Genomic DNA, 91,938 nt, shown 5'->3' on the forward strand with positions numbered 1-91,938 from the left:
CCTTCTGAACCTAAACAAGGTCCAAAAATGTACTCTTTAATTTGATTCACCGAAATTACTCCTTTGAGCCATAACGCCCTGTTAAGGTGTGAGCAACACGATACCGAAGTTCCCGCATACCACCTTAAACGCTAAACGCAATGCATAGCAAAAATGCCAAGCGTTGCGAATCACTCTTAAACAGTTTGTTAGCTATTTTTTTCCAATGCCTCTTGGAGTTTAGCTATCGTGTGTTGACTGTAGACTTTAATTCCATTGCGCTCTAACAATGCAGCAGCTACCCCTGAGCCATCGATTTTGATCCCGTTGAATGTACCGTCATAAATTTTTGAACTGCCACAGGAAGGACTGCCTTCAGCGAGTACCGCGTACTTTATTTGTTGTTTTTTGCAAAGTTCCAAAGCGTTCTCTGCCCCACTTACAAATTGTTCAGTAACATCAATACCATCATTTCCAACAACGTTTGCCAAACCATCAAGCACATCAACACCTTTACCAGTAATGATTTCGGCAGGTGCTCTAGGAATAGGTAAACCTGCTGAGACTTCGGGGCAAAAGGTCACTAGTTCTGCGTTTGACTTGAGCCATTGCAGCTCAGGCTCTTTGACTGATAAACAGCTCGCATTGTATCTAACGTTGTTTCCAACCAGACATGAACTAACGAGAACTTTTACCACTGGAACTCCTTTATATACGAGAAATAGCTAACGCCCTGTTAAGGTGTGAGCAACGCAATACCGATGCTGCCGCACACCACCTTAAACACTAAAGTCAACGCATAGTAAAAACGCCACGCGTTGCGAATCACTCTTAAACAGTTTGTTATGCGCTTTGCTCCACTAATTCAGCTGTTCCAATACAAACGACTCGTCCTTCAATATCAGTAACTATATCTCCGGAGAACTGATGATTAAGCTGAACTTGAACATTAGGTAGGCCTATTGGTGCAATATTAATTAAGTACCCATCTTTTATGGTTTCCACTACGTATTTATGCTCGCCAGAAACTTTAAGCTCAGATAGAACGACACCTAAATTGCTATCGATTACCTCTGCAGATGACGCAGATAAACTGAAAACACATTCCCCCGACTCGCCTGAATTGGGAGCTAACAACATGAAACCCACATGTCTACCATCTATTGTTTTCAATACCATCGCTTTTGGTAGTTCATTATCCATACATCCCTCGATATTTAAATGCACTAGCGCATAACGCCGCGTTAAGTAGTGAGCAACGCCACCACAGAACCTAACCATACCACCGTAAACACAAAACCCAACGATGGAATGAAAAATGCCATGCGTTGGGAATCTGTCTTAAACGCTTTGTTAGCACACTATTCTGAAAGTTTGTGAATAACCCTCATCAATGCATCGTATACTTCTTCGATTGATTCATTATCTATTGGTGTATCCATATGACTATGTGCGAGCATATTTCTCAGTTGCATAGCCTTTTCGATAGCGACCAAATCATATGGCTCAATGAGTCCATTTTGAACTAGCGCATTGATAGTTGAATGAATAGATTTAGTCTTAAATTCAAAGCCTTGAACAACTAATTTTTGTTTAGATAAATATTCAAACTCAGCCCATAGCTGAATTAATTTAGCTGCTTTTTGAAATGACCTAATTTTTTCAACTTCTTCCTGCTCTCGTTGGCGTCTATATACTAAAAGCACCCAAGACAAAACTGACATTGTGATACTAATTCCGCCAGATAAAAGAGCCAACATTTGAGTTTTCGTTAACTCAATTTCTATTAACGATAACAGAAAGTATGACAGTGATAGAAAACCAAGCAATGCTCCTATTGCAACATAGAGCTTGAGGATACTTTCGAATTTATTACGACGCTTAAGAGATTGCTCCATTTCCCAAAGGTCATTTTTCACGGTTTTAATTTCTTCGTATTTCATGACCTTTACTCCGTAAGAATAGAAACAGTTACAGCGATGATCGACAGGGTTACAACACCAATGAACATAAACATATATGTTCCATCTTGAAGTTTAGCCGAGTCATACATAGCACCTACGGCTAGAGGCAGTAAAGCAGCGACAATACGTACAGCCTTAGATCCTATACCCGCTTTTTTCTGTGAAAGCCCTTTCGTAATTAATATGTTTGCATCAGAAACATTACTACTTGTAACTTCGGGAGTTCCACCAACGCTGTTAGTTTTGGACTCTAATCGGTGTGCCTCTTCGATAAGATCCGATACATACTTTTCTGTGGTTTCACGCAATTTGTTTTTTGCATTGTCGTTGAAACCCTCAAGATCATCATCATCTATCTCGATACGCATAAGTAGAGTCCTAGTCTATTGATTCAAAAGAGGAATTATACAGGTATACGTTCTTGTTGGTAAGAGTTAAAGTTGATGGAGTGTGCTAACGCCGCATTAAGGTGTGAGCGAAGCTTGGCTATACTTGAGCGAAGCGAAACTGCCAAGCGTTGCGAATCACTCTTAAATGCTTTGTTATACGCGTGCTGACACTACAACGGAACTTTCATAACCTTATGATTTGGCTCACTTTCAATATCAACCGCTAACCAACCTAATGACTCGTACAACGATGGTACATTTGTGTAAGAATACAGGTTACTTTGAGTTGCTGCTGATACTTGGCTAACACCTCGGTTAATCAGTTCACTGGCAATACCTTGACCGCGCCAATCTGGTGAAACATAAACAGCATTAAACCAAATAACTTCTAAGTCACCATGAGGTTCTTTAAAGCGCGAGTAAGCAAGACCACCGATAACTTGATTGTCTCTGAGAGCGACAATTACCGGTGGAAGTTTAGATTCTGATTTATAGGTATCTACGAATAGAAAGTCAGACCATTCCGTTTGAAACAGCTTCTCTAGAGCAACCCAATACTCACTATCTTCATCGCAATTTCTGAATACTACCTTATTCATATTGGATTATTTCCTCAAAGCGTATAACGCCCAATTAAGGTGTGAAGCACGCGACCACAACACTTAATTTAACCACCGTAAACACTAAACTCAACCCAAACCAAAAATGCCAAGCGTGATGAATCACTCTTAAATTGTTTGTTAGATTTTAGTTCGCACCAACCCAAAACTTTGGTCTGAAAGCTCCAGTTTAAATATGCTGAATTCTTTATGCTTAGAGTCCCAACTGTGCATTTTTTCTATACAACTTTGCACAAATTCCTCTTCACATTTAGCACCAAATATTATGCTTTTTACCGCTTCAAAAGGGATATGAAATAGGTGGATATTGTCGTCTATCACTTTTGTCGCGGACTCAAGAGGAAGTACCATTCGATACTCCTTTTCATACTCCCAATCACTTCCTTTAGTTAAGAAAACCTCAGACATGGATTTTTGCCAAAATGATATTGTTTTTCTGTGCTTGGTGTACGTGACTTTCTGAGGACTACCTGCGTATTCCACTACACCACCAGTTTTTTCATTGGGAATAACTTGATTAAAAAACTTATGCGAAGTATCAAACTCAATGACATAACCTTTGTGGCTGTTGCCATAATGCGACCACATAAGAAGATTATCTTCTGTTTCAGATAAGCATAAGATTCCATCTGATTGGTCAATAATATTTCGATATTGACCATTTGCAATACTTAACCCCATTGCATCGAATTCATCCATCACTTTAGTGATGTGTTTATTTTTACTAGTTAAGAGGAACCTTACTGCAAACAACTTGACTGATAATGGTACTAATTTTTTATACCATGGTTCAGTTTTACGCTCTTCCTTTAGCCAAGTTTCGATATTTTCGAGCACATACTCCTTAGTGTTTACTCCCATAAAGTCCACGTAACAAGGTAGAAGCTCAAAGGGGTCATTAAATTGTCCAGGTTGAGTAAACCTTAGCATCCCATTTTCAAAAAAATGTGGTAGCTCATCAGAAATATATTTATACATCCATACTTACCAAAAAATCTAACGCCCTGTTAAGGGGTGAGCAACGCAATACCAAAGCCGCTGCATACCACCTTAAACACTTAAACCAACGCATAGTAAAAATGCCACGCGTTGCGAATCCCTCTTGAACAGTTTGTTAGTATTCAGACCCAACCTGTTACACCGAACTTAAAAAGAAGTCTTATTTGTCAGTTCTCTATCGTCTTGATACCACAGTTTTCACAGATCGTATGTCGAGAAAACTCATCCATAGAAGCTAAAAATGGACCAACTGCCCAGCCTTTGATTAACCCAGCAACAAACTCTTTACGCTTTTGATGTTTTACACCAGCAAAAGGACTTGGGTTCCTAATCAATACGGTAATATGTTTGGATTTAATGTTGCAAGCAGAACAGTGATATTTGTCTATCTGATGAAGCACTAATTTTCCTCCTGAATACTAACGCCGCGTTAAGTAGTGAGCAACGCCTACCACCCAAACTAAACCATTACACCTTAAACGCTAAACCCAACTTAGAATACAAAGCGCTAGGCGTTGGGAATCTGCCTTAAACGCCTTGTTAGGCTACTGATTTTCGCCTATCCGCCACAACACACCACTCGGATCTGTTAAACAAAACTCGAGCATTCCCCACGGCTGCTCAATAAGCTCTGTAACCTTTACACCAAACTCTTTGTCTAGATTGAGTTTTAAAACATGTGCATACCAACTTTGCGCATCTTCAACTAAGAGGTGCATCATACAGTTGTTGCTGTGAGCAGGTTCGTAAAAGTCTTGAAGCAAGAAAGAACAAGAGCCTGATTTGAAGTATGCGATTCCGTCAAACTCAGATGCCATTTCAAAACCCATTGTCTGATAAAAGCGCTTAGAGCATTCAAAGTCTTTAGCGGGAACGAATGACTTTATTTCTACGGCATTCAGGTTTTCCATTTCCATCTCCATTTTATAGCGACTATTTGTAGCCTAACGCCCAATTAAGTTGTGAGCAACGCTGCCACATTACCCAAACACTTCACCGTAACCACCAAGCCTATTGAAACCGAAAGCGCCGAGCGTTGCGAATCAGCTTGAATTGCTTGTTAGGGCACTTTTCTTTCCAGAACTGCTAACAGTTTTCTATAGCCATTCTTTCTTGCTATAGAGACAGCTGATACGCCTTCACTATTTGCATAGTAAGGGTCAGCACCATGTGCAACTAATATTTCAACCGTACTATGGTGCTCGTTAAGTACAGCAATCATTAAGGGACTAAATGCCAATTCCCCTGCAACAGCATTGGGATTGGCTCCTGCTTGTAATAATTTGACCAATATATTGTCTTCAGCCCATTGGGCAGCCATATAAGCTGGTGATTCACCCTGCCAATTTGAAGCATTGGGATTTGCAGACTTCGATAATAGCAACGTAACCAATGACTCATTACCCACAACAGTGGATATGAGTAACATGCTAGCCCCACAGTTATTTTGATAATTTACATCTAAACCATTTTCAATAAGTTGAAGATAAAGGGCATCGTCTTTCTCCTTAACTAAGGTTTCGATAGCCTTATTAAACTCTGTAGTTGGATCAGATTGACAAGGCTCGTCACTACACCCAAAAACGAAAGCTGAAAGAAACAATAAACTCAGTAAATTTCTGCCCATTTTACCTCCTTTGCCCTAACGCCCGCTTAAGTGGTGAGCAACGCAATGCGATGTTTCTGCACACCACCTAAATCACTAAAATCAACGCATGGTAAAAATGCCACGCGTTGCGAATCCGTCTTAAAGCGTTTGTTATGCAACGTTACACCCTTAGTAACCGCCTTATACCCTCGATACCCATTGCTGTAGCAATTGTTGCTTCAAGGCTATTCGATAGCAAATATACAGTGATATCGATTGTTACGTTAAAGAAAAGCCAAAACAGCTCATATACCCTTCTGAAAGCAATTAGCTCAGAAAACAAATCTTTTCGGGCACTAAATCTTGTCCTGGTGCAATTTATAGAACAGGATTGTTTGTCGACGTCATACTCTTCCGCTGGTTGTAGCAAGTAATATTGCTTGTGGTATTTATAAAACAAGACTTCAATTGCCGCCTCACGAACAATGTTATTGAATATACCGTAAGGAACAAAAATGCTCAGATGTCGAGTTGCTCCATAATTTTCTCCTAACCTCTTCTTGTAGTTATCATAAGGAGCCACAGAGAAACTCATAATGATGTTTTCCAGTAACTCAACGCCAATGGCAAGTTCTACTAATGTCAACTTTATCCACTTGAGCAATGTAACTTCCGATTTAAGTTCCTTACCTCGTAGAAATACTGTGGACAGGTAACTTTTGCCATTAAAGTCTTGCTTATCTAGTACTTTGAAACTCTTCATTTGCCACATTTTATTAAGTTGCATAACGCCGCGTTAAGTAGTGAGCAACGCAGACCACCGACCTAAAACATTGTGCCGTAAACACTAAAGCCGATTAAAACCAAAAATGCCACGCGTTGCGAATCTGCCTTAAACGCTTTGTTATACGTTTATATTTCTGATGATCTTATTGCAAGCACTAACAACATCGGAACGATAAAACTTCATCGTTTCAACTAGCTCTTTATCAGCTTTTACGAGAAACTCCTCTGAGCAATTCAAACGAACATGATTAAGTGGTAAATGGTCCGTCTCCGATGCTATGAGACCAAATACGTGGTAATCAGTGTTCCAGCATTGCCCATACATTTCGTTTCCAATACGCGATAATGCAATTATGTTTTCTATATAATTATCATCTGTTTCGAGTAGGTTCTTTGCTAGTTTAATCGCTTCTTCAGACATTTTCTTGCCTCCGATCTTCCCAAAACGTATAACGCCGCATTAAGGTGTGAGCAACGCTACCACCAGACGAAACCTGTACGCCTTAAACACGAAACCCAACGATGACATAAAAAATGCCAAGCGTTGGGAATCACTCTTAAATGCCTTGTTAGTTTTTTGTTTCTAGAGAGTGCTTATTTTCCAAGTCTTCTACCTTATTTTTAAGTTTCTCTAACTTTCGAGAATAAATAAAGAAACCGATTTGAGAACATACTACGGCCACATAGAACAGGTTATCTCTATGTTGAGCTGGAGCATCATTCCACAACCATATAGCGAAGACAGTGACAAGCACATAAGAAATAATATTTGAAATCATTGATGAAGCCCCGAAACCAATCGTACACTTCGATTTTCTAACTCTGTATTAACTTTTTTTAATTCAGACTTATTAAACGCAACAGCTCCCCAAATGACAAGCATAGCTAAACCACCTCTGCCAAGTTTACCTCTAGCTTTAGATTCCTTGTATAGGTCTTTGAGTCCAAGGCTTGAAGCACCAATACCTATATAACTAGCGAAATTGTCTAAAAAGCTATGAAAATCTTTATCAGACTGTAACTCTTTCTCAGTCATTGACCACATGCCATATTGTGGGTTAACAAAAGTAGTGTCTAGCGCTCCTGTTACTAGTTTTCCCATTAAGGCTCTATTCGAAACACTTCGTATCAGTTTCATAGCATCTACTCGTTGCTTCTGACTGAGATGTCTATACAAGATCATCGAACAAATCGCATCTACTTCTACTTTTCCAGCCCCAACAAGTAGTTCTGGTTTAAAACCGATTATTTTAGCTAATATTCTTAATTGTTCTTGCTCATTGCTTGGCAAATTATACGGTAAACTGCTAACTGAAATTACGTTACTCATCACTCATCCATGTATAATTTTAGGGCTTATTTTATGAAATAAAAAGAATAACATATGCACTCAGTGGTGTATAGGAAATGTTATGAAACTAACGCCCAATTAAGGTGTGAGGCGCGCAATACCTATGCTGCTGCATACCACCTTAATCACTTAAACCGACACATAGTAAAAATGCCACGCGTGCCGAATCACTCTTAAATTGTTTGTTAGTTTTTACTATTTCCACCTAGTTCAACAATAACTTCATCTGGTGTGACAACACATGTGAGCAAGTGGTTGATATCTGGATCTTCAATAGGTTCAAGAGCATAGACTGGTTTGCCTAAACCTAAAGCATAACCAATATCCATTGCGACGCTTTTACCGACGTAACCATCAAAATTTAGAATATAGGTAATGTCAGCTTCTCTAATACGCTGCAAACAACCATCAATACCATTAGCTTGAAGAGGCTCAGAAATGGTTGTTTGAATACCTGCATTGATCAACGTTTCTCGTATTGCCTGCATCTTTTCTAAATTCTTGAAACTACCAGCAACATAGACGGATTTACTCATACTCCTTCCCTATTTTTGCGTAAATTTTGATGTAAACACTAACGCCCTGTTAAGGGGTGAGCGACGCAATACCTAAGCCGCCGCATACCACCTTAAACACCAAAACCAACGCATAGTGAAAATGCCACGCGTTGCGAATCCCTCTTGAACAGATTGTTATGTTTGTAGCCTAAGCCAATCGATTGTACTCACATATAATAGTTTTGAGGCTGCTACCAAATGGTACGCGCCAAACTGGATTACCTTGATCATCACTTGGTTCGGAATCGACTAACTTAGTGATAAAATTTTGTAGCCTAAGCTTAACGTCACCTGTAACTTTGACTCGATACGCTTCCCTTTGTACCTCAATCCAAAGGCTTCCTGATTTTATCTTTTTGTGCATCAACCTATATCGCTCACCGACATTTATCTTGGTTTGAATATTGTCCTTCGAACTCAGAGCTGATTGGATATTTGGATTCATTTAATTCCTCCCGAAAACATAACGCCCTGTTAAGGGGTGAACAACGCAAAACCGATGCCGCCGCATACCACCTTAAACACTAAAACCAACGCATAGTGAAAATGCCACGCGTTGCGAATCCCTCTTGAACAGTTTGTTAGCTAATTTACTACAACGATTGTTTTCGCCAGTTTGTCACCTAATCTCTGTCTTCTTTTACCTAGAATAAAGATCGCGTCAATCATGCCGATTATTGGTGTCAAAACATTGCGGAAAAATGACTGAGGAAAACTACAACTTTTTCCAGTAACTGAGTCTATAACTGAGATACCTAGTAGCTTCTTACCAAGGCTTTGACCTTTTGCGAAACCATCAGAAAGTAGGAAATAAAAAGCAGCGGCAGAAAAGGCGATTAAGCCAGATGAGTCTTGGGATAAACCAATTAATGTGCCGAGCCAAAGAAAGAAAATGAATATTGCGGCACTTATTGCACCATCAATGATTTGTCCTAAATACCGAAGACCCGGGCTTGCAAGCCTATGCGATTCGATAATCGAATCTCTATCTGTTTCCACTTACTTTTCCTCCATGTGAGTTAGATGTCGAATAAATTTGCTAACGCCCTGCTAAGGGGTGAGCAACGCAATACAAAAGCCGCCGCATACCACCTTAAGCACTAAAATCAACGCATAGCAAAAATGCCACGCGTTGCGAATCCCTCTTAAGCAGTTTGTTATGTGTCAAATTTTAAACTCGAACTTAGCTTTTTTAGGGCCAGTTTCCCCTTTTTCGGAAGGCGCATACTTCCGTTTTGATAATATTCGCACAGCTTCAGCATCGAATACTCCTTTAGGTACAGAATCAGTAACCATTATGTCAATCACATCACCCTGACTATTAATATTAAACGTGAGTACAACAGTACCGACTAATTTGTTTTTCCTTGAACCTTTATGATTCCTAGGCGATACACTGTCCCGAGCTTTGTGTTCTCGATAATTTGGGGAACTAGCACTTTCAATTAAACCAGCACAGCCAGACAATAATGCCGCTATAAATAATATTAAAATCTTCATACTTAATCTTTGACAACATAACGCCTTGTTAAGGTGTGAGGCACGCAATACTAATGTTTCCGCATAACACCTTAACCACTAAAGCCCACGCATAATAAAAATGCCACGCGTGCGGAATCACTCTTGAACAATTTGTTATGTACGTTGTACCGAGCGCACTGGTACCCAACCAATTTCACCCGTTGACCTCGAGACTCGATACCACTCATTGAGTTCAAACTGCACTGATAGCTTTTCACCAATGACTGTATTGAGCTCAACATTGTCATAGTCATAACGCAAAATACCTTCTGAGATTCCTTCAATCTTTTCGATATATTGAACTGGAGCCCAACCCTGCATACCTTCACTACTGGTTATAAAGATCCAATTGGGAAACTCGTCGTCAATTGCACCGAGAGCTACTTTATCACCTTGTTTCAAATAAAACGGATTGGGATATTCTGAGACGTGTTTTTCCGTAGCTACTACTTCCATATTTTCTCCAAAGTACATAACGCCCTGTTAAGGGGTGAGCAACGCAATACCGAAGCCGTCGCATACCACCTTAATCACTAAAATCAACGCATAGTAAAAATGCCACGCGTTGCGAATCCCTCTTGAACAGTTTGTTATGTGCGTGGTTGAAACCTACTCTACACTTGGCTCCGGTAAAACTGGTGGTGTACTGTCCATATAAGTTAAAAAGTTTTCCCATAACTCGTGCGTTCTTTGCTTAGTTAACTTAGTTTTGCACGATATCGCCATAACTCCACGAATAGTTCCATCACGCCATTGCGTATAAACCGAATCACAGTGAGAGGACATATATGCTTGCCAATCCTGTTGAGCGAGTTTAATTGCTGCGATCAGTTCTGGGTCATGAGAGTTGTGCTCAAAGCTAGCGTTTAGATATTTGTCTAATTTAACTTGTGCTGACTCTAATTCAATAATGGCACATTGGTTTATCTCAATTGTGGTCATCGCATTATTACAGTCAATGGACTCTTCTTCAGCAAAAGCACCAAATGAAAGGCTAGCTAATATGATGATTAGACGCTTATTCATCGTTTTCTCCGAAAGCACATAACGCCCTGTTAAGGGGTGAGCAACGTAGTACCGAAGCCACCGCACACCACCTTAAACACTAAAGTCAACGCATAGCAAAAATGCCACGCGTTGCGAATCCCTCTTGAACAGTTTGTTAGTTGCCAGACCCAAGGCTTTGATTTGAAGTTTATGAGCACTTTGCCAACACGACCTTTACGTATTTTGTAAAACTCAAATCAGGCGCAGTTTCAAAGCGCCTGTTACTGAAACCACTTGGAACATACAACGCCGTAGAAAACGGGCTAACAACACCAAAAAGCTTCTTTGGACAGACAATGTTACACAGCTAACTTTCAACATATAAATCGGTTTCTGAAATAGAAAATCCAACCACAAAAGAAACCAACGTTCGGTTTTCACAAACTCAAACAACTAGAAGTTGAAATACGAAAACCGAGCCAAAAAGCACTGGACCTTAGCCCTAAACATTTTGTTTTAGCTCCGTTTTTCTCGTTGGCAACTAACGCCGCATTAAGGTGTGAGCAGCGCTTGGCTATACTTGAGCGAAGCGAAAGCGCCAAGCGTTGCGAATCACTCTTAAATGCTTTGTTAGCTTTCTGGGGCCTCGTGCTCAACCAAGCCTTTTTCGAGTTGTATTTTCCTAATATCTCTGAGAAGTGAACTCCCCTCTTCTGATAAGGTCCAATATTCATTTTTATCACTAACGGGGTGCTTTCGAGGGCTAGGTTTTATTAAGTTGAGTGCTGCTAAATCTGCCAACCAATCACTAAGAATATTATTAGGAACTGGGGCGATTTGACGGTGGTTCACTTCTCCGTAATACACAGCAATATCCGCACCTATTTTTTCGAATGTATTTTCAACCATTAAATTTGGTGCAATAGCTTTGAATACGCCAAGCAACGACCCTTCTTTAGGTTCTCCCCATTTTGTATCCCCAATTTTAGCAATATAGATTTCAACTATATTTTTTCTCAGTACTTCAAAAGCCTTTGTGTTTACCTCTTCTTTTTTTTCGTTTTGTTTAGCGAGGTTTGCTATATCTTCTAGCTCGCCCCTCAATGTGGCATTTTCCTTACTCAACCTAGTTAATTCCGAAACCAGTTCAGGAGAAGCATTTACCGTATTGGCACGAACCCAGCCAATTCTTGGTGTCGTTTGCATACTTTTCATTAAAGAAATTGAAACCTTGGCATGTAAATCATCCTTTGTTGTCCAGAAATTTACTATTCTGCTTTTTATCTTTGATTTAAATTGCTCCAAAGCCTCTCTTTTTTCAGTAGAGCTTTCCATTTGATTTGCAGGCCAGTTAGCACCATCAGCTAATACGAAACCTAGGGCTGGCACTGATTTTTTGACAGCATAGTCATACTCCTTTTCTGTGTAACTCACACCGTCAGCTGCAATTGAGCCATATTTATGTGCTGCAATCACAACGTAATAGTCAGACTCATCTATCTGCCTTTGAATTATTTTCCATTGCTCCTCATCTGCGGCACTGAACATTTCCATCCCTACAGGAATATGCCCCATTTCCAAAATAGCCTTGATAACTTGGTCTCGCTCGTCTTTTAGATCCTCATATGTCGAGCTGACAAAGATTTGAAACTTTTTTTCCATTTAAATTACTCCTTATTATTTACTAACGAATAGTTAGCGTAAAATACGTGGAAAGCTAACGCCTTGCTAAGGTGTGAGTAACGCAATACAAAAGCTACCGCACAGCGCCCTAATCACATAAGCCACCGCAAAGTAAAAATGCCACGCGTTACGAATCACTCTTAAGCAATTTGTTAGTACATGCGCTACTTCTATTTATGCGCTCCAAGATATTGAAAACTGGCATAATATGAAAGGCTTTGAACACTGAAGTGAGACGGGCAGCTACAAAACTTTACCCCGATTTAAAGACGAAAGTTGGCTAGAAGAAAAACGCACTGAACTGCCCTACTTTCACTGGCTTCAAATTAGAAAAGAATTCGATCCTCGCACTTCGACGGCAATACCAAAGAAAGACAACTCTGACTTCGTAAAAACCACGAAAGAGAAGAAGCGCCAAAGAAATAGGGTAAGAGTTAGACACCGTAAACGGTGAAATCAAAGCAAACACTCCGCATATAGTGCCACCGGAAAGAACGTGAAAGGTACAAACTGAAAGGTGTACAGACGAGCACAGAAACAAATAAACACCAAAACTTATGACCTTTGATGTCAACCCCGTACTAACGCTTTCTATACGGCGACTTGCCGTTTTTCTGGCAGGCTACCGCCTTCTTTCTTATCAAAAGCGCTATCAATCGTAGCACTTATATGTATGAAACAAATAGAAAAACAGTATGAATATGTGTGGTAGCGCGCGCAATTAGGCGGCGCACAGCACGCTAATTTCAAAAGTGGTGATACATTAACGGAGCTGTATAAATAAACAGGTTAATTTATCATGAAAAGTCAGTTTTTACTTAGTGTAAAAGAGCACATGCTTACTCGTCATTATGCGAATAAAACTATCGAAAGTTATCTATTTTGGATAAAACGCTTTATCACTTTTCACCAGCTTGCACACCCATCAACACTAGCAGAAGATGATGTCATTCAATTTCTGAGTTACTTAGCGGTAGAAGAAAAAGTTGCGGTAAAAACGCAAGCTTTGGCGCTGAACTCAATATCATTTTTATATCGTGATTATTTCAAAACCCCACTATCACTTGATATGAGATTTCAGAAATCTTTGACCGAAAAGAAACTTCCCGTTGTGTTAACCAGGGAAGAGATCCGAAGATTCGTTCAGCATATCGACCCGAGGTATAGACTCCATATTCAGCTGCTTTACGGCTCCGGGCTTCGAGTTATGGAATGTTTACGCTTAAGAGTTCAAGACATCGATTATGATTATGGTGCAGTTCGCGTTTGGCAAGGAAAAGGAGGTAAAAATCGTACAGTCACATTAGCCAAAGAACTGCATGAACCACTCAAAGCTCAAGTTAATTTAGCAAGAAACTATTATTTTAAAGATAGGCACATGCCTGGTTATGCGGGCGTATACATCTCTGAAGGTTTACGACGTAAATACCCAAAAGCGGAGCTAGATTTTAACTGGCACTTTTTGTTTCCATCAACAAAGTTAAGCGCAGATCGAGACACTGGTGAACTCAGAAGGCATCATATCAATGAAAGCGCAATACAAAGAGCAGTAAAGCGCGCGGCAAGCGACGCAAGCATTGAGAAAACTGTAACTTGCCACACACTAAGACACAGTTTTGCCACGCACTTATTGGAATCTGGCGCAGACATTAGAACTGTTCAGGAACAATTAGGGCATACTGATGTAAAAACCACGCAAATCTATACTCACGTTATCGAGCGCGGGGCTGGCGGCGTGTTGAGTCCATTATCCAGCCTTTAGAAAAACAAAGCCACCTCGAAAGGTGGCTTTGCTTTATAACTCGTTATTGACGAACACCGAGTTTCACATTGCCTTTTGAATCAAACCAAAGTGCTTGCGAACGGCGACGTCCTATTAGTATCGGACCATCGTCATAAAAGAGAAAGTTCTTCCAGTGCTTTTTAAAAATAGACCATTTCGTTTCGATGACATTGTACTTCTCGTAGCAAAAGTAAACGGTTACATCGTCTTGCCAATCGATATGTGCCTCAGCTTCCGCTGGCATGTCAGGATCATCCGACTCCCAGGCAGCCATCCAATCCACAGTTTCAGACCAATTCGCCTCATTCATTGGCCAGTCTTGGGAACTAAGTCTATCCATATCAGGGCTTTGAGCACTGATATTTTCTTTCCAAAATTGTGCTGAACGGGCTTGGCTCATCGGCTTAATAAAAGCCAAATCTTCTTCTGGCACAGGCATCGACTGATGCGTAAAAATCCATTTTCTTTGGTATTCATCCAAAGGCAAATAAGACATTCAGTCTCCTTTATTACGATTTCAGCCAACCTTTCTCTGTGGCTTCTTCAATCAACTCTTTCGCTTTGTCCCATAAGGTAACAGAGCCAAATTCAATTCGTTTATTAATGGTAAGTGCTTGTTCGCGTGAGACACCATGTTCCTTCCAACTCTGACCATTATTATGGTAGTTCAAGAGCATTGGAATTAACCGATCGAGTGCTTTTGCATACTTAGCATCATCGGTCTGCGCGGCTTCAAATTCATGCCAAAGCGCCAATAGCTCTTGCTCCTGATCGCTGGGTAACATACCAAACAAGCGCTCTGCAGCTCTAATTTCTTTTTCTGCTTGCTCTTGAGACGCAGCAGTATCATAAACAAAGGTATCGCCCGCGTCGATCTCTACTACGTCATGTATCAATAACATTTTCATCACTCGGCAAATATCAACAGGTGCATTCGCATGCTCTTCCATCAATATTGCCATCAGTGCGACATGCCAACTATGCTCACCACTATTTTCGAGGCGCCCTTCAGCACTTTTAACTCGAGTTCGGCGCAAAATGCTTTTGAGTTTATCGAGCTCGATTACCAGTGCTAACTGCTTTTCCAATCGTTCCATACTATCGTCCTTCTGGCTGCCAATTCGGATTAATAAGCGACGTTAGAACGTGGTCTTGCCACTCACCATTAATCAAAAGGTAATCTTTTGCATACCCTTCTCGGTTGAAACCTACATGCTCTAGCACAGCTTCACTGCGTTTATTGTGAGGCATGTAGCCAGCTTGAATACGATGCAGTTTCTGAACGTTAAACATGTAGTCGCAAGCCATGGTTAATCCACGACGCATGTAACCATGCCCTTGCGCTTTTTCAGCGAGAGAATATCCGACGTTACAAGAATAAAAAGGAAAACGACTCAAACTACTAAAGGATATCGTACCTAGCATTTCACCCGAAGAGGCTCTGACTAAAAGGCAATAATACCCCAATCCCATTCGATGCAGCTCATTGAGCTTGATTAGCTTTTGCAACCAACCGTTCACTGAGAAAAAAGCCTCTTCACGTTTCGGTTCAAACGGTTTCAGGTATTCTCGGTTCGCTTGAAAATATTCGGCAATCATATCTGCGTCACCGATTTCAGCGGTACGAAGAAGCAAGTCACCGTCCAACCTATGTACGGCGATAGATGAGCTGTTATCTTCCATTACAAATGATTAATTCCGTCTTTTCGTTCAATTCGATTAATTCTTACGGATACCGTAATCACGCAGTTTATTAGCGATTGAGGTATGCGATACATTTAAGCGCTTAGCAAGCTTGCGGCTTGATGGGAATGACTGATACAAACGTTCCAGAACTTGAGATTCATAATCACGCATGATCTCATCCAAAGAACCGTCGATGTTAAGCGTTGCACTACCAGCGCCGACTGACTGAGGCTGAGGTAAATTGAAGTGATCCGCGTTTAGTATACCACCATCCATTTCCGTGAGCGCTCGAAGAACCATGTTATCCAGCTGGCGCATGTTTCCTGGCCACTGATAATTTGCAAGGGCATCAACTAGACCATCATCAAACTCTGGCTTATCAATCCCAAGCTGTTGAGCATGTTTCGCCACGAACAACTCAAGCAATGGTGCAACGTCGTTTGAGCGCTTACGTAACGGAGGAATGCTGAGCGTAAGTACGTTGAGACGATAATACAAATCTTCACGGAACATTCCTGCTTCAGAAAGCTCGGCAAGGTTATGTTTTGTTGAAGCGATGATACGAACATCGACATGCATCTCATCTTCTGCACCGACACGACGGAAATTACCATCTTGTAGAAAACGTAACAGCTTGATTTGAAGATGCGAGCTCATTTCACCGATTTCATCAAGAAATACCGTCCCGCCATTTGCTTGCTCAAAGATGCCTTTGTGGCCTTGTTCATGATTGAATGAACCCGGCGCATGACCAAAAAGTTCAGTTTCTGCTACATCGTCAGGCATCGAAGCACAACTCAAAACTAGGAATGGCTTGCTCGCGCGGCTAGAACGGCTGTGGCAAGCTTTAGCAAGCATTTCTTTACCAGTCCCCGTTTCGCCCTCAATCAACAATGGTTGGTCAAGCACAGACAGCTTCTTAGCTTGGTTCATTAGTGCTTTATGACGGTTCGATATACCAACAAAGTGCTCAAAACCCAGAGGATTATGCAGCGGTAGTGCTTCTTCAATTCTGGCAACTTGCTGACTAGAGCGAATCGTCATTAGAGTACTCGCTAGAGTCGAGTTTTGCGCTTCGTCTCGGATATAAACGGGCATCAACTCTAGAACATAGTCCAAGCCATCAATCACAAGGTTTTCCCGTGTTCGGCCATTCACACCCTCAGACCAACGAGAGAAACGAACACTTGGTAACAAAGCACCGATTTGAGTACCAATCACTTCTTGCTTGTGAAGGCCAAGCAATGAAAGTGCAGACATGTTTGCCATGTCTACGGCACCTTTAAGATCAATGGCAAAAACCGGATCGGGCAAGTTATCAACTAACGAGAGCAGCTCCGTATTGTGGCGCTCCATCGGCATAAACTGGATTTTACGTACGTCTTTCACCCCCGGAATACGGCGGATTTCAGCCATCAGCTCACTAAACGTATCAAAATCAATATCCGGGCAATTCAAATAGATAATACCGCTAATATCGATTTCGATACCACGCAAGTCGATGCTTTTAGACGCTAAAATATCGAGCAGTTCTCGGGTCAAGCCGAGTCGATCTTCACATAAGACTTCAAGACGCACTTAAAATATCCCAATTCACAACTGTCAGGAAAAGTTGACAGTAGTTTCTATCATGCTTGGAATGGCGTCAAGCAATCCTATCCATCAAAGTTGATATTCGTTACGGTTTCATCGTAATTGATGCAACTTTCGCCGCCACTGCCTTGCGTATGGTGCCCAACTTAACCTGACGGTCAGGATACCAGGGTAGTGGACGCAATAAGGTCATCGCTTTCAAGCCCAAACGTGCCGTTAGAATACCAACACCTAGTCCCTGCCCCGCACGAGCAGAAACTTTGCCAGCAAGATCCATCGACATCAAATCCATACTGGCATCAATAGCGAGCTCACTGGCACCAGCCGCCGCCATATTGACAAATACCGCTCTTAGTAACTTGATGCGAGATGCATAACCTAGCTCTACCCCATATACATTGGAGAGGTTGTCGATCATTTTGAAATTTCGCCAAGCCACCAGCAACATATCAGCGGCAGCCAGAGGGCTCACGGCGACTAGGGCCGCACACTCGGTTGCGTGCTGTGATACGATTTTCGTTGCCAACTTGTCTTGTTGGCTCACCACCATCGAGTCATACATATCAAGAATTTCAGCGTCACTATGAGCAGGGTTAATACTGTTCTGCCAACGATCAAAGCCCGGATTCTCTGCCATCACACCACTTTGTTCTGCTACGGTTTCGCAAAAGGCTTTCCCTTTCCCAACGCTCTCACTATTAACAAGTGCTTCTGCTTCTTCTTGAACACTAAAATGATTTCGTAGTTTTCGCAGTTTCCAAAGCTCTTTACCCATAGCTCCTAAACCAAGCGAAGCGATCGCAGCAATAAACCCCGTCCAGCTTAAGGCCAGCCAATCAGAAGCCTGAATTGCGGTTATAACCGAGTCCACCGCTTGCCAGCCAACCAAACCAGCAAAAGTTGCAAATGCGCCAGTCGCGAGCCATTTTCTGCCCGATTTTGGACGAATGACATGCTCGAGTTGCAATTCCTGTTCGGTCTCCTGGTGCGCTTCTTTAACTTCAACAGGTACAAATGTTTCTTTTTCGCCGAATGTTTGCTGCGCCGTCAACTCCGGTTGATTCGATTGCTGATCTTTTTCCATTACCTTTTCAGAGAAAACTTGTTTTTGCTTCAACTCACTCATTTCAATTTATCTCCAATCAGGTAATCCAGTGCTTTGTCTAAGCGTATGTGCTTCACTGGCTCATCATTCGGTGAGGGCATCGGACGAAACGACGTAAAATCAAACCCGTTGTTTTGCCAATAAGCTGCATTTGGTAGCTTTTTCGGCACCTCTCCGGGAAACATAGTCATCGGCTCACCACCCAATGTTGTTCCTTGTAACGCCGGGATGGTCTTATCTCCAGAGGAAATAAACCCCGTCGCGGTTGCTTGGATGGAAGCGATACTCATGCAGCTCATCTCAATATTCTCGTAGGCTGCCGTTTGCCATGCTGGATGCACCATTTGTTGGAGCAGAGACACCAAATTTGGGTGCTGATCGGGCGTGATATGATCCGCTTTTGTAGCAGCAAACAACACTTTGTCGATTTTTGGTGAGAACAAACGACGCAAAAAGCTACTACGACCATAACGGAAGCTATGCATGATCTGTTCTAGCGCTTGGCGCATGTCGTAAAACGCTTCATCACCAGCATTGAGAGGCTGCAAACAATCCACCAGTACAATCTGGCGATCGAAGGTCGCAAAATGATGCTTATAAAACGCTTTCACGACTTTCTGTTGGTATTCCTGAAAACGGGCTTCTAGCATCGCTAAGTTACTGCCCTTGGGCGCTTTGCTTTCCGAATCAGCACGACACGGGAAAAACTGTAGCACCGGCGCGCCTGCTAGCTCACCAGGTAATACAAAGCGGCCAGGCTGAACCCAATGAAGGCCAGCGTCTTTACAAGAATGAAGGTACTCTGTGTATGTATGTGCAACTTTCTCAAGTAGTTTCTCATTCACTTCTGCAAAGAGATCCACTTTCTCCAGTTCAGAAAGCCAAGCTTTGGCTAAATCGCCACGCTGGCCTTTAAGTGCATCAAACTGAGTTTGCGACCACGTTGCAAAGTCCATGTCCAATAAAGGCAGGTCGAGCAACCACTCTCCTGGATAGTCGATAATATCAACATTTAAAATTGCGGTTTTACTCAACAGCTTTTTCGTGGTTTTATTTGGTTTGTACTTGAGCGCTAAGCGAATCTCACTCACATCACGTGTCGGTACTGGCCACTGAGGTGGAGTAGCATGAATTTGGCTCATCGCCTCATCGTAAGCAAAGCGTGGCACCATCATATTCGATTGAGGCTCACGCTTCGCCCCAATAAGGCGCTTATCTCTAGCCGCAGTCAAAAGAGGCAAATTGTCATGGGTTGCAGTATGAAGAAGCTGATTCACTAATGACGTGATGAATGCCGTCTTACCGGCACGAGAAAGTCCGGTGACAGCAATTCGAACATTAGAGTCCATACCTCTGTTGATAAAGTCATTAACTTCTTTCTTTATTCTCTTCATTACGCTTCTTTATCTTACTCCACTTTAAAACAACGTTGTCAGCGACTTCGAATTTCGATCTATGAATACTGTTCTATCCCGAATTCTATGAGTTTAACTTTATATACCTTAATAAAAGATGAACAAAACATCCGGCTTAATGCTGTGTTAAAAAAGAAAAGCCCCTGAGTGGTTCAGAGGCTTACTTAATCTACAGCATTAGTAACTCTATATGTGCTGATTACTATGTTAAACAGGAACCCGCTTTCTTTAAGCCTAGTCGTCTTCGATTAACTTATAGATAACAAATAGAGCGATTTCTAAAATCAGCCATAACACACATGTGATGGTCACGTACTTTTCATCAAAGATGCTGATACCGTGAAGAATCAAGTCATAGCCAACAAAGCCACCTATCACTACAGCAAGAATAATTTGTAGAATCTGAATAAAACGAGGCATGCCGTCTCCTAATTATTGTTCGCATAACGTTTGATTGCTATGCCTAAAGGTTTATATCCTTAATTATATAGACAAAAAGTGCAGGTTTCGCTGCACTTTTGTCAATTGTTTGCTAGGTAAATCAGCACCTTGTCACATTCTCTCTACTGAGACGCAGCAAGATTGCCCTTTGCCTTATGCTTCCATCTCTTGAATTTTCACTTTCCAAGTGTCTGGACCGATTTGGTGCGCGTTAACACCATTTGAGTCGACAGCCACTGTTACTGGCATATCTTCAACTTCAAATTCGTAAATCGCTTCCATACCTAAATCTTCAAATGCGACAACGCGAGCTTTCTTGATCGCTTTCGCCACCAAGTACGCAGCGCCACCGACAGCCATTAGGTAAACCGCTTTGTGATTCTTGATAGATTCAACCGTTGCAGGGCCACGCTCAGCTTTACCGATCATGCCCATGATGCCGGTCTTTTCTAGCATCATGTCGGTGAATTTATCCATACGCGTAGATGTTGTTGGGCCAGCAGGACCAACGACTTCATCACCAACTGCATCGACAGGGCCTACGTAGTAAATGAACTTACCGTTTAGATCTACGCCTTCAGGTAGACCTTCACCGTTATCTAGCATGCCTTGAATACGTTTATGCGCAGCATCACGACCAGTCAGAATTTTACCTGATAGAAGAACCGTTTCGCCTGTCTTCCACTCTTGTACTTCTTCTTTAGTAATTGTGTCTAAGTTTACGCGACGCGTATTTTCGCCCGCTTCCCAAGTGATATCTGGCCAATCTTCTAGTTTAGGTGGTGCTAGCTCTGCTGGGCCGCTACCATCAAGCGTGAAGTGTACGTGACGAGTCGCCGCACAGTTCGGGATCAAACAAACAGGCTTAGAAGCCGCGTGCGTTGGCGCAGTTTTGATTTTAACGTCGACAACAGTCGTCAAACCGCCAAGACCTTGCGCACCGATACCAAGTTTGTTCACGCGATTGAAGATATCCAAACGAAGCTCTTCTTCTGCGTTTTGTGGGCCACGGTCAATAAGCTCTTGAATATCGATGTGTTCCATTAGAGATTCTTTTGCCAGTACCGCTGCTTTTTCAGCCGTACCGCCGATACCAATGCCAAGCATGCCAGGAGGACACCAGCCCGCCCCCATTGTTGGTAGCGTTTTTTCTACCCACTCAGCAATATCGTCAGATGGGTTTAGCATCACCATCTTAGTTTTGTTTTCACTACCGCCGCCCTTCGCAGCGATCTGAATTTCAACTTTATCGCCCGGAACCATGTTGATATGTACGACAGCAGGCGTGTTGTCTTTGGTATTAATACGTTTACCGGCAGGGTCCATAAGTACTGACGCACGCAACGGGTTATCTGGGTTCGTATACGCTTGTCGAACACCTTCATCTACCATCTGCTGAACCGTCATGTCGGTCGAATCCCATTGCACGCCCATACCGATGTTGACGAAACACGTCACAATACCAGTATCCTGACAAATTGGACGGTGACCTTCTGCGGACATTCGGGAGTTAATTAAGATCTGAGCAATCGCGTCTTTAGCGGCTTGGCTCTCTTCGCGGTGATAGGCTTTTTCAAGAGCTTGAACAAAGTCTAGCGGGTGGTAGTAAGAAATATACTGTAGCGCATCAGCGACACTGCTGATCACATCCTGCTTGCGTATTACCGTCATTACATGCCTCGTTATAGTTATGCTTCCATTATTGGCTTGGCTTCAATCGTGTTTGTTGAGCTTATTGCTCTTTTGAGCTTCGTTTTTTATAAACAATTGTCGAACGGCTGATATCGACACACGAAATGCTGAAGTTGCCTACTTGTAAGCCATCTCAAAACCCTATGAATAGAGGGAGTTTGGCTATACAGAGGAATATGATACTCTTGCTGCCCATGACATGCCATGCAGTGAACGATCTCTTTGTCACAAATTACACAAATGAACAACATGGACAATCAATTCATTGATTTTAAAGCGTTGGAATACGCACCAGAGTTTGCTCTTCACCTTTTTTCTCGCATTCAACACCAGCCTTGGGCGATGTTGCTGCGTTCTGCATCAGAAACGCATATCGATAGCCGCTTCGATGTGTTGGTCTCCAACCCAATTGCAACGTTAGAAACCACTGCCGACAACACACAAGTTGAAACGCCATCGAATGCCTATTCAACTCAAGATGACCCATTTGCGCTGCTTCATCAGTTGCAAGAACAGTGGCTTCCTCACGTAGAGTTAAATAAAGAATTGGATCTGCCTTTTGTCGGCGGTGCGCTCGGTTACTTCAGTTACGATTTAGGTCGCCGCGTAGAAACGATGCCAGAAGTGGCAGAAAAGGACCTCAACACGCCGGATATGGCGGTAGGTCTGTATGAATGGGCCGTTGTTGTTGACCACCACCTAAAAAAAGCATGCTTAGTCGGTCAGAACATCGAGCAAGCTTGGCAATGGTTAAACGAGCAAAAAGCAGAACAAACCGTTGACTTCGCTTTGTCTGGTGATTGGCAGTCAAACATGACGAAAGAGAGCTACGCCACTCGCTTTGACAAGGTGCAAGAATACTTGTTGAGCGGTGACTGTTATCAGATCAATTTGGCGCAGCGCTTTAACGCACCGTATCAAGGCAGCGAGTGGCAAGCGTATCTGAAATTGGAGTCCGCCAACCAAGCGCCATTCTCAGCGTTTATCCGTATGCCTGAGTCTTCGATTTTGAGTATCTCTCCAGAGCGCTTTTTAGAGCTCAAAGATCGCGTCATTGAAACAAAACCAATCAAAGGTACTCGCCCACGCAGCGAAGATCCAACGAAAGATAACGCTAATGCCCATGACTTGCAGACAGGGGAAAAAGATCAGGCAGAAAACCTGATGATTGTCGATTTGCTGCGTAATGATATTGGTCGAGTTGCATCACCGGGTAGCGTTCACGTTCCAAAGCTGTTCGATATTGAAAGCTTCCCTGCCGTGCATCATTTGGTGAGCACCATTCGTGCAAATTTGGATGAACAATACGCTCCTGCGGATTTGCTGCGAGCGTGTTTTCCAGGCGGTTCAATTACGGGCGCACCTAAAGTTCGCGCAATGCAGATCATTGAAGAACTGGAGCCGCATCGACGCAGCGCGTATTGCGGCAGTATTGGCTACATTTCACGCCATGGTCGTATGGACACCAGCATTACTATCCGAACTCTTGTAGCGGAACAAAACAAACTTTACGCTTGGGCTGGCGGCGGCGTCGTGGCAGATAGCGATTGCGCCTCTGAGTATCAAGAAACGTTGGACAAGCTTTCAAAGATTTTACCAGCGCTGCAATCGTAGATTTCAACCGCGGACAACGTCGCTTTAATGCTATTGACGAAAACAATCTAAAATGCCTCCAGAACGGATAATGCCGCTCGTTTAACAGCGAGTGGCATATTTCTGTATCTCATCACCCTGCACAGCGACGAAGGAGCGTGATACAGGTTCTTCTATTCAAGCACTTTGTGGTCAAATTTGTTTCATTATCCGCTCGGCGTGCTGCTACTAGATTCTTAGTCTAGCCAAGGCTCGCTAGAATGACCCAAAAAACATCGTTAAATGATCGGCATTATCCAGTGTGGTGCGTTTTTTTGTGTGTTTTATTTGCATGTACTTTAGCTTTTAGCCGTTGGCCAACAAACATACTTTTTAAGAGGCAGCGTCTACTGCTCAAGCCACTTACACATAATCTGTTCGATATCGGTTGCGGTGTACGGCTTAGTGAGGATGTCGTCCATGCCTGAATCAATACACTTTTGACGCTCTTCGATGGTAGTGCCAGCGGTTAATGCAATAATAGGATGAGTAAAGCCACGCTCTCTCAGATACATCGTCGCCTCATAGCCATCCATTTCTGGCATTCGGCAGTCCATGAATATCAGTTCGTAGTCTTTACTTTTCACCGCTTCTAATGCTTCTTTGCCGTTGGCTTTTAAATCAGGTGTAATGTCGAGTTTTTTCAGCATTTGAGTAACAATGACTTGATTCATTCTGATGTCATCAACCACTAATATTGAGCGTCCTGCTAAATCGCTTCGCTCTATGGTGACCAATTCCCCCTCTGCTGTGCCTTGTGCTTGCCCTTCCTCAAGAGGAATAGCAACTTTAAAAGTTGTCCCTTTGCGCTCTTCACTTTCAAAGCTAATTTGACCTTGCATCAAATCCACAAGGTTTTTACAAATCGCGAGACCTAAACCTGAGCCTTCAAAGCTGCGTTTCGCCGAGCGATCAACTTGGACAAATGGATCAAATAGTGACGGCTGTGCTTTTATTGGGATGCCAATACCAGTGTCTTCAACCTCAAAATAAGCCGTGCCGTTAAGCCATTCCACCCGTAACACGACGCCACCCAAGTGAGTAAACTTAATCGCGTTTCCCACCAAGTTAACCAAAATTTGTGTAATGCGCTCTAAGTCACCGACTAAAAATTCCGGGATCCCCAGCTTTTTGTCGATAGAGAAATGGATACGTTTTTCCGCAGCCTTAGCTGCAAATACACCCATGATGGCTTTTTCAAGTTCCTCCCAGGCAAAGACTTTATGTATGATTTCCATCATACCGGCATTCATCTTACTGAAATCAAGAAGATCATTAATGATAACTCTCAATAAGTCCCCTGATTGAGTCAGATTGCTCAAGTATTGACGCTGCTCTTCTTCTAATTGGGTTCGACTCAATAACTCCGCACTACCCAATACGCCATTGAGAGGAGTTCGCAGCTCATGGTTAATCATGGCGACAAACTCCTTCGTCGCTTTTTCTGATTCCTCAGCCCGCTTTCTCAGCTCGACCTCTCGCTCTAAACTTAAGTGTCGACCAATAACACCATGAACTAAGTCAGACACGAGCTCCATCTGTTTGGAAATAAAAGACTGATCGATTTGATCTTGCAACACAGAGAAAATCAACTCCCCAACCGTTTCCCCATCAATGATAACTGGCAAATGCAAATTCTCTCCCTGCCAATTAGGAGTGGTGAAAATCTCGTTGTTATGACGAAGCTGTAAGTGACCAAAGTGATGACGACGTAATGAGCTCAGCTTTGTAGCGTCAAGAAACAAGTAAGCCGCAGAAATGATCGAGTTAGAAGTGAGCTGCTCAATAAAGCTCGCTATCATTGCTTCATCGAACGTGCTCGATAAAAAAGTACGACCGAACTTAATCAACGTGGCATCAATTTGCTCTTCAAACTCAAACTTACGAAGATCCTTTTTAGATTTCAGCTCCAGCTTTTTCAATGCAACACTGAGTTGCTGGTTGGATTCATATAACTCTAAGCTTTTCTGTTCCAACAGCTGCTCAGCTGCTTTTCTTGATGCAACTTCTCGTTTGAGTTTCCTTTCTAATGAGGAACTTCCCGTCATATCGTTCTTATTGAGCCTCTAACCAAAAACGTACTTTGCTGCCATCTTCTGACTGGTTTTGATGTTTGATATGAACTACCTCACCAAAATGTGCAGCACAACCTTTTATCAATCCTAAGCATACGTGAGACATACATCTTGCGCTGTGGTAGTCAAATACCAATTGGGATTGGTTTTCACTAATGAAATCAAATTGCGGAGGGTTAGCATCAGGATAGAGCTTCTTAACTTCGACATGAATAAAATCTTCAACATGGCGAACAAATTGAAACGTCGTTTCACACTGTTGCAAACTGGCGTGACTAGGAATAGAGCGAAGTAAATTCAAAAAGACGCACTCTCCAAACACCTCTTGCAGTTGCTCGGGGGGAACACCAGATACTTTACTGAGATTCACGATCAACTTAACCAAGTCTTTGTGATCGTAACTACCAACAGCAGTGTAAACACCTTCATCGTTAGAAAGATCGAGAACTTGGTCTAACACATCAAGACCGAATTTCTCTTCCACTAACTCCATGAACTCGGTGAAAATAATCCCTTTCATTGGCCAATACTTGCCCTATAGTGACGTCCTAAAATAAAGAATGGTGTATAACCTTATAAGTTTCAAATTAATATGTTCAAGCAGAGTGAGACACACAACACAAAGAGGGAAAGTGCTGGCGAGTGTTTTAATGCGAATGCTTTATTTGGTAACCAGTAACGATAACGCCATACGCTTTGCCGTCTTTGAGTATAATAGATAATGGTTAGGCACGATAAATAAGGACTCAGTTTGGTTATCGACAAAACTCATTTACTACAGAACTTTCAATTTCGGCTTCCAACGGGCTACCACAAAGAGTCCCTTGCACGACTGAAATGGATGAAAGAAAAGTCCCTGAGAGATGCGGCAGTCTTAATCGGTTTTGTGGAACGCGATGACGGGTTACAAGTCATTCTGACTAAGCGCGCAGCCCACTTACGCCATCATCCGGGACAAATCAGCTTTCCCGGTGGCAAATATGAGCAGGAAGATATTCAGCTCGTGAATACCGCTTTAAGAGAAACCAAAGAAGAAGTTGGGATAGAAGATGAGCATATTCATGTGTTTGGCCAACTGCCTACACTACCAACGATTAGTCAATTTAATGTGACACCTTTTTTGGCTTTTGTTTCTCCGGAATATAAAACGCATATTGACCCAAATGAAGTAGAGTCAGTTTTTGAGGTTCCTGCCAACCATATTCTGAACCCCAAAAAATTGTATAGCACCAAATTTGACCTAAAAAGAAGCAGTCATCGTGTATTTGCTATCCCATATAGACAGCATTTCATCTGGGGCATGACGGCACAAATTATCGAATCAATGCAAAAACATATTATTTCACATTAAACAGTTGTTGATATCGGTGCTTTTATAGGCGCGATCATTATGCGCATCAATATTAATAAAACGTTGCTTCATAAACATTCATTCACATTAGATTAATTTTCCATTTTCACCGCAAACGCTTGCGGTGAAATAAATTTATACAAACAGCCCTATTGATAAGTTTTTCTAATTTTACTCATTAGCAGAAATCACGAGTAGCACATCATTTTCGTGATAAAAAGCAGGTTTTTGACATATCATTCAATAAGCGTAAGCAATAAATGATTTAGATCTAATTTTCCTAGTGTAAAATCTTGCAAAATTACTCCCGACTTATTTCCTGTTCCCAAAATGAGTAACTAAAAAATGAATACAACTACTTCTGCGGTTTCTACCGCACAATCGTCTAGTAAGTTTTCTTACAAAGACTTTACCTGGTGTCTGTCCCTTTTTGGTACGGCAGTAGGTGCAGGTGTACTGTTCCTTCCTATTAAAGCAGGTGCAGGTGGCTTTTGGCCATTAGTAATCCTAGCCCTAATCGCAGCACCAATGACTTGGTTCGCACACAAATCTTTAGCTCGTTTCGTTCTTTCTGCGAAAAACCCTGAAGCGGACATCACCGACACAGTAGAAGAGCACTTTGGTAAGACTGGCGCAAACCTTATTACGTTCGCTTACTTCTTCGCTATCTACCCAATCGTACTTATCTACGGTGTTGGTATCACAAACACAGTTGACTCTTTCCTAGTTAACCAAATGGGCATGGAATCTATTCCTCGCTGGCTACTTTCTGGTGCGCTTATTGCTGCAATGACAGCAGGTGTAGTATTCGGTAAAGAGCTTATGCTGAAAGCAACTTCAGCAATGGTTTACCCTCTCGTGTTCATCCTACTAGCATTGTCTGTATACCTAATTCCTGGTTGGAACACTTCAATGATGGAAGTGTCGCCTGACTGGGGTGCAATGCCAGCTATCGTATGGCTAGCAATCCCTGTTATTGTGTTCTCTTTCAACCACAGCCCAATCATTTCTCAGTTCTCTAAAGAGCAACGTCGTGTATATGGTGATGACGCAGTTAAGAAAACTGACGCTATCACTGGTGGCGCAGCAATGATGCTGATGGGCTTTGTTATGTTCTTCGTTTTCTCTGTTGTACTTTCTCTGTCTCCAGAGCAACTAGCAACAGCGCAAGAGCAAAACATCTCTGTTCTTTCTTACCTAGCAAACGTGCATGAATCTCCACTGATCTCTTACATGGGTCCATTGGTTGCTTTCGCAGCGATCACCTCTAGCTACTTTGGCCACTTCTTAGGTGCGCACGAAGGTCTAGTTGGTCTAGTGAAATCTCGTTCAAAATCACCAGTAAGCAAGATCGAGAAGATGTCTCTAATCTTCATTGTAATCACAACTTGGATCGTTGCTATCGTTAACCCAAGCATCCTAGGTATGATTGAAACAATGGGTGCACCGATGATTGCGGCAATCCTATTCTTGATGCCAATCTTCGCAATGCAAAAAGTTCCTGCGATGGCTAAGTACAAAACTTCAGCACCTGTGCAAATTTTCACAGCAATCTGTGGTCTTGCTGCAATTAGTTCTGTAATCTACGGCGCTCTTTAATCACCTCTGCCCAGTGCAGTATGATTAATCCAAAAATATAACGATAAAATTAAGCCTCCCAACTCCCCTTGGGAGGCTTTCTTCTGAGGTAATCGATATGATTAGTGTTTTTGATATCTATAAAATCGGTGTTGGACCTTCAAGCTCACACACTGTAGGCCCAATGAAAGCGGGTAAAGAGTTTATTGATGATCTTCGTGCAATGGGAAAACTGCGCGACATCACTAAAATCACCGTTGACGTTTATGGATCACTATCACTGACAGGGAAAGGTCACCACACAGATATTGCTATCATCATGGGTCTTGCAGGCAACACTCCTGAGAAAGTTGATATCGATTCTATCCCGGGCTTTATCGCTCGTGTAGAAGAAACTGAACGCCTTCCTGTTGGCATGCACTGTCACACAGTATCGTTCCCACGTGAAGGTGGAATGAACTTCCACAAAACAAACCTAGAGCTACACGAAAACGGCATGCAGATCCACGCTTGGATTGATGACGAAAAAGCGTACTCAAAAACTTACTACTCTATCGGCGGTGGTTTCATCGTTGATGAAGAAAATTTCGGTAAAGAAGCTGAGAACCCAGTAAAAGTACCTTACCCGTTTACAACGGCAGAGGAACTGGTTAACCAATGCCACGAAAGTGGATTGTCCATCAGCGCACTAACCATGAAGAATGAGCATGCGCTTCATTCAGATGAAGAAACTCGTACTTATTTCGCGAACATCTGGCGCACAATGCGCGAGTGTATGGATCGCGGTATGAATGAAGAAGGTATTTTGCCTGGTCCACTGCGTGTGCCTCGCCGTGCAGCAGCACTTCGCCAGCAGCTACTTACTTCAGAAAAGACAACAAACGACCCAATGTCTGTTGTTGATTGGGTAAACATGTTTGCTTTCGCAGTAAACGAAGAGAACGCAGCTGGTGGCCGCGTAGTAACGGCACCAACTAACGGTGCGTGTGGCATCATCCCTGCGGTACTGGCTTACTACGATAAGTTCATCCAAACTGTGACTGAAAAAGATTACATCCGTTACTTTGCAGCTTCTGGCGCAATCGGAGGTCTTTACAAGCGTAACGCGTCTATCTCTGGCGCAGAGGTTGGCTGTCAGGGTGAAGTTGGCGTGGCATGTTCTATGGCAGCAGCAGGCCTTGCTGAGCTTATGGGTGGTAGCCCAGAGCAAGTATGTATGGCAGCAGAAATCGCAATGGAGCACAACTTAGGTCTAACGTGTGACCCAGTTGCAGGTCAGGTTCAGGTTCCATGTATCGAGCGTAACGGTATTGCGGCAGTAAAAGCAATCAACTCTACTCGTATGGCACTACGTCGCTCTTCAGCTCCAACTGTTTCTCTAGATAAGGTTATCGAAACCATGCTAGAAACAGGTAAAGACATGAACGCGAAATACCGCGAAACATCTCAAGGTGGTCTAGCAATCAAAGTGATTTGCTAACACGCCTTTCTGAATACCAATCAAAACCCGAGTTTATGCTCGGGTTTTTTTATACCCCAAAAACCCAGGAGAATGCGTTATCAGGACAAGTAAAAAAAACCTAAAACGTTGAATATATCCAAATATTATGGATATCTCAGTAAAAAATCACATCTCTTCCCTAGCTTTATTGATAACGTAGCCAAAAATTAAACTTGGAGCACATCAACACATGATTAGGTTTGAAATTGGAAACCAAATCTGCGTTTGCTTGTCCGAAAACGAAATATCTCTAGAGCTCAATCAGTCACTCCACCACTCCATTCCTGTCAACCCAAATGAGTACGCCATTCTGTCAACTATCGCCACATACGGCAGTTTAAATACGCCGATTAGTCAGCGGTTAATAGAAAGCAAAATCACTCAACAATACAAAATGACACTGCCTGAAAATGGCTTTAAAAACGCGGTGGCCGCTCTAAGAAAGAAATTTCGCAAGCTCACGGAAGAACATTTAACCACTAACAAAAACATTATCGAAAACATTCACCGGACCGGATACTTCATCCCTTTTACTATGCAAAACAACCATCAGAATGGCATCGAACATCAACAGAAGATCAATCAATACACAACCAATAGTCTTCGCAAAGCGCTTCGTATTTGCCTGCGTAATAAAAAGATCTATTCAGAAGCAATGTGGGTTGTGTTGATCACTGCGATCATTTTCTTTGCTATCTGTTACTACGCGATAAACAGCATCGTTAAACATAATTATCTGGATAACGCCTTCGAAATTGCAGAGAACCTTTCCCGCAGGAGTTGCTTTGCTAATGAAAGCGAACTGAAGTCACTATTTGATAATGTGAAGTTGGTGGAATCGAGCATGATGCTAGATCGTTTCAATATTCGATGCTTAGTCACTCCAGAAACCGTTGTCCCTGTCAGCAAAAAAGCGTTTGAAGAGTGGAGTAACAATAGCAATTACACGACCCAATCATTTGACTTAAATAACGCAACTGTTTTGGTTCGTGTTAAAAACATTAACTTATCCGACAATGTTGAAAATCATATTTCACGTTTTTTTCTTTCCGGTATGAAGCTATCAACGAATACCGGAACATCGTTAGAGATTGGTAACACCAATGAACGCTTCTTCAATTATCACGTAAAGAATAGTGGCTATAAAGAGGTGTATTACATCTCTGGACCGTTTCAAAGTATCATTCTACTGAGCTTACTTTTTCTCATTATACTGCGTCACCGCTCCCTACAAGCCTTTATGGCTTACTTGTGCGCAATTCGACAATTCAAAATAAAACTGGAACCGATTTATAACACGTCGGCACAAAAGATTGTGCACTACGAAGCCCTCTCCCGGTTTAAGGTAAAAAATACGCAACGGTTTATTGAAACACTGATCCGCAATGGATTGCTGCTAACTCATACCTTACTGGTGATTGATTCCATCTACACCAAACAAAAAGCGTTGCCCATCCCTATCAGCATTAACGTTTGTCCTTCTTTGCTGCGAGGGCGTAACTTTTCAATCCTATATAGAGAGCTATCTAATCGGGATTGCCGTTTGCTGACAATCGAAATCACAGAAAATGCATCGATGTATTATACCTCTGAGATTTATGGCAATGTCGCGAAACTAAAAGCACTGGATTGTAAAATCAGTATTGATGACTTTGGCACCGGCAATAATAATGTGGCGCTTATCAGCAAGCTGAATCCGGACTACCTCAAAATCGACCGAGAATTTGTTATTGGCCTAAAATCTGATGATAAAAAGATAGAAACCTTGCGTCAGTTAATTGCTATGGGCAATACGTATCGCTGCACGGTCATTGTTGAAGGCGTAGAAACGGCAGACAGTGCTCACTTACTCACAACATTGGGCGCCTATATTCACCAAGGTTATTATTACCCTCTTCATTGCTAGCTTTTCTTCACTCGGTTAGTTACTTAAAATAGATCTAATACTCTATAAAAACTCGTGGTGGCATAAAGGTATGCCGCCAATTTGTGATTGAGCGATGATTGCGATTAAACCCACCAAACTGAAAGATTTTTCAAGTTTGATGCAATTGGATGTGCAAGAAGAGCAAAAAGGATTTTTTACACCGTTTGAAATGGCTTATCAAAAACGTAGTAAGTCAGAGGCGTTCTTTACGATTTATTCTGATGATCTATTAGTAGGCTACCTTGTTATCGATAAAGGTTTCTCCCAACATGCGCCGTTTGCTAAACGATACGAACTGGAGCTTAAATACTTGATGATTGATCAACGTTTCCAACGTCAAGGGGTTGGGAGTGAGGCATTGCGTAAACTGTTCCTTTATGCGTATACCATTAACCCTAAAAGCACCTCTCTTTGCGCCACTGTCCCACAAAGTCAGCAATACGCTATCAGTTTTTTTGATGCGTGCGGATTCATTAATACAGAGGAAACAACATTGGGTGATAATGAAAAAGAATGGATTCTACGACACCCATTAAGCTAGCTGGTGAAGCATAATCAAAATTGGGCCATTCAGATACAACAAAGGCAAGCTTCTCGCTTGCCTTTGTTTAATGCTCAATAGAAAGTGACTTATTCGCCTTTGTAAATACAACCAGCTGTGCACGTTTCTTTGATTTCTACTTTACTTAGCAGTGGTAAGCTTGGCTTAAGCTGCTGCCAAATCCATTTTGCTAACACTTCGCTAGTCGGGTTCTCTAACCCTTCAATGTCGTTTAGGTAGTAATGGTCTAAGCGATTGTAAATCGGTTTAAATGCAGCTTTGATCTCTGCAAAATCCACTACCCAACCTGTATGTGGATCAACTTCACCTTCTACATAAAGACGAACAAGGAAAGAGTGTCCGTGCAAACGACCACACTTGTGACCTTCTGGTACGTGTGGCAAATGGTGTGCTGCTTCGAACATAAACTCTTTGTATAATTCTGTTTTCATCTTGATTCTCAGGCTTTAAAAAGACAGGCAATACTAAGGAATTCGCTGCCAAGAGACAAGCGTTACCCCATACAAGCGTAGCAAAAACTTCCGCTTGTTCCTGGCCTCTTTGCTATCACTCATACCAAAGCGCCGTATTTCTGTCACGCGCCAAACATTTGATTACACAGCACTCACATCACAATTACATATCCCCAACATGTGTGGGGTCACAATCATTCATTTCGTTGTTCGCAGTGCGCATTTGTGCACATTAGTATTGTGCAGTTCGTTCCAATTACACTTATAAATTTATGCGCTCAACTATCACTTTTAAGCTCTTACTGGCGTTAATTGCTGTCTTCAGCTGCGTTCTAGCTGCCTCTACGGCTTACCAATACCATCAACAAAAAACCTTAATCAATGATGTTCTTAGTGAACAACTCCATGATAAGGCTAGCAATTATTTCGATAGCCTAAATATGATGATGCTTACGGGCACCATGTCGCAAAAAGAAACCTTACGTCAAAAAGCCCTGGCCCAAGAAGGCATTGAAGCAGTTCGCGTGTTGCGAGCTGATACTGTGACCAAACTTTACGGACCTGGGCAACAAAACCAGCAGCCTGTCGATGATATTGATCAACGAGCGTTGAATGGTGAACTGGTGATTGAACCAATCTCAGCCGATTGGGGCAAAGGGTTAGTAGTCGCGCTACCAATGAAATCGAGCGAAAATTACCGTGGCACCAACTGCGTTTCTTGCCACGTTGCACCAGCAGGAGAAGTGTTGGGCGCGATTCGCTTGGAATACAACATGAATCATGTCAATTCAATGATCAGTAAACAGGCAATGTTTGCGATGGGAATAATGGCCGTAATCGCATTTGTGGGCTTCATCATAACGATGAGTTTGATTCAGAAAATCATTGTACGACCAATTCAAAGAACGTCGAAATTCATGTCGAATGTGAGCCATAGCAAAGATCTATCTCAACGACTTATGCATCACCAACAGGATGAAGTGGGCCAACTTTCTACTGCAATCAATTCATTCATGGATACGGTCTCCGAAAGCTTAGAACGTGTGCAAGACACCTCTCACTCACTTGCCGACTCCGCGAGTAAACTAACTGCTGTCGCGCAGTCCACAGATAAAGCGGCCAATAACCAACAGCTAGAGACCAACGAAGTACAAAGTAATATCACCGATATGTTGCAGCAACAAACTGCGGTTGAGGACTCGACTAACAACGCTACTGTTTTGGTCAATCACACCGTTGATGTCGCCACTCATAGTGCAAGCCAAGCACACAACGTCAGTGAAGACATCAAACAACTAGTAAGTAACATTGATACCGTACGGGAAAAAATCAGCTCTCTAAATCAAAGAACCGAAGAAGTGTCGTCCATTCTTGTGGTTATTAAGGGTATTGCAGAACAAACCAATCTGCTCGCGTTGAATGCTGCTATCGAAGCCGCCCGTGCCGGAGAGCAAGGACGCGGTTTTGCGGTCGTCGCGGAAGAAGTGCGTAACCTGGCTTCTAGGACGGCTGAAGCCACTGGTAATATTGAACATATCATTTCTCAATTCCAGCAAGGAAGTGAAGAGTCATTAACTTCTGTTGATACCGTCTGCCAGTTTGCTCATCAACGCTCTGTCGATGTCGAGGCACTATCAGCCACAATGCATAACGTTGTTGACGAAATGCGCCAAGTGCTCAGACATGCAGAAGATATCCAAAACCAGACGCAAACCACATCTGATGTAAGTCAGCATATTCAGTCTAAAATAGATGTGATCACACTGCATGCTAACGACACATCGCAATCAGCATCGCACACGCGTGATATTAGTGTTGATTTAGAGCATCTATCCGAACGTTTAGAGCAATTACTAAACCAATTCACACTTTCAGAGCACAAAAGAGTGAATAAATAGAGAGATTCTCCCCATCAAAACGAATATAAAGGTTGATGCGAGCGAATTGACAGGTAATATGTCTCGTTGAATCTGTAAAATGCTACCCAACTCAGCGCTTAGCTTGTTTTTTAAACAATTTTGTTGTGAGACAGGCACTTTTAAGTGTTGAGTTGAATTTTTACCTCAATGGAGAATATTGAAAACATGACTTACGCGCCTGTATCAGACGTTTTGAAAGGTCAGCTAGCAGTAGACAGTGAAGTAACTGTTCGTGGCTGGATCCGTTCACGTCGTGATTCCAAAGCTGGAATCTCTTTCCTTGCCATTTATGACGGCTCTTGTTTCGACCCGATTCAGGCCGTGGTCCCTAATAATCTTAATAATTACGACAACGAAGTACTAAAGCTAACTACTGGCTGCTCTGTTGAAGTAACTGGTAAGATTGTTGCCTCTCCTGCGAAAGGTCAAGACTTCGAACTAGCAGCAACAGACGTTAAAGTTGTAGGCTGGGTTGAAGATGCTGACACTTACCCAATGGCAAAAACTCGTCACTCTATCGAGTACCTACGTGAAGTAGCGCACCTACGTCCGCGCACAAACGTAATCGGTGCAGTAGCACGTGTACGTAACTGCCTATCTCAAGCAATCCACCGCTTCTACCACGAGCAAGGTTACTTCTGGGTATCTGCGCCGTTGATCACGGCTTCAGATGCTGAAGGCGCTGGTGAAATGTTCCGCGTATCTACGCTAGACATGGAAAACCTTCCTCGCACTGACGCTGGTAAAGTGGACTACAACGAAGACTTCTTCGGTAAAGAGACGTTCCTAACCGTATCTGGTCAGCTAAACGCAGAAGCTTACGCTTGTGCGCTAAGCAAAGTTTACACTTTCGGCCCTACTTTCCGAGCTGAAAACTCAAACACAAGCCGCCACCTAGCAGAGTTCTGGATGGTTGAGCCTGAAGTTGCGTTCGCAGAACTGGATGATGTAGCGAAACTGGCTGAAGACATGCTCAAGTACGTGTTTAAAGCAGTGCTTGCAGAGTGTCGCGATGACCTTGAGTTCTTCGCTCAACGCATCGACAAAGAAGCAATCACTCGTCTAGAGCAGTTCGTTTCTTCTGACTTCGCGCAAGTTGACTACACTGACGCAATCCAGATCCTTCTTGATTCAGGTCGTGAGTTCGAATTCCCAGTTGAATGGGGCATCGATATGTCTTCTGAGCACGAGCGTTTCCTTGCTGAAGAACACTTCAAAGCACCTGTAATCGTTAAGAACTACCCGAAAGACATTAAAGCATTCTACATGCGTGCTAACGATGACGGTAAAACAGTTGCAGCGATGGACGTTCTAGCACCGGGCATCGGCGAAATCATCGGTGGTTCTCAGCGTGAAGAGCGCCTAGACATTCTAGATGCACGTATGCGTGAAGTGGGTATCGATCCTGAACATATGAGCTGGTACCGCGACCTACGTAAATACGGTACAGTGCCACACGCAGGCTTCGGTCTAGGCTTCGAGCGCCTAGTATCTTACGTAACTGGTATGGGCAACGTTCGTGACGTGATCCCATTCCCACGTACTCCTCGCTCTGCGAACTTCTAATCACTTTTTAGTGATATTGAATTAAAAAGACCTCCCATGTGGAGGTCTTTTATTTTGTACGAATGATTTTCTAGCAACCGATGTATGCACTCTAGTTGTTATTTTCGTCGTCATCCTCATCTGCTCGCGCTGCGTATTTTACTCCAACCACACACAAGCCAAACATCACAAATGGGATAACGGCAGCAGTGTATTCCGTCCAAACCATATGAGAGAAAGATTTCGCCAATATCAAGTGTGCAAACACCAACAAAAATGCGCTAAAAATAGCAACACCCATCAACCTAAGTTCATGCTTTACCAACTGCTTTTTCATTACGGCTCCTAACCTAAATGGTTGTCTGCCCATGATTGAAACACAGCTTCGGTATCGTCCACTGATACAGTTTGAGCAAAAAACAGGTAAACAGTTGGCTAATGAAGTAATTCTCCGACCGTCTTCACGGCTTGTTCTAATTCATCATTTACAAGTAACGATGTATTAAGCCTCAGGTAGTTCTCATAATTTGGAGCGATAGAAAACAACTGACCAAATGCTGCAGTGATGTTCGCTTCCAATAACTTCTGATAAATCGCTTTTCCGCACTTTGTTTTCGGCAGTTCTATCCAAAGAAAATAGCCGCCTTCCGGTTGCGTGTAACGAATCGATTGGGGAAAGTACTTATCAACCAGTTCAATAAACGCCAATTGCCGCTGCTCAAGATTCTTTCGCAGTTTTCTAAGATGGCTATCATAACTATCGTTTTGCAAGTAATGCGCGATACCCTGCTGGATTGGTGCACTGCCTGACAACGTCGAGATAAGTTGCAGCTTTTGAAGTTGCTCATTGAAGCGTTTGTTTACCACCCAGCCCAGCCTATAGCCAGGGCAAAGGCTTTTTGAAAATGATCCACAATGCAACACGCGCTCTTGTGTATCAAAAGCTTTAAGTGAGCTTGGCTTTTTTTCAGAAAAATAAAGCTCTGAATACACATCATCTTCGATCAAGTACACATCGTATTTGTCAGCCAGTTCGACGATACGTTGCTTCTGCCCGTCACTTAATAAGGTTCCTGTTGGATTGTGAAAGTTAGTCATTAACCAACATGCGCGAACATCATTGCCGGCAAAAGTCGCTTCAATTTGATCCACTGAATGTCCAGTTAACGGATCCACCGTTATTTCTATCGCCTTTAGACCTAAACGTTCAATCGCTTGAAGTGCGCCATAAAACGTCGGTGATTCAACTACAACAGTATCTCCAGGCTGGGTCACGGCCTGAAGGCTCAAATTCAATGCTTCTAATGCGCCAGAAGTAACGACAATATCATCATGGGTAAACACCATACCTTGTTGGATGTACCGTTGAGCAATCAAACGGCGTAGAGACTCACAGCCCGGCGGCAAGTTATCCAATAACGCCTCTGCCCCCATCTTCCTGCCTGAGCTGGCTAGGTTGCGGTTTAGCGCTTCTAATGGGAACAATGCTGGGTCTGGAAACGCGGAGCCAAACTTCACCGCATTCGGTGAGGCCTGATTTTTGAGGTAGTCGTAAAGTTCATCGTTGATGCTAGAGCGATAAACGGAAGTGGCTGGAGAACTCGGTTCGAAGCGATCCAACTCCGCAGTAACAAAGTATCCAGACTGAGGTTTCGCTGCGACCCAACCTTGTGCTTCGAGCAGCTGATAAGCTTGTAACACCGTACCTGCGCTGACAGAATGGTTTCGGCTTGTTACACGCACTGATGGCAGCTTTTCCCCTGCTCTCCATGTATTTTGCTGAATCTGCGTTTTGAACAGCTCAGCCAGTTGACGGTATCGGTTCATGTTTCCCTCATTTCACTTACAGCCGCACCATAGCATACTTCGTGCCAGCATTCTGATATGGGAGTATTCAATTTAGCAACGTAATTTATCAAGCTTATCAATAGATATTTCAGCCACGAAGTGAGCGTTTATATCCCATACTTTGACTGTTACACACATATTGCCTCACATCTTTGCAATACCTAAAAGCCAAGGTTTTACGTTGGACTGAGTGCCGTTAAACTCACTTCGAGCTACGGTCTTTAAATCAGGAGGAAGCGATGAAAGTTTTTACAATGGACGATCTCTCGTATCGCGGAAAACATAAAGGTGTACATAGTTGGGACCATCCTGGCAGTACCACCCCTTATTATTGGCATCCTGATTGGCTGCATATCGCTGAAGATGCTTTGGGTGAACACAAAAAGGCTGACCTTGAAGTCCCTGATGGAGAAACAGCGACAGAAGAGCATGCAAAAGCGGCGATTCTCAAACACTTGAATGACGAGTAGTTTAGGCTCTATCACCGTTCATGAATAGCATTAGGTAGGCGAATCCATCGTTGTATGCTTTAAACACAAATAAAGCTAAAACCTGCCAAATAGTAAATTCTTCTGAATGAGAAGTACGCATCTTCTATAGCGTTCAAAGGGCAAAATAAGTCGATTGTTATCACATTAATTTTCATTACATCTGTTACATTTAAATAGTAATGGTGATGCACACCTCAACTCATGGATTATGAGAGAAAACAATAATGGCGAAATACAACGAAGAAGATATTAAATACAAAGGTGAATCCAACGGCGTACATTCTTGGAGCTCTCCTTCCGGCCAACCTTATTACTGGCATCCAGATTGGTTACACGTTGCAGAAGATGCGACGGGTACGCATCCGAAGCAAAAACTTGAAGTTGAAAAGACAGAAGTACCAACCGAAAAGCACGCGTTAAAAGCGATCTTAAAGCATATGAACGACTGGGCGACTGAAAAACTTTCTTCTAACCCTGACATCGAAACCAATGCGGTTGAGTCGGAAATCAATCTGAAGAAATAACCCCAACCGATATCCATACTTCTAACAGTAAACGCTCCACCTTTGGTGGGGCGTTTTTGTCTCAACAAATCCTCACAAGACAACTATAAACGCGTTAACGCAAAGCACTGAATTGAAACGATTGGGATGTGTGCAAAACTTCTCCAACCATGGCATAAATGCCCTTCAAACTCTGTGCCTACCAAACGTTTTCATGGCAAAAACTTTAGTTATGTTAGAATTCTGTTTCAAATCGCAACTTTTTTAGGTTTTCTTTTCAGTAACGGTTGTAACCAATATTGCTGAAAGGTATAAATGTTAGCACACCCCTTCGATTAACATGGATGAAGATTATGTTTGAAAAAGTAGTTGCCGCTCCGGCTGACCCTATTCTTGGCCTTACTGAAGAGTTTAAAAAAGATGCTCGCGCAGACAAAATTAACCTTGGCGTAGGTATTTACAAAAACGAGCAAGGCGAAACTCCCGTTCTTGCGACAGTAAAGAAAGCTGAAGCAGCACTTGTTGAAACTGAAAAAACCAAATCTTACCTAACCATCGAAGGCACAGCAGAGTACGGCATTGCAGTGCAAAAACTGCTTTTCGGCTCTGATGCAGAAATTGTAAACGAAAAACGCGCTAAAACAGCTCAAGCTCCGGGTGGTACTGGTGCACTACGTGTTGCCGGCGAGTTTATTAAACGTCAACTAGGCGATGTAAAGATCTGGATCAGCAACCCAACATGGGCTAACCACAACGGCGTATTTACTGCTGCTGGTATCGAAACGGCACAATACAGCTACTACAATGCTGAAACAAAAGACAAAGACTTCGATGCGATGCTAAATGATCTGCAATCTGCATCTGAAGGCGACATCGTGCTTCTACACGGCTGCTGTCACAACCCTACAGGGATCGATCCTACAGCTGAAGAATGGGAAACATTGGCGAAACTTGTCGCAGAGAAGAAATTGCTTCCTCTGTTCGACTTCGCCTACCAAGGCTTTGCTAAAGGTGTGGAAGAAGATGCTGCAGGTCTTCGTACTTTTGCTAAATACAACAAAGAAATCCTAGTCGCGAGCTCTTTCTCGAAAAACTTTGGCCTATACAATGAACGCGTAGGTGCCTTCACGTTAGTAGCTGAGTCAGAAGAAGTCGCAACAACCGCATTTTCTCAAGTTAAAGCCATTATTCGCTCTATCTACTCTAACCCACCTGCACACGGCAGCGCTGTCGTGACTCACATTCTTGGCAACGCCGAAATGCGTGCGGAATGGGAAGCTGAAGTAGCAGAAATGCGTGACCGTATTCAAGAAATGCGTGAACTATTTGTAGCGACACTAAAAGCAGAGGGTGTGGACGCAGACTTTAGTTTCATCGAACGTCAAAATGGTATGTTCTCTTTCTCTGGTCTTTCTAAAGAGCAAGTTAACCGCCTTAAAGAAGAGTTCGGTATTTACATTGTCGGTTCTGGCCGAATCAGTGTTGCTGGTATGACGAAGTCAAATATGGGCCCTCTGTGTAAAGGCATTGCAGCGGTTTTATAATCGACTGTCGCATACTTTATTAAAAGGAAAGGTCAGCATAAGCTGACCTTTTTTGTTTTAACTTAACGCCAAAAACGAACCCGTCCGATCTAGTAGACAAACTTCAAACTCAGCCCTACTTCATTGACGTAATCTGAGCTTTCACCGCTGTAATCAGTATCTCTAAACTGATAAAAAAGACCAGTGCCGATGACTTTATGCCATTGGTAGTTAAAACCGATCTTAAAATTGTTCTCATCAACGATATCACTACGGTTCAACTCCACTTCAGCTGTCGCAATAAGCTTTTCACTGAGCAAGTAATTCACCCCAACAGCTACAGCTTGAATCAATTCGCTATCGGAAGACAACGTATTATCCGTTTTGTCGTCCGTCGCTTTCGCTTTGATTGCGCCTATTCCATATATCCCGTAGATATCGAATTGCTCTGTAACTCCATAACGGTAACCACCACCAAACAAAAGGCGGTCAATGCGAAGAGTAAAATCATCCGGATGGAAAAACTGCGCTGAGTAATCAACATTAAACAACCAGTTCTCAGTAAACAAATAGTTACCACCGAGTCCAACTGTGGTCGCATTAGAGTTATCTAACCATTCTTCGTTTGTCGTTCCGGCACCAACATCCAAATGAATGTGTTCGTACCCAAATTTTTCTGCTTGGTCCATGACCGCTGCGCTTGATATCGCCGGCAAAGCAGCTAAAGAAACAAGCAATAAATTTCTCACCATTCGACTTCCTTTCATGAGAATTATCTAAACACTGTATTCCATCGCCTGAGCTACTTGGCTCAAAAAGAATAGCGTAATCTAAAGACGTGATAACGATCTGAAACAGCCAAAGATCTCATCAGTCATCACGAAGAAAACATATCAACGACGTCTTTTTCAATTGAGGTGATCATATAGTAGTAAAAATGAAGCTCCCTTATCGTGCGATATGTCAGAATCTTATGACTGAGCACGAAAATCGCGGTTCAGATAAGACTCTGTTTTAAAACTAAGTTAAGATTACTTTATTATTTGCGAACTAAAAGGCGCCTTCGATGGATGCAGAACTTCTCGAGATTTACAACTTTCTCGCCAAGTATCCCCCGTTCAATGAACTCCCTGAAGAAACACTAAACAAGGTGACAGAGAGTGTCGAAATCTCGTACTACCGAGAAGATACCCCCATCATCCATTTTGGAGACTATATCCAAGATTTATACGTGGTGCGAAGCGGTGTTGTTGAAGTTTATCGACGCAAAGGTGAGCTGTATAACCGCCTTGACGAAGGTGACCTATTTGGCCAGATGGGCATGCTCACCAATAACAAAGTCCGCTTTCCGGTAAAAGCCATTGAGGATACCCTGCTCTACTGTATTCCTGGTGACATTTTCCAAGAAATTTACGATAACTTTGATTCCTTTGCGGATTTTGTTGAAGTTGAAAATAGCGCTCGTTTACGCCAAGCCATTTCAGAAAACAAAGACGCCAATGACCTGACGACGTCGAAAGTGAAAACCTTGCTGACTGGCGATGCTCATACGATTGATCGTGGTCAGACAATCCAGCAAGCCGCGCAGCAAATGGCGAATGACAACGTATCGGCTTTACTTATCGTCGACCCAGATTTCGTTCGTGACGAAGACGATCCACAGTCCCCAGTACTTGGTATCATTACTGACCGTGACTTGTGTACCCGTGTGTTAGCTGAAGGTTTGTCCCCACAGGACGATGTGTCCAGTGTGATGACCACGGAGGTCATGTCTCTTGACCACAACGCTTACATCTATGAAGCAATGTTAACGATGCTGCGTTACAACGTACATCACCTACCAGTGGTAAAAAACCAATTGCCAATCGGTATTATCGAAACAACCGACATTGTTCGTTATGAATCTCAGAATTCGTTGTTGTTGGTGAGTAGTATTTTCCAACAACAGACTATCGAAGATTTAGCCGTTGTTGCCGAAGAAGTGAAAAGCAGCTTCGTGCGTTTGGTCAATGAAGATGCCAACTCTCACATGGTGGGTAGCGCGATGTCGGTCATTGGCCGAAGCTTCAAACAGCGTCTGCTAGAAATGGCAGAAGAAGAGCTTGGTCCACCGCCAATTCCTTATTGTTTCCTTGCACTTGGCTCAATGGGGCGAGATGAGCAACTGTTGGTGACTGACCAAGATAACGCCATCATTCTAGATGAAACTTATCAAGAAGAGAAACATGGTAAATACTTCGAAGCCCTAGCAAAATACGTCAGCGATGGGTTAGATGCCTGTGGCTACAAATATTGCACAGGTGATATTATGGCAACCAACCCACTATGGCGCATGACTCGCTCAGAGTGGGAAGAGTGTTTTGCTGACTGGATTGATAACCCGAACCCGAAAGCACTACTCAACGCCTCCATCTTTTTCGACTTGGATGGAGTCTATGGCCGCTTAAAATGGGCAGAACAGTTAACTAGCTTTATTGTTCGTCGCGCTCGAAAGAACAACCGCTTCTTAGCGTGTTTGGCTCGTAACGCACTAAACAGAACACCACCTCTGGGCTTCTTTAAAGACTTCGTGATGGAAAAAGATGGCAGACACAACAACTCCATCAACCTCAAACGTCGCGGTACTGCTCCTCTGGTCGACTTAATTCGTGTTCACTCTCTGGCGGTTGGTTCACGTGCACAGAACTCGTTTGAGCGTCTTGACGACATTATTGATGCTGGCATTTTGCCAAAAGGTCGAGCACAAGACTTAAAAGACGCGTTAGAATTTATTTCCATGGTACGTATTCGTCACCAAGCGACGGATGTGGAACTAGGCATTGAGCCTGATAACAATATCGAACCGGAAAACCTCTCTGAGTTTGAACGTCGCAACCTAAAGGATGCATTCCAGATCCTAAGCAATGGTCAAAATTTCCTTAAGTTCCGCTACCAAGCGAACAAGAGCTTTAAGTGAGGTTTAGCATGATTAAAAAGCTCTTTCAGAAGCCAACCATTCAGTGGCCAACGAAGTTTGAACAAAAGCTGGAGATGGCGAAGGATGAGAATTTAATTGCGTTCTATAGCAACAAGCCGCCTGCTCCAGAAACACCTTTATCTGAGGTGGAGTTCGTGGCGTTAGATTTCGAAACGACGGGTTTGAATCCTGAAAAACATGACATCATTACTATTGGTTTGGTGCCGTTTAACCTGAAGCGAATTTTCCTACGTAACTCGCGTCATTGGAAGGTACGTCCACAGCGTGCACTCGATGAAGACTCAGTCATTATACACGGTATTACTCACAGCGAATTGATCGATGCGCCTGACTTAGGCGATATCTTAAGCGAGCTGCTACCATGCTTAAGCGGGAAAATCATTGTTGTTCATTACCGTCGTATCGAGAGAGAGTTTCTGGATAAAGCGCTCAAAAGCCGTTTAGGGGAAGGTATTGAGTTTCCTGTTTTAGATACGCTGCACCTTGAAGAAACGATTCAACAGAAACGTTCAGGCTCTCTCTGGGAGCGTCTAAAAGGGAAAAAACCAGAATCGGTTAGGCTAGCGCAATCTCGACGCCGTTATGGGCTGCCAGACTATACGCCTCACCATGCATTAACCGACGCAATTGCTACCGCAGAGCTGCTGCAAGCGCAAATCGCCCATCATTACAGTGAAGAGCAACCCATCAGTGAGTTCTGGCTGTAATATACTTCACGCTTAATAGCGATCAAAAAAGGAGCCAGATGGCTCCTTTTTTACTTAGGTTGAGACAAGATTACAGCTTAAAGCGTTGAATCTCTTGTTCAAGTTCGTGTGATAGCTCAGACAGGTGAGCAGCTTGTTCTGCTGCTTGATGAGCTTCGACTGACAGCTCGTTAGACACATCACGAATACCTTCAGTGTTACGAGTGATCTCAGTGGTTACCGATGCTTGCTCTTCTGCTGCTGAAGCAATCTGCGTTGCCATATCACTGATACGCTCAACAGCAGTGTGGATTTGCGTCAAGCTCGCTGCAGCCGCATTGGCATCATCAACACTGGTATCAGCTAGACGACGACTGTCACCCATAATACCGACCGCCTTGGCTGTTGTGCCTTGTAGCATCTCGATAGTTTCTTGAATCTCTTGCGTTGAAGCATGAGTACGTTGGCTCAATACGCGGACTTCATCTGCAACCACAGCAAAACCACGGCCTTGCTCACCTGCACGTGCCGCTTCGATCGCCGCGTTCAGTGCAAGTAGGTTCGTTTGCTCTGCAATGCCTTGAATCGTTGATAGAATCGTATTGATGCTATTTCCGTGTGCTTCTAGCTCTTGAATCACATCAGTAGCAACTTGAACTTCTTGCGCTAAGTTCTGAATAGAGCCTTGCGTTTGAGTTACTTGGCTTGAACCATGTGAACAAGCTTGAACCGCTTCTTCTGAATTACTTGCCGTGCTATCAGCATTACCTGCAATTTCTTGTGTCGCTGCTGCCATTTCGTTCACAGCCGTCGCCACCATGTTGATTTCATCTTGCTGGTAAGAGATACGCTGACTACGCTCCTCAGCTTGCTGTGCTGTCGTGCGAGCTTGCTCTGAAAGCGCAGAAGATACGTGGCTAAGCTTAGTAACCATTGTGTGCATGTTGCCAACAAAACGGTTGAAGTTTTCCGCCAGTTTACCTACTTCATCATCACTGCGTGGTTCTAGGCGTTGCGTTAAGTCACCTTCGCCAGATGCAATTTCTTCCAGTGCATTTGATACGCGGTTCAAGTCACGGAACAAGAAACCAACTAGCCAAGAAACTGCAAGAATAACCACAATCGTGATCGCCACAGCAGTAAACAATAGATCTCGTAGCAATACCGCATGACCTGCTTCTTCTGTTGCGCGATCCATTTCAATCGCAAACATCCAATGCGTACCAGGAACTTTATTGAAGTAGTAAAGCTTCTCTTTTCCTTTGATTACCGTATCTTCGATACGACCTTCATCGGCGGCGCGCTCAATTGCCTCTTCTGAAAAATCTTTTAGAACACTGGTGATAGGCTTAAGCGTCAAGCTTTTATCTGGATGCGCTAAGAAGGTGCCTTCATTCATGTCGATTAGCATCGCATGCGCGTTTTCACCTGCATCTAAGTTAATCACATCGCTGATAAGCTGATCGATCAGTACGTCCGCACCAACAACACCAACAAACTGACCATTTTTCATTACTGGCTCAGCAATGGTCACAAGTAGTGCATTCGTGATTGCGTCTTGATATGCGGCTGTGATGATTTGCTTACCCGCGGCATCAGCATCCTTGTACCAAGGACGTGTGCGAGGGTCATAATCAGCACGGTTACGCTCGGGATGAGAGCGGTACATATCACCGTTTGGTGTACCAAGGAAGATGTCATCGAAGCCACCAGCCTTGCGAGCTTGTTGTAGGAAAGGAACAACGTCTTGCTCGGTCGAGTAGTCGTTGAACGCAGTGGCAATATCTTTACGGATATTGACCCAATCAGAAATTCCCTCTGACGCAGTAGTACTAAGACTTTGCGCACGTGAATAGACACCTGAACGAGTCTGATCAAATAATTGACCAGCCGACAACCAAGTAAGTGCTGTTGCCATCACAACAACAGCAGAAAGGCTTGCGCCTATAAGCTTTTGTTTTAATGATAATTTCATATTTATAGTTTTTTGAGTTGGGAGAACAGTTAAGGTGCATGAATATTACACACTTTTTTACGACTATTCACTAATTTTTAAAAAACAAAATAGCACATTAACTCTTTGTAAAATATGAACTTTCATGTGTCATTTTTTTGTCTCGATCGTCATAAAAACCGCACAAAAAAAGCCAGCAAATTGCTGGCCTTTTGATTAATTGTTAGTCAGACGGTTTTATAAAATGCCGAATTACTGACGCTCAGTTCGCATACCCATCAATAAGCTCACACACATTGCAAGCAGAATGAAGGTAAATGGCAATGCTGTAGAAATGGCACCGGCCTGAAGAGCTTGAACCGCCTCGGAGCCACCAATCCATAGCAGAGCAACCGCAATTGCACCTTCCATGAATGCCCAGAAGACACGTTGAAGTACAGGTGCATCGACTTTACCACCTGCCGTGATACTGTCGATAACAAGTGAACCAGAGTCAGAAGACGTAATGAAGAACACAAGTACCAGCACAACAGCGATGATAGAAAGCATGCTACCAAATGGAAGAACATCAAACATTTGGAACATAGCAAGTGATACGTCAGTCAAGCCATTTGTGCCCAGCTCACCTACTTTATCAACAACTTGCTCGATCGCCAGACCACCAAATACAGACATCCAAACAACGGTAACCGCAGTTGGAACCAGTAGAACTGCTGTGATGAACTCGCGAACGGTACGACCACGAGAAACACGCGCGATGAACATGCCTACGAATGGCGACCATGAAATCCACCAAGCCCAGTAGAACACTGTCCAGCCTTGGAACCAAGCTTCGTCCGTACGACCAAACGGGTTACTTAGTGGGATGATATTCTCTACATATGCCATAAGTGTGGTTGGGATCGAACCTAGGCTCGCCGCCCAACCGATAAGACCAACAAGGAGAAGTAGCAAGAACGCCACAACCATGTTGATGTTACTAATGACTTTAACACCACCATCGATGCCGCGTACGACTGAAACAACAGCAAGTAAAGTCACCACGGTAATAACGACGATTTGCAGACCTAGGCCTGGCTCAACACCAAATACGTGATGAATACCACTTGCTGCTTGCTGCGCACCTAGACCTAGGGATGTAGCAAGACCAAATAAAGTCGCAAGCACAGCCAGAATGTCCACAATGTGGCCAGCCCAACCCCATGCACGATCACCCAGAAGTGGGTAGAAGATCGAACGCATAGATAGCGGTAAACCTTTGTTGTAGGCAAAGAATGCTAAAGAAAGTGCTACAACACCGTAAATTGCCCATGGGTGAAGGCCCCAGTGGAACATCGTTGCACCCAGTGCCAATCTCGCGGCTTCTGGTGTATTTGCCTCAACACCAAGTGGCGTTTCATACCAACCGGTGAAGTAAGCGACAGGTTCTGCAACACTCCAGAACATTAAACCGATACCCATACCAGCTGCAAATAGCATTGCAAGCCATGACATAAACGAGTAATCGGCAACAGCGTCTTTACCACCTAGTCGGATCTTACCCATTGGTGAGACGATAAGCGCCAAACAGAAAATAACGAAAATGTTACCTGCAATAATGAACAACCAATCGAATGAACCAATAATTTTCCACTTCAGCCCATCAAGTGCCGTCTTTGCGGTATGTGCATCTAGAACTAATGCAGCGACAAGAAACAGCGCAATTAAACCTGCACTAATACCAAAAACTGGGTTATGAACATCAAAACCCCATTTTTGAACGTTGTCCTGACCTACCGTATAGTCGGTACTATCGATACTGTACTTATCTATACCCTTTGTCATCGTTCCTCTCTATTTTTGTAGTGTTTTTACGTACCAAACAAAAAAAATCTTTCGAACACGATACGTTTTGCATTCCGTGAAGGCGCAAGATCCTATCATTTGACACGTTTTTGTCTATCTTTTTGCTATTAAAAAATCCAATAACTTACTTTTCACTGTGTGGTTACAGCCTTTGATAGAACAAATCACTACTACAATAATTAGACCACAAACATTTATTGCTATAATAATTTTAGCTCTTCTTATTTTGTCGAAAAGGCGCGACAAAATGGTATTGAGGACACGGCGTAAAATTGTAGAGGTAATTTTTGATTTCCCCCCTTTAAATAAGGGCGCATTTAAGTTAGTGTCGCCTCGATAAATGTTCCCTACAGACTGGATGAATAAATTGGAAAAGTACGAAGAAGTATTGGTCTCGATTCGTCAGATCATCCGCGCTATTGATTTACATTCTAAAAAGCTGAGCAAAGAGTCTGGATTGACTGCTCCACAGTTGATTTTGATGCGCGCTATCAATGACTTAGATAACGTGACGATTAAACAGTTGTCTAGCCACACTAACATGAGCCAAGCGACCGCAACGACCATTCTAGATAGACTAGAACGAGGCCAGTTTGTTGAGCGTCAGCGCAGTGTTCAAGACAAGCGTAAAGTGCATGCTGTACTTACGAGCAAGGGCCAAGAAGCCTTAAAACAAGCACCAACGCCGCTGCAAGAGCACTTCATTAATCGATTCCAAAAATTGGAAGAATGGGAGCAATCCCTTCTACTATCTTCCGTTCAACGCATCTCGACGATGATGAATGCAGAGGACATCGATGTTGCTCCAATGCTAGAGCTTGGTAGCATTACCAAAGCCGATTAGTTTCGCTCCCACGTGCTCGCTTTTTGCGGGCACTACTCTCCTACTCAGTCAACCCAGTTTCAAACGCATATTTTGCTAACTCCGCCGTCGAATGTAAGTCCAACTTGTGCTTAATGTTATGGCGATGCGTCTCTACCGTTCGATAACTAATATTGAGTAAAGTGGCGATTTTCTTGCTGCTGTTTCCTTGAGCAACTAATTTAAGTACCGCTTCTTCCCTGCGGCTGAGAGGATTCGTTTTTTGCGTGGCAGGCACCACTTCTTGGGTAAAGAGTGTTTGTGTGACGGATTCACAGAAATACGTCGAACCTTGGTTCACCGTTTTTATTGCTTGCACCATTTTCTCGGCCGAGATTTCCTTGAGCATATATCCTACGGCACCAGCTTGCATGACCTTCATGATGTACTCGCGATTATCGTGCATGGTCAACATAAGTATTTTGCTCTCTGGGCGCGCTTCTTTAATTACACCAGTCGCTTCAATACCGTTCATTATAGGCATGCTGATATCCATCAATATGACGTCCGGTTGCAAGTGCTTTGCGACCTCTATCGCTTCCAAACCATTACTTGCTGTACCCACCACTTCGATGTCAGGCTCTAACTCCAAACGAGCCATGAAGCCATCCAATACCACTTGATGATCATCGACAATCACTACACTAATCGGTTTATCCATAAACTATTTCATCCAAATTAAGCAGCACAGTAATCTCTGTTCCCAAGCCAAGCTCACTCATTAGCTCAAATTCACCACCGATGAACTCTACACGCTCTTGCATGTTCCTTAACCCAATCCCTTGTTGGTGCACTGCTTGGTTAACCACAAATCCAACGCCATCATCACGTATGAGTAATTGCAGCATATTGCCCATTTTTTGCAAAGTAACCGTTACTTTTTTCGCTCGCGCATGTTTTTCAATGTTATTCAAAGACTCCTGAGCGACGCGATATAGCGTCGTTGCGACTTCCGAAGTCAGTTTGTGCTGCTGAGTATCGAAATTGCTCTCGATATCAATCCCGGAATGGGAATGAAAATCCTGTAGCAAGGTCGTCAGTGCTGCTTCTAAACCGATATCATCGAGGGCGCTTGGACGGAGCTGATGAGAAATATGCCGCACCTCATTTATCGCGGTGACGAGCGATCGTTGTGATTTATCTAAGTGGGATTTGAGTTTTTCGTCTTCCAGTCTATGACTCATTAAGTCTAAATGACATTTACTGGAGACTAACAACTGATTGATTCCATCGTGCAGTTCTCGCGCTAAATGCTTTTTCTCATCTTCTTGGAACATCACGGTTTTATGTGCCAATTCTTTCAGGTTCTTATCAGCGAGGCGATGCTCATGCAGATTGATCGCCAGAGTGAGAACAATGATTACAGCAACGGTCACCGCTAAGATCACGACGACTGAGAAAAATGTCGTTTCGATATTTTTGTTCACCGCCGCGCGCATATTGGCGACTTCTCGGCTTACATCCTCAATATACAGCCCAGTCCCTATCATCCATTCCCACTTATCGAGCCATGCAGCGTAACTAAGCTTAGGGACAACTTCACCCGTAGATGGCTTTTGCCACAGGTACTGATGAAATCCACCACCGGATTGCGCTTGATACAATAGAGCTTCGATTAAGCGATCGCCATTTTCGTCTTCAAGATAGAGTAAGTTTTCCCCGACAAGCTCCGGAAGAACTGGGTGTACAAGGTTGGTACCATATTTATCATAAGCAAAAAAATAGCCGTCCGACCCATAACTCAAACGATTTAAAATCGCTTTCACACGCGTTTTGGCAACACTCTCTTCTAAAGTCGGATCGTTGTAGATGTAAGAAATGGAGTCAAAAGCGACGTCGACCGTATCTTTCAGCGCCGCTTCTTTTGATTGGATCAGGTTTTGATGAAAGATCTCTACCTCCCTTTTGCCAAGGGTCTTGGTTTGATAGATAGAGATCCAGCTGATACTCGCTGACACCAATACCACGGGTATCAGTGTCAGCAGAATTAACTTTGCTTTGAGAGGCATCCCTTCCCTCCATGAAACGCTGCCTTTACAGCTTACTATCTTAGCAGTACAAACGAATCGATTGTGTCTGCATAGACATAATTAACAGCTTAACAACTTGTCTCAAAAGGTAAAAACTCTCAGTTCACAAAATCTCTTTATTATCGAGTGATTAACTCATACCGTAAAAACCTGGGAAAAACAGCAAAGACGCCAACACAACAATCTGAATCGCGATGAACGGCATCACACCTTTGTAGATATCACGCGTAGTAACCCCTGCTGGAGCGACACCTTTTAGATAGAACAAACTAAAGCCAAATGGCGGTGTGAGGAACGACGTCTGCAAGTTCATCGCAATAAGAATCGCAAACCACGTCATATTAATGCCCATCAATTCAGCGACTGGCGCAATAATTGGCACGATGATAAAACAGATTTCAACGAAGTCGATAAAGAAACCTAAAATCAGAATCACCACCATGGTAATAATAAGGAATCCCCACTTTTCACCCGGCAGTTCTAACATCCACTCTTCAACTAAATAATCACCACCGGTGTAGGTAAATGCCATTGAGAAGGCGGTCGCACCAAGTAAGATCGCAAAGACCATTGCGGTTACCTTAACTGTCTCTTTTGATGCATCATAAATCATCGACCAACTAAACTGTTTATACAATAGCGATAAAATTATCGCACCTGCACCGCCCAGTGCCGCTGACTCTGTTGGTGTTGCAATCCCTGCAAAGATGGAGCCCAATACCACGATGATCAATGCTAAAGGTGGCAATACAGCTTTCAGTGCGGTGAGCACTTCTTGTTTACGACTGATCGACTCATCACGCTCTATCGCCTGTGCGGCTTGAGGGTTCAACTTCGCGTAGATGAGAATGTAGATCACATAGGCGCCAACAAGTGTAATACCGGGCCAGATCGCAGCTTGAAATAGGTCCCCTACCGGTACGCCAAGTACATCACCCAACAAGATCAACACGATAGAAGGTGGGATAATTTGGCCCAACGTGCCAGACGCACAAATAGTCCCACACGCTAAACCTTTGTCGTAATTGTACTTGAGCATCACAGGAAGAGATATTAAGCCCATCGCAACAACTGATGCGCCTACCACACCCGTTGAAGCTGCAAGCAATGCGCCAACTAACACGGTAGAAATAGCGATACCACCGCGAACGCCACCGAACAAACGCCCCATTGATTCTAGTAGCTGTTCAGCAAGCTTCGTTTTCTGTAGCACTAGCCCCATAAAAACGAACAGCGGTACGGCCATTAGCACCGTATTTTCCATAATGGACTGAATTCGATATGGCATAAAAGCAAACATCTCGATGCCTTCAGCCCAAACACCAAAAATCAGCGCGATACCACCAAAAGTAAAGGCAACGGGAAATCCCAATAGAAGCGCAAAGAGCGCAACAAAAAACATCACTATACCGATCATAATGACTTCCTTTTACGACTTACCGTTATTACCGGCATAGATGAGATGAGGGTTGACAATTTTGTTGATTGAATGAAGTAACAATCCAATACCACTCACCGCCATAAAGAAAAATGACAGCGGAATCATCGCTTTGATAATCCAACGATATGGTAAGCCACCTGGGTCACCAGACGTCTCGCCTAACGCGTAACTTTCCTTGGCGAAATCAATACCAAACCAAGCTACCAGTAGGCAAAAAGGGAATAAGAAAAATAGTGTGCCTATGATGTCGATGATGGATTGTGCTTTGTAAGATAAGCGTTCATAAAAAATGTCGACGCGAACATGGCCACCGGACTTAATTGCGTAAGGCACACCAAGCAAGAACACGGCAGAGAATAGATGCCATTCCATTTCTTGGAATGCGATAGACACATCATTAAACACGTAACGCATGACAACGTCGTACACAACGTTTGCTAACAACAAAATAAACAGGATGCTGGATAACCATCCGAGAAAATCGCTAAAGCGGTTAAATAATCGCTCAATATAAATAAGACTTCTCATTCCGAACTCCGTGGAACGTTTAGATGCGCTCCGCTATGGTGCGGAGCATTCATTATGAAGTTTTCTTGGGCTTCGATAGCAGGCTAAACCTCTCAGCGTCGCCTGCTTCATAACGTTATTGTTGAGCTTGACTGTTTAAGTACGCTCGGTGCGAAATATCTGACCATGGTCGAACTTGATTCATATAGTTCGCTTGCGACTCTTGAATCTCTTTCGCCAAAGCATCTTTTTCTGCATGTTCTTTCAACAAACGATCGTTTGCTTCTCGCAACGCAGCTACGACTTCAGGTGGGAAATCTTTTACTTCAACATTTGGGTATTCAGACTTAATAGATGCCCAGTTTTTGCCGCTTTCGTGTTTCGATTGCGTGTACATATCGTAAGCGGCCGTTTTCATGGCTACTTGCAAAATCGCTTTTAGATCATCAGGTAGACGGTTCCAGGTGCGCTTGTTAACGAGGAACTGAAGCTCAGTCGCTGGCTCATGCCAACCTGTGTAGTAGTAAGGCGCGATTTTGTGGAAGCCCATACGTAGATCCAGCGATGGACCAACCCATTCCAGGGCATCAATTGTGCGACGCTCTAGAGAGGTATATAGCTCACCAGGGGCGATATTCGTTGGCTTGGCACCTAATTCAGCCAAAATCTCACCAGCAAACCCTGGGATCCGCATTTTCAAACCCTGTAAGTCCTCGACGGACTTGATCTCTTTTTGGAACCACCCGCCCATCTGAGTATCGGTATTACCGCCAGGGAAAGACATCAAGTTATGTGGAGAGTACACTTTTTCCATCAGCTCCATACCACCGCCGTAGTAAAACCATGCATACTGCTCAGTTGGCAACATACCGAAGGGCATAGAAGTGAAGTAAAGTGTGTTTGGAACCTTACCCTTCCAGTAATAAGACGCTGAGTGACCCATGTCATACTGACCCGACTTAACCATATCAAACACCCCAAAAGGCGCTTTATGCTTGTTTGCGGAATCAATGCGGATTTGCAAACGTCCGTTGGACATCTCTTCCGCCATTTTGGCCATGTTTTTTGTGGTATCACCAAAAATTGGGAAATTAGGCCCCCAAGTTTCAGCAAGCTTTAAACGATAGACTTTTTCAGCAGCGTTTACAGAAGTCGCCGCGAGTGCCATCGCGGCAGCGACAGCGGTTGTTTTGAGCACTCGTTTTAAAGATTTTTGGATTAGACTCATCGTTCACGTCCTTTATCACCAAGGTTATTGTTGTCATCCATTTCATTAGGATTGGCTGTATTCGGTATAAAAGATGTAACAATGTTTTCTAATGCGAAATGGGCATGAACACGGAAGCGAGTGATTCATCAATAAGGCATTAGCCTAAGGTATTACGTACAAGTACGTAGGACAACCGTCATGAAAAAAGACTGTTAATAGCAAAATCAATAAATTATATTTTTATCTATGAATAAAAATAAAAGACAATACGTACGTATTTTTCTGCCAAAAAATTTACATAGTATTTAAGAAAATGTGACAAACCACTTATTGGCAGTGTTAAAGTGAGTACTTAATGCATTATTTCCAATACCAAGATAAAAAAATACCTCGGCATCGGCCGAGGTATTCAATCTAGAACGGTAGCGGTAATTAAACTGCTTTGTAGATAACTTTGTTACCTGCTAACTGCTCTTTTTGAACTAGGTTTTCTTCAAGAAGCTTCTTTAGTGCGCCAGTAGCCCATGATGCCGCTTTAGTATCTTCTTGACCTGCAGCTAGACCGATGCCTTTAGGGTTAATACCTTCAGCATTCGCCATAACGATGTCTAATACTTGTTGTTGCTTAGGAGTAAGGGCAACATCAACTGTTTTCACTGCAGCTACTTTTTTATCAGCTACTACTTTCTCCGCAACAGCTTTTTCAGCAACAGAAGGTGCTACTGCTTTTTCCGCAACAGGCTTCACTGCTTTAGGTGCTGCAGCTAAGTTTGCTACTGTCGCTTTAATGCGTTTTTGCAGTTTCATCTGCACTTTACGCTTATGAGCAAGTCTCATTGAATATTTCTCCAGTTCACTGCATCTCAGCAGGGATGAAAATTTGAAGCGCGTTTTATACCAAAATTCACAAGCAATTTGTAGGTTTTAGCGGCGAAACGCGATGAAAAATGCGCTCAAAGCATAGAACGTCTACTATTTAATCAGATATTTTATGAACGGATTTATTGAATACTGGGTATAAAAACAGAGGTTTGTTTTATTTTAAATGCAAGTCAATGCACATAAAGCTGCCCACTCATTTTTGAACAAGTATTCGATGAGGTTATAAGCATGGAAACGCTGCACCTAACAAATTCACATTTCAAACCCGACTCCCCTATCAACAGAATACTTTTGTTACTCGTTGCACTCATCACTTGGTTTTTGGTTGCCATTTCTCCGGGATGGAAGCAAGCCATGTTGTCGGTCATTTTGATGTCTGCAATCGTTGGTTTCGCCATCTTGATGATTAAGAAAAGCCAAGTCACTTTTACGCTGACAGCTTCTCACTTTCAGCAACACCTTTTTAAAGGGGGTTGGGTCGTCAGATGGCGAAATATTGAGTCAATCGGTATTTGTAGCTACCAACAGGAAGGGTGGCACCAACCGCTACCTTGGATCGGTATTCGTCTAAAACACTACTCACCCTACTTAAATTCAATCTGCCCTCGTATAGCGACAGAAATTCTCCTCAGCCAGCGAGCACTGCTTTACTTAGGCGCAAAACAAAATCAGTGTGAAGATAAGTTTGAGGATATGGTGCTTGACCCTAAACCGTATATAAACAGAGATGGGATTGAGTACAAAGGTTTGTTAGCGATGCTCGCCAACCGGATGAAGTATCAGAGAGGCTTTTATGGCTATGATCTATTTATATCAGCAAGTGATCTAGATCGTGAGGCTGAGGATTTTGTGGGACTGACTCGGCGATACTTAGCTGCCGCCGAGCCAGAATAATGCTTAGTACACGCACTTTTAGTAAAGCGGCATCTCGTCAGCAACGAACGGGTTAGTTTTACGCTCATGACCGAAAGTCGATTGAGGGCCGTGACCAGGGACAAACGTGACATCATTGCCTAAAGGCCACAATTTCTCTTTGATAGAGCTAATCAACGTATTGAAATCACCTTGTGGGAAGTCAGTTCGACCAATGCTACCGTTAAACAAAACGTCACCCACAAACGCTAAACGCGCTTCTTCACTGTAAAGCACAACGTGACCAGGTGTATGACCAGGTGTGTGGAATACATTCAGCACTTGATTACCAAAAGTGACAGTGTCACCCTCATTTAGCCATTGGTGCGGTTCAAACGCTTCTGTCAGCGGGAAACCAAACATTTGGCTCTGACCTTCCAAACCTTGCAACCAGAAGTTATCTGCCTTGTGAGGGCCAACAATCTCTGTACCGCCAAGCAGTGCAGACAGCGGCTCCGTGCCACCTACGTGGTCCAAGTGACCGTGTGTTAGCACTAGGTTTACCACGTCAACACCCAGCTCTTTGATAAGCATAGCGAGCTGCTTTTCATCGCCGCCTGGGTCAACCACAATACCTTTCATGGTTTCGTCACACCAGACAATAGAACAGTTTTGAGAGAAAGATGTTACTGGAACAACTTGGTATTTCAGAGCCATAGATAACCTATACCGAATAAATTTGCGTGAAAACTGCCGCAACTATGACACTAAGGCCTAGCGACTTCAAGCTTTGAACTGTGGGTAATCGACGACGTTCTGAGACTAGAAACCTTGTCTCAACTGGCACTACCAAGAACGAACAGCACCCGTATCGATATGAACAAAGTTACTGCCTGGATAATAACCCACGCCACCGGCTTTTAGGCTTAATGCAGCATCACGAACTGTTGAAAGCTTCACACCGTCTAAACGGAAATCAATGGCCTTTCCTTCCATGTGCATGCTCTTTTTCGCTACACGAGAAGACCCGTTGCGCAGCGAGGCATTAGTGGCAGGAGAACGGTAACCTGAAATGACGATCACCTCTGCTTCTGTACCAATTAACTTTTGAATTTGGCTTATTTGATCGAACAAGCGTCGATCCATGGGATGAACCTCATTTCGTCGATGGTCTCGACAAAACTCATTCAGCCTTTGAAGTTCATCATTAATGTATCGTTTTCCATCGAAATAGCATGTTTCGAGGATCTCTCCAGTATTAAGATTGTTCATCGCCAGCGCACGTGGCTCGTCAGGGAGTGAAGCCCAAGAAAATGATGGCAGGGCAGACGCCAACACCACACCACCAGCGGTCATTTTAAGGAAATCTCGGCGGGAAAAGTTACGACTTACCATTTCAAAATACAGTGCTCAACAACTAGACAAGTCGTGGACATTAACCAAACACATTTGTCACGTCAAACGCATAAAACACTCCATCTTGATTTTCAGACGCAGTAATTATTGTTTAATTATTGAACGAAAAGAGAATTCTTCGTTTTGTAAATTTTCCTTAAAGATTTCAACTGCGGTGATCGTACTTATAGATATCATCACGGTAGTAAAGCGTTCCCTCTTCCAACCATGCTGTTTGATAAATGATGTGTACTTGAATGCGCTCTCCCAAAGGAACTGACGTGTTAGACCGACGAGAACTTTCTCGCTTTTTCGCTAAACGTTCTTCCAACCCCTGAGTTTTGAACAGAAGTTCTGCTAGCTGGTCTGCATGTTCTACACGAACACATCCTGAGCTGAATGCGCGTCTGTCCTGTTCAAACAAGTTCTTACTTGGCGTGTCATGCAAATAAATAGCTTGTGGGTTAGGCATATTGAACTTGTACAATCCCAGTGCATTTTGTAAGCCCGACGCCTGTCGCATACGATAAGGAAATGTTCTCGGATTCACCGTTGCCCAATTGATGGTTGTAGGGTCAATAATTTCGTTCGAAGTCCAAGACCGAATGATTTGAATGTTATGGTTAATCAAATACATCGGATTACGTTTTACTTTAGGAATAATGTCTTTAACCATGATAGTCCAAGGCACGTTCCAAGTAGGGTTGAGAATAACTGAATCCAGTGCTACCGACATGATGGGCGTTTTTCTTGATGCTCTCCCTACCACGACTTTAGACTCAAACAAGGGTTGACCGTCATGCCAATACGTGACTTCGTATCCAGGCACGTTAACAAAGACAACATTATCCCTTTCTTTCGACCAAATTCTTGAACGCTCAGAATTCAACGCCAACAGATGCAATCGCTCTTGAGGAGAAAAGTTGATCCATCGAATGGTATTCGGGCCGATAACGCCATCTTCTTTCAAACCATGAATACGCTGGAACTCTTTTATCGCAAGCTCTAATTGTTCGTCATATTCTTCAGTGACTAAATCCAAGTAAGAAACATCTACGCCTACGATCTCCATTCGCTCAATCAATAGGGGTCTGTTTTCCAATATATCGCCAACACGTGCTAGCCCAGTTTGTTGATAGGCAGGATATTGGTACTGAGAATGTTCCGATAGCGAAGAATAGGCGGAGTAGAAAGCATCATCTGTTTGTAATGGAGACCGGAGACTTGCCAAAAACTGACCAAGTTTGCCAACCGTAATCTCATTACTCAGAACCGATAAAGTATCGATGCTAGGAGCGGGTAACGTAACATGGGCTTTGTCTGTAAATAGCCAATTAATCCCTTCTTCGGGGAGTTGCTCAAGATAACTAAGGTACATCAAGAGTGAATCTGTCATCACTAAATCGAAGTCGAGATTATCTCCCTGCCACCTTACTTGGTTTATCCGGTGAAGTTGATTTTCGAATTCATCGGTGACATCCGCAAGTGCAACCAGGTTTACTTGAAAAAGAAACTGCTCAATATCACTTTCATTTTCCCAGTTCAAACGGTAATTGGTGCTTTGATACAGTTGATCAATCACCTCTGGATAATGGATCATTTTTTCTACAGACAGCTTTTGTACCGCTCCCTCTTGCTCGACTTGCGCTGAAGCTTCGAGAGAAACGACGGTGGAAAAGCTGCAAAACGGCACCAGAAGTGCCGTCATGATTAAAACCCTAGCAAACACTGAAATGATCCTTGCGCTACTTGCCATAATAAAAAGTATGGCAAATATCTCACAGCTTGCAGGTTTAAAATTAAGAATCTGATGCCGAAAACGACAACAAAACTCTCTATAAGTAATTACTCAATGATCTTTCTAGATAATTCTCGACCAATGGTTGTCCCATTGCACTCCGCTTGCGAAGGTACTTTTTGACTCCTCTGGTCTTTGCTCTACCACTTTTCCCGCCCCAGAGCTGACTCGGAACTCATCGCCATAGACCACAACACCAGAGGCGTCTGGTAACGCACTTAGCTCTACCAATTTGCCCGTAGATTTAGACCACATACCATAACAACTGCCCGGAGGGGAAGTGGCTAAGATCCATTCATCGGTTGCTGCAATACTCGCAACGTAGTGATTGAAACGCGCCCACTCTTCAGGCTCAGCTTGAAGATCTTGCATTTCACCACCACGCGTGTGCATGGCGATCAAGGCTGGATACTCGTCCGGCTCACCACGATATTGCTGACCACAAAGCACGGTTTCCGCACCATCATGAGCTAAATGGCGAATACTCAACTTATGATCCGGTAAAGACACTTGATCCAATAGCTCCCCTTCCTGTGAAAGGTAACTCAGACTCGGTCTCATGCTATCAAGATTGAGAGGTTCACGGCCGTTGGTGTGTACGCCACCGACGCCAATCGCTAATGCGCCATCAGGCATCATGATCACTTCATGAGGACCAAGACCAAAACCCGTTAACTCATCGATTTTTTGATATTGCTTCTGCACATCATAAACACCAATGATCCCACGACTTGTCCCCCTCTCCCCTTCTGTGGCAAATAGCAACGTGCCATCGTGGGAGTAAACGCCATGCCCATAGAAATGACGATTTGACTTTGCTAGTTGCAGTTTGATCATCTGCCCTGAGCGATAATCAAATACCATGAAGAAAGTACCTGGTCGACGACCAAAAACTACGGCGTGGCCTTGTTGGTTGGTTGCCACACCGTGACCACGCTCAGGAATCGGCAATGAAGATAGCGGCATACCATGCTCATCCGCCACCACCGCTGCATATTTATCTCGGCCAATGATAGAGCAGCCGATCAACGCAGGCTCACGTGAGCTTGTTGAAGAACAACCAAATGGCATCATAGGTGTAGCCGCCCCGAATAGAGCGGCTTTCAGCAAAGTTCGGCGGGTTTGATCAGTCACCATCGGTTGCATTAAATCCTATAACTACGCCAAGCTCGATCGCCACTTCTTCGTGAATCAGGTACTTCAATTGCTCTAGCTTGTTGTATTGAGCGAGCACCATGCGATAGCCTTCTTTTGTTTGTAGTGCAGCAAACAAGCTCTTATCCTCTGGCCAAGTTTCTAACGCCATTTCAAACTGATGAACGACACGGTCTGCGAGATCTGCATGGCCTTGCTCTCTAAGTAGCGCATCTAGACCATTCCCGTTAGCAAAGTACAACGCTTCCATCCCTTGAAGGTTGGCTTTTAAGTTTGAAAGCGAGGTCTCTGAACGCCACGATTCTGAGAAATACGGGCGAGGCTTACCAATCTTCGCTAGCGGTCGGCTCAACTTCTTCATGCTGTATTCAAGCTGATTCGAGAGCAGTGAAATGTACTCAGACTCCCATTCCGTCATCTCTAGCGATTTCCAAGGGTTCTCTGCCCAAGAATCCGCGATGATCTGCGCTTTGTTATCGAGGTTTTCTGCAATCGCTACGCCTGTCACACAGGTATTGCTGTTGCTAGATAAGGTCGACGCTTTATCGTAAAGCAGCCATTCCAGAGCCCCTAAACCTTGCACGGTGACACTTTGGGTGGAGATATCTTCTGCACTCCAAGCTTGATCAGATTTCGTCAGTACAGACATTTTACGACCAGTCGTGTTCTTTTTATCTGGCCAAAACTGAACATTCCAGCTTTGCTCCAATGCCGTAGCAGGGCCACGTTCTTGACCTTGTAATGCCATCCACGCAAGCATAGTTTGATGCCACTGCTGTTTTACTTGTGCATCATCTTTCGACTCTGATGCGCAGTAATCCGCGAAGCGCTGTTCAAGTTCTGTGGTTTGCGCTAAAAACGTCTGAGCTGATTGAAACTCGACCTCGTACACGCTTTGAGAAATATGGCTTGTACTCTCAGGCTTGGCAGAGCTCGAACCGATGGTCGATTGGCAACCAACCAAACTTAACGTTGCGGCAATCGCACTCACTAACAGTGTCTTTTTCATGGTTAGGTCCTTATAGAGAGTTCAGAAACGCAATGAGAGCATCACGTTCTTTTTTGTTCAGAGCTAAAACATTTTGTTTCGCAGTTTCAGCTTCGCCGCCGTGCCACAACACTGCTTCCATCAGGTTACGAGCTCGACCATCATGTAAGAAGTAAGTATGTCCGTTTACTTCTTCGGTATAACCAATGCCCCATAGCGGTGCTGTTCGCCACTCGCGGCCGTTTGCTTGATATTCCGGACGGTTATCGGCTAAGCCTTCACCCATGTCATGCAAAAGCATGTCGGTGTATGGGTGGATAAGCTGCTCAGAAAGCGCTGGTAACTCTGGTCGTTTCGCCGTTTTAACACTGGTCTTGTGGCAGCTTTCACAGCCAGACGCAGCAAAGATTTGCTGACCAAGTTTCACGTTAGGATCATTGACGTTACGGCGAATAGGTACGGCTAAGTGTTGGCTGTAAAACTCTACGAAGTCGAGAATATTTTCACTCACTTCAGGTTTGCCGCCATTTGGCATGTCGTCACAAATGCTTTGTTTCGAGGTACAGTTTTCATTTGGGAATAAATGGCTCGTAAGACCCACATCACCATTAAATGCTGCTGCATTTTGCTGCATTAGCGTCGGTTGTCCTGCTTTCCAGCCAAAGCGACCAATCGAGAAGTCGTCCTTCTCAATATCCCACACCTTATTTACTTTGCCTGAGATACCGTCTTTGTCGGCATCTTGTTCATCAGCCCAAGCAAGTAGCGTTTCGTCGGGAATACTCTCTAACAAACCAAGGCCGATCATTGGCGGTGCCACGCGTGCTGAGAACTCGGTATCTGGGTGCATATCGCCGTAACCCAGTTCGGTAATGTTCAAATGAGGTTTTCTTAGTGTCACCGTCGTACCGTCTTTAAATTTCACTGGGACATCGGTGTAAGTGATTTCGATTTTGCCTTCTGGCGTTTGATCCTGCAGGGCGAAATCTTGAAGCTGGCCACCATAAGTCGGCTCAGGTATGCCACCGTCTTTGATGTAGGCTTTCTTTTGTTCTGGCGTCATCGCAGGAATGCTTAAGCGCACTAACATAGACACGGCATGTAAATCATCTTTCTCTGGCGGATGACCACGACCGTCTTTGATGTGACAGTTCTGACAACCATTGGTGTTAAAAAGCGGACCTAGGCCATCACGAGCGTCTGTTGACGCTGGCGCTTGTACCCAAGGGTTGCGGAAAAAGCTGTTACCCACACTAAAATCTAGGCGTTTGCTCATCGGCAGGTTGGCAGCAGGAAGAGAATAGGCATTCGCGCCATCTTTTTTAACACTGGTTTTGCCACCAGACTTAACATCGTAAGCCATGGCAGAAGAAGAAAGGATCGCGGCTAGCGCAGAAATTAGGTATGGCTTCATATCATTGCTCTACATAGACAACAAGGGTGATAACAACGAGCTCAAACGGCAAAAGGGCTCACAAAGAGCCCTTATTTATTATGGTTTTCTTATTAAAACTCGTGGTCAGCAGTATCAGGGCTTAGGCTGTCGATGCCGACAATGTTTGCCGCTCGCTCAATCGCACCAGTTTGCGCTACCAACGACATGATGGTGTCGTTTACCAGCGCGTTGCCTTGTGCGTTACCCGCCGCAATAAGTTGGTCAAAATGCTGGTTATTCTTCTCTGCAGAAGTCACTAGCTCACCAACTTGGCTAAGTGTTGTATCAAACTGCTTTTGAATGTCGGTCGCGGCTTTCTTATCTTTTTGAGCAACAAGATCAGCAATACTTGGACCAGATAGCTCTTTGCCGTTTACACCTTTGTATGTACCTGTGTAAACGTTGTAGATGCCTTGCTCGTTGTAGTAGTGAGAATTATGCGTGTTGTCTGAGAAACAATCGTGCTCGTCTTCAGTTGAGTTCGCTTCTAGTGCCACTTTCATGCGCTCACCCGCTAGCTCACCTAGAGAAAGAGAACCCATGCCGAATAGCATCTTACGTAGACCATTGTCCGCTGAGTCGTTCAGTAGCTCTTCACGGTAGTTACCTTTTACTTCAGCAGACCACTGCTTTTCCATCCACTCAAGGTCTTGAACCAGTAGATCAGCGGCTGCTTTTAGGTACTCTCCACGACGCTCACAATGGCTATTCGTACACTCAGAACCCACAACGAAATCAGTGTAAGCACGTTGACCTGCACCCGCGTTAGTACCGTTTAGGTCTTGACCCCAAAGTAAGAATTCAATCGCGTGGTAACCTGATGCAACGTTTGCCTCAGAACCGCCTACTTCGTTTAGATCCGCTAGCAATTCTGGAGTGATTTTTGAAACGTCCAGTTTAGAAGCACCGATCTGTAGGCTAGTGTTCGCGATGATGTTGGCAGCAGCGCCCTCGTTACCCAATTCGTATTGGTAATCAGCCGCTACGTAGTCAATCAAACCTTCATCAAGTGGCCATGCGTTCAGCTGACCTTCCCAATCATCAACAATCGCGTTACCAAAACGGAAAACTTCAGACTGTTGGTAAGGCACGCGAGAATCTAGCCAAGCTTGTTTTACTTCTTCAAGCTTTTTCGCTGATGGTGATTGTAGAAATTCGTCGATTTTCACATCAAGCGCTTTCGCTGTTGTTACTGAATCAGCAAATACAGCATGGGCAACGTCCGCGTAATGTTCGACTACTTGTTGTTTAGTTACTGTGGCAGCAACGGTAGAACCACTGGCAATGAGGAGTGATGCAGCAATAGATTGGACTAAAACTTTTTTTGCATTCATCTGAAGCATCCTTGTTGAGCTTTTCAATTATCGTATTGGTAGTGCTAATTATTCTTATTTGCACTTTAGTCTCGAGATAATACAAATTTACAATTTATTTGCAACTCCAGATACAAAAAAACCTCATAAAAATGAGGTTTTTCACAGACTTTATTGTCAGTTTTATCTTTAGGATTAAACCTTTAGGTCATGTTTTCCGTGAGAGACTTTTGCCTTCAGATAATTTTCGTTGCCATCTTTGATATGTGCAGAGGTATTGACAACCTCGCCAATTTCAATTCCGTACTCAGATAACTCACGAATTTTCTTAGGGTTGTTCGTCACGAGGCGGATCTTATTCACGCCTAAAGCTTCTAGCATTTGTGCTGCTTCTGTGAAATCACGCAGGTCATCATCAAAGCCCAAATGGTTGTTAGCTTCGTACGTGTTCATGCCCTGGCTTTGTAAGCGGTATGCATCGATCTTATTGTACAAACCAATACCACGACCTTCCTGACGGAGATACAAGATGATACCACCGGACTCGCCCATGCGATTGATCGTCTCTTCTAGTTGCTCACCACAGTCACAGCGTGAAGAGTGGAACACATCGCCTGTCAAACACTCAGAGTGCATACGAACTAAAGGCATGTCCTGAGTTTGGTCCGCTTGTTTAAAGATAATAGCAACATGCTCTTTGTCTGTCTTCAGACCATGGAAAGACAGAATTTCGGCATCAATGTTACTTTTTGCCCCGACTTTAAAATCTACTCTGGCACGTACTTCCGCCATATCTATACTCACTCGATTTATTGCTTGATGCGCTTGATGCGTTTTCGTTATTGCATTCATGGGATTTACTCGTTGCTCTTCAACTATGGGGACTGATACCGCATTTTGCAATATAGAGATCACAATTGAGGGCAGTTATCCACTCAAGACAGTAAAAGAGAACCACTCTCCAACTGAACAATTGTTATATTATAACAATTTAAAAAAACTACAATAAAAAACCCCAGACAAATTTTGTCTGGGGTTTCAAGAAGGTCGTTTGGTCTATCTTTTAATGGGTCTGACTGCGCTTCCAAACGGCGAGTTCAATCCAAACTGCTTCGAGTTCTTGGATTTCCTCGTCGGTCAACACGGCGAGCGTTGAAGTAACTTGAGGCAGGTTCGGTGATTGCAATGCACGAATCTGCGAATAGAAGTCTTTTTTAAGTTGTAATATAACTGAATCCACTGCGTGCACCTATTTCGTTCTTTTATTACTTATCCAGCTCAAAATTTTTATTTTCTTTATACTGGAAACTTCATAAATTCGGAAAAATGATAACATTCTGCTTGTTAAGTGCACAATTTATTTTTAATAGTGGAATAACGGTCACATTAATTACGCTTCACCATTTGGATCGAATATAAGACAAAAAAGATCAAAAATAGCACAGGAAAGATCCACAACAGCGCCGTGGAATAATTTAATGGTGGTTGATACAGAACAATATTCCCATAACGAGCAACTAGATAGTCCTTTATTTCTTGATCTGAGCTGCCTTCATTGGCCATCGTATACACTTTCAACCTCAGGTCTTTAGCCGCTTGTGCATTAGACTCGACAAGGTTTTGGTTTTGACACTGCGGGCAGCGTAATGTCTTGGCTAACGAGGTTGCACGCTGTTGCACTTCAACAGAATGAAATTCAAACAGATCAACATTCTGTTCTATATCCGCACTTCTCGTGAAAGGAGAAAATAGTATAAATAGGATTAAAGTGAGGAGAAGATTATTAAATCGAAACATTCAAGTATCCTGAAAATATATCGTTCCATTTATCTGCCGTTAGCTCTCCACGATATTTGATCAATATACGACCATTTGGATCAATCAAGTAAGTTTCCGGCGTTCCGATAACACCTAGCTCCACAGCGAGCTTTCCATTAGGGTCACTAATTACTTCAATATATGGATTTCGTTTAGAGCTCAAATATTCACGAGCGGCTTGTTTTTGATCTCTATAATTCAGCCCAATAATAGGCACACCGAGTTCTGCTAACTGCAATAATTCTTCATGCTCTCGTTTGCATACTCCGCACCAAGATGCCCAAACATTCAATAATTTATATCCGTCGCTTTTGAACAACTGCTCAGAAACCATGTCATCAGAGATCAGAGAAGTAGAGCGAAAATTAGGTGTCTCTAAATTTCGTTGTGGGGACAATTCAACATGTGGTCGCTCAGACAAAGCCACCGCAGTTACTACAGCAAACACGGCAACAGCCACAAACAGACCTGCGAGTTTAAGCGTATTTCTCGATCGCATTGATAGCCTCTCTCCTTTTCTTTAGGCCGGTTAATAGCGCACCAAACACAGCTAGTAGCCCGCCAGACCATATCCACCAAATACCTGCGCGGTACTGAACTTTAATCGCATAAGCATGAGTATCGACTTTGTCACCCAATGTCACGTAATAATCGCCATGCCATAGTGAACGAATCGCAGGCTCGGTCATATTCATCACTCGCACAGGGTAATGACGCTTTTGCGGGTTGAAATTGAGCATGCGGCCATCTTCCAAGTGCAAGGTGATCTGTCCTTGTTCCGCGGTGTAGTTTGGCCCCACCAGCCATTCGATACCATGATAATCGATAGTGATCCCCGCCCTTTGTTGAGAACTGCCGGGTTCGACACGTAAATTGTGTTCATATGAGTAGTGACTGTTGAATACAGCTCCACTCACCGCCAGCGCAAAACCGATATGTGCCATCACGATTGGCATGAGTTTGCGCTTATTGGAACAACGAAACAGCATAACGAGATGCGCCACAATCACCCAAGTAGCCAACGTTATGGTTAGCAATACTCCGAAATGCAGTGCGTGCACTAAGAAGATAAACCCGATCACAGAGACAAGAGATAACGCAATACTGATCGCAATATCAGCGCTTACACTCGGCACTGTGCCTTTTGTCCATTTCAGCAGCGGCATGAAAGCTAAGGCAATCAGAGCCAGTATGCTTAATGGGAAGATCAGACTATTGAAATAAGGTGCGCCAACTGAAATGTTTCCTAAACCGAGCAGTTGATAAACCATCGGATAGAAAGTGCCAAGAAAAACGATGGCAGTCGCAATAACCAGCAGCCCTTTGGCGATATAAGCAGTGTAAGCTCGGCTCGTTAGAGATTGAAGTTCGAAGCGAGGGAGTTGTTCTCCTCGCAAAATCAATACGCCAAAAGTGATGATGACAAGCAAGCTCAATACACCAAGCAGCACCAAACCTTTAGTTGGGTCCACCGCAAAAGCATGCACTGAAGTCAGCACGCCAGATCGCACCACGAATGTCCCTAAAATGCTGAGGCTGAACGTAATAAACGCCAGTGCGTAGGTGCTCCAAATTGCGCCTCTGTTACGTGTTGCGACAACACCGCTGTGCAACAAAGCAGTACCAGTAAGCCAAGGGAGTAGAGAAGCGTTCTCCACAGGGTCCCAAAACCACCAGCCGCCCCACCCTAGCTCATTGTACGCCCACCATGATCCCACCAAGATACCCAACGTGAGCGTTCCCCATGCAAAAAACGCTGCGCTTCGAGCGACCACATACCAATCGCTCATCGGTTGTTTACCCAATAGCGCCGCTAATGAAAAAGCTAATATTGCTGCGTAACCGACATAACCGAGATAAAGCAATGGTGGATGAATGATAAGCCCAACATCTTGCAACATTGGGTTTAGATCTCGTCCTTCCGACGCCAATACTTGGGCATACTCGAACGGGTTAGAGGTCATTAACGTGAACCAAGCAAATGTCGCAATAAGAACGTTCATGATTCCTAAACAGTCACAAGTATATTGGGCGTTGAGCGGTGACTTAAATGCAATAAACGACGCCCATAAACTCAAGGTGACGACCCAAAACAACATGGAGCCTTGGTGCCCACCCCAAGCGGCAGCAATCTTGAATGCTACGGGAAGTTGACTGTTGGAATGCGTAACAACATATTCCAACGCGAAGTTGTCTTGCACGAAGCAGACGATCAGAAGTGCTAAACAAATGAAGGAAGCTAAGCTAATGATGTGGGACATCGCGACTTGATGCGGCAATGTCGCCTTCTTACTCATAGCACGACGTAGCCAATGCAGCAACGATGCACAAGTCGATGTTACAGCCACCAATATCAGTAAGAAGAACCCTAGCTCAGCTTCCATTTATCCCCCTTACACTACGGTCATTTGACCGGCATAGAGAATGAAAGTACGCAGCATAAGTACGCCAACCAAGCTCAACGTCGTGACCACAAAAACGTAACTGCCTTTGTGGCGCACTTCAGAAGGCGTCAACCAATTGAGAGTCAAAGGCGTAATCATGCCGATGAACACTACCCCAACCCAGAACCATTGAGCCCAGAATCCACTCGAAATTGCATTCCAAGCCGCGACTTCGTTCTGACCACCGCTGAAGATCAATCCAGTAAAGAAGGTCACTAAGACAAACAACTCAAACAACACTACTGGGCGTTCAAATCCGTGCACCCAAGATACACTTGGGCTGCTGGTCGACTCTTTAAACACCAAGATGCCGAACATCAAGCATGCCGCTGCGCCCGAGGACAAACTAGAGAACAGGAACAAGATTGGCAGTACTGGATTGTTTAGCATTGGATAAGTCTTCAACGCAGACAATAGAAAGCCAGTGTACGCTGCAAGTACGATGGCTAAGAAGCCCAAGAACAATTCAATGGCGTTGTTGGCTTTCCCCGCCTTAATCAAAATGCCATCGGCAAAATCCAGCAGTTTGCTTGGTAACTTCCCTTCACAGAAGCTGATGATTTGATGGCGGAAGATAACGCCAATCCAAACAAACAACACGATCATGTACACTTGGAACAAGATCACGCCCATCGACATCACAGACGTTGGGTTGTAGTAGATCATGATCTTCCAAAACTCTAAAGGCTTGGTTAAATGGAAAATCAAAATTACCAACCCAGCAATGATGCCAAATGGTGCGAGCCAAGCCATCGCTTTCATGATGCCGTTTTTTGCGGGATCACCTTCAATCACTTTGCGTTTTAAATAGATTGAAATCATCACCGCACCCGCTGACATCCCAGCAAGGAATAAGTAAATCGCGATGATCCAATCCCAGACTAACGAGTCAAAGTGGAATGCACTTTCGAAGCCGTTCATGATGACACCTCCCCTTTGCTATCCGGAATTTTGTACAGTTTAGGTTGCGTACCTAAATGCGATTTATCGCGATAGACAACATGGCTTTCGATAGCTTTGCTCACCTCGCTAGTTGGGTCATTCAAATCACCAAAGATGAGTGCTTTTGTTGGGCAAGATTCCACGCAAGCTGGCTGCTTACCTTGCGCTAGGTTGGTATCACGGCAGAAGTTACATTTATCCGCAGAGTGATCGACTGGATTAAAGAAGCGCACTTGGTAAGGGCAAGCGGCAAGGCAATAACCACATCCGACACATTTCTCTTTGTGCACATCCACGATGCCGGTCGCTTCATCTTTGTATGCAGCGCCTGTTGGACAAACGTACACACATGGTGGGTTATCACAGTGCTGACAGGATTCGCGAGTAAACTGGTATTCCACATCTGGAAATTCGCCAATCGGTTCACTGCGATGAATTTTAAGTCGCGTTACGCCTTCAGGGACTTTATTTACTTCGCGACAAGCATCGGTACAAGCGGTACAGCCAATACAGGCATTTTCATCATGAACCATACCCATGCGTTTCGCTTGTTCACTGTTGCTGGCATAGAGAGAGGAGCTAACAACGGAAGTGCCTGCAACGCCTGTAGTTAAAATCAACGCGCCGCTGCCGGCTAAAAAGTTTCTTCTCGAACATTTCATGCTATCTCTCCTCTTCTTTGGCAAGTTCAGGTTCGACGGCAAATTCAGAGTGACAATCCACACACTGCTTGATCAGTTGTTTTCTGTCGTACGACAACGCTTTGGTTTTCGCTGCGTGTACATCGTGGCAATTTGAACAAGTGAGGTTTTTGGCGTGCACATCGTGCGTCCAGTGGCTTTCTCTCAGCTGTGTCGGTGCGTGGCAATCCACACATTGGCTGTTGGCTTTAAGAATCATGCTTGGATCAAGGAACACTTTGTCGTGTACCTCTTTCGATTGCGCGGCAGAAAACTTAATCACATCAGGCGCGCCCTCACGATGGTCGGGACCAATGTTGCTATGGCAATTGGTGCAATTAAGTTGCTTCCCTTGGCTGAGTAGAGCTTGCGGGTCATGCGAAAGGTTCAGAGTCTCTTTTGCATCCTTATGACATTGCAGACACTTGTAGTCACGGTCACGGATCAACTCGACTTGATGACGCTCAGCTTGAGCACCTTCAATCGGCTCTGAAGAAGTCGCATGGGCGGCGATGGAGAAACCATAGATGGCAAAGACGAAGAGAAGTTTCAGCATTGTCTCTATGGTCAATTTTATATTGCCCATATTGTTCTTTCCTTAGCTCGATAATAATTGATAACTATTCTCAATTATTTATTTGAGCGACAATTAATTTCCTCTGAAGATATTTTTTAGATCTTCAAATGACATCAATTCTTATCTCGGAAAGCCACAACGCTAAACCTATATTTATAATACCTCTATTATTCATAAGGGGTAGAAACGCCTGCTCAAAAAGCGAACTAAATCACCCTATTTTTAAAAAGGTTAAAAACCCAAAGCATTGCAGAACAATGACTTAACAACTACCACTTTAGAGGTATATGAATTCAAACATGACTGAGATCACTGGTGTAAATTGATCTAAAACAAGACAAGATTCACTCACTATTTCATCTATCCAATTAAGCAATATTATTAATCGTAGATCTCCAGTTCTTATTTGGAATAGCTCCTCACAACGCTGCTAATAAAAACGAATATGGAGATAACACTGTGAGCATAAAACACTGGATGAGCGCACCTATTGCGGTTGCGACCTTATTCGCCAGCCAATTATTTTTGGTTGACGCTCCGTTAGCGGCAGAAGAGAAGGATTTTATCGATCCTCGTAACGATGTCTTTGAACAGAACCACCCTGATCAATACCATTCTTGGAAAGCAACATCCGAAAGTGAGCACATTGAAGATGCTCTAAGTGAAGACCCAAACATGGTTATCCTGTGGGCAGGTTATGGCTTCGCGAAAGACTACAACAAAGCGCGCGGTCACTTTTACGCACTTGATGATGTTCGCCAAACCTTACGTACCGGCGCACCAACCGACGAGAAGTCCGGGCCTATGCCGATGGCGTGCTGGAGCTGTAAAAGCCCAGACGTTGCTCGCGTGATTGATGAACGTGGTGAAGACGGTTATTTCGAAGGTAAATGGGCACGCTTAGGCTCAGAAATCGTCAACCCTATCGGTTGTTCCGATTGCCACAACACAGGCTCTGAAGCCTTCAAGAAAGGCGAACCTGCGCTAGCACTGACTCGCCCATACGTCGAGCGTGCTTTTGATACTATTGGTAAAAACTTTGATGAACAGTCTCGCCTAGATAAGCAAGCATCGGTCTGCGCTCAATGTCACGTTGAATACTACTTCACCGGCCCAACTAAAGCGGTTAAATTCCCATGGGATATGGGCACCACCGTTAATGACATGGAGAAATACTACGACGCGTTGAATTTCAAAGATTGGACGCATGCCGTATCTAAAGCGCCGATGCTAAAAGCGCAACATCCAGGTTTCGAAACTTGGAGAGCGGGTATTCATGGTAAAAATAAAGTGGTGTGTGTGGACTGCCACATGCCTAAAGTGACCAAAGAAGACGGTACGGTGTACACAGACCACAAAGTGGGTAACCCATTTGATCGTTTTGAAGACACCTGTGCGCAATGCCATACCCAAACTAAAGAGCAGCTACAAGGCATCGTCTCGACTCGCAAAGCGCAAGTACTGAACATGAAGCTAACCGCCGAGAAGCAAATCGTAGCGGCACACTTTGAAGCAGGCGCAGCGTGGAAAGCAGGTGCAACAGAAGCAGAGATGGAACCTATCCTACAAGATATTCGCCATGCACAATGGCGTTGGGACTACGCGATTGCTTCTCACGGTGTCCACATGCATGCTCCTGAGGTAGCACTAGAAGTACTTGGTACTGCAGTTGACCGCGCTGCTGACGCCCGTACCAAGTTGGTTCGCTTACTGGCAACCAAAGGCATTACTGACCCTGTTCAAATTCCAGATATCTCGACCAAAGCGAAAGCACAGCAAGCACTGGGCATGGATATGGATAAGATGAACGCAGACAAGAAACACTTCCTAGAAACAGTAGCGCCAGAGTGGGATAAAGCAGCGGCTGAGCGTGAAGCCACATATTAGTCTAACTTGCAGAGGTTAGTTTATAGATACAACAAGGGGCGTACTGAACGCCCCTTTTCTTTATTATCTTTATTTCTTCATCCTGATTCTATCGAGAGACAAAAATCGAATGTACTAGCGACGAGGAAGCCTAGGTCTAGGTTGAATATTTGGACGCGCTTTAGGTATCTGCACATTTGGGCGAGCAACTGGACGCTGGATCTTCGTTTCCGGCAGTGCTTTTCTTTGTTGAACCTTTTCTTTCACCGACTTGCCTTGTAAAGTCGCTGGTTCAATACGCTCCGGACGATTCTCCCATTTGGTTTGAATCTCTTGCTTTTGCTCGTCAGGCAATGATTGCCAATGATCGTCGAGTTGGCGTTTCATGTTATCGATATTGGCGGACATATCATCGTCTTTCCAATCCTCGACTTTGTCTTTGATGGATTGCTGTTCGTCTTCATCTAAACCATTCCACCACTCTTCCAGTTTCTCTTTGTATTCGTCGTCGTTGTCGCAACACCCCGGATAGTAATAAATCCAGTAGTCGTCATGATCGTAATAACCCGATGAATAATAAACCATAGAGGAAGAGCCAGAACGATCGGAAGAGCTACAACCCGCCAGCACAGAGCCGCACAGCAAAACCAATATGCTTAGTGCTTTATTTTTCATTCGTTGCCCACCTTTCCCTCTATTGCTTGTTAAATTGTACGCTTACAATAGCTCTTTTGCTTTGTTAATAGAGTTAATGATTTGCACCCTATCTAAATTTGGATCATTAGAATCTAATAATAGTACCCAGGCATCAATCGCTTCCTGAAATCGGAATGACAGAAAATGATCATTTGCGATCAAAGACAAAGCGGCTTCATTGTGCGGTTCTATCTGCAAAGCTTGCTCCAAAAGCAAGCTAACTTCTTGCGTCATTGATTGCTGGTGAATGTAGTATAAAGTGGTCGCCTTCGCAGCAAGTTGCGTGGCACTGACAGGTTCAGTCAGTTGGATCGCGTAATCAAAACAAATCAACGCTCCGTCAAATTCCCCCTCTAGCAGGTAGCCCTGCCCGAGTTGGAACCACAATTCAGCGTTGTTCGGGTCTTCACGCAACTGGTCTTGAATCTCTTTCATGATGTCACGAGCAGTCATCATTCGTGACATTTCCGCTTGTATTGGTTTAGGCGGTGTTTGATGCAGCAATAAGAAACTGGCACTCGTCACGACAAGTACTAACAGGCAAAAGCCAAACCATTGAGCAGGTTTCACTTTTGATGCACTCAGTGATAAGAGTACGATAAACAACCCCATCAGAGTGATGGCAGCGAAAAACCAAACAGACATAACACGTCCTGTAAACAAAGATAACGTCAGTGTACGCATTTCTTACTTTAAATGCGTTGATACAGATAAAAAAAAGCCGAGCAACTAAGGCTCGGCTTTTCATATCAGGATAACGATGTAAGATTACTCTTCGTTACCTTCCTCTGCATCATCAGCAGCTGGAGCTTCTGAAGCGTCTTGCTGCGTATTTTCGTCTGTTGACTCTAACGCTTCTGCATCTTCATCAGCAGGCAGCTCTTCATCATCAACTTCTTCAATACGTTGCAAACCAACAACTGATTCATCTTCCGCAGTACGGATAAGCGTTACACCTTGTGTGTTACGACCAACCTGGCTAACTTCACCCACACGAGTACGTACTAACGTGCCAGCGTCGGTGATCATCATCATTTCATCACCTTCAACAACCTGGATAGCACCAACTACCGGGCCATTTCGCTCAGAAACTTTGATAGAAACTACACCTTGAGTGCCACGACCTTTTGTCGGGTACTCGCTAAGTGCTGTTCGTTTACCATAACCGTTTTCTGTAACCGTTAGGATGTCGCCTTCGTGCGAAGGAACAATAAGTGATACCACTTGGTCATTTTCAGCCAGTTTCATACCACGAACACCAGAGGCGGTACGACCCATAGGACGAACACCTTTAAACTTGATCTCTGGCTGACCATTCTCATCAAGAACTGGTTTACCATTTTCATCAAGTACTGGAATCTCTTCTGCTTCTTTAAAGCGAACCACTTTACCCGCTTTAGAGAACAGCATGATTTCGTTTTCGCCGTTAGTGATATCCACACCGATTAACGAATCGTCTTCACGTAGGTTCACAGCGATTAGGCCGTTTGAACGTACGTTTGCAAACTGGTTCAACGGCGTTTTCTTAACCGTACCGTCACCTGTTGCCATGAAGATGAATTTGTCTTCAGAGAATTCATCAACACGCAGAATTGCGGTAATGCGCTCACCTTCTTCGAGTGGAAGGATGTTCACAATTGGCTTACCACGCGCAGTACGGCTCGCTAGAGGCAATTGGTAAACTTTCAGGCGGTATGTCTTACCACGAGTAGAGAAACACAAGATGTTATCGTGGGTATTCGCCACTAGAAGACGCTCGATATGGTCTTCATCTTTCATCTTAGTCGCACTCTTACCTTTACCACCACGGCGCTGTGACTCGTAGTCGCTCAGTACTTGGTACTTAACGTAACCACCGTGAGATAGAGTAACCACAACGTCTTCACGTGCGATCAGCTCTTCCATGTCAATATCATGGCTCGCAGCTGTGATTTCTGTACGACGAGCGTCACCAAAGCCGTCACGAACCGCTTCAAGTTCTTCACGGATAACTTCCATCAAACGCTCAGTGCTCGCAAGGATATGCATGAGTTCAGCGATTTCTTCTAGAAGTGTTTTGTATTCGCCAAGAATCTTCTCGTGTTCTAGACCTGTTAGTTTATGTAAACGTAGATCTAGGATAGCTTGTGCTTGTTGCTCAGTCAGGAAGTACTGACCATCACGAATACCATATTCAGGCTCTAGCCATTCAGGGCGCGCAGCATCTGTACCAGCACGCTCTAGCATTGCTGAAACGTTGCCTAAACCCCAACCACGAGCGATAAGACCCGCTTTTGCTTCAGCCGGTGTAGGTGCCTTACGGATAAGCTCAATAATTTCATCAATGTTAGCAAGCGCTAGAGCTAAACCTTCAAGGATATGAGCACGTTCACGCGCTTTACGCAGTTCGAAGATAGTACGACGTGTCACAACTTCACGACGGTGATCAACGAAGCACTTCAACATATCTTTTAGGTTGAATAGCTGTGGCTGGCCATTGTTTAGGGCCACCATGTTGATACCGAAAGTGGTTTGCAGCTGAGTCTGAGCGTAAAGGTTGTTTAGAACTACTTCGCCCACAGCATCGCGCTTACACTCAATAACAATGCGCATACCGTCTTTATCTGACTCGTCGCGCAGTGCACTGATGCCTTCTACTTTCTTATCTTTAACTAGCTCAGCGATCTTTTCGATCAAGCGAGCTTTGTTCACCTGGTAAGGAATTTCAGTGACGATAATGGTCTCTTTACCATTCTTCTCCACTTCGATGTCCGCTTTCGAACGCATGTAGATTTTGCCACGACCTGTTTTGTACGCGTCTACAATGCCTTTACGACCGCTGATAAGCGCCGCCGTTGGGAAATCAGGACCAGGAATGTAATCCATTAGTTCATCAATAGTGATTTCTTCATTATTGATGTATGCAAGACAGCCATCAATCACTTCGCCAAGGTTATGAGGCGGGATGTTGGTTGCCATACCTACTGCGATACCAGAAGCACCGTTAACCAATAGGTTTGGAATTTTAGTTGGAAGAACCGCTGGGATCTGCTCAGTACCGTCGTAGTTTGGTACGTAGTCTACGGTTTCTTTGTCTAGGTCAGCCAATAGTTCATGGGCAATTTTTGCCATTCGAACTTCGGTGTAACGCATTGCCGCAGCAGAGTCGCCATCGATCGAGCCAAAGTTACCTTGACCATCGACCAGCATGTAACGAAGCGAGAACGGCTGAGCCATACGTACGATTGTGTCGTACACAGCACTATCACCATGTGGGTGATATTTACCGATTACGTCGCCGACAACACGGGCTGATTTTTTATATGGTTTGTTCCAATCGTTGCCTAGTACGTTCATCGCGAATAAAACGCGGCGGTGTACTGGTTTTAGGCCATCACGCACATCTGGAAGAGCACGACCCACGATGACTGACATCGCATAGTCTAGGTATGAACCTCTAAGCTCATCTTCAATGTTTACGGGCGTGATCTCTTTAGCTAAATCGCTCATAGAGCCATTATCCCTCTATTATCTGATCGTAATTACGATACGTGTAAGGTGCAAAAATATAACACACAATTCATCACTTCGGCATCACTTTCCCTCTCCTTTTATCAGGTTGTGAGCTTGGTTATGAATCAAATGTCGAGAATTTGCACACTCATCCCATATCTTTCTGATTAGTGGTTATATTTCGGTCAACATTGAGCAAAATCGGACTCTTTACGCGGAAAAGCGAGGTAAATTCCTTTAACCACACAACGCGAAAATGCAGGTTTTAGAGTTATTGTCACTGGCACTAGTTCAAGGATGAACCAAAAACAATAGCTAGCGCTTTCAAAAATACAGGAACCTGTCGCTATTGTCGCGCCAGTGAACTCTGTCATTGTCCCTTAACTAAGCACATCGAGGTTGTTTGGGTATAAAACGTTGGAGTATACTGGCGCCCTCTAAAGGACTCAGATTGAATGCAATAAAACCAATTATGACTAAAGCACAAAACGTCGACCCAAGTGAAATTAAGAAATTCGAGGACATGGCTTCTCGATGGTGGGATTTAGAAGGCGAGTTTAAGCCGCTTCATCAAATTAACCCACTTCGTTTGAACTATGTACTTGAAAAAGCAAATGGCTTATTTGGCAAGCGAACACTTGATGTCGGCTGTGGTGGTGGCATTCTTGCTGAAAGCATGGCAAAAGAAGGCGCTATTGTGACGGGGCTTGATATGGGTAAAGAACCATTAGAAGTCGCGCGACTACATGCATTAGAAACAGGCACTCAACTGACCTACATTCAGAGCACAATAGAAGACCACGCTATAGAAAACGCAGGAACTTACGATGTCGTGACTTGTATGGAGATGCTTGAACACGTTCCAGATCCTCTCTCCGTTATCCGCTCTTGTGCTGCGCTAGTCAAACCCGGTGGTCACGTGTTTTTCTCAACTTTGAACCGAAACATTAAGTCGTACTTATTTGCTATTGTCGGTGCTGAGAAGCTTCTTAAGATTGTTCCTGAAGGCACTCATGAGCACGATAAGTTTATCAAGCCAGCCGAAATGATGAAGATGATAGACCAAACTGACCTGACGGAAATGGGCATTACTGGGCTTCATTACAACCCTCTAAATGACAGCTACAAACTCGGTCGTAATGTAGATGTAAACTACATCGTTCATACTAAAAAATACTGAACGCTGTTGCGTTAAAAAATGTGTTTTGTGATTGACATTTTTTAAAGAAAATGAATCGGAAGCGGTAGCACAAAGTTGCCGCTTTTTTTGTCTTTTTATGGCTAAAATTCGTGCTCTAGATTCCATTTTGACCAAGCCATTTTTCGTAGATAAAAACGGCCAAAGATCAAGGAAAATATTTTTGCATGCGGTTATTTCTAAACCGATCTCGAAACCGTACTTTTAACCATTCAAGTCTGCCCTTTTCTCATCGGTTAGTGTTCACTTACTGATTTTTTTCATTTTGTCAGTTATCCACAAGTCATCCCCGATCTGTACCTTGATAAATCAGTGTAATAGCACTATCTTGTAACCCGCAAACAAATGAACCCCTATATGTTGTGTTTAAGCGACAATATATAGATAGACTTTGATCACAAAGCCGCCGCAAGCTTTACTCATATTGCACATAAACAAACAAAAATACGGCTTTTATCAGTTTTCTTAGGGAAATAAAGCAGAATGAACCAACAACTTACCGTCACCAAGCGTGATGGCCGTAAAGAAAGTATCGATCTGGATAAAATCCACCGCGTTATCACTTGGGCTGCAGAAGGTCTAGATAATGTTTCGGTTTCTCAAGTAGAACTTCGCGCTCACATCCAGTTTTACGACGGCATCACAACGACAGATATTCACGAGACAATCATCAAGTCTGCGGCAGACCTGATCTCTGAAGAGACTCCGGATTACCAATACCTAGCTGCTCGCCTAGCGGTATTCCATCTGCGTAAAAAAGCGTATGGCCAATACGAGCCACCAACGCTTTATGATCACGTGTCTCGCCTCGTCGATATGGGTAAGTACGATCAACATATTCTAGAAGACTACACAAAAGCAGAACTCGACGAACTTGATGCGTACCTCGACCATAAACGCGACCTAAACTTCTCATACGCGGCAGTTAAGCAGCTAGAGGGTAAGTACTTCGTACAGAACCGTGTTACGGGCCAAATTTACGAAAGTGCTCAGTTCTTATACATCCTTGTAGCAGCGTGCTTATTTGCGAAATATCCAAAAGCGACACGTCTTGATTACATCAGACGTTTCTACGATGCGACATCGACATTTAAGATTTCTCTACCTACGCCAATTATGTCTGGCGTGCGTACCCCTACTCGCCAGTTCAGCTCATGTGTTCTGATCGAGTGTGGAGACAGTCTTGATTCTATTAACGCAACAGCAAGCTCAATTGTTCGTTATGTATCTCAGCGCGCTGGTATTGGTATCAACGCAGGTCGTATCCGTGCATTAGGCTCAGAGATTCGCGGTGGTGAAGCATTCCACACTGGTTGTATTCCGTTCTACAAGTACTTCCAAACAGCAGTAAAATGTTGTTCACAAGGTGGTGTACGTGGTGGCGCAGCTACTGTGTTCTACCCAATGTGGCACGGTGAAGCACGCTCACTAATGGTACTTAAGAACAACCGTGGTGTTGAAGAAAACCGTGTTCGTCACATGGACTACGGTGTTCAGTTAAACAAACTGATGTACCAACGTTTAGTTGAAGGCGGCAATATTACGCTATTCTCACCATCTGATGTACCTGGTCTGTACGACGCATTCTTCGAAAACCAAGAAGAGTTTGAGCGTCTATACGTGAAGTACGAGAACGATCCTTCAATCAAGAAAGAAACGGTTAAAGCGATTGAAATGTTCACTCTGCTAATGCAAGAGCGTGCATCAACGGGTCGTATCTACATCCAGAACGTGGACCATTGTAATACTCACAGCCCATTTGATTCTGAAGTCGCTCCAGTTCGTCAGTCGAACCTATGTTTAGAAATCGCACTGCCAACGAAACCATTAACTAACGTTGAAGATGACTCAGGCGAGATCGCACTGTGTACGCTTTCTGCATTCAACTTAGGTGCCATCAAGTCTCTAGATGATTTCGAAGAGCTATCCGATCTTGTTGTTCGTGCGTTAGATGCACTGCTTGATTACCAAGATTACCCTCTACCAGCGGCATACAAATCGACTATGAACCGTCGTACGCTAGGTGTTGGTGTGATTAACTTTGCTTACTACTTAGCGAAGAATGGCGTGAAATACTCTGACGGTAGCGCGAACGGCCTAACTCACCGTACGTTCGAAGCAATGCAGTACTACCTATTGAAAGCATCTGTAGCACTGGCGAAAGAACAAGGTAAGTGTCCTTCATTCGACGAGACGAACTACGCGAAAGGCTTACTGCCGATTGATACGTATAAGAAAGATATCGACCTAATTTGTGACGAAGCGCTGCACTACGACTGGGACAGCCTACGTAAAGAAATTATGGAGCACGGCCTACGTAACTCAACACTGACTGCACTAATGCCTTCTGAGACTTCTTCTCAGATTTCAAACGCAACTAACGGTATTGAGCCACCACGTGGTTACGTTTCAGTAAAAGCTTCGAAAGACGGTATCCTGAAGCAAGTTGTACCAGAGTTCACAGAACTTAAAGACAGCTATGAACTGCTTTGGAATATCGGTTCGAACGACGGTTATCTACACCTTGTGGGTATTATGCAGAAGTTTGTTGACCAAGCTATCTCTGCTAATACTAACTACGACCCGTCACGTTACGAGACTGGCAAGGTTCCAATGAAGAAACTACTTCAAGACCTGCTAACAGCGTATAAGTTTGGTGTGAAAACGCTTTACTACCACAACACTCGTGATGGCGCGAAAGATGAACAGAAAGACGCTGTTCAACCACAAGATGACGATTGTGCTGGCGGCGGTTGTAAGATTTAATCTTCCCGTACCTAGCGAACCCGTAAAGACAGACTATCGATAACCTCCCCCTTACGGGGAGGTTTAAAAGGAATTGAGGCATTATGGCTTACAGTACTTTTAACCAAAAAAAGAATGACCAATTGAAGGAACCAATGTTCCTAGGTCAATCAGTAAACGTTGCACGTTACGACCAACAAAAGTTTGAGATTTTCGAAAAACTTATCGAGAAACAACTTTCTTTCTTCTGGCGTCCAGAAGAAGTAGACGTATCTAGCGACCGTATCGATTACAACAAACTGCCAGATCACGAGAAGCACATCTTCATCTCTAACTTGAAGTACCAAACGCTTCTTGACTCTATTCAAGGTCGTAGCCCTAACGTGGCACTGCTGCCGCTTGTGTCTCTGCCAGAACTAGAGACTTGGATTGAGACTTGGTCTTTCTCTGAAACGATTCACTCTCGTTCTTACACACACATTATTCGTAACATCGTGAACGACCCTGCTGTAGTGTTTGATGATATCGTTGAGAACGAGCACATTCTGAAGCGTGCAAAAGACATCGCGCACTACTACGACGATTTGATTCAAGCGACGAATGATTACCATCGCTACGGTGAAGGTGAGCATGTCCTTAACGGTGAAACGGTTAAGGTTAGTCTGTACGATCTTAAGAAGAAGCTGTACATCTGTCTGATGTCTGTTAACGCATTAGAAGCTATTCGTTTTTACGTAAGTTTCGCATGTTCTTTCGCTTTCGCAGAACGCGAACTAATGGAAGGTAACGCGAAAATCATCAAGCTGATCGCTCGTGACGAAGCACTTCACTTAAACGGCACGCAGCACATGATCAACCTGCTACGTAACGGTCAAGATGACTTCACTTTCATGCAAATCGCAGAAGAGGCAAAACAGGACTGTTTTGACCTATTCAAAGAAGCGGCTGAGCAAGAAAAAGAGTGGGCAGAGTATCTATTCAAAGATGGCTCTATGATCGGTCTAAACAAAGACATCCTAAGCCAATACGTTGAATACATCACAAATATTCGTATGCAAGCGGTAGGTCTACCAGCAGCGTATCCAGAAGCAACAACCAACCCAATTCCATGGATTAACGCTTGGTTGTCTTCAGATAACGTTCAAGTTGCGCCTCAAGAAGCAGAAATCTCTTCTTACCTTGTGGGTCAAATTGACAATGAAGTTCGCGCAGATGACTTCGAAGGATTCGAGCTGTAATGGCAACACTCAAAATCAACAAACTGATCAGCATTGAATCCAACCCTTCCAATACGATTTTGGAAACAATGGAGCAAGCTGGCCTATTACCAGAATACAACTGCCGTGATGGGCACTGCGGCGCCTGTCGCTGCAAATTGGAGTCTGGTGAAGTGGAGTATGTTGGTTTTGCCATGGCTTACACACAAAGTGATGAAATATTACCTTGTATCTGTAAAGCAAAATCAGATTTGTCACTTAGCGGCGTTAACTACGCGATGAAAGAAAAGCAGCGCGCATAACGTTGACTCGACGGTATAAAATGCAAAAGCCAAGGTAATCACCTTGGCTTTTTTGTCTCTGTGTATTGTCTCTCAGACTACTGTATAGAGCTTTGGTTATAAAGCACTGCTCGGGAGGTGCATCTCTTTAACTTTCTCTAAAAATGCATAATGCGCAAACATCGGTTTACGTTCTAGGTAGCGACGCAACAAGTCTAGTGCTGCCGTGCTGATCACTTTAACTTGATCACTGCGCTGATACTTTTTCGAGAGTTTATATAACGCTCCCCACTCGCCTGACGGTGTCGATAAAGCGACGGAAAAAACGCCCTCTTCAATATGGCCAGTGACGAGTGATAAATCCGTCCCACACTTCTCTCGCGTAGCACCAGCCAGAGCAAACGTTTCTGCTAATGGATCTCCGCTGTTGGCCATCGCTTGAGTCAGGCTCGGTAGTATCCAACCATGCCCTAGTTGTTTTTCAGCGTTTTCATCACCGTTTAGCCAGTACGTTAAGTATCCTCCGCTACTTTTTTCGGAGGTCGACACTGTTAGTCCTTTATCGACCAACAACTGGCCGACATTTTCAACCATAGGTAAATCAATACTAACGGTATTACTCTCAAGGTGTTTATTAATTATCTGTACTAGTTTCAAACGCTGTTCAATCTGATCTGAAGGACCAAAAAGTTTCACTTCAATAAAAGGCAAGTAAGAGCGATACCCTAGCTCATAGTCTTGAGGAAGTTTTAGCTGATCTAGCTTATCTGAAATACCGGATTCAGATAGACCAAACGTGTAGATTCGACTACAACATGAACCTTGAACATCGGGAAACACTCTTCTCAGATCGGGAAGAATTTGCGTCTCTGCCATGAGCTTAAATTCACTTGGTACACCCGGTGTGAAATAAAAAATGGCATCATTAATCAGCATTTTGAAACCGCAAGCAGTGCCTATCGGGTTGTCCAATATCTCTGCCGTTTCTGGCAGCATTGCTTGCTTTAAATTACTGTCCGGCATAGGGATGCCACGTCGAGCATACAAACTTTCTAGATGCTGCAACCACTCTTTGAATAGCACCAGTTTACAATCGGCGGCTCTCGCGGCGGCGGCAGCACTCATGTCATCCGTTGTAGGGCCTAAACCACCATTAACAATAACCACATCGTTGTTAAAGCTGAGCATTAAAAACTCTTCAACCAAACTCGATAGGCTATCACCAACCGTTGAGCGCTTTGTTAAGCCAAATCCATGTTGATAAAACAGGCTAGACAACCATGCCGCATTAGTATCAACAATATCACCGTGGAGGACTTCCTCACCAGTACTAAGCATTGCTATTTTCACAACTGACTCCTGAACGTAAGCACAATCCTATTTTCGTTATAGCGCTTATTTTTCTTTTTATTTGGACAAATCTCGCCGAGGTTTGTTGGGACTAAATAAGGGTCAAGTGTTTAAATGATTGATGTTTTGAGGGATAATTACGAGCCCGAACATACACCATTAACTCGGAGACCTTTGTGTCAAAATCATCCATGTTCAAGACGACTCTAACAGGCCTTTGCTTGGCTTCGTCAGCGCTTGCACACGCAAGTCGCTATGACCTAAACCGTCATACAGAGTTTTCTTACACACCTGATTGCTTGTCAGGTTACTGCGAAACGACGACTCTGTACACCTTCGAGACTCAAAATCGCGGTGTTATGTATGAACAGAATAATGATGATTCGCTAAACCTTGACGCAGGGCTTCAGCCTAAACATCTCATCATCCCTCAAGATAAAGACTGGGATTATCTGATGGGTCAAACCTACACCATTCTAGGTCTCAGTATCGCGACCGTAGGCATGATGACTTTTCTTCCAGAAAGTATCACCAAATGGGACGAAGAAGACCGAGACATGAGTAAGTTGGGGCAAAAGTGGAAAGATAATGTCTCTGACGGCCCCGTTTGGGATCGCGATGAACATGTCCTCAACTACATCATGCACCCATATTTTGGCGGCGTTTACTACACGGCAGCACGTCACGCTGGCTATAATGAATTTCAGTCGTTTTTGTACTCCGCAACTATGTCGACGTTCTTTTGGGAGTATGGCGTGGAGGCGTTCGCAGAAGTACCATCTTGGCAGGATATTTTTATCACACCATTCTTTGGTGCTGTTGTTGGTGAAATGATGTTAACGGCTGAGCAAGACATTATTGCAAACGGCGGCGAAGTTATGGGTTCTGAAACCGCAGGTGATGTTTCGCTCTTCTTCTTAAACCCTGTTGGACATATTCATTATTGGGTAACTGATGCATGGGGCGGTAGTGCAGAACTACAATTCAATTCATCACCTTGGTTTGGAAACCAAGATGTTGCAAAATTCGCCATGGACGCAGGCGCAAACTACGACAGTCAATTTTATGGTATCGAGTTAAAAGTAACCTTCTAATCCTAAGTTGATACTCGGTAAAAAGCAGCCTTACGATGGCTGTTTTTTTGTGCTCTGAACATTGTTTTAATTATTTGCATCACGAATTAGTGTTAAAAATTGACTTTCATCAAACATTACCCGCCCTTAGCACCTACACTAAATAAAAGGATTTATTCCAATAACTTAAGTAGCACGTTTATTCGTACTGCGTCCAAACCTTGATTCCAGGAGGGGACATTATGAACACCGTATTTATTGTTAATTTTGTCGGACAAGCGTCACCCGCCACGATTAAAGAGCTCGCTGCAATCACACACGAAAACGGCGGGAAATGGCTGATCAGCAAAGTAAACTTTATCGAAGACCAAGTTGCAGGTGTCATCAAAGTAGAGCTTCCAAGAGAAAATGCCGACATCGTTAAACAGGCGTTCTCTTCTTGTCAGACTCTTGTTGTTAGGTTCGTCGACTCTGAGCCTCACTCATATCGTGAAGACACTATCTTCCAACTTCGTTTAGATGCCAACGATAGAGCGGGTATTGTGAATGAAATTACTCACGTTCTCGATAATCAAGGTATCTCAATTTTAGATATGGATTGTCAGCGTGTATTCATTGCTGGAGGCGGAGGGGTAAGCTCTAGCTTATTCAGCGCTAAAATGGCGATAAAACTACCTAGCGAGCTAGAAATTGAAGACATAGCCAATGAGTTAGAATCTCTGAGTGAAGACACTCGTGTAATTGTAGAAAGCTAACTGCATACCTTTAACGCTTCCCCAATAAAAAGAGCAGCAATTCAGCTGCTCTTTGTCGTTCTAATACTCAATACGTTTTATTTCACTGACCACTGAGACAGTGAACGTTTGAAATCAGAGTAGTCAAATTCATTCAGTTTTTGAATGTCACCATTCGAGCGTTCACAGTAAACCGACGGCATACGTAGACCGTTAAACCAGTTCAGTTTCACCATGGTGTAACCGGCACTATCTAGAATATGCAGACGCTGTCCTATCTCTAGAGGCTGTTCGAAGTTCGCTACGCAGAACTGGTCACCAGCCAAACAAGAACACGAGCCGATCACATACTCATGTTCACCATTTTCAGATGCTTCAAGAATTGACGCTGGCTCATTGTAGATCAACGTATCTAAGCGGTGAGCTTCTGTGGCTGAATCGACAATCGCCGTCTTCTTTACGTTCTCTACAATATCAACCACTGTTACAACGAGATCAGTTGTCTTAGTAATTATCGCTTCACCCGGCTCTAAATACATTTGTACGCCGTGTTTCTCTGAGAACGCTTTAAGTGCTAACCCCAACTTCTCGATATCGTACCCCGGCCATGTGAAGAACACGCCGCCGCCCATGCTTACCCAGTCCAGCTTATCTAGGTACTCGCCAAACTGAGCTGAAATAGCATCGAGTAAGCCGATAAACGCATCTACGTCTTTGTTCTCACAGTTCATGTGGAACATTACGCCATCAATACCATCAAAAATTTCCGGTTTGATGTGATCAGCCTGAACACCAAGACGAGAGAATTGACGCGCTGGGTTTGCTAAGTCTTGCCCTGCATAGCTCACACCTGGGTTCAGGCGCAAGCCAATCGATGCTTTGCCTTCGACAATATGACGATAAGCCGCTAGCTGTGACTGAGAGTTAAAGATCATCTTGTCACAGATGTCCGCCACATCGCGAACGTCATCTTCGCTGTAACCCACACTGTATGCGTGTGTCTCACCACCGAACGTTTCGTAGCCAAGCTTCACTTCAAACGGGCCAGAACTTGTTGTTCCGTCTAGGTAAGGCTTGATGATGTCGAATACACCCCATGTTGAGAAGCACTTCAGTGCTAATACAAGCTTCACACCAGAGATGTCTTTTAGCTGTTTTGCTTTCTCTAGGTTCTCAATCAGCTTGTCTTCATTGATCATGAAGTATGGCGTTTTTAGTTCGTTTTGTTGCATTTTGATACCTTACGTCCCTTCGCCTTAGCAAAGACACTATAAAATCGAACAAAGCCGACGCAAGTGCATCGGCTTAAACGTACAAATAAGAGTCGCTAAATTCTTACTTCAATTTATGGATAACAGGTTGTCCTGGCTCCAGTTCTTGAACATGCCAATCTAGACCAATAGATGGCATGGTTTCTAGGAATGGGTCTGGATCTAGCTGCTCCATGTTGAACACGCCTTTGTCTGCCCACTTGCCACGGAAGAACTGCAAAGCCGCAGTGATCGCTGGTACGCCAGTGGTATATGAGATAGCTTGGTGTTCAACATCTTCGTATGCGACTTCGTGATCAGCGTTGTTGTAAATAAATACACTGCGCTCTTTACCATCTTTCTTACCTTGAACCCAAGTACCGATACACGTTAGGCCAGTGTAGCCTGGCGCGAGTGATGTTGGATCTGGTAGTAGTGCTTTTAGCACGTGCAAAGGTTGAACAACCGTACCGTCATGAAGCGTTAGTGGATCTGGGCTGAGTAGACCGATGTCGCGCATCACATTGAAGTAGTTTAGGTAACGGTCACCAAAGCCCATCCAGAATTCGATGCGTTTCGCAGGGATGAACTCTTGCATAGATCGAACTTCGTCGTGCGCCATTGAGTACACTTTGTGTGAACCACAATTCGGGAATTCAAACTCAAGCATACGTGAGTGACAAGGTACTTGTTTCCACTCGCCGTTTTCCCAGTAGAACGAATCGCCTTGAATCTCAAGCATGTTCGTTTCTGGATCAAAGTTAGTTGCGAACTTCTTACCGTGGTCGCCTGCGTTTACATCCATTACGTCGATAGTATCGATTTCATCGAACAGATGTTTCACTGCGTATGCGGCAAACACCGATACTACGCCCGGATCGAAACCAGCACCAAGAATACCTGTAATGCCCGCTTCTTCAAACTTCTCACGGTAACCCCACTGCCAATCGTAAGCTTGAGGTACTTGTTGGCCTTCAGAGCACAAATCAACCGCAACAGATGTATCAAGGTATGACACTTTAGCTTGGTAACATGCTTCCATAATAGACATGTTCACCCAAGGAGGACCTGCGTTGATCACTAAGTCAGGTTGTACTTCTTTAATTAAAGCAACTAAAGAATCTACGTCGTCCGCGTTTACCGCTCGCGCTTCTAATTTCTTAGTTGAATCTTTCAGATTGTTTTTCTTCTGAATCGATTCGATGATTTTCTCACACTTACCTACGGTACGTGATGCGATTGTGATATCACCCAGAACGTCGTTGTTTTGTGCTGCTTTATGTGCAACTACCCAGCCAACGCCGCCTGCACCAATCTGTAGAATTGCCATAGTTTTCCGTTACCTTTGTTAAACTAGCTCTGCCGCTAGCGTATTGATTTTTGAGAGCAAAGATTCAAAGTCCGCCGTCGTCAGACACGGGTTCAAAATCGTAAATTTCAATGCAGTTTTATCGTCGACAATGGTTTCACCCAATACCGCGATACCGCGTGTTAACGCTTCTAAGCGCAACGTTTTGTTCAGTTCATCAAGATCCGCTGATTCATGTGTCGCGCGGAACAGAACCGTAGATAGTGATGGTTCAGCCAACAACTCAAAGTGTTTGTTATCTCGAATCATGCCCGCCACTTCAAGCGTCTGTTCAAGCAAATGATCATACATATCGCCTAGGGCTTTTGGCCCTACGCTTTGCATCGTCATAAACACTTTGAGCGCATCAAAACGCTTAGTTGTCGCAATAGACTTATCCACCAAGTTCGGTAGTTCGTCGTGTTCGCGGTTCAAATAGTCTGCATGGTGAAGCAGGAATTTAAAGTTAGACTTGTCATTTACCAATAGCGCACCACAACTGATGGTTTGGTAAAACAGCTTATGGAAGTCTACGCTGATGGAATGTGCACGCTCACAACCTTTCAGACGCGCTTTTTGGCTACTTAGAATCAGAGCTCCACCGTATGCACCGTCGACGTGCATCCACATGTCATGTCTCGCTGCCATATCGGCGATAAAGTCTAAGTCATCAATAGCACCGTGGTCCGTTGTACCCGCTGTACCAACAATGGCAAATGGGATCAAACCTTCTGCTTTGGCCTGATTGAGAACTTCGTCTAATTTAGTGACATCCATCGTTCCATCGGCATTAGCATCGACAGTCATGACCGCTTTTTCACCCAACCCCATCCAAGACGCTGATTTTTGAACCGTGAAGTGGGATTTTTTCGAACATACAATACGTAGCTTGTCTGCGTATTCAGGAAGGCCAAGCTTTTGAATTGAGTGTGCACTGAGTTTGTCAGCAATCCAATCTCGCGCAAGCATCAAACCCATTTGGTTACTTTGCGTGCCGCCGCTCGTGAAGATACCGTCCGCTTTTTCACCTAACTCATATTTATCGCATAGCCAGTTCACAACTTTCTGTTCAACATAAGTCGCTGATGAAGCTTGATCCCATGAGTCCATCGACTGGTTCAAAGCCGCAATCATTGCCTCTGCCGCAATCGCTGGCATCAACGGTGGAGTATGTAGGTGAGCAATACAATCTGGATGTTGAGTAAAAATTGCGTTTTTCGCGACCAGCTCAGCAGCATCGTCGATAACGGTTTTAAGAGGCGCATTTCCATTATCAAGATCAACGTCGCGAATCGCTGCTTCCAATGCTTTTGGATCCATACCTGAATACGGTGCAGTCACTTGTTCAAACACTGACTTCATTGCCGTAGTAGTGTGATTCATCACCGAAGCAAATTCATTGCTGCCCATCTCTCCAGTGTGGATGAAATGCTTCTTCCATTCATCTTGTGGCTGAGTTTCGATGTGACTACCGCCAGCGGCTAAAATCGCGTCTTCAAATACACGTAAAGCAAAGTCGATTTGCTCAAACGAGATGATAAGAGGAGGAAGGAAACGAATTACTGCGCCTTCGCGTCCACCTTTCTCAACGATCAAGCCACGCTCGAGTGCTGCGCGTTGAATAGAAAGTGTGAGTTCACTATCCGCTTGAGGTTCACCAAATTTATTGAGCTCACCGTCTGGATTTTTAATCTCCACGCCTAGCATCAAACCTTTGCCACGAACCTCTGCGATACAGTTCACACGCTTTTGAATACTTTCAAGGCCGTAGCGCAAGTACTGACCCGCAATATTGGCATGCTCAACAAGATTATCACGCTGGATAATTTCTAATGCTTTCGCACCAGAGACCATAGCTAGCTGGTTACCACGAAATGTACCTGTGTGCTCGCCCGGCTTCCATGTATCATGTTGCTTGTTGATAACCAATAGCGACATTGGTAAGCCACCACCAATTGCTTTTGATAAACACAGAATATCTGGAACAATGCCCGACTCTTCGAACGCGAAATTGTAGCCAGTTTTACCAACACCACACTGGATCTCATCGAAGATCAGTAAGATACCGTGTTCATCACAAATACGACGTAACTCTCGTAGCCAGAATGCTGGCGCAGGAACAACACCACCCTCACCTTGCACTGGCTCCACGATAATCGCGGCAGGCTTCATAATGCCTGACTCATCATCGTTTAAAAGACGATCGATATAGCGAATACTTGCTTTCGCACCTTCATCACCGCCAAGCCCAAAAGGACAACGCAGGTTGTATGGGAAAGGCATAAAGTGCACATCCGACATCAAACCAGTTCGACGAACTTTCGTGCCTAAGTTACCCATCATCCCCATCGTACCATTAGTCATACCATGGTATGCGCCACGGAAGGCAAACATAGTGTTGCGACCGGTAGTCTGTTTCGCGAGCTTGATAGCAGCTTCAACCGCATCAGCTCCAGACGGGCCACAAAATTGGATAACGCTGTTCTCGCTTAACTCTTGAGGAAGAAAAGACTTAACGGATTGAATAAACGTCGTTTTTGCTGATGTTGCAATATCTAGCGTCTGATATGGCAGTCCTGAATCTAATTGTTCTTTCAGCGCTTGGTTTATTTCAGGATGGTTATACCCCAAAGCTAGAGTGCCTGCCCCCGCAAGGCAGTCTAGAAAGATCTGTCCACGCGTATCTTCAACCAAGCACCCAAAGGCTTGTTTAATTGCGATCGGCAAACGACGTGGATAAGAACGTACTTCAGATTCATGCTCAGCCTGATCAATCAATACTTGATCTGGCGTTAAGTCATACGTTCCCTCAACGATAGGAACCTGAGACGAAAAAATGTTTGCGATATTGCTATCGACTTCAAAGGCAGTGCTCATACTACATAATCCCTTGAATTATAATAATTCTGTATCCTGTATTAATAATCATTAGAATGAAATTACAGGAGGTGTGAATACCCCTCCGCATTTGTCAGTGCATAAATGACAAATACAGATCATCCGCCACGATACTCGCGGCTTTATATGTAAAAGGGATTAATCAAGGTTCTGTAATGCACCCGTTTTGTAAAACAGGACATTTCGGCAGTATGAAGCTGATTAGTGTGTGTTTATTCAAAGGTTTCAATGTTGGGTTTCCCATTAATATGCCGCGTTTACAGCATTAGTATCCCGTCTATCGACAAAAGGCTTTGCCGATACCTACCCTACGCAGTGTCACAATCAGCTTGAATGGTCACTACGCGTATCCCCCAGAGATCAAACGTTGTTAATTACGCTCCGAGATTGCGCGCGAATTTATCACAAAATAAAATCTTCTGGCAACGATTTTTCATATTAGTAACAGTGATGTAAATCACAACAAAACATACCCCATTGCAACTCACATGTTCATATTCATGAGCTATGCTTTTCTGCTTCTCTCAAATAGCTGTTATTTAAACAAATATTCTTGAGATATCATCACCTCATCTAACAGAGGTTTAAGGTTGTGCTGCTTAATCGTAAAACATTCCTTTCTATATCCGGAACATTTAAAAAGATAGCATTCTCGTCACAGCTTTGCCTGGATCAAGAGTAGTTATTCTCCACAAGTGATGGTTTAAACATAGACTAGTAGGAATGGCTAAGATGCTTTGCAATGGCAGAATGAACAATCACTTGAGTCAATGAGACAAAGGGTTCGTTACTTAACGAAGCCTGTGACAGAAAAGAAGTTTGAGATTTTCAAAAAATACGAAAAAGGCCTAACATTTTCATGTTAGGCCTTAAATCTGGAGCGACACACGAGGTTCGAACTCGTGACCTCAACCTTGGCAAGGTTGCGCTCTACCAACTGAGCTAGTGTCGCA

At 43.8% G+C, this 91,938-nt stretch carries 86 protein-coding genes and 1 tRNA gene; 23 read left to right on the forward strand and 64 right to left on the reverse strand.

The genetic code is table 11. The features are described 5' to 3' along the window. Nucleotides 1-188: 188 nt before the first annotated feature. The 19 genes from R7P67_RS16140 to R7P67_RS16250 all read right to left on the reverse strand — a co-directional run bounded on the left by R7P67_RS16140 (nt 189) and on the right by R7P67_RS16250 (nt 12,403). Complete coding sequence (locus tag R7P67_RS16140; RefSeq protein WP_047726034.1) at nt 189-677, reverse strand: DUF523 domain-containing protein; 489 nt, start codon at nt 675-677, stop codon at nt 189-191. Between the two features lie 145 nt (nt 678-822). Then, nucleotides 823-1,182 carry a hypothetical protein gene (locus R7P67_RS16150; RefSeq protein ID WP_213973645.1) on the reverse strand — a complete coding sequence of 120 codons (360 nt, stop codon included), beginning with the start codon at nt 1,180-1,182 and terminating at the stop codon, nt 823-825. A gap of 158 nt (nt 1,183-1,340) precedes the next feature. Next, nucleotides 1,341-1,922, reverse strand: a complete 582-nt coding sequence (locus R7P67_RS16155; RefSeq protein ID WP_262654289.1) for a HepT-like ribonuclease domain-containing protein — start codon at nt 1,920-1,922, stop codon at nt 1,341-1,343. Between the two features lie 5 nt (nt 1,923-1,927). Continuing rightward, entirely contained in the window at nt 1,928-2,311 is a 384-nt protein-coding gene (locus R7P67_RS16160; RefSeq protein ID WP_262654288.1) for a hypothetical protein, read from the reverse strand. A gap of 191 nt (nt 2,312-2,502) precedes the next feature. After that, nucleotides 2,503-2,931, reverse strand: coding sequence for a GNAT family N-acetyltransferase (locus R7P67_RS16165; RefSeq protein WP_104975432.1), 429 nt, complete (start codon nt 2,929-2,931; stop codon nt 2,503-2,505). 141 nt (nt 2,932-3,072) lie between these two features. Then, nucleotides 3,073-3,930, reverse strand: a complete 858-nt coding sequence (locus tag R7P67_RS16170) for a DUF2971 domain-containing protein (RefSeq protein ID WP_102778374.1) — start codon at nt 3,928-3,930, stop codon at nt 3,073-3,075. Between the two features lie 188 nt (nt 3,931-4,118). Then, nucleotides 4,119-4,352: a hypothetical protein gene (locus tag R7P67_RS16180; RefSeq protein ID WP_005536929.1), complete on the reverse strand. Its 234-nt coding sequence runs from the start codon at nt 4,350-4,352 to the stop codon at nt 4,119-4,121. 144 nt (nt 4,353-4,496) lie between these two features. Further along, nucleotides 4,497-4,862: a VOC family protein gene (locus tag R7P67_RS16185; RefSeq protein ID WP_262654281.1), complete on the reverse strand. Its 366-nt coding sequence runs from the start codon at nt 4,860-4,862 to the stop codon at nt 4,497-4,499. A 149-nt stretch (nt 4,863-5,011) separates the two neighbouring features. Beyond that, nucleotides 5,012-5,578 carry an ankyrin repeat domain-containing protein gene (locus R7P67_RS16190; RefSeq protein WP_262654279.1) on the reverse strand — a complete coding sequence of 189 codons (567 nt, stop codon included), beginning with the start codon at nt 5,576-5,578 and terminating at the stop codon, nt 5,012-5,014. Between the two features lie 142 nt (nt 5,579-5,720). Next, entirely contained in the window at nt 5,721-6,326 is a 606-nt protein-coding gene (locus tag R7P67_RS16195) for a hypothetical protein (RefSeq protein ID WP_238844089.1), read from the reverse strand. Between the two features lie 117 nt (nt 6,327-6,443). Then, the gene (locus tag R7P67_RS16200) at nt 6,444-6,746 is read right to left on the reverse strand and encodes a hypothetical protein (RefSeq protein WP_054730763.1); all 303 of its coding nucleotides are present in this window, start codon (nt 6,744-6,746) and stop codon (nt 6,444-6,446) included. Nucleotides 6,747-7,100: 354 nt separating this feature from the next. Beyond that, the gene (locus R7P67_RS16205; RefSeq protein ID WP_053807654.1) at nt 7,101-7,655 is read right to left on the reverse strand and encodes a hypothetical protein; all 555 of its coding nucleotides are present in this window, start codon (nt 7,653-7,655) and stop codon (nt 7,101-7,103) included. A gap of 206 nt (nt 7,656-7,861) precedes the next feature. After that, nucleotides 7,862-8,212: a nucleotide pyrophosphohydrolase gene (locus tag R7P67_RS16210; protein WP_069687261.1), complete on the reverse strand. Its 351-nt coding sequence runs from the start codon at nt 8,210-8,212 to the stop codon at nt 7,862-7,864. A gap of 169 nt (nt 8,213-8,381) precedes the next feature. Continuing rightward, the gene (locus R7P67_RS16220) at nt 8,382-8,678 is read right to left on the reverse strand and encodes a hypothetical protein (protein WP_238951969.1); all 297 of its coding nucleotides are present in this window, start codon (nt 8,676-8,678) and stop codon (nt 8,382-8,384) included. 140 nt (nt 8,679-8,818) lie between these two features. Next, nucleotides 8,819-9,232 carry an RDD family protein gene (locus R7P67_RS16230; RefSeq protein ID WP_038162647.1) on the reverse strand — a complete coding sequence of 138 codons (414 nt, stop codon included), beginning with the start codon at nt 9,230-9,232 and terminating at the stop codon, nt 8,819-8,821. A gap of 165 nt (nt 9,233-9,397) precedes the next feature. Next, complete coding sequence (locus R7P67_RS16235; RefSeq protein WP_031781252.1) at nt 9,398-9,733, reverse strand: energy transducer TonB; 336 nt, start codon at nt 9,731-9,733, stop codon at nt 9,398-9,400. Between the two features lie 135 nt (nt 9,734-9,868). Beyond that, nucleotides 9,869-10,210, reverse strand: a complete 342-nt coding sequence (locus tag R7P67_RS16240; RefSeq protein WP_053320200.1) for an SH3 domain-containing protein — start codon at nt 10,208-10,210, stop codon at nt 9,869-9,871. A 153-nt stretch (nt 10,211-10,363) separates the two neighbouring features. After that, complete coding sequence (locus tag R7P67_RS16245) at nt 10,364-10,780, reverse strand: lysozyme inhibitor LprI family protein (protein WP_262654332.1); 417 nt, start codon at nt 10,778-10,780, stop codon at nt 10,364-10,366. A 591-nt stretch (nt 10,781-11,371) separates the two neighbouring features. Next, nucleotides 11,372-12,403, reverse strand: a complete 1,032-nt coding sequence (locus R7P67_RS16250; protein WP_258627302.1) for a DUF4062 domain-containing protein — start codon at nt 12,401-12,403, stop codon at nt 11,372-11,374. An 820-nt stretch (nt 12,404-13,223) separates the two neighbouring features. Here R7P67_RS16250 and R7P67_RS16255 point away from each other — a divergent pair. After that, on the forward strand, nt 13,224-14,186 hold the full coding sequence (locus tag R7P67_RS16255) for an integron integrase (protein WP_017636093.1): 963 nt from the start codon (nt 13,224-13,226) through the stop codon (nt 14,184-14,186). Between the two features lie 43 nt (nt 14,187-14,229). Here the strand turns inward: R7P67_RS16255 and R7P67_RS16260 are convergent, their stop codons facing one another. The 8 genes from R7P67_RS16260 to R7P67_RS16295 all read right to left on the reverse strand — a co-directional run bounded on the left by R7P67_RS16260 (nt 14,230) and on the right by R7P67_RS16295 (nt 22,118). Next, the gene (locus R7P67_RS16260) at nt 14,230-14,703 is read right to left on the reverse strand and encodes a DUF2947 domain-containing protein (protein WP_017636094.1); all 474 of its coding nucleotides are present in this window, start codon (nt 14,701-14,703) and stop codon (nt 14,230-14,232) included. 13 nt (nt 14,704-14,716) lie between these two features. Continuing rightward, nucleotides 14,717-15,304, reverse strand: coding sequence for an HD domain-containing protein (locus tag R7P67_RS16265; protein ID WP_005376917.1), 588 nt, complete (start codon nt 15,302-15,304; stop codon nt 14,717-14,719). 1 nt (nt 15,305) lies between these two features. Beyond that, nucleotides 15,306-15,890: a ribosomal protein S5-alanine N-acetyltransferase gene (gene rimJ, locus R7P67_RS16270; RefSeq protein ID WP_213866476.1), complete on the reverse strand. Its 585-nt coding sequence runs from the start codon at nt 15,888-15,890 to the stop codon at nt 15,306-15,308. A gap of 36 nt (nt 15,891-15,926) precedes the next feature. Then, nucleotides 15,927-17,471 (reverse strand): transcriptional regulator TyrR, encoded by a 1,545-nt coding sequence (gene tyrR / locus R7P67_RS16275; RefSeq protein ID WP_005376914.1) that lies wholly within the window; start codon nt 17,469-17,471, stop codon nt 15,927-15,929. A gap of 100 nt (nt 17,472-17,571) precedes the next feature. Continuing rightward, nucleotides 17,572-18,612, reverse strand: coding sequence for a YcjF family protein (locus R7P67_RS16280; protein ID WP_213968729.1), 1,041 nt, complete (start codon nt 18,610-18,612; stop codon nt 17,572-17,574). After that, nucleotides 18,609-19,985, reverse strand: a complete 1,377-nt coding sequence (locus tag R7P67_RS16285; RefSeq protein WP_318086025.1) for a YcjX family protein — start codon at nt 19,983-19,985, stop codon at nt 18,609-18,611. Before R7P67_RS16285 ends, R7P67_RS16280 begins: the two co-directional genes overlap by 4 nt. A gap of 255 nt (nt 19,986-20,240) precedes the next feature. Then, nucleotides 20,241-20,426: a hypothetical protein gene (locus R7P67_RS16290; protein WP_005376906.1), complete on the reverse strand. Its 186-nt coding sequence runs from the start codon at nt 20,424-20,426 to the stop codon at nt 20,241-20,243. A gap of 174 nt (nt 20,427-20,600) precedes the next feature. Beyond that, nucleotides 20,601-22,118 carry a fumarate hydratase gene (locus R7P67_RS16295; protein ID WP_017820444.1) on the reverse strand — a complete coding sequence of 506 codons (1,518 nt, stop codon included), beginning with the start codon at nt 22,116-22,118 and terminating at the stop codon, nt 20,601-20,603. Nucleotides 22,119-22,388: 270 nt separating this feature from the next. Between R7P67_RS16295 and pabB the strand changes: the two genes are divergently transcribed. After that, nucleotides 22,389-23,753, forward strand: a complete 1,365-nt coding sequence (gene pabB, locus R7P67_RS16300; protein WP_318086026.1) for an aminodeoxychorismate synthase component I — start codon at nt 22,389-22,391, stop codon at nt 23,751-23,753. 365 nt (nt 23,754-24,118) lie between these two features. Here the strand turns inward: pabB and R7P67_RS16305 are convergent, their stop codons facing one another. Both R7P67_RS16305 and R7P67_RS16310 read right to left on the reverse strand, forming a co-directional pair. Continuing rightward, entirely contained in the window at nt 24,119-25,819 is a 1,701-nt protein-coding gene (locus tag R7P67_RS16305; protein WP_005376903.1) for an ATP-binding protein, read from the reverse strand. Between the two features lie 7 nt (nt 25,820-25,826). Next, a complete protein-coding gene (locus R7P67_RS16310) occupies nt 25,827-26,366 on the reverse strand; it encodes a heme NO-binding domain-containing protein (RefSeq protein ID WP_005388282.1) in 540 nt (179 codons plus the stop codon). A 231-nt stretch (nt 26,367-26,597) separates the two neighbouring features. On the opposite strand from R7P67_RS16310, the gene R7P67_RS16315 reads away from it, so the two are divergent. The 5 genes from R7P67_RS16315 to R7P67_RS16335 all read left to right on the forward strand — a co-directional run bounded on the left by R7P67_RS16315 (nt 26,598) and on the right by R7P67_RS16335 (nt 32,744). Continuing rightward, the gene (locus tag R7P67_RS16315) at nt 26,598-27,197 is read left to right on the forward strand and encodes a CoA pyrophosphatase (RefSeq protein WP_005376901.1); all 600 of its coding nucleotides are present in this window, start codon (nt 26,598-26,600) and stop codon (nt 27,195-27,197) included. Nucleotides 27,198-27,542: 345 nt separating this feature from the next. Further along, nucleotides 27,543-28,796 carry an aromatic amino acid transport family protein gene (locus tag R7P67_RS16320; protein ID WP_005388284.1) on the forward strand — a complete coding sequence of 418 codons (1,254 nt, stop codon included), beginning with the start codon at nt 27,543-27,545 and terminating at the stop codon, nt 28,794-28,796. A gap of 97 nt (nt 28,797-28,893) precedes the next feature. Beyond that, nucleotides 28,894-30,255, forward strand: coding sequence for an L-serine ammonia-lyase (locus R7P67_RS16325; protein ID WP_005376899.1), 1,362 nt, complete (start codon nt 28,894-28,896; stop codon nt 30,253-30,255). Between the two features lie 211 nt (nt 30,256-30,466). After that, entirely contained in the window at nt 30,467-32,182 is a 1,716-nt protein-coding gene (locus R7P67_RS16330; protein ID WP_138940463.1) for an EAL domain-containing protein, read from the forward strand. Between the two features lie 94 nt (nt 32,183-32,276). Next, a complete protein-coding gene (locus R7P67_RS16335; protein ID WP_017636099.1) occupies nt 32,277-32,744 on the forward strand; it encodes a GNAT family N-acetyltransferase in 468 nt (155 codons plus the stop codon). A gap of 89 nt (nt 32,745-32,833) precedes the next feature. On the opposite strand, the gene queD is transcribed toward R7P67_RS16335, so the two are convergent. Beyond that, the gene (gene queD / locus R7P67_RS16340; RefSeq protein ID WP_005376896.1) at nt 32,834-33,196 is read right to left on the reverse strand and encodes a 6-carboxytetrahydropterin synthase QueD; all 363 of its coding nucleotides are present in this window, start codon (nt 33,194-33,196) and stop codon (nt 32,834-32,836) included. 293 nt (nt 33,197-33,489) lie between these two features. On the opposite strand from queD, the gene R7P67_RS16345 reads away from it, so the two are divergent. After that, entirely contained in the window at nt 33,490-35,115 is a 1,626-nt protein-coding gene (locus R7P67_RS16345; RefSeq protein ID WP_025767294.1) for a methyl-accepting chemotaxis protein, read from the forward strand. Between the two features lie 186 nt (nt 35,116-35,301). Next, nucleotides 35,302-36,702 (forward strand): asparagine--tRNA ligase, encoded by a 1,401-nt coding sequence (gene asnS / locus R7P67_RS16350; protein WP_213868133.1) that lies wholly within the window; start codon nt 35,302-35,304, stop codon nt 36,700-36,702. Nucleotides 36,703-36,793: 91 nt separating this feature from the next. Here asnS and R7P67_RS16355 read toward each other — a convergent pair whose 3' ends face one another. Further along, a complete protein-coding gene (locus R7P67_RS16355) occupies nt 36,794-37,018 on the reverse strand; it encodes a hypothetical protein (RefSeq protein ID WP_017636102.1) in 225 nt (74 codons plus the stop codon). Nucleotides 37,019-37,116: 98 nt separating this feature from the next. Further along, nucleotides 37,117-38,508, reverse strand: a complete 1,392-nt coding sequence (locus R7P67_RS16360; RefSeq protein WP_262653462.1) for a PLP-dependent aminotransferase family protein — start codon at nt 38,506-38,508, stop codon at nt 37,117-37,119. A gap of 260 nt (nt 38,509-38,768) precedes the next feature. Between R7P67_RS16360 and R7P67_RS16365 the strand changes: the two genes are divergently transcribed. The 3 genes from R7P67_RS16365 (at nt 38,769) to R7P67_RS16375 (ending at nt 41,067) form a co-directional block, all read left to right on the forward strand. Continuing rightward, nucleotides 38,769-38,999 (forward strand): hypothetical protein, encoded by a 231-nt coding sequence (locus R7P67_RS16365; RefSeq protein WP_017636104.1) that lies wholly within the window; start codon nt 38,769-38,771, stop codon nt 38,997-38,999. Between the two features lie 245 nt (nt 39,000-39,244). Continuing rightward, the gene (locus R7P67_RS16370; protein WP_005376885.1) at nt 39,245-39,544 is read left to right on the forward strand and encodes a hypothetical protein; all 300 of its coding nucleotides are present in this window, start codon (nt 39,245-39,247) and stop codon (nt 39,542-39,544) included. A gap of 332 nt (nt 39,545-39,876) precedes the next feature. Next, complete coding sequence (locus tag R7P67_RS16375) at nt 39,877-41,067, forward strand: amino acid aminotransferase (RefSeq protein WP_017636105.1); 1,191 nt, start codon at nt 39,877-39,879, stop codon at nt 41,065-41,067. A gap of 89 nt (nt 41,068-41,156) precedes the next feature. On the opposite strand, the gene R7P67_RS16380 is transcribed toward R7P67_RS16375, so the two are convergent. Further along, on the reverse strand, nt 41,157-41,798 hold the full coding sequence (locus tag R7P67_RS16380) for an outer membrane beta-barrel protein (RefSeq protein ID WP_256895560.1): 642 nt from the start codon (nt 41,796-41,798) through the stop codon (nt 41,157-41,159). A 314-nt stretch (nt 41,799-42,112) separates the two neighbouring features. Between R7P67_RS16380 and R7P67_RS16385 the strand changes: the two genes are divergently transcribed. Together R7P67_RS16385 and R7P67_RS16390 are read left to right on the forward strand one after the other, a co-directional pair. After that, nucleotides 42,113-44,002: a DUF294 nucleotidyltransferase-like domain-containing protein gene (locus R7P67_RS16385; protein WP_033905640.1), complete on the forward strand. Its 1,890-nt coding sequence runs from the start codon at nt 42,113-42,115 to the stop codon at nt 44,000-44,002. An 8-nt stretch (nt 44,003-44,010) separates the two neighbouring features. Next, nucleotides 44,011-44,730 (forward strand): 3'-5' exonuclease, encoded by a 720-nt coding sequence (locus R7P67_RS16390; protein WP_005376881.1) that lies wholly within the window; start codon nt 44,011-44,013, stop codon nt 44,728-44,730. 70 nt (nt 44,731-44,800) lie between these two features. Here R7P67_RS16390 and R7P67_RS16395 read toward each other — a convergent pair whose 3' ends face one another. Both R7P67_RS16395 and R7P67_RS16400 read right to left on the reverse strand, forming a co-directional pair. Beyond that, nucleotides 44,801-46,684 carry a methyl-accepting chemotaxis protein gene (locus R7P67_RS16395; RefSeq protein ID WP_005376880.1) on the reverse strand — a complete coding sequence of 628 codons (1,884 nt, stop codon included), beginning with the start codon at nt 46,682-46,684 and terminating at the stop codon, nt 44,801-44,803. A 231-nt stretch (nt 46,685-46,915) separates the two neighbouring features. Next, nucleotides 46,916-48,487, reverse strand: coding sequence for a BCCT family transporter (locus tag R7P67_RS16400; protein WP_005376879.1), 1,572 nt, complete (start codon nt 48,485-48,487; stop codon nt 46,916-46,918). Between the two features lie 388 nt (nt 48,488-48,875). On the opposite strand from R7P67_RS16400, the gene R7P67_RS16405 reads away from it, so the two are divergent. Beyond that, nucleotides 48,876-49,352 (forward strand): MarR family winged helix-turn-helix transcriptional regulator, encoded by a 477-nt coding sequence (locus R7P67_RS16405; RefSeq protein ID WP_005376877.1) that lies wholly within the window; start codon nt 48,876-48,878, stop codon nt 49,350-49,352. 40 nt (nt 49,353-49,392) lie between these two features. On the opposite strand, the gene R7P67_RS16410 is transcribed toward R7P67_RS16405, so the two are convergent. The 6 genes from R7P67_RS16410 to R7P67_RS16435 form a co-directional block, all read right to left on the reverse strand. Beyond that, nucleotides 49,393-50,031: a response regulator gene (locus tag R7P67_RS16410; RefSeq protein ID WP_005376875.1), complete on the reverse strand. Its 639-nt coding sequence runs from the start codon at nt 50,029-50,031 to the stop codon at nt 49,393-49,395. Continuing rightward, nucleotides 50,024-51,379, reverse strand: a complete 1,356-nt coding sequence (locus R7P67_RS16415) for a cache domain-containing protein (protein WP_005386831.1) — start codon at nt 51,377-51,379, stop codon at nt 50,024-50,026. The genes R7P67_RS16410 and R7P67_RS16415 overlap by 8 nt, the downstream gene beginning before the upstream one ends. A 151-nt stretch (nt 51,380-51,530) precedes the next feature. Next, on the reverse strand, nt 51,531-52,817 hold the full coding sequence (locus R7P67_RS16420) for a TRAP transporter large permease subunit (RefSeq protein ID WP_005376871.1): 1,287 nt from the start codon (nt 52,815-52,817) through the stop codon (nt 51,531-51,533). A gap of 12 nt (nt 52,818-52,829) precedes the next feature. Then, a complete protein-coding gene (locus R7P67_RS16425; protein WP_005376869.1) occupies nt 52,830-53,369 on the reverse strand; it encodes a TRAP transporter small permease subunit in 540 nt (179 codons plus the stop codon). 115 nt (nt 53,370-53,484) lie between these two features. Continuing rightward, nucleotides 53,485-54,576 (reverse strand): TRAP transporter substrate-binding protein, encoded by a 1,092-nt coding sequence (locus R7P67_RS16430; protein ID WP_017636112.1) that lies wholly within the window; start codon nt 54,574-54,576, stop codon nt 53,485-53,487. A 414-nt stretch (nt 54,577-54,990) separates the two neighbouring features. Beyond that, nucleotides 54,991-55,395, reverse strand: a complete 405-nt coding sequence (locus R7P67_RS16435; protein ID WP_005376863.1) for a hypothetical protein — start codon at nt 55,393-55,395, stop codon at nt 54,991-54,993. Nucleotides 55,396-55,668: 273 nt separating this feature from the next. Here R7P67_RS16435 and R7P67_RS16440 point away from each other — a divergent pair, with 273 nt between their 5' ends. Further along, nucleotides 55,669-56,334 carry a DUF2982 domain-containing protein gene (locus tag R7P67_RS16440; protein WP_262653459.1) on the forward strand — a complete coding sequence of 222 codons (666 nt, stop codon included), beginning with the start codon at nt 55,669-55,671 and terminating at the stop codon, nt 56,332-56,334. Between the two features lie 18 nt (nt 56,335-56,352). Here R7P67_RS16440 and R7P67_RS16445 read toward each other — a convergent pair whose 3' ends face one another. The 15 genes from R7P67_RS16445 to nrfB all read right to left on the reverse strand — a co-directional run bounded on the left by R7P67_RS16445 (nt 56,353) and on the right by nrfB (nt 70,846). Continuing rightward, nucleotides 56,353-57,009 carry an MBL fold metallo-hydrolase gene (locus tag R7P67_RS16445; protein WP_005376855.1) on the reverse strand — a complete coding sequence of 219 codons (657 nt, stop codon included), beginning with the start codon at nt 57,007-57,009 and terminating at the stop codon, nt 56,353-56,355. A gap of 129 nt (nt 57,010-57,138) precedes the next feature. Further along, nucleotides 57,139-57,687 carry a DUF882 domain-containing protein gene (locus R7P67_RS16450; RefSeq protein WP_031778936.1) on the reverse strand — a complete coding sequence of 183 codons (549 nt, stop codon included), beginning with the start codon at nt 57,685-57,687 and terminating at the stop codon, nt 57,139-57,141. Between the two features lie 166 nt (nt 57,688-57,853). Beyond that, nucleotides 57,854-59,395, reverse strand: a complete 1,542-nt coding sequence (locus R7P67_RS16455) for a murein L,D-transpeptidase (RefSeq protein ID WP_005376852.1) — start codon at nt 59,393-59,395, stop codon at nt 57,854-57,856. Nucleotides 59,396-59,548: 153 nt separating this feature from the next. Further along, a complete protein-coding gene (locus R7P67_RS16460) occupies nt 59,549-60,631 on the reverse strand; it encodes a DUF1513 domain-containing protein (RefSeq protein ID WP_256902908.1) in 1,083 nt (360 codons plus the stop codon). Further along, entirely contained in the window at nt 60,612-61,649 is a 1,038-nt protein-coding gene (locus R7P67_RS16465) for an imelysin family protein (protein ID WP_033905647.1), read from the reverse strand. Before R7P67_RS16465 ends, R7P67_RS16460 begins: the two co-directional genes overlap by 20 nt. Before the next feature lie 10 nt (nt 61,650-61,659). Beyond that, a complete protein-coding gene (locus R7P67_RS16470; RefSeq protein WP_226083566.1) occupies nt 61,660-63,042 on the reverse strand; it encodes a di-heme oxidoredictase family protein in 1,383 nt (460 codons plus the stop codon). Nucleotides 63,043-63,134: 92 nt separating this feature from the next. Beyond that, on the reverse strand, nt 63,135-64,397 hold the full coding sequence (locus R7P67_RS16475) for an imelysin family protein (protein ID WP_256902909.1): 1,263 nt from the start codon (nt 64,395-64,397) through the stop codon (nt 63,135-63,137). A 174-nt stretch (nt 64,398-64,571) separates the two neighbouring features. Beyond that, entirely contained in the window at nt 64,572-65,168 is a 597-nt protein-coding gene (locus R7P67_RS16480; protein WP_025767283.1) for a GTP cyclohydrolase II, read from the reverse strand. 271 nt (nt 65,169-65,439) lie between these two features. Further along, nucleotides 65,440-65,616, reverse strand: coding sequence for a hypothetical protein (locus R7P67_RS16485; protein ID WP_020480909.1), 177 nt, complete (start codon nt 65,614-65,616; stop codon nt 65,440-65,442). Nucleotides 65,617-65,762: 146 nt separating this feature from the next. After that, nucleotides 65,763-66,173: a heme lyase NrfEFG subunit NrfF gene (gene nrfF / locus R7P67_RS16490; protein ID WP_130545097.1), complete on the reverse strand. Its 411-nt coding sequence runs from the start codon at nt 66,171-66,173 to the stop codon at nt 65,763-65,765. Then, nucleotides 66,160-66,693, reverse strand: a complete 534-nt coding sequence (locus R7P67_RS16495) for a DsbE family thiol:disulfide interchange protein (RefSeq protein WP_025767281.1) — start codon at nt 66,691-66,693, stop codon at nt 66,160-66,162. Before R7P67_RS16495 ends, nrfF begins: the two co-directional genes overlap by 14 nt. Continuing rightward, on the reverse strand, nt 66,671-68,578 hold the full coding sequence (locus R7P67_RS16500; protein WP_262653454.1) for a heme lyase CcmF/NrfE family subunit: 1,908 nt from the start codon (nt 68,576-68,578) through the stop codon (nt 66,671-66,673). The genes R7P67_RS16495 and R7P67_RS16500 overlap by 23 nt, the downstream gene beginning before the upstream one ends. A 9-nt stretch (nt 68,579-68,587) precedes the next feature. After that, on the reverse strand, nt 68,588-69,559 hold the full coding sequence (gene nrfD, locus R7P67_RS16505) for a cytochrome c nitrite reductase subunit NrfD (RefSeq protein ID WP_064368590.1): 972 nt from the start codon (nt 69,557-69,559) through the stop codon (nt 68,588-68,590). Further along, nucleotides 69,556-70,242 (reverse strand): cytochrome c nitrite reductase Fe-S protein, encoded by a 687-nt coding sequence (gene nrfC / locus R7P67_RS16510; RefSeq protein WP_115386151.1) that lies wholly within the window; start codon nt 70,240-70,242, stop codon nt 69,556-69,558. The genes nrfD and nrfC overlap by 4 nt, the downstream gene beginning before the upstream one ends. Nucleotide 70,243: 1 nt before the next feature. Continuing rightward, a complete protein-coding gene (gene nrfB / locus R7P67_RS16515) occupies nt 70,244-70,846 on the reverse strand; it encodes a cytochrome c nitrite reductase pentaheme subunit (RefSeq protein WP_009706898.1) in 603 nt (200 codons plus the stop codon). Nucleotides 70,847-71,296: 450 nt separating this feature from the next. Here nrfB and nrfA point away from each other — a divergent pair, with 450 nt between their 5' ends. Further along, the gene (gene nrfA, locus R7P67_RS16520; RefSeq protein ID WP_025998734.1) at nt 71,297-72,724 is read left to right on the forward strand and encodes an ammonia-forming nitrite reductase cytochrome c552 subunit; all 1,428 of its coding nucleotides are present in this window, start codon (nt 71,297-71,299) and stop codon (nt 72,722-72,724) included. A 114-nt stretch (nt 72,725-72,838) separates the two neighbouring features. Here the strand turns inward: nrfA and R7P67_RS16525 are convergent, their stop codons facing one another. The 3 genes from R7P67_RS16525 to gyrA all read right to left on the reverse strand — a co-directional run bounded on the left by R7P67_RS16525 (nt 72,839) and on the right by gyrA (nt 76,888). Further along, nucleotides 72,839-73,378 (reverse strand): hypothetical protein, encoded by a 540-nt coding sequence (locus R7P67_RS16525; protein ID WP_262653453.1) that lies wholly within the window; start codon nt 73,376-73,378, stop codon nt 72,839-72,841. Nucleotides 73,379-73,420: 42 nt separating this feature from the next. After that, the gene (locus tag R7P67_RS16530; protein ID WP_054701274.1) at nt 73,421-74,044 is read right to left on the reverse strand and encodes a tetratricopeptide repeat protein; all 624 of its coding nucleotides are present in this window, start codon (nt 74,042-74,044) and stop codon (nt 73,421-73,423) included. Nucleotides 74,045-74,167: 123 nt separating this feature from the next. After that, a complete protein-coding gene (gene gyrA, locus R7P67_RS16535) occupies nt 74,168-76,888 on the reverse strand; it encodes a DNA topoisomerase (ATP-hydrolyzing) subunit A (RefSeq protein WP_262653452.1) in 2,721 nt (906 codons plus the stop codon). 475 nt (nt 76,889-77,363) lie between these two features. Between gyrA and ubiG the strand changes: the two genes are divergently transcribed. The 4 genes from ubiG (at nt 77,364) to yfaE (ending at nt 82,353) form a co-directional block, all read left to right on the forward strand. Then, entirely contained in the window at nt 77,364-78,071 is a 708-nt protein-coding gene (gene ubiG / locus R7P67_RS16540) for a bifunctional 2-polyprenyl-6-hydroxyphenol methylase/3-demethylubiquinol 3-O-methyltransferase UbiG (RefSeq protein ID WP_017636129.1), read from the forward strand. Nucleotides 78,072-78,572: 501 nt separating this feature from the next. Next, entirely contained in the window at nt 78,573-80,855 is a 2,283-nt protein-coding gene (gene nrdA, locus R7P67_RS16545) for a class 1a ribonucleoside-diphosphate reductase subunit alpha (RefSeq protein WP_258660658.1), read from the forward strand. A gap of 83 nt (nt 80,856-80,938) precedes the next feature. After that, complete coding sequence (gene nrdB / locus R7P67_RS16550; RefSeq protein WP_005376818.1) at nt 80,939-82,072, forward strand: class Ia ribonucleoside-diphosphate reductase subunit beta; 1,134 nt, start codon at nt 80,939-80,941, stop codon at nt 82,070-82,072. Continuing rightward, entirely contained in the window at nt 82,072-82,353 is a 282-nt protein-coding gene (gene yfaE, locus R7P67_RS16555; RefSeq protein WP_005376817.1) for a class I ribonucleotide reductase maintenance protein YfaE, read from the forward strand. The genes nrdB and yfaE overlap by 1 nt, the downstream gene beginning before the upstream one ends. A gap of 96 nt (nt 82,354-82,449) precedes the next feature. Here the strand turns inward: yfaE and R7P67_RS16560 are convergent, their stop codons facing one another. Next, a complete protein-coding gene (locus tag R7P67_RS16560) occupies nt 82,450-83,682 on the reverse strand; it encodes a CinA family nicotinamide mononucleotide deamidase-related protein (RefSeq protein WP_017820471.1) in 1,233 nt (410 codons plus the stop codon). 191 nt (nt 83,683-83,873) lie between these two features. Between R7P67_RS16560 and R7P67_RS16565 the strand changes: the two genes are divergently transcribed. Continuing rightward, complete coding sequence (locus tag R7P67_RS16565; RefSeq protein WP_262653475.1) at nt 83,874-84,776, forward strand: DUF3943 domain-containing protein; 903 nt, start codon at nt 83,874-83,876, stop codon at nt 84,774-84,776. Nucleotides 84,777-84,997: 221 nt separating this feature from the next. After that, on the forward strand, nt 84,998-85,510 hold the full coding sequence (locus tag R7P67_RS16570; protein ID WP_005376814.1) for a glycine cleavage system protein R: 513 nt from the start codon (nt 84,998-85,000) through the stop codon (nt 85,508-85,510). A 77-nt stretch (nt 85,511-85,587) separates the two neighbouring features. On the opposite strand, the gene nspC is transcribed toward R7P67_RS16570, so the two are convergent. From nspC to R7P67_RS16590, 4 genes are all read right to left on the reverse strand, one after another. Further along, nucleotides 85,588-86,721, reverse strand: a complete 1,134-nt coding sequence (gene nspC / locus R7P67_RS16575; RefSeq protein WP_005386789.1) for a carboxynorspermidine decarboxylase — start codon at nt 86,719-86,721, stop codon at nt 85,588-85,590. A 103-nt stretch (nt 86,722-86,824) separates the two neighbouring features. After that, nucleotides 86,825-88,069 carry a carboxynorspermidine synthase gene (locus R7P67_RS16580; protein ID WP_012841628.1) on the reverse strand — a complete coding sequence of 415 codons (1,245 nt, stop codon included), beginning with the start codon at nt 88,067-88,069 and terminating at the stop codon, nt 86,825-86,827. Nucleotides 88,070-88,087: 18 nt separating this feature from the next. After that, entirely contained in the window at nt 88,088-90,964 is a 2,877-nt protein-coding gene (locus R7P67_RS16585; RefSeq protein WP_262653450.1) for a pyridoxal phosphate-dependent class III aminotransferase, read from the reverse strand. Between the two features lie 897 nt (nt 90,965-91,861). Then, nucleotides 91,862-91,937: transfer RNA gene (locus R7P67_RS16590), tRNA-Gly, on the reverse strand. Nucleotide 91,938 lies beyond the last annotated feature (1 nt).

Source organism: Vibrio sp. Vb0937, assembly GCF_033338855.1.

Excerpts from the sequence above, each read along its gene's own strand:
- R7P67_RS16260 (WP_017636094.1), bottom strand. The coding sequence starts at position 14,703 with ATGTCTTATTTGCCTTTGGATGAATACCAAAGAAAATGGATTTTTACG.
- R7P67_RS16240 (WP_053320200.1), bottom strand. The coding sequence starts at position 10,210 with ATGGAAGTAGTAGCTACGGAAAAACACGTCTCAGAATATCCCAATCCG.
- R7P67_RS16435 (WP_005376863.1), bottom strand. The coding sequence starts at position 55,395 with ATGAGACTTGCTCATAAGCGTAAAGTGCAGATGAAACTGCAAAAACGC.
- R7P67_RS16210 (WP_069687261.1), bottom strand. The coding sequence starts at position 8,212 with ATGAGTAAATCCGTCTATGTTGCTGGTAGTTTCAAGAATTTAGAAAAG.
- R7P67_RS16415 (WP_005386831.1), bottom strand. The coding sequence starts at position 51,379 with ATGCCTCTCAAAGCAAAGTTAATTCTGCTGACACTGATACCCGTGGTA.
- R7P67_RS16335 (WP_017636099.1), top strand. The coding sequence starts at position 32,277 with ATGATTGCGATTAAACCCACCAAACTGAAAGATTTTTCAAGTTTGATG.
- R7P67_RS16420 (WP_005376871.1), bottom strand. The coding sequence starts at position 52,817 with ATGATCGGTATAGTGATGTTTTTTGTTGCGCTCTTTGCGCTTCTATTG.
- R7P67_RS16160 (WP_262654288.1), bottom strand. The coding sequence starts at position 2,311 with ATGCGTATCGAGATAGATGATGATGATCTTGAGGGTTTCAACGACAAT.
- nrfC (WP_115386151.1), bottom strand. The coding sequence starts at position 70,242 with ATGAAATGTTCGAGAAGAAACTTTTTAGCCGGCAGCGGCGCGTTGATT.
- R7P67_RS16290 (WP_005376906.1), bottom strand. The coding sequence starts at position 20,426 with ATGCCTCGTTTTATTCAGATTCTACAAATTATTCTTGCTGTAGTGATA.
- R7P67_RS16565 (WP_262653475.1), top strand. The coding sequence starts at position 83,874 with ATGTTCAAGACGACTCTAACAGGCCTTTGCTTGGCTTCGTCAGCGCTT.
- R7P67_RS16500 (WP_262653454.1), bottom strand. The coding sequence starts at position 68,578 with ATGGAAGCTGAGCTAGGGTTCTTCTTACTGATATTGGTGGCTGTAACA.
- R7P67_RS16445 (WP_005376855.1), bottom strand. The coding sequence starts at position 57,009 with ATGGCTCTGAAATACCAAGTTGTTCCAGTAACATCTTTCTCTCAAAAC.
- R7P67_RS16440 (WP_262653459.1), top strand. The coding sequence starts at position 55,669 with ATGGAAACGCTGCACCTAACAAATTCACATTTCAAACCCGACTCCCCT.
- R7P67_RS16370 (WP_005376885.1), top strand. The coding sequence starts at position 39,245 with ATGGCGAAATACAACGAAGAAGATATTAAATACAAAGGTGAATCCAAC.
- nrdA (WP_258660658.1), top strand. The coding sequence starts at position 78,573 with ATGAACCAACAACTTACCGTCACCAAGCGTGATGGCCGTAAAGAAAGT.
- R7P67_RS16285 (WP_318086025.1), bottom strand. The coding sequence starts at position 19,985 with ATGAAGAGAATAAAGAAAGAAGTTAATGACTTTATCAACAGAGGTATG.
- R7P67_RS16395 (WP_005376880.1), bottom strand. The coding sequence starts at position 46,684 with ATGAAATTATCATTAAAACAAAAGCTTATAGGCGCAAGCCTTTCTGCT.
- R7P67_RS16385 (WP_033905640.1), top strand. The coding sequence starts at position 42,113 with ATGGATGCAGAACTTCTCGAGATTTACAACTTTCTCGCCAAGTATCCC.
- R7P67_RS16425 (WP_005376869.1), bottom strand. The coding sequence starts at position 53,369 with ATGAGAAGTCTTATTTATATTGAGCGATTATTTAACCGCTTTAGCGAT.
- yfaE (WP_005376817.1), top strand. The coding sequence starts at position 82,072 with ATGGCAACACTCAAAATCAACAAACTGATCAGCATTGAATCCAACCCT.
- R7P67_RS16570 (WP_005376814.1), top strand. The coding sequence starts at position 84,998 with ATGAACACCGTATTTATTGTTAATTTTGTCGGACAAGCGTCACCCGCC.
- R7P67_RS16245 (WP_262654332.1), bottom strand. The coding sequence starts at position 10,780 with ATGAATAAGCGTCTAATCATCATATTAGCTAGCCTTTCATTTGGTGCT.
- R7P67_RS16310 (WP_005388282.1), bottom strand. The coding sequence starts at position 26,366 with ATGAAAGGGATTATTTTCACCGAGTTCATGGAGTTAGTGGAAGAGAAA.
- R7P67_RS16165 (WP_104975432.1), bottom strand. The coding sequence starts at position 2,931 with ATGAATAAGGTAGTATTCAGAAATTGCGATGAAGATAGTGAGTATTGG.
- asnS (WP_213868133.1), top strand. The coding sequence starts at position 35,302 with ATGACTTACGCGCCTGTATCAGACGTTTTGAAAGGTCAGCTAGCAGTA.
- R7P67_RS16585 (WP_262653450.1), bottom strand. The coding sequence starts at position 90,964 with ATGAGCACTGCCTTTGAAGTCGATAGCAATATCGCAAACATTTTTTCG.
- R7P67_RS16455 (WP_005376852.1), bottom strand. The coding sequence starts at position 59,395 with ATGACGGCACTTCTGGTGCCGTTTTGCAGCTTTTCCACCGTCGTTTCT.
- nrfF (WP_130545097.1), bottom strand. The coding sequence starts at position 66,173 with ATGTTTCGATTTAATAATCTTCTCCTCACTTTAATCCTATTTATACTA.
- R7P67_RS16530 (WP_054701274.1), bottom strand. The coding sequence starts at position 74,044 with ATGTCTGTTTGGTTTTTCGCTGCCATCACTCTGATGGGGTTGTTTATC.
- R7P67_RS16295 (WP_017820444.1), bottom strand. The coding sequence starts at position 22,118 with ATGACGGTAATACGCAAGCAGGATGTGATCAGCAGTGTCGCTGATGCG.
- R7P67_RS16345 (WP_025767294.1), top strand. The coding sequence starts at position 33,490 with ATGCGCTCAACTATCACTTTTAAGCTCTTACTGGCGTTAATTGCTGTC.
- R7P67_RS16400 (WP_005376879.1), bottom strand. The coding sequence starts at position 48,487 with ATGACAAAGGGTATAGATAAGTACAGTATCGATAGTACCGACTATACG.
- R7P67_RS16375 (WP_017636105.1), top strand. The coding sequence starts at position 39,877 with ATGTTTGAAAAAGTAGTTGCCGCTCCGGCTGACCCTATTCTTGGCCTT.
- R7P67_RS16320 (WP_005388284.1), top strand. The coding sequence starts at position 27,543 with ATGAATACAACTACTTCTGCGGTTTCTACCGCACAATCGTCTAGTAAG.
- gyrA (WP_262653452.1), bottom strand. The coding sequence starts at position 76,888 with ATGAGCGATTTAGCTAAAGAGATCACGCCCGTAAACATTGAAGATGAG.
- rimJ (WP_213866476.1), bottom strand. The coding sequence starts at position 15,890 with ATGGAAGATAACAGCTCATCTATCGCCGTACATAGGTTGGACGGTGAC.
- R7P67_RS16255 (WP_017636093.1), top strand. The coding sequence starts at position 13,224 with ATGAAAAGTCAGTTTTTACTTAGTGTAAAAGAGCACATGCTTACTCGT.
- R7P67_RS16185 (WP_262654281.1), bottom strand. The coding sequence starts at position 4,862 with ATGGAAAACCTGAATGCCGTAGAAATAAAGTCATTCGTTCCCGCTAAA.
- R7P67_RS16580 (WP_012841628.1), bottom strand. The coding sequence starts at position 88,069 with ATGGCAATTCTACAGATTGGTGCAGGCGGCGTTGGCTGGGTAGTTGCA.
- R7P67_RS16495 (WP_025767281.1), bottom strand. The coding sequence starts at position 66,693 with ATGCGATCGAGAAATACGCTTAAACTCGCAGGTCTGTTTGTGGCTGTT.
- nrfD (WP_064368590.1), bottom strand. The coding sequence starts at position 69,559 with ATGAACGGCTTCGAAAGTGCATTCCACTTTGACTCGTTAGTCTGGGAT.
- R7P67_RS16430 (WP_017636112.1), bottom strand. The coding sequence starts at position 54,576 with ATGAGTCTAATCCAAAAATCTTTAAAACGAGTGCTCAAAACAACCGCT.
- R7P67_RS16390 (WP_005376881.1), top strand. The coding sequence starts at position 44,011 with ATGATTAAAAAGCTCTTTCAGAAGCCAACCATTCAGTGGCCAACGAAG.
- R7P67_RS16480 (WP_025767283.1), bottom strand. The coding sequence starts at position 65,168 with ATGGCGGAAGTACGTGCCAGAGTAGATTTTAAAGTCGGGGCAAAAAGT.
- R7P67_RS16205 (WP_053807654.1), bottom strand. The coding sequence starts at position 7,655 with ATGAGTAACGTAATTTCAGTTAGCAGTTTACCGTATAATTTGCCAAGC.
- nrdB (WP_005376818.1), top strand. The coding sequence starts at position 80,939 with ATGGCTTACAGTACTTTTAACCAAAAAAAGAATGACCAATTGAAGGAA.
- R7P67_RS16525 (WP_262653453.1), bottom strand. The coding sequence starts at position 73,378 with ATGAAAAATAAAGCACTAAGCATATTGGTTTTGCTGTGCGGCTCTGTG.
- R7P67_RS16450 (WP_031778936.1), bottom strand. The coding sequence starts at position 57,687 with ATGGTAAGTCGTAACTTTTCCCGCCGAGATTTCCTTAAAATGACCGCT.
- R7P67_RS16170 (WP_102778374.1), bottom strand. The coding sequence starts at position 3,930 with ATGTATAAATATATTTCTGATGAGCTACCACATTTTTTTGAAAATGGG.
- R7P67_RS16250 (WP_258627302.1), bottom strand. The coding sequence starts at position 12,403 with ATGGAAAAAAAGTTTCAAATCTTTGTCAGCTCGACATATGAGGATCTA.
- R7P67_RS16150 (WP_213973645.1), bottom strand. The coding sequence starts at position 1,182 with ATGGATAATGAACTACCAAAAGCGATGGTATTGAAAACAATAGATGGT.
- R7P67_RS16355 (WP_017636102.1), bottom strand. The coding sequence starts at position 37,018 with ATGAAAAAGCAGTTGGTAAAGCATGAACTTAGGTTGATGGGTGTTGCT.
- R7P67_RS16325 (WP_005376899.1), top strand. The coding sequence starts at position 28,894 with ATGATTAGTGTTTTTGATATCTATAAAATCGGTGTTGGACCTTCAAGC.
- R7P67_RS16475 (WP_256902909.1), bottom strand. The coding sequence starts at position 64,397 with ATGAATGCAAAAAAAGTTTTAGTCCAATCTATTGCTGCATCACTCCTC.
- R7P67_RS16235 (WP_031781252.1), bottom strand. The coding sequence starts at position 9,733 with ATGAAGATTTTAATATTATTTATAGCGGCATTATTGTCTGGCTGTGCT.
- R7P67_RS16155 (WP_262654289.1), bottom strand. The coding sequence starts at position 1,922 with ATGAAATACGAAGAAATTAAAACCGTGAAAAATGACCTTTGGGAAATG.
- R7P67_RS16360 (WP_262653462.1), bottom strand. The coding sequence starts at position 38,508 with ATGAACCGATACCGTCAACTGGCTGAGCTGTTCAAAACGCAGATTCAG.
- R7P67_RS16220 (WP_238951969.1), bottom strand. The coding sequence starts at position 8,678 with ATGAATCCAAATATCCAATCAGCTCTGAGTTCGAAGGACAATATTCAA.
- R7P67_RS16365 (WP_017636104.1), top strand. The coding sequence starts at position 38,769 with ATGAAAGTTTTTACAATGGACGATCTCTCGTATCGCGGAAAACATAAA.
- R7P67_RS16410 (WP_005376875.1), bottom strand. The coding sequence starts at position 50,031 with ATGGATAAACCGATTAGTGTAGTGATTGTCGATGATCATCAAGTGGTA.
- nrfB (WP_009706898.1), bottom strand. The coding sequence starts at position 70,846 with ATGGGCAATATAAAATTGACCATAGAGACAATGCTGAAACTTCTCTTC.
- R7P67_RS16380 (WP_256895560.1), bottom strand. The coding sequence starts at position 41,798 with ATGGTGAGAAATTTATTGCTTGTTTCTTTAGCTGCTTTGCCGGCGATA.
- ubiG (WP_017636129.1), top strand. The coding sequence starts at position 77,364 with ATGACTAAAGCACAAAACGTCGACCCAAGTGAAATTAAGAAATTCGAG.
- R7P67_RS16305 (WP_005376903.1), bottom strand. The coding sequence starts at position 25,819 with ATGACGGGAAGTTCCTCATTAGAAAGGAAACTCAAACGAGAAGTTGCA.
- R7P67_RS16265 (WP_005376917.1), bottom strand. The coding sequence starts at position 15,304 with ATGGAACGATTGGAAAAGCAGTTAGCACTGGTAATCGAGCTCGATAAA.
- nspC (WP_005386789.1), bottom strand. The coding sequence starts at position 86,721 with ATGCAACAAAACGAACTAAAAACGCCATACTTCATGATCAATGAAGAC.
- R7P67_RS16200 (WP_054730763.1), bottom strand. The coding sequence starts at position 6,746 with ATGTCTGAAGAAGCGATTAAACTAGCAAAGAACCTACTCGAAACAGAT.
- R7P67_RS16465 (WP_033905647.1), bottom strand. The coding sequence starts at position 61,649 with ATGAAAAAGACACTGTTAGTGAGTGCGATTGCCGCAACGTTAAGTTTG.
- R7P67_RS16195 (WP_238844089.1), bottom strand. The coding sequence starts at position 6,326 with ATGCAACTTAATAAAATGTGGCAAATGAAGAGTTTCAAAGTACTAGAT.
- queD (WP_005376896.1), bottom strand. The coding sequence starts at position 33,196 with ATGAAAACAGAATTATACAAAGAGTTTATGTTCGAAGCAGCACACCAT.
- R7P67_RS16190 (WP_262654279.1), bottom strand. The coding sequence starts at position 5,578 with ATGGGCAGAAATTTACTGAGTTTATTGTTTCTTTCAGCTTTCGTTTTT.
- R7P67_RS16280 (WP_213968729.1), bottom strand. The coding sequence starts at position 18,612 with ATGAGTGAGTTGAAGCAAAAACAAGTTTTCTCTGAAAAGGTAATGGAA.
- R7P67_RS16470 (WP_226083566.1), bottom strand. The coding sequence starts at position 63,042 with ATGAAGCCATACCTAATTTCTGCGCTAGCCGCGATCCTTTCTTCTTCT.
- pabB (WP_318086026.1), top strand. The coding sequence starts at position 22,389 with ATGGACAATCAATTCATTGATTTTAAAGCGTTGGAATACGCACCAGAG.
- R7P67_RS16330 (WP_138940463.1), top strand. The coding sequence starts at position 30,467 with ATGATTAGGTTTGAAATTGGAAACCAAATCTGCGTTTGCTTGTCCGAA.
- R7P67_RS16460 (WP_256902908.1), bottom strand. The coding sequence starts at position 60,631 with ATGCAACCGATGGTGACTGATCAAACCCGCCGAACTTTGCTGAAAGCC.